We start from the raw sequence: 85819 nt of genomic DNA, 5'->3' as shown, positions 1-85819 counted from the left end.
CTCGGACCGCTCGCTCCTGCTGGGCTGCCTCGCTGCCGCCATGCCACACCCCCTTGGTGATCCGAACGGACCTGCTCTTTCCGCTTCCTCGTGCTATACACCAATCATCCCAGGCCACAGACCGAACGCCATCACCCCAAGCGGGCAAGAACCCTCACGTCCCCCCCCCCGAAATCCTTGCCGCGCAAGGAGAGGGAAGACGACCGGCCCTGCCGCCGAACAGCGACCCCGCCCCCCCACCCACCTCGTCGTCGCCGCCCGNTCGAAGCCCCACCCCAACGCACACCCAGACGAAGACCCCTCCTCGCGCCGCCGCCTGGTCGTCGCCGCCCGCTCGGACAGCGACCACCCACCGAGCCCGAGACCACCCACACCCGCCCGGCCATCACGCCGCCACCTCCGAGGACATCGCCATGCTCATGGGTGCTGCCACACCCGCGCGGCCATGCCGCAGCATGAATGCGCTCGCGCAGAGGGGCGCGAACGCTGGATGTCGTCGTGGTTCGGCCAGTTCAGTGTTCAGCGGTCTCTACGCCACCAGGCGTACACTCCGCAAGCATGAACCAGGGGACCAACCCCGAAGCGCTGCCGGCCGAGGTCCTGGACGACGTGGCCGGCGCGGTCGGGGCCCAGGTCACTGTTCGCGCTCGCCTGCCCGGAGGCGTCAACGGGGGTGCGGTGCGCGTCCGGTTGGCCGGAAGAGCAGACGCGGTGCTCAAGGCAGTGCCCCGGGCGCATCCGGGCCACTTGGACGAGACGTTGCGGGCCCAGAGGGTGGTCGAGCACATGCGCGGGCGCGGCTATCCCACCCCGGCCTGGCTCGGCGTGGGGGCCACCGCCACGCACGTATGGCATCTGATGGACCTCGTCGACGCGGCTCCCGCGCCAGAGTTGACCCCGTCCCTCCTCGAGCAGCTGACGGCGATCATCGAACTCCAGGCCGGCGGGGCCTGCGAGCCCTACGACCACTGGTCGTACGCCTGGCGGGTCGCCACCGGTCAGGCACCGGATGTCGCCGACCAGACGCTCGAGCAGTCGCGTCTGCGCCGCTCCCTGGCCGGGCTTGCGGGGTATTCCTCGGAGGTGTCGGCCTTGGTCGAGCGCCTGCGGCTGGTGTGCGCCGACGTCCCACCACCGCTACAGGCACCTGACATGGTCCATGCCGATCTCGCCACCCCCGGCAATGTCCTGGTCCGCAACGGAGCGGTGGTGGCGGTCGTGGACATCGGGAACGCCGGGAGCGGCACGCGGGCGATCGATCTCACCACCCTGGTGTGGTGCGCCTTCTCCGATCCGCTGCTGGACGATGTCCGAAGGCGGCTGTGGGCGAGGAACCTCGACCTGGTCGGCTGGGAGCAGGCGGCGGTGCTCGCGGCGGCGCAGATCCTCCACATGCTCGAGATCCCCGTCCGCCACCGGCGCCACGATGCCGTTCCAGCGGTGGTCGAGCGCGGCCATCGCGCTCTCGACGAGCTGCACGCGCTTCGCTGACCGTCGCCGGCGGCGATGGCGTGCGACATCCCCCTGAGGCCGAGCATGGCGCATTCGGTGGGGTCGGCGAGCTGTCGCTTGACTATGCGCGCGTGCGGCTAACGACCGCCCACCGGTCGTTGGGTCGGTCCCGGTCGCATGCCGGGCGCACCCCACCGCGCACGCAGACGAAGAACACTCCTTGAAGCGCCGCCGTGAGCAGCGCTCAGCTGCGGGTCCGCATCTGCCCGCGCGGGACCATCCCCCGTTCGGCCCCGTCTATCAGCGGGCCGCGCCGCTGCCCACGAGTTCCCTGGGCTTCTCCGATGCCGCCTTCGGCGCTTCGGCCTTCTCCTCGGCTCTGAACCAGGCCCGCGACGACGGTGAGGCCAGGCACAGCAGGATCGCCGTCGGCATCGAGGCGCACACCGCCAGCATCACCCCCGCGCTCACGAAGAACTCCGGGCCGTCCGGGAAGGTCGCCATGTAGGCGCGGGCGACCACCCACACGTACATGCAGAACGGCACGAACGCCAGCGCGTACCAGGCCGCCGCGATCGCCGAGCCGTTCCGGCGTCCCAGCTGGGTGGCGATCACCGGCAGCGAGAGCGTCACCGCGGTCGAGATGAGCACCAGGATCCACCGCTCGGCGCCGCCCGCGAGCAGCACCTCGGTCGTGGTCTCGTCGCTGGCGGTGGCCGTCGTGGCGGCCAGGACGAAGTTCAGGCCGAGCGCGTACAGGCCGACGATGGCCGCGAATTCGAGCCAGATCAGGGCCTGTGCCACGCGCACGGTGTTCGGTTTGGTCAGGGAAGGCCCGTTTCGGCTGGCTTTCACTGCGCTCCTAAGGAACCGGGGCGGCGGAGGTCCCGCCGCCGAGCTGGGGCCGGGGCGGCGATATGAACCCTATCGAACCGTCGCCACCTGTGCATCGGCCGGACGGCCGAAGGTGGCTCGACAGGCGGGGTCTAGCGCTCCGCGCAGGCCGAGCGCATCTCGCTCAGGAACCGCCCGGTGAACCGCGTCTGGATCGCCCGCGCGACCGGCCCGCCGAGCCTCGACGCCCAGTGGCCCGGCCGTGAGAAGGACCTGACCGTGAAGCGCGTCCGGCCCTCCGAGGCGTCCAGGACGAACGCGGCCTCGCCGCGTTCGAAGTGGCCGTCCATCGAGCCGTACGCGAAGCCGCACCGCTCCGCCGACTCGACCGCCCACACCACCTGGCACGGCATCCGCGTCCACGCGAACGCCAAGGTCACCTCGACTCCCGCCGCCGCCCGCGGTGCGCTCGCGACCGGCCGGTAGCCGCAGCGTTCGTGCAGCCGCCACGTCATCAGGACCTCGGCGGCCGCCTCCAGCGGGGCGTCCAGCCCGGTCGACACCTCCAGATGCCGGTACCCCGCGGGCAGCTCGGCCCCGCGCGTCGCCCCGGCCTCGGGGTAGTTGACCTTCAGGTCCACTCAGGCTTCCCGCTGGATCATGAAGTCGCAGATGTCGATCAGGGCCTGGCGGGCCTGCCCGTCCGGCAGCGACGCGGCCAGGCCCCTGGCCCGCTCCTGGTACTGGTGCAGCGTCGCCTTCGCCTCCTCCAGCGCGCGCGAGGCGCGCAGCAGCGCCAGCGCCTCCGGCAGCTCCGCCTCGGGCACCGGCCCCGACACCAGTTCGCGCAGCCGCGCCTCGGCCGGGTCCGTCCCCGCCAGCGCGTAGAGCACCGGAAGCGTCGGGACGCCTTCGAGCAGGTCGGTGCCCGGCGTCTTGCCGGACTGGTCGGAGGCGACGTCGATGATGTCGTCGGCGATCTGGAACGCCACGCCGATCACCTCGCCGAACTTCTCGGCGGTCGCGATGGTCTCCTCGCTCGCGCCGGCGAACCAGGCGCCGAACTTCGCGCACGTGGCGATGAGCGAGCCGGTCTTCTCCGAGAGGATGTCCAGGTGCCACTCGATCGCGTCCATCCCCTCGGGCCGGGGCATGGTCTCGTTGATCTGGCCGCGCACGAGCCGCGCGAACGTCGACGCCTGGATGCGCACCGCGTCGGGGCCGAGCTCGGCCATGATCTGCGCGGCCTGGCTGAACAGGTAGTCGCCGGTGAGGATCGCCACCGAGTTGTCCCAGCGGGCGTTGGCGCTGGGCGCGCCGCGGCGCACGGAGGCCTCGTCCATGACGTCGTCGTGGTAGAGCGTCGCCAGGTGGGTGAGCTCGAGCGCGACCGCCGCGTCCAGGACGCCGGGCCCGGCCGGGTCGCCGAAATGCGAGCAGGCGATGGTGAGCATGGGGCGGAAGCGCTTCCCGCCGGCGTTGATGAGGTGGGAGCCGGACTGGCGCAGCAGCGGCTGGTTCGTGTCGACGGCCTTGAGAAGCCGCTCCTCCACGGCGTCGAGGGCCTCTCGCATCTGCTCGGCGAAGGCCGCGTCGGTAAAGCTCAGCGCGGTCTGGGCACTTCCGGTGGTCACCACAGGCTCACTTTATCGTGCGCGTGTCTGAGCGAGGACGGGGCGGGAATCCCGTCCGAGGCGTGGGTCGCGTCAGCGTCCGGGTTCGGCGGCGCGTCCGGCGCCGGCGAGGACGATGAGCGCGGCCGCCGCGGCCATGGCGGCGCACGCGGCGATCCAGGCGGCGTTCCAGCCGCCGTGGTCGGCGATGAGGCCGAACGCGATCGGCCCCACCGCGCCCCCGGCGTAGACGCCGGTCTGGGTGATCGAGGACGCCGCGGCGGGCGCGTGGGGGTACCGCTTGGTGACGGCGAAGTTCATCAGCCCCGGCCACGCCCAGCCGAGCGCGAAGCCCGCGGCGGTGCCCAGCGGCAGCAGCCACGGCTGCCCGGCCGTGAACGTGGCGATGCCCGCGGCGCCGCCGAGGAGCATGACGGTGATGAGGCCGAGCTCGCCGCCGCGCCGGTCGGCGATCGCGCCGACGGCGACGCGGGCGATGACGCCGGCGAGGCCGCCGACGGTGAGGTTGAGCCCGGCGAAGGCCTCCGAGGCGCCGATGTCGACCGCGTACGTCGTCAGGAACGACCCGAGCGGGTTGGCGGCGCCCGAGCCCAGGCACACGGCGACGGCCAGGACGAGCAGCCGCCGGTCGGCGCCCCTGCCGTCGCCGCCGCGGCGCCCGTGCGGCGCCAGAGGGCCGAGCCCGGCGACGGGCACGAGGGCGAGCAGCGCGAAGGCGGCTGCGGCGACGAACGCCCACCGCCACCCGAAGGTGAGTGCGACGGCCGGGACGCTGAGCCCGCCGAGCATGGTGCACAGCGGCACCGCCGCCTGCTTGGCGCCGAACAGCATCCCCTTGCGGCGCTTGGGGGCCCAGTCGGCGAGGACGGTGTTGGCGGCGATCTGCCCCAGGCCGTTGGCGGGCGCGCTGAGCAGCAGCAGGGCGGTGAGGACGACCGGGTCGTGCGCGGCGGCGGCGATGGCGAGCATCGAGCCGGCGGTGAGGCCGACGGCGAGGCGGGCGGCGAACGGGACGCCGAAGCGTTCGACGCATCGCCCGGCGGGGACGGCGGTCAGCCCGCAGACGGCGAAGTAGAGCCCGGCGATCAGGCCGATCGCGCCGACGCCCATGTGCAGCTCGTCGGTGATCTGCACGGCGAGGCCGCCGAAGAGGAACACCGGCATGACGACGGCGACGGTGACGCACAACGCGGTGGCGACGGTCGAGGACGGCTTCGGGGCGTTCACGGTCGGCACGGTGGCAACCGTACTCCGCAGTATCGCCCGGCCCAGGGGTGAACGGGTGTCACATAATCGGGTGAAGCGTCCGGTCGTACCTTGACGTGGCGTACGCCGTGTGCAACCGTTGGACTCGGCGTACTGGCGAGTAGACCGCCGGTGCGGCCCTGAAGACCGTTGAACACGACGAAGTGCGGCGGCCCTGGTGGGAGGAGCCGCCGCACTTCGCATATGTGGTGTGTATGACCGCGGCAACGGCGGGGAAGTTGGTGGGGACTCGCCGCCGTCGCCGCGGATATTGTTCGGCACCCGGCTGAAGCCGAGTCTCGAACGGTGCTGACACGTTGATACTGCCCGGTGCGGGAGGCCGACGCAAGCAGCGGTTGTTTATATAGTTAGATTCACTGTCCATGCGGCGTGAAAAGGGCTTTCCGCCCGCCGCGAGGCAGGTGGACGCGTCAGGTGGCAAATGGAGCGGCAGCATGGTGGAGCAGCGGCGACCCGATGACAGGCTGCGGAAACACGGCGGCATCCGCCCCCGTGGCAGCGACGAGCCGACCAAGATGATCCAGAGCGTCCAGCGCGCGCTGCGCATCATGGAAATCGTCGGCCGCCACTCCGGCGGCGTGTCGGCCCAGCGCATCGCCTTCGAGTGCAAGCTCAACCGGGCCACGGCGTACAACCTGCTGCGCACGCTCGTCTACGAGCGCTACCTGCGCCGCGACGCCGCCGGCCGCTACTCTCTGGGCCTGGAGGTCTCCGACCGCTACTCCGAGCTGGCGCAGGCCATGGCGGGTCCGCGCACCTGCGGCGACTTCATGCGACGCATGTCGAGCGAGACGGGCTATTCGACCTTCGTCGCGAAGTTCGTCGAGGGCCGCCCCGCCGTCACCTCCGTGACCGAGGGCAACCGCAGCCCGCACGTCGAGGACCTCATCGTCGGCTTCGACGACGGCGCCCACGCCACCGCGCTCGGCAAGGCCCTGTTGGCGACGCTCCAGTTCACCGAGCGCGCCATGTTCCTCAAGGCCGCCGGGATGCGCCGCTTCACCGGGAAGACCCTGACCGAGCCCGAGGCGCTCGAGCACGACCTGATGGTCTACTCCGAGTCCGGCGTGTACGCCGAGATGGGCCAGTTCCAGGACGGCGTCGGCTGCGCCGCGGTCGTCGTGCGCGACGCCGACGACCCGGCCGACCGGGTCGTGCTGGCCGCGGCCATGCCGCTGTCGGACATCGGCCGGTTCTGGCCGGTCCTCACCAAGCGGCTGCGCCGCGCGGCCGTCGAACTCCAGCCGCTGCTGTGAGGCGGCGGCCCCGCCAGGGGCCGGCCGCTCGCCTGTGGGCTTTACAGGACCGCCCAGGTGTCACCGGAGTGCAGCAGGCGGTCCAGGGCCTCGCGGCGGTCGACGCCCTCCGAGGCCTGGTCGACCTGGCCGCGGACCAGGTCGTCGTAAGTCGGGCGCCGCACGCTGCGGAACACGCCGATCGGCGTGTGGTCCAGCTCCGTGCCCGACAGGCGCGAGAGCGCGAAGGCGTACGCCGGGTCGTCCACGTCGGACTTGTGGACGACGACGTCGGCCTCGTCGACCTCGGCGGCGTCCCTGACCTCCAGGCCGTAGCCGGACTGGACGACGGCCTTGTCGCCGAACCTGATCGGCTGCCCGTCCTCCAGGCGGATCAGGGCCTCGTCGCGCGTGTCGGGGTTCTTCAGCGTCTCGAACGCGTCGTCGTTGAAGATCGGGCAGTTCTGGTAGATCTCCACGAACGCCGAGCCCTCGTGCTCGGCGGCGGCCCGCAGCACCTGCTGGAGGTGGGCCCGGTCCGAGTCGAGCGTGCGGGCCACGAACGTGGCCTCCGAGCCCAGAGCGAGCGAGAGCGGGTTGAACGGCGAGTCCACCGAGCCCATCGGGCTGGACTTGGTGAGCTTGCCCGGCTCCGAGGTGGGGGAGTACTGGCCCTTGGTGAGCCCGTAGATCCGGTTGTTGAACAGCAGGATCTTCAGGTTCACGTTGCGCCGCAGGGCGTGGATGAGGTGGTTGCCGCCGATCGAGAGCGCGTCGCCGTCGCCGGTCACCACCCACACCGACAGGTCCTGCCGGGAGGTGGCCAGGCCCGTCGCGATCGCCGGGGCGCGGCCGTGGATCGAGTGGATCCCGTACGTGTTCAGGTAGTACGGGAACCGCGAGGAGCAGCCGATGCCGGAGACGAACGCGATCTTCTCGCGTTCGAGGCCCAGCTCGGGCAGGAACGACTGGACCGCGGCCAGGATCGCGTAGTCGCCGCAGCCGGGGCACCAGCGCACCTCCTGGCTCGACTTGAAGTCCTTGGCCTTCAGCTTCGGCGCGTCCAGTTTCACGGCGCCGCCGAGCTTCGCAGTGTCAGCCATTCTTGATGACCTCCTCCAGGGCGTCCTGCAGTTCGTTGGAGGTGAACGGCAGGCCGCGCACCTTGTTGTAGCCGACGACGTCCACGCCGGGGAAGGAGCCGCGCAGCAGCAGCGAGAGCTGGCCGAGGTTCATCTCGGGCACGACGACCTTGTCGTAGCGGGCCAGGACCTCCCCGAGGTTCGCCGGCATCGGGTTGAGGTAGCGCAGGTGCGCTCGGGCGATCGCGACGCCCTTGTCGCGCAGGCCGCGGACGGCCGCGCCGATCGGGCCCCACGTCGAGCCCCAGCCGAGGACGAGGACGCGGGCGTCGCCCGGGTCGTCGACGTCGAGGTCGGGGACGGGGATCCCGGCGATCTTGGCCGCGCGGGTGCGGACCATGTGGTCGTGGTTGGCCGGGTCGTAGGAGATGTCGCCGGTGCCGTCGGCCTTCTCGATGCCGCCGATGCGGTGCTGGAGGCCCGGCGTGCCGGGGAGGGCCAAGGGGCGGGCCAGCGTCTCGGGGTCGCGCTTGAACGGCCAGAACGCCGGCTCGCCGGCGGCGTCGACCGCGTTCGCCTCGGTCGCGAAATCGACCGACAGGTCCGGCAGATCGGCCAGGTCCGGCAGGCGCCACGGCTCGGCGCCGTTGGCGATGTAGCCGTCGCTCAGGAGCATGACCGGGGTGCGGTAGCGCAGGGCCATGCGGGTGGCCTCGAGCATCGCGTCGAAGCAGTCCGAGGGGGACTGCGGGGCGACGATCGCGATCGGGGCCTCGCCGTGGCGGCCGAACATGGCCATCATCAGGTCGGCCTGCTCGGTCTTGGTGGGCATGCCCGTGCTGGGCCCGGCGCGCTGCACGTCGATGACGACCAGCGGCAGCTCGAGCGAGACGGCCAGGGAGATCGTCTCGGACTTGAGCGCGACGCCCGGGCCCGAGGAGGTGGTGACGCCCAGCGCGCCGCCCCACGAGGCGCCCAGGGCCGCGCCGGCCGCGGCGATCTCGTCCTCGGCCTGCACGGTGGTGACGCCGAAGCGCTTGTGCTTGGACAGCTCGTGGAGGATGTCGCTGGCCGGGGTGATCGGGTAGGCCCCGAGGAACACCGGCAGCTCGGAGGCGACGCCGGCGGCGATGACGCCCCAGGCCAGGGCCTGGTTGCCGGTGATGTTGCGGTAGGTGCCGGCCGGGAGCGTCGCCGGGGGGATCTCGAAGCGGACGGCGAAGGACTCGGCGGTCTCGCCGTAGTTCCAGCCGGCCTTGAGCGCGGCGATGTTGGCCTCGGCGATCGCGGGCTTGGCCGCGAACTTCTTGAGCAGGAAGTCCTCGGTGACCTCGGTGGTGCGCGAGTACATCCACGACAGCAGGCCGAGCGCGAACATGTTCTTCGAGCGCGCCGCGTCCTTCTTGCCGATGTCGTAGTCCTCGAGCGCGCCGATGGTGAGGCTGGTCAGCGGCACCTCGATGAGCTGGTAGTCGTCGAGCGAGCCGTCCTCGAGCGGGTTGGCCCCGTAGCCGACCTTGGTGAGGTTGCGCTTGGAGAACTCGTCGGTGTTGACGATGACGACGCCGCCGGACTTGAGGTCGCGCAGGTTCGCCTTGAGGGCGGCCGGGTTCATCGCCACGAGGACCTCGGGCTCGTCGCCGGGGGTGAGGATGTCGGAGTCCGCGAAGTGGATCTGGAAGCTCGAGACGCCCGGGAGGGTCCCGGCGGGCGCGCGGATCTCGGCGGGGTAGTTCGGGAGGGTGGAGAGGTCGTTGCCGAGCTTGGCGGTCTCGGCCGTGAATCGGTCTCCGGTGAGTTGCATGCCGTCGCCGGAGTCCCCTGCGAAGCGGATGACGACCCGGTCGAGCTGCCGGACGGTGTTCACCAAGTTCTCCTCATGCGGGTTGACGGGCACGCGCGGTCGTGCGGTGTGCATTCGGGCTGCCGGAGCCGGGCTCCGCAGGTCCGCTTACTGCGATGCTACGCGGGGGACGGCTTCCCGTGCCAGCCATGCGTCCACTGCGCGACCTAGGCGACACAGCCGGACGCACCATCTCTCACCTTGTGGGATATGGGGTTCCGGCCGGCCCTTCAGGACACCTGTCCGCCGTCCGTCGGCGACGCCTGTGTGGTCTGGGTCTCGCCCGGATCGGGAGTCGCCGTGGTCGCGGACGAGCTCGGTTCGGTGGTGGGCGCGTCGTCGATCGCGACGAAGGCCTCCCCGTCCCACTCATAGCGCGCCGTCCAGGTCTCGGAGGCGGCGCCGAGCCCTTGGAGTGTAATCGTCCCGTCCTCGACGCCCGCGATCTCTGAGAACCGCTGTGACTCGTCTGGCTGCCGCCAGACCCACGCGAGGTGCTCGAGGCCGTCCGCGGCCGGGGTGAACGCCGCCACCGCGGTCCGCTCGCCGCACTGGAGGGCCAGGATCGTCTCGGGGCTCTGGTCGCCGTCGATGTCGCCGCCGGCGTTCGCCACGATCGACCAGTCGGTCTCCTCGGTGAACTCCCAGGTCCCGAAGTCGACGTCGAGGACCCCGCCGGCGCACTCGCCCCATTCGGCGACGCGCACGGACTGGCCGATGACGACGGAGGCCTCGGTGTCCTCGGCGCTCGGCGACTCGTCCTCGACCTGGGGGGTCGCCGGGTCGTCCAGCTGCGCGCCGGGCGTGTGATCCGAAGAGGACGGCCCCTGCGCGACGGTCTCCGCGGAGTCCTCGTCGGGCTGGGAGGGGAGCGAGCCGAGGGTCTGGGCGACGGCGAAGCCGCCGGCGGTGACGGCCGTGCAGGCGCCGACGACCGCGGCGAGGGAGACGAGGCGGCGGCGCCGCAGCGCGGCCGGGCCGGACATGATCAGCTCGTCGACCGGCGGGGGCGGGAAGGCCGCCGGGGCGTCCGCCTTGTAGGCCGCGAAGGCCGCCGCGACCGCGTCGTCGCGCGGCCCTGCGACGTCGTCGCCGTGCTGTTCGGCGTTCATCGGCGGTCCTCCTTCACGGATGCTCGGTGGCTCTGCGGGCGGGGCACCTTGGCGGTGCCGGTGGTCCGGAGCGGGCGGATGCGGATCGGCATCGTGTCGGGGTCGGCTTTCTCGGGGGCCTCGTCGGAGAGCAGCGCGGCCAGTTCGCGGCGGCCCCGGTGGAGCCAGGACTTGACGGTGCCCTCCTTCGCGCCGGTGCTCTCGGCGATCGAGGCGATCGACATGTCGGCCATGTAGTGCAGGACGAGCGCTTTGCGGCGTTTGGCGGGCACCTGCTGGAGGGCCGCGACCAGGGCCACGTGGTCGGGGCTCGCCGCGGGCGCGGGCTCGGGCGGGGACGACTTCTGGAGGAACTTGCGCACCACCTGGTTGCGGCGGTGGCGGCTGGTGGCGAGGTTCCAGGCCACGCGGCGGACCCACGCGACCGGTTCCTCGTACGAGCCGACCTTGTCCCAGCGCTGCCACGCCCGCAGGAACGCCTCCTGGACGAGGTCCTGCGATTCGGTCGAGTCGCCGAGATAGGCGCACACCTGAGCAGCGAGTTCCGAGAAGTGGTTCTCGTAGAGGTCGGTGAACTCCGCCTCCGTTCGCACATCCGCTCCAGCACAGGTAGGGGGGACAAGGGCAGCATTCGTCTCCGGGCGGGCGAACCCGGCGGCCTCCATTGTCGCGTCCGAAGTCGCGGCGAATCGAGGCGGGGTGCCCCCGAGGGGCGTCGGCCCCACTCCCCGACGGTACGCGTCGGGGGAGGGGAGCGGGGGCCCGGCCGTCTCCGGGGCGGCACCGCGCGGGGAGCGGTGCGCGCACGGTCGGCGGGCCGGTCGCCGCCGGGCGCGGCGCCGCGTCGGTGCGCTGGCGGCGGTCATGCGTCATTCCTCCACGGCCGCGCGAGGCGGCCGTCCGTTCGTCGTGCGGTGTCCAATATCGTCGGACTCGCCGCAATTCCTCTTCGCACACTTACACGCCCCGCCGAGGCTCGCGGTTGCGGTATGCGGAGGAATATTTGCCGCCGCCCCGTCCGCGATCCGCCGCCCCGGACGGCTTCCCTCAAGCGGCGCAGCGCACTATGGTGAGTGCATGGACTCCTCCCACCTGGGCGACTACGCCGTATTCGGGGTGCTGCTGCTGGCCGGCTTCGCGTTCGTGGCCGCCGCGATGACGGCGAACCGCCTGCTGCGGCCCTCTGCGCCGTCGAAGGTGAAGGGCATGACCTACGAATGCGGCGTGGACCCGGTGGGCGGGGACTGGGCGCAGGTGCAGATCCGCTATTACGTGTACGCGTTCCTGTTCGTGCTGTTCGCCGTGGAGGCGGTGTTCCTGTTCCCGTGGGCCGCGGTGTTCACCGCGTTCGGCGCGGTCGCGGCGGCCGAGATGGGCCTGTTCGTCGGCGTGCTGGCCCTCGGCCTGGCCTACGCGTGGAGGAAGGGGGTGCTCCGGTGGGCGTGAAGCTGCCGTTCCCCGCCCGCGCCGACGGCTCGAGCGCATTCGCGGCTCGCAAGCTCGCCGACGGCAATGGGGCGGGCGTGCTCGGCGAGCCGATCCGCTTCGTCCTCAACTGGGGGCGCCGCTATTCGCTGTGGGTGTTCAACTTCGGGCTGGCGTGCTGCGCGATCGAGTTCATCGCCGCCTCGATGAGCAGGCACGACTTCATGCGCCTCGGCGTCATCCCCTTCGCGCACTCGCCGCGCCAGGCCGACCTCATGGTCGTCTCCGGCACGGTCACCGACAAGATGGCCCCGGCGATCAAGCGCCTCTACGACCAGATGCCCGAACCGAAGTACGTCATCTCCTTCGGGGCCTGCTCCAACTCCGGCGGCCCGTACTGGGACTCCTACTGTGTCACCAAGGGCGTCGACCAGATCATCCCGGTGGACGTGTACATCCCCGGCTGCCCGCCGCGGCCCGAGGCGCTGCTGTACGGCATCGGCGAGCTCCAGAAGCAGATCGGCGAGGAGCCGCTGCGGGTGCCCCGGCCGCCGAAGGGCCGCGCCGCCGCGCTCCTGAGGGCCCCGCTGCGGAAGCGCGACGCCGCATGAGCGCCGCATCGCACCGGAAGGCGGGCCGCGATGCCTGAGCCGTGGGAGGACCGCGTCGCCGCGGCTCTCGGCGTCGAGACCGCCGCCGACGGGCCGCGCGCGGTCGCCGAGGTCCCGCCCGCCGGCTGGCACGAGGCCGTCCGCGTCTGCCGCGACGAGCTCGGCTGCGACTTCTTCGACTGGCTCTCGGCCGTCGATGAGAGCGGGATCGGGCGGGAGAACGAGGACTCCGGCGCCGTGATCAGGGTCGTCGCGCACCTGTGGTCGATCGCGGCCAGGCGCGGCGTGCTGCTCAGGACCGCCGCCGACGGCCCGCTCGAGACCGTCACCGGCCTCTACCCCGGCGCGGCCTGGCACGAGCGCGAGACCCACGAGATGTTCGGGGTCGACTTCGCCGGGCACCCGGGCCTGGCGCCGCTGCTGCTGCCGCCCGAGTTCGAAGGCCACCCGCTGCGCAAGGACTTCGTGCTCGCCTCCCGCGTCGTCAAACCCTGGCCGGGCGAGAAGGAGCCCGGCGGCGGCCGTGCAGGCCCGCGCAAGCGCGCCCCCAAGCGCCCGCCGGGCGTGCCGGAAGGGTGGATGGACGATGCTTGAGATCGCGCTCAAACTCCTCGGCGTCATGGCCGCGTTCCTGGTCCTGCCGCTCCTGGTCGGCCAGACCGAGCACAAGCTCATGGCCCACATGCAGGGCCGCCTCGGACCGATGCACGCCGGACGCTTCCACGGCTGGGCCCAGCTCATCGCCGACGGCGTCAAGTTCGCGCAGAAGGAGGACCTCGTCCCCGACGCGGCCGACAAGCCGGTCTTCAAGCTCGCGCCGGCCGTCGCGCTCGTCCCCTACCTGCTGGTGATGCTGTTCATCCCGCTCGGGCCCGGCGACCTCGTCGGCTCGAGCCTGGAGATGGGCCTGTTCGTCGTGCTCGCGCTCGTGGGCGTCGGGGTGCTGGCCGTGCTCATGGCCGGGTGGGCCTCGGCCAACAAGTACACGCTCGTCGGGGCGCTGCGCGGCGCCGCGCAGCTCATGGCCTACGAGCTGCCGCTGGTGCTGGCCGCCGCGTCCGTCGCCGTCGCGGCCGGGACGCTGAGCCTGCCGGCGATCGTCGAGGCGTGGGAGCCGTGGTGGCTGCTGTGGCAGGCGCCGGCGGCGTTCGTGTTCTTCACCGCCGGGCTCGCCGAGATCCGCAGGCCGCCGTTCGACGCGCCGGTGGCCGACTCGGAGCTGGTGTTCGGCTACCTCACCGAGTACGCCGGGCTGCGGTTCGCGCTGCTGCTCCTAGCCGAGTACGCCGGGATCGTCGTGATCTCGGCGCTGACGGCGGTGCTGTTCCTCGGCGGCTGGAAGGGGCCGGGGCCCGAGTCGCTCGGCTGGCTGTGGACGCTGCTGAAGACCGGCGCGCTGTCGATGGTCGTCATCTGGCTGCGCGTGGCGTGGCCGCGCCTGCGGGTCGACCAGATCCAGTCGCTGTGCTGGAAGGGCCTGGTGCCGCTCGCGCTCGCGCAGCTCGTGCTCACGACGGCCGTCGCGCTCGCGCTGAACTGAGGCTCAGGCGGCCTTCGACTCGCTCTTCGCCGCGGGCTTCGCCTCGCTCCCAGCGGTGCTCTCGGACTTCTCGGTCTTCTTCGCGCCGTTCTGGGAGCCGTTGGCGCTCAAGGAGCTCGAACCGGTCGAACGGGAGTCGGTGCGGTAGAAGCCGCTGCCTTTGAAGGTGACACCGACGTTGCCGAAGACCTTGCGCAGGGCGCCTTTCGCCTCGCAGGAGGGGCAGTCGGTCAGGCGCGCTTCGGTGAACGACTGGTGGCGGTCGAACTCGTAACCGCACTCCTTGCAGCGGTATTCGTAGACAGGCACGTCTCTCCTCCAGCGGTGGCGGGCTCCATCGGCGGTCTGGGGGCGCCGCCGAAACCGGGTCGCGCTCAGACCCGGATCGACATTAGCACTCAACACACTGGAGTGCTAATCCCATCCCGCCTGGCAGTGACCGGTTCCTCGACGGCGCCCGACTACCCCGCCGCCGTGTAGCCCGAGCCCGGGGTCACCACGCCGGTGACCGGGCGGTCGTGCCGCTCGGCGGGCACGTCGAGGCCGAACTCGCCGTCGCGCAGCAGCGCCACCACCGGCACCCCCGGCGCCAGGCGCGCCAGCGCCCGGTCGTAGCAGCCGCCGCCCCGCCCCAGCCTGATTCCGCCATGTGAGACGGCCAGGCCGGGCACGATGACGGCCTCGGCCCGCCCGATCGCCTCGGCCCCGCAGGCGGGCGCGACGGCCTCGACGCCGCGGGGCCCGGTCAGCGCCACGCCGCTCCACGGCCGATTCGACGAACCCGTATGGGGCACTTCGGAACCGAGTTCGGTCCAGTCGAGGTCGTTGTCGGGCAAGGTGACCGGAAGCAGCACCGTGTAGCGCTCGGTGAGCAGCTCGGGCAGTTCGGGCCGCAGCGTCGCGCACGGCTCGGCGCCGAACGGCCGGTACGCGGCCACTGTCGCGCCCTCGCTCAGCGCCTCGCTCAGAAAGTCCCGCAAGGCGTTCCATGTCGCCGCGTCGGCCGCCTCGCGCGCCGCCGCCGGCATCGCCCTGCGGGCGTCCAGCAGCCGCGTCCGGGCGGTGTCCTTCGTTGTGATCACGATGCTCCTCATTGCGATAGCGGTTCACCTCGGTGGTTTCCACCGAATGGAGAATATATCTCGTCCTTTCGGTCATACCTGATCGAATAGACGTGCCGTGTCGTGTCGGGTCGGTAGCTCTAGGTAGTCTTCTAGAGAGTGAACTTGAGGGGGCTTCGGTGTCGCTGCGCTCACGGCTCACCACGGCGTTCCTCGTCGTCGTGCTGGGGCCGGTCCTGGTGGGGGCCGTCTTCGTCGCTGCCATCATGTCCCACCTGGCGGAATCCAGGGAGGCGCGGCTGGCGGACTCGGCGGCCGCCACGGTCGACTCGACCCTCGGCACGATCTGCGAGCGGATCCAGGCCTCCGCGGCCGCGGTGGCCCTCAACCACCGTAGCGGCGACGAGGAGAACGCCGCCGAGATGGCCCGGCTCGTCGTCGACCGCCACGTCGTCGACGGCATCGTCTTCTCCGGCCTCGAAGCGGCCGGCTCGGTCGAGGCCGAAGGCGTCGGCGCCGAGGCCCCCCGAGGCGCCTGGATCGACTGCGGCGCCGAGATCGCCGTGGCCCCCGAGGAGCCCATCGTCGCGCTCGCCTCCCAGGCCCTCGTCGCCAACCCCGACGGCAGCGTCTCGGTCTTCACGGCCTTCCGCGTCGTCGACCGGAACTTCCTCGCCTCGGTCGCCGTCGCCGCCGACGCCGACCTGATCCTCCAGGACGGCCGCGCCCGGCCGCTGTCGGTCGGCGGCGGCGACGCCGGCAGCTGGGACGCCACCGACGTCTTCCTGCCGCTGCGCATCGGCACCGCCTCCACCGACCTCACCCCCATGTACTGGACGCTCACGGCCATGGTGACCGTCTCGGCGATATGCGCCGTCGCGCTCGCCTCGTGGCTGTCGCGCTCGACCACCCGCCCGCTCGCCGAGCTCTCCGCCGCCGCCGAGCGCGTCGCCGACGGCGACCTCGACGCCCGCGTCCCCGTCCACGGCCGCGACGAGGTCGCCCAGCTCGCGCTCAGCTTCAACCGCATGACCGCCCAGACCCAGACGTACGTGCAGGCGCTCACCGCCTCCCGCGACCAGATGCGAGGCCAGCTCGGCTGGCTCGGCCAGACGCTCACCGCCACCCTCGACCTCGACCGGATCCTCGAGGTCATCCTCGACACCGCGATGATCACCACCAACGCCGAGGCCGGCCTGATCATGCTCGTCGACGTCGCCGACGCCGAGCAGCTGCTCCAGCGGGCCGGCGAAGGCGCGCTCGGCACCGGCGGGCCGGTGACGATCCGCCTCGGCGAGGGCATCATCGGCTCGATCGCCGCCTCCGGAGCGCCAGCGCACGGCCGCATCGTCGACGGCCGCTTCGGCGAGTGGAGCCGCTCGCCCGCCGAACCGGACGCGCGGACCATCGTCGCCGTGCCCTTCAGCGGCCGCCACGTGCCCGTCGAGCCCGAGCACCCCGGCATGCGGCGGGCCATGTCCGAAGACGAGAGCGGCGCCGTCGACGCCGAGGACCGCGGCGTGCTCGGCGTGCTCGTGCTCTACGACCGGGTGGCCTCGCTCGACTTCGACCAGGGGGACGTCGAGACGCTCAAGACCTTCGCCGGACAGGCCGCCGTCGCAGTCGAGAACGTCCTGCTGCACCGCCAGGCCCAGCGGCTCAGCCTCACCGACCCGCTCACCGGGCTGTGGAACTACCGCTTCATGCAGACCTCGCTGCGCCGCGAGGCCGAGCGCGCCCGCCGCTACCAGCGCCCCAGCGCCGTGCTCGCCATCGACCTCGACCGGTTCAAGACCGTCAACGACACCTACGGGCATCCCGTCGGCGACCAGGTCCTCGTGGAGCTGGCGCGGCGCATCACCAGCCAGATCAGGGAGGTCGACCTGGCGTTCCGCCACGGCGGCGAGGAGTTCACGGTGCTCCTGCCGGAGACCGACGCCGTGGGCGGCGCCGCCGTCGCCGAACGCCTCGGCCGGGCCTGCGCCGACCGGCCGTTCAAAGTGAACGACGCCGAAGGGGGGCGGGAACTGCGCGTCACCGTCTCGGTGGGCATCGCCGTCCTCGGCGAGCACGCCGACACCGCCGCCGGAGTGCTCGCGGCCGCCGACGAGGCCCTCTACGAGGCGAAGGCCGCCGGAAGGGACACCTGGCGCATCGCCGCCGACTGAGCCCCGGCCCGCCCGCTTCGACCCGGTATCGACCGGTCCGATTCTTCGGGTGGCGGGCATGTGACCCGCTGTGGTCACGATACGCTCGCCCTATGTCAGATACCTCGCGCCGGGCCACCAAGGCCGTCATTCCAGCCGCAGGCAACGCGACCCGCTTCCTCCCGGTCACCAAGGCCGTCCCGAAGGAGCTGCTGCCGCTCATCGACAAGCCCGTCCTCGAGTACATCGTCGAAGAGGCCGCCGCCGCCGGAGCCGACGACGTCCTCCTCGTCACCGCCCGCGGCAAGGACTCGATGATCGACTACTTCGACGTCAGGGCCGACCTCGAGACCTTCCTCGCCGAGAAGGGCAAGGACGCCGCGATCGAGGCGATCCGGGCCCCCCAGCGCCTCGCCGAGGTCCACGCCGTCCGCCAGGGCACCGCCCTCGGCCTCGGCCACGCCGTCGGCCGCGCCGCCGCCCACGTCGGCGACGAGCCCTTCGCGGTCCTCCTCGGCGACGAGTTCTGCGACCTCGACGACGCGCTCCTGCCGCGCATGATGGACCTCCAGGCCGAGACCGGCGGCATCGTCCTGGCGCTGATGGAGGTTCCCAAGGAGGACGTCTCCCGCTGGGGCATCGCCTCGGTCGCGCCGACCGGCGACGCCGACATCGTCGAGGTCACCGGCCTGGTCGAGAAGCCGTCCGTCGAGGACGCGCCCTCGAACCTGAGCCTCATCGGGCGCTACGTCCTGCCCGGCTCGATCTTCCCGGTCATCGACGCCACCGAGCCCGGCCGCGGCGGCGAGATCCAACTCACCGACGCCATGGACACCATGCGCGCCAACGGAACCCCAGTACACGGCGTGATCTTCCGCGGCCGCCGGTATGACACCGGCGAGCCGACCGCATACCTTCAGACGCTGGTGGAGCTGGCCACCGAGCGTGACGACTTGCCCGGCTTCAACGCCTGGCTGCGTGAATTCAGTGCGACACTGGACTAGCGACAAGACCGCCTGAACGCTGGAACGACACCCGGCGTTCAGGCGGCACCGGTGGGGACTCGACGAACGGGGGGCTGAGGGATGACCGGGAGCGGCGACGCGACGCCACTGGCGGATTTCCTGTCGAAGGCGCTGGCCTTGGTCCGCCCCCTGCCGCCCACCGACGTCGACATGACCCGCTCGACCGGCTCGGTCCTCGCCGAGGACGTCACCGCGCCGGGGCCGCTGCCCGCCTTCGACTACGCCGCGATCGACGGCTACGCCTGCGCCGCCGACGACGTCGCCGGGGCCAGCCCCGAACGGGGCATCGGCCTCAAGGTCCTCGGCGACCTCGCCGCCTCCTCGTGGCGGCCCGTCCGCCTCGTCCCCGGCACCTGCTTCGCCGTCGCCGCCGGATCGCCGCTGCCGGTCGGCGCCGACATCGTCGTGCCGCTGGCCTGGACCGACGAGGGCATGGCCACCGTCGAGGTCCGCCAGGTGCCGCGGCGCGGCCACGGCGTGCGCCGCCTGGGCACCGAACGCGCCTCCGGGGAGATCCTCGCCCACGAGGGCCGCCGCATCACCCCGCAGCTGATCGGGCTGCTCGCCGCCTCCGGCGTCGCCGACGTCGTCGTCCGCCCGACCCCGCGCGTCGTCGTCATCGCCACCGGCGACGAACTGGTCGACACCGGCAGGCCCTCCCAGCCCGGCCAGCTCATCGACGTCAACTCGCACCTGGTGACCGCCGCCGCCTCCGAGGCCGGCGCGCACGCCTACCGCGTCGGCATCTGCGACGACGAACCGGACGCGCTGCGCACCGTCCTCGACGACCAGATCCTCCGCGCCGACCTCGTCATCACCACCGGCGGCACCGGCACCGGCCCCGGCGACATGGTGCGTCGCACGCTCTCGCGCGACGGCGCCGTCGCCTTCGACCCCGTCGCCGTCTACCTGTGCGAGACCATGGGCTTCGGCACCATCGGGCCCGAAGAGGTCCCCATCGTGTGCCTGCCGGGCGATCCGGTCTCCGCGCAGATCGCCTTCGAGACGATCGCCCGCCCCCTCATCCAGCGCCTCGCGGGCGCCGAGCCGGTATTCCGGCCCAGCGTGCGCGCCAACCTGACCGAGCCCGTATCCTCACCGAACGGGCTGCGCGAATTCCGTCCGGTCCGCGTCGCCGAACGCCGCGGGGGCGGCTACACCGTGGCCCCGCTGGGGTCGACCTCTTACACGCTCACAGGACTCGCCGAGGCCACCGGCCTGATGACCATCGGCGAGAACGCCACCCGGGTGCCCGCCGGGTCCACGGTGGACGTGCTCCTGCTGGATCGAAACCGATGACGCCATCCCTAGACGCACAGTTTTTGGACCGAAACAGATGACCCTTTCCAACCCCGGCTGGCCCGTGAACCTCCGCCACGGCGACGTGAGCGTACGGCCGTTCCACCGCGGCGACGCCCGGCGCTGGTCGGAGCTGCGCCGCTCGAACGAGGCCTGGCTCGCCCCCTGGGAGCCCGGCACGGGCACCACCTGGCACGAGGCGCATTCCCCGGCCGCGTTCCGCGCCATGCTCCGCGGCCTCAAACGCTCGGTCAAGGACGGCACCAGCTGGCCGCTCGCCGTGTGCTGGCAGGGCGAGCTCGTCGGCGGCCTCACCGTCGGCAACATCGTGCGCCGCGCCTTCGGCTCGGCCTACGCCGGGTACTGGATCGACCGCGGCCACGCGGGAAAGGGCATCACGGCCACCGCGCTCGCGATCGTCGTCGACCACGCGCTGACCGTGGGACGGCTGCACCGCATCGAGGTCAACATCCGGCCCGAGAACGGCCCGTCGAACCGGGTCGCCGAGAAGCTCGGGCTGCGCCGCGAAGGGCTGCACAAGCGCTACCTCTACATCGACGGCGACTGGCGGGACCACTACGGCTACGCCGTCACCGCCGAGGAGATCGCCACCGAGCGCATGATCGACCGCCTGGAGCGGCTCAAGCGGGCCGAATCGAGTCGCTGACGCTCAGGCGACGGTGAACGAGCGGTCGGTCAGGACGATCGGCTCGCCGTCGGTGACCGCGATCGTGTGCTCCATGTGGGCGCCTCTCGAACCGTCGGCGCTGCGCAGCGTCCAGCCGTCGGGGTCGTAGCGGATCTCGTCGGTGGTGTGCAGGAACCACGGCTCGATCGCGATGACCAGGCCCGGCTTGAGCTTCAGGCCCCGGCCGGGGCGGCCGTCGTTGGGCACCTGCGGGTCGCCGTGCATCTCGCGGCCGACGCCGTGCCCGCCGAAGTCGGTGTTGATCGTCAGGCCCGCGGCCCTGGCGACCTCGGCGATCGCCGCGGAGACGTCGCCGAGCTTGTTCTCCGGACGGGCCGCGGCGATCCCGGCCTCCAGTGCGCGCGTGGCGGTGTCGATGAGCCGGAGGTCCTCGTCCCTGGGCGTGCCGACGACGACGCTGAGAGCCGAGTCGGCCACCCAGCCGTTCACCTTCGCGGCGAAGTCGAGGCTGAGCAGGTCGCCGTCGCGCAGCCGGTAGTCGTGCGGCAGGCCGTGGAGGACCGCGTCGTTGACCGAGGTGCACAGGACCTTCCCGAACGGGCTGCCGCCGAACGACGGATGGTAGTCCACATAGCATGAGACCGCGCCCGCCTCTTCGATGCGGCGCGCGGCCAGCGCGTCCAGTTCGAGCAGGTTGACGCCGACGTCGGCGGCGCGGGCGAGCTCGGCCAGCGTCTGGGCGACGAAGCGGCCGGCGGGCCGCATCTGCTCGATCTCGGCGGTGGAGTACAGCTCGATCATGGTGGGCCTTTCAAAAGATGACGGTATTTTTATACCGGTACTATAATACCGACATGATCCGACCGCCACTGACACCCGAGGACTACGCGCGCGGGCGCGCGCTCGGTCGGGCGTTGCGGGCGGCGCGCGGCCCCCGCAGCCTCCTCGACGTCGCCGCCGAGGCCGGCGTCTCCCCCGAGACGCTCCGCAAGATCGAGACCGGGCGCATCGCCACGCCGGCGTTCTTCACCATCGTCGCGCTCTGCCGGGCCCTGGGGATCTCGGCCGACGAGCTCGCCGCCCACGAGAGCGCCGCCACGACCCAGATCACGCGCGGCGACGATCGCCTCGAGCGCAGGTGAGGGCCGCGTTAGGCTCGGGCCGTGGATGCCTCGACCCAACTTCCGACCGTAGGCGTGATCGGCGCCGGACAGCTCGCCCGCATGACCCACCAGGCGGCGATCGCCTTGGGGCAGAGCCTGCGCGTGCTGGCCGCCGACCCCGCCGAGAGCGCCGCCGCGGTCGCCGCCGACGTCAGGATCGGCGACTACCGCGAGCTCGACGACCTGCGCGACTTCGCCTCGGGCGCCACCGTCGTCACCTTCGACCACGAGCACGTCCCGCAGAAGGCGCTGCGGGCCCTCGTCGAGGACGGCGTCGACGTCCAGCCCCGGCCCGAGGCGCTCGTGTACGCCCAGGACAAGCAGGCCATGCGCGAGCGCATCGGCGCGCTCGGCCTCCCGCAGCCGCGGTGGCGGCCGGTCGACTCCATCGCCGACGTCGAATCGTTCGGCCTGCCGTGCGTGCTCAAGGCCGCCACCGGCGGCTACGACGGCAAGGGCGTGTGGGTCGTCGAGCGGCCCGGCGACGCCCAGGCCGTCCTCGCCTCCGGGATCCGCCTCATCGCCGAGGAGCTCATGCCGCTCCAGCGGGAGCTGGCCGTCCAGGTGGCGCGCTCGCCGCGCGGTGAGACCGCCGTCTACCCCGTCGTCGAGACCGTCCAGCGCGAGGGGATCTGCACCGAGGTCATCGCCCCGGCCGCGAACCTCGACGAGGAGACCGCCGAGGCGGCCGCGGGGATCGCGCGAACCGTCGCCGAGGAACTCGGCGTGTGCGGGATGCTCGCCGTGGAGCTGTTCCAGACCGCCGAGGGCCTGTTCGTCAACGAGCTGGCGATGCGCGCGCACAACTCCGGGCATTGGACGATCGAAGGGGCCGTGACCAGCCAGTTCGAGCAGCACCTGCGGGCGGTGCTCGACTACCCGCTCGGCTCGGCCGAGCTCGCCGCGCCGGTCACGGTGATGGCCAACGTCCTCGGCGGCGAGCCCGGCGGCCCGCGCCTGGACGAGCGGCTCCAGCACCTCCTCGCCGACGACCCGGGCGCGCATGTCCACCTGTACGGCAAGGCCGTCCGGCCGGGCCGCAAGATCGGGCACGTGACGGTGTGCGGCGAGGACGTGGACGAGCTGCGGGCCCGGGCGGCACGAGCCGCCAGGTGGCTGCAAGACGGTGAGTAGGCTGTGGACATGGCTGAGCAAGCACGCGCCCGCGTCGGCGTCATCATGGGGTCCGATTCGGACTGGCCGACGATGGAGGGCGCCGCGGAGGCGCTCGCGGAGTTCGACATCCCCTTCGAGGTCCGCGTCGTCTCCGCGCACCGGACTCCCCACGCCATGCTGTCCTATGCGGACTCGGCCGCTTCGCGGGGCCTCCAGGTGGTCATCGCCGGGGCCGGCGGGGCCGCGCACCTGCCGGGCATGGTCGCCTCGGCGACGCCGCTGCCGGTGATCGGGGTGCCGGTGCCGCTGAAGCACCTCGACGGGATGGACTCGCTGCTGTCGGTCGTCCAGATGCCCGCCGGAGTGCCCGTCGCCACCGTCTCGATCGGCGGCGCGAGGAACGCGGGGCTCTTGGCGGTGCGCATCCTCGCCGCCTCGGACGAGGCGCTGCGGGAGCGGATGTCGAACTACCAGGTGGACCTGGAGCGGATGGTGTCCGAGAAGGACGCGAACCTGCGGTACAAGCTCGCCCACCCGGCGCTCTAGGGCCTGTCTTGTGAATCAGACCGGGCGTTATCCGGCCCGTTTGCCCGCTCGCTGCGTTGTCGGGGCGCCCAGATCCAACACCGGGATCTGGGCGCCCCTCCGCCTTGCGAGCGAACAAACGGACTCGGATACCGCCTCGCCCTGATTCACAAGACAGGCCCTAGAGCGCCGCGACCAGAGCGGCTGCGATGTAGAGGGCCTGCTCGGCGGCGCGCAGCGGCACCGGCGTCGGCGGCCTGCCCTGTATGAGGACGCCTCGGCGGGCGGCGGAGACGTTCGCGGGGAACATCGCGACCAGCAGCAGCGCGAGGCCGATCCCGGCGGCGGTGCGCGTGGCCGGTATCAAGACGCCGACGGCGCCCGCGAGTTCGAGGACGCCGCTGACGGTGACGAGCAGCGCGGGGGCGGGCAGCTTCGGCGGGATCATCTCGATCATCCACGCCCGGAACGAGGGCACGAAGTGGACGATGCCGGTGAGCGTGAACATGCAGAAGACGCCGACCGCGACCGAGACGGGCCAGGCGTCGAAGTGCTCCAGCCCGAAGAACCCGGCGAGCCGCGCGGCGGCGGTCCCGACGAGCAGTGCGATGAGCGGTGCCATGAGGGATCTCCTTTAATCTTGACAGTGTCAAGTCAAAGGCTAGCGCCGAAACTTGACACTGTCAGGAATGAAGTGGGCGACCCCGAATTCCTGTTGCCGCAGCGGCCGCCGAGCCGTTAGCCTCGCGCCATGTCAGCCAATGAACTGCATCCCACCGGCGGATACGAGCACGTGACGATCGCCGAGCCGGGCCGCATCGCCTACCTGGCCGGGCAGTGCCCGGTCGACGCGGAGGAGAAGGTCGTCGGCGCGGGCGACCTGGACCGCCAGATCGACCAGGTGGCGAGGAACGCCCTGGCGGCGCTGGCTTCGGTCGGCGCGAAACCGGAGGACGTGGTCCGCTCGGTGGTCTACGTGGTGAGCGCCGACAGTGGGACGGTCGGAGGCGCCTGGCACCGCTTCGCCGAGCACGCGGAACTGGGCCCGGCCTTCAAGGCGGCGAGCACGGTCGTCGGCGTGACGGCCCTCGGGTACCCGGGGCAGTTGGTAGAACTCGACCTCACCGCCCGCCTCCCAGATGCAAATTTAGAGACGCACGGACGGGGAAACTATGGCGAAACTAACACTGACGGTCGATGATGAGCTGTTGGAGCGTGTGCGCATGCGGGCGGTGAGGCTTGAGACGACTGTCGAAGCCCTGGTTCGTGACCACCTTGCCGGGCTTGCGGGTGAAAACGCCACGAGACAGGCACTCTCGGAGTTCCTCGAGTTCACTGACCAGATCTCGGCATCGAGCGCACCGAACGGTCATGACTGGAGCCGCGAGGGCCTACGGGAGCTGCTCGACGGGCACATCGAGCGCCATGGTGAGTTCAACGGTGGGAAGATGACGAAGGCGCGTGAAGTGCTGTATCGATCGGAATCCGGCCAGGAAAACTCGTGAGCTTCCCGGCGACCCCAACTTGTGTCGTAAACACGACAAGGCCGTTTCCAGACCCGGATCTTCTTCGTTCTAGCGGATGGTGCGCACTCCGAGGACGAGGAAGCAGGATCCGTGAAGCAGAAGCAACTGCTCGATGAACTCCGAGCGATAGCCAGGGAAAAGAGCGCTACGCTGGAGTTTGTCAGGCATGGCGGCAATCATGACCACTACGAGATACGGTGCACAAGACTTATCGTGCCACGGCATCGTGAAATACCAGAGCACACCGCTCGTGGCATCATCCGGACGGCGAAGGGAGCCTAGCGTGAAGGCTTATACCGCGATCGTGGGACCGCGTGATGGTGAGTGGTTCCCCGTGGAGGTGCCAGAGGTCCCAGGCGTTTTCACTCAAGGGCGTGATCTGGTCGAAGTCGAGGAGATGGCTCGTGAAGCGATCTCGATGATGCTCGATGTGCCGATCGGTGAGATCGCCATTCGCATCGATGATCAGCGTTTGCAGATTGCCTAAATCTCCGAGCAGAGGACGGCCGCATGGAGATCCCGGAAGTGCCGGGCGCGTCTTCACGCAGGGGCGCGACCTGGTCGAAGTCGAGGAGATGGCTCGTGAAGCGGTCTCGATGATGCTCGATGTGCCGAGCAGTGAGATCGCCGTCCGTATCGAGGACCGGCGTCACCAGCTCGCGCAGGGGGAGAACCGGGGCACGGCATCCCTGCGGGAACTGCTCGATGCTCATGTGGCGAAGCACGGCGAGTTCAGCGCGGAGGAGCTGGCGGAGGCGCGCAAGGCGCTGTACTGCTGAGCGCCTGTCAGGTCTCTTGACAGAGGACCGCCACGTGGCGCTCGCCCAACCTGGTCGCCACCAGGGTCGCCTCGTTCGGGCCCTTCAGCTTCAACTGCTTCCTCAAGTCCGCCGGGACGATTCCCGTCCCCCTCTGCTTGATCGTCAGCCTGCCGATCCTCCGCTCCGCCAGCAGTCCCCGCAGCTTCTTCGGATTGAGCGGCCAGACCTCCTCGACCTTCCACGCCCTCGCGAACGGCGTCGCCCGCAATTCGTCGGCGTACAGGTAGGCGATGTCCTCGTGGCCCGTGTGCGCCTCCAGCCCCTCCGCCAGCTCGGCCACCAGGCCCGCCCTGATCACCGCTCCGTCCGGCTCGTACAGGTACGCCGCGACCTCGCCGGTCTCGGCCCGCGCCCGACCCGTGCCGGTCATCTCGTGCCACGCGCCGTCCCTGCGCACGCTCGCCCTTCGCCTGACCTCCGCAGCCTCGCCCAGCCACAGGCACGCCTCGACCACGTCCCGGTCCACCGAGACCCACTCCGCCTCGGCGCCCTCCCGGTCCACCCACTCGTGCCCGATCCCCGGGCCCAGCTTCACCGCCGCGAACCGCGCGCCTTCCAGCCGCTCCAGCAGCCCGTCCAGCGGCGGCGAGTATGCCGCCGGATCGAACGACCGCCCTGCCGTGCTCCGCCTCGCCGGGTCCGCGAACACCGCCTCACCGAGACCGACCTCCAGGGCGTCCCCGACCCGCACCCGCACGTCCAGGCCCAGCGCCTCGGCGTTCGCCCTCGCCACCTCGGCCGTCGCCTCGTCGGCGTCGACCGCCTCGACCTCCAGGCCCGCCTCGGCGAACGCCAGCGCGTCCGTCCCGATCCCGCAGCACAGGTCGGTCACCTCGCCCGCGCCTTCCGCGAACCTCGCGGCCCTGCGCGCCGCCACCGGCCACCGCGTCGCCTGCTCCAGGCCCGCCCGCGTGAAGTACATCCGAGCGGCCCGCTCGCCGAACTTCGCCCGCGCGCCCCGCCGCAGGTCCGCCAGCGTCAGCGCCGCCGCCGCGAGCTCCGGGCCGGTCCCGTCCTTCCGCAGCGCCAGCGCCGCCCGGTCACCCTCGGCCTCCAAGGCCTCGGCCGCCCTCCGCTGCAATTCGGGGTCGGTGCGCAATGCGGCGAGCAGTCCGGTGTCCACGCCACCCATGATCCCCCATGATTTCGCCCAGCCGCATTGACGCCCCCACCTGCGCGAATCATCATCCGCCTTAGCACTCGCAGACCGCGATTGCTAAGTGTTAGCATCGGCTTGGCACTCTCGCATCGAGAGTGCCAGTAGCCACGGGCCGGTGCCTCGGCACCCGCGACGACGAGACCCGCGCTGTCGTGGCAGTTCATCGCAACTGTGACACCTGAGGAGAAGACCAAGTGAGCAAGGCTGCTATCCGGCCGCTGGGCGACCGCATCGTCGTCCAGGCCAACGAGGCCGAGACCACCACTGCTTCCGGCATCGTCATCCCCGACACCGCCAAGGAGAAGCCCCAGGAGGGCACCGTCCTGGCCGTCGGTCCGGGCACCTTCGACGACAAGGGCAACCGCATCCCCGTCGACGTCAACGTCGGCGACGTGGTCATCTACTCCAAGTACGGCGGCACCGAGGTCAAGTACGCCGGCGAGGAGTACCTCGTCCTGTCGTCCCGCGACGTTCTCGCCGTCGTCGAGCAGTAACGACGCCCGGGGCCCCTCGCAGTCATGTAGGGGCCCCTTCGTGCTCTCCGCTCGACTGAGGAAGGGAAACCCATGCCGAAGATTCTGAACTTCGCCGAGGACGCGCGCGGCGAGCTGCTGCGCGGCATCGACGAGCTCGCCGACACCGTCAAGGTCACGCTCGGCCCGAAAGGCCGCAACGTGGTCCTCGAGCGCTCCTTCGGGGCGCCGATCATCACCAACGACGGCGTCACCATCGCCAAGGAGATCGAGCTCTCCGACCCGTACGCCAACCTCGGCGCGCAGTTGGTCAAGGAGGTCGCCACCAAGACCAACGACGTCGCCGGCGACGGCACCACCACCGCCACGGTCCTGGCCCAGAAGATGAGCCGGGCCGGCATCAAGGCGGTCACCGCCGGGGCCAACCCGGTGGCCATCCGCAAGGGCATCGAGGCGGCCGCGCAGGCCGTCTCCGACGAGCTGCTGAACCAGGCCGTCCAGATCTCCGACCACGAGAACATCGCGCATGTCGCGGCGATCTCGGCGCAGGACCCGGAGATCGGCGAGCTCATCGCGAAGGCCATGGACACCGTCGGCGTCGACGGCGTCATCTCGATCGAGGACGGCTCCGGCCTGGAGACCGTGCTCGAGGTCACCGAGGGCATGCAGTTCGACAAGGGCTTCATCTCGCCGAACTTCATCAACGACCAGGACTCGCGCCAGACGGTCTTCGAAGACCCGTACATCCTCATCGCCAACAGCAAGGTCTCCTCGATCGAGGACCTGCTGCCGGTGCTGGAGAAGGTCATCGAGTCCTCCAAGCCGCTCCTGATCATCGCCGAGGACGTCGAGGGCCAGGCCCTCGCCACCCTGACGGTCAACGCCCTGCGCGGCACCCTGAAGGTCTGCGCGGTCAAGGCCCCGGCGTTCGGCGACCGCCGCAAGGCGATCCTGGGCGACATCGCGGCGCTGACCGGCGCCGAGGTCATCTCCTCGGAGATCGGCCTCGACCTGAAGATGGCCGACCTGACGCACCTGGGCTCGGCCCGCCGCGTCACGGTCACCAAGGACGCCACGACGATCGTCGACGGCGCCGGCGCGAAGGACGAGGTCCAGGCCAGGATCGCGCAGATCCGCAAGCAGGCCGAGCAGACCGACTCCTCGTGGGACCGCGAGAAGCTCGAAGAGCGCCTGGCGAAGCTGTCCGGCGGCGTCGCCGTCGTCCAGGTCGGCGCCGCCACCGAGGTGGAGCTCAAGGAGCGCAAGCACCGCATCGAGGACGCCGTGAACGCGACGAAGGCCGCGGTCGAGGAGGGCATCGTCGCCGGCGGCGGCGCGGCCCTGCTGCACGCGGCCGCCGTGCTTGAGAAGGTCGAGCTCGAGGACCCCGAGGCCCGCGTGGGCATCAGGATCGTCGACGAGGCCCTCTCGGAGCCGCTGCGCCGCATCGCGATCAACGCGGGCGCCCGCGGCGACGTCATCGTCGAGGCCGTGGCGGCCAAGGGCCCGCGCGAGGGCTGGAACGCCGCCACCGGCGAGTACGAGGACCTCGTCTCGGCGGGCATCATCGACCCGGTGAAGGTCGCGCGCAACGCGCTGCTCAACGCCGGCTCGATCGTGGGCATGCTGCTGACGACCGAGGTGACGATCGTCGACAAGCCCGAAGAGGAAGAGGACGACCACGGCCACTCGCACTCGCATTCGCACGGCCACGGGCACTCCCACTCGCACTAGCGAACGCCTCCGGCCCTGCTGAACCGGGTCCACGAAGGTTGAGGGCCGCCGATTCGTCGGCGGCCCTCAACCGTTCGCGAGACCCGCTAGTGTCAATATCCCGACAGTTCCTCGCGCGACTGTCGGGAACCCGATAGAGTTCAAGTGCCTTCGCGGCCTTTGGGGATCGGAGCCGCGAAGGCACTTTTCATTCCCCTTCCAGAACGCGCATTCGAAGCCGGAAATCCTTGCGGCCCAAGGCATTCGGGGCACTTCCACTCCCATCAGCCGCTCTGGCGGACCTTCAGTTCGCGCATCCGGTTCAGCGCCGCCGCCACCTCGTGGCGCCTCGGGACCGCCAGGTCCACATTCCGCACCTCCAGCAGCTCGGCCGTGCCGCCCTCGTCGAGCGCCGCCTCCAACCGGTCCAGCGCCTCGGCGACCGTGGCCCGCCCGTCGATCCACCCGCGGCGCAGCGCCGCCTCGACGGCCAGGCCGATCCCGACGGTCATCGACTGGTCGGTGATCTGCTCGACCGCGCGCACGTCCACATCGGCCGCGCCGAAGCGGAGCGAGTCCGTGCCGCCGGCGCGGATCTTCTGCTTGCCCCTGAACTCGGAGGACACCGAGCCCGGCTCGATCACGCGCGGCCTGGGCATCGTGAAGGCGTCGGCCTCGGCGACGCGGCCGGTCGGCTCGGCGGCCAGCGCCTTCGCCCGCTCGGTGACGTCCTCGGGCCGGTAGGCGTCCATCATCACCACCCGGTCGGCGACGTCCATGTAGTCGCCCGAGCCGCCCATGACGAGCACCGTCGAGACGCCGTGGTCGTCGGCCATCGAGCGGATGAGGTCCACCAGCGGTGTGAGCGGCTCGCGGTCCTTGGCGACCAGCTCCTGCATCCGCGCGTCGCGGATCATCAGGTTCGTGGCGGCGGTGTCCTCGTCGATGAGCAGCAGACGCGAGCCCGCCTCGAGCGACTCGACGATCGACGCGGCCTGCGAGGTCGAACCGGAGGCGTTCTCGGTGGTGAAGTGCCGCGTGTCGTCGCCCGAAGGCAGGTGGTCGACGAAGGCGTGCACGTCGACGCCGGTGGCGGCGCGCCCGTCCTCGGCGCGGATCTTGACCGCCGACGGGTCGGCGACGACCAGCTCGCGCCCGTCGCCGGGAATGTGGTCCCACACCCCGGCCTCCAAGGCCCGCAGCAGGGTCGACTTGCCGTGGAAGCCGCCGCCGACGACGAGCGTGACGCCGGGGCCGATGCCCATGCCGCGCACCGTCCCGGCGTGCGGCAGCTCGATCCGGACGGCCATCGACTCGGGGCTGGTGAACGGCACGCCGCCCTCCATGGGGCGCTGGTCGACGCCGGAGCGGCGCGGCAGCTCCGATCCGTCGGCGACGAACGCGACCAGTCCCCGCTCGGCGACGGCCCGGCGCAGCGCCTCGGCGTCGTCGGCGCATCGCGTCCACCGCGCGGCCTCGTCCTCGCCGACGCTCAAGGCCGCGTCGGCGGCGTCGGGGAGCGCCTCGCACAGCAGCCGGGCCGCTCCGCGGCCGTCGATGCGCCTGCCGCGGCCGGGGAACTGCGCGCCGAGCCGGAACACCACCGATCCGTCCGCGCCGACCTCGCACGAGGACCGGCGCAGGATCTCCTGCCCGCCCGCGTCGATCCGGAGGTCCTTGGTGCGGCAGGCCGCCCGGAACCGCTTCGCCAGCAGCACGGCGAGCGCGCGGCGCCTCGCCTCGGTCGCGAACCAGTCCTCGATGAGGTCGGCCTGCTCGGAATCGAATGCGAGTGCGACTCTGCTGGGAGGAGCAAAGGGGTCGGATTGGACTTTTATGACGTGGAGTATCGCGTCAGTTGTCCACCATTTGCCACGCAACGATTTGTACCGGCCGTAACTCGCACCCTCCAGGGCCGTTAGTTCGTTAGACAGGTCATGGCGAGGTGGATATGAATGATGGTCATCAATCGAGCGAGACTCGGCCCTGCGGTGCCGTCGCCCGCCTCTTCGTTCAGCCATGCGCACAGTCTCCCATCGGGGCGCGGGGTCTTCGCGGACCTGAGCCCGAACCGTACGCGCCCGTGCCCTGCCCCGGAAACCCACAGAAATCACTCGAAAAAATCTGCGCGATCAGCGTCATGGCGGCAGAGCCGCTGCGTACCTCATCTGAGAGACACATTCGGCCTACCGCATCGAAAGGTAGAAAAACGTGAGAACCGTACTGGTCTGTGTTAAGACTCCTCAAGCGGGGCAGAAGATCTCCGCGTGTGCGACCCGAATGGGCCTGGCACAGGCGGTCAAGACCGTCGAGGGCTCCACCGAGCTCTTCGTCGAACTCGGCAGGCGCCAGGTCGACGTCGTGCTGGTCGACGTCGGGCTCGCCGCGCCCGATCCCGTCAAGTTCACCAAGCTCGTCCGCGCCAGGTCCCCCCGGACCGGCGTCCTCCTGTCCGGCGCCGCCGACCCCCGCACCGCCGCGATGGTCGTCGCCGCCGGAGCCAGGGGCGTCATCCGCACGCCGTCGAACAACTCCGACGACCTGCTCGTCGCACTCGCGCAGGCGATCATGTTCGCCTCGCCGACGCTCGTCCGCGCCACCGAGGCCGTCCCCCGGCAGCGCTCGACGCTCCAGGGCATGAAGCTGACCGAGCGCGAGCTCCAGGTGCTGCGGGGGATGAGCGAAGGGAAGTCGAACGCCGAGATCGGCCGGGACCTGTTCGTCTCGGAGGACACCGTCAAGACCCACGCGCGGCGCATGTTCCGCAAGCTCGGCGCCCGCGACCGCGCGCACGCCGTCGCGGAGGCGTTCCGCTCGGGCCTGGTGTGCTAGAACGCGGTCCGGCAGGGACGGCGCGGCAGCACTGAACGAAGGCGCGGACGGCACCGGCAGGGTCACCGCCGTGCCCGAACGTGGACGGCGAACGCCACCGCCGCCTCCAGCAGAGCCTCATCACTCCCCGGAGAGACGACGAGCTGGAGCCCGAGCGGCAGACCGGTGACCTCGCCCGCCGGCAGGGCGACGGCGGGAGCGCCGGACAGGCCCGCCGGGCACGTCAGACGCACGATCGCCTCGCGGTCGAGCGCGTCGAAGCCTCCATGCGTCTCCTGGTCCAGCATCGGAGCCGGTCCGGGCGCGGCGGGCAGCGCGAGTGCGGCGCCGCCTGCGAGCCGTTCCCCCAGCAGATCGGCGACCCGTTCGCGGTGGCGGGTCGCTCGATCGCGGTCGTCCTCGGTCAGGCGGGCGGCGTTCGCGAACCGCGCGGCGACGCCGGGCCCGAACTCGGGGGAGGACGCCTCGATCCACGCGCCGTGGGTCTGCCACGCCTCGTACGCCTGGATGGTCGTGTACGTGACGCGCGCCCGCTCGAGCTCGTCCGCGTCCTCGAACAGCGGGGCGCGGTCGATCGCGACGCCGAGCGCCGAGGCGAGCCGTTCGACGGCCGGTGCGAGCACCGCCCGCGTCTCGGTCCGCGCCGCCTCCCAGACGTCCCGCGGCGCCAGGATCCGCGCGATCGGAGCCGGTCGCCGCGGCTCGCCGAGGAGCGCCGCCGAAGCCGTGCGAAGCGTCTCGGCGTCCCTGGTGATGACGCCCGCGGTGTCGAACGACGCCGAGAGCGGCACGACGCCGTCGAGCGGGACGCGGCCGTGGCTGGGGCGCAGCCCGAACAGGCCGCAGTAGGAGGCGGGGACGCGGATGGAGCCGCCGGTGTCGGTGCCCAGGCCGATGTCGGCCAGCCCGAGCGCCACCGCCGAGGCCGAACCGGACGAGGAGCCGCCGGGCAGGCGGCCCGGCGCCGCCGGGTTCTCGGGGGTGCCGTAGTGGGCGTTGGAGCCGTTGAGGCTCCACGCCAGCTCGTCGGTGATCGTCTTGCCGACCAGGCTCGCCCCGGCCGCGCGCAGCCGCGCGACCGCCTCGGCGTCGGCCTCCGGGACGCCGTGGGTCTCGATCCAGCGCGGGTTGCCCGCGCCGGTCGGCGTCCCGGCGACGTCGAACAGGTCCTTGACGGCCAGCCGCAGCCCCGTGAGCGGCCCGGCGGGCGCCCTGTGCAGCTGGACGGCGTCGGGTTCCCGCAAGGGGATCCACGGGACGAACGGGTCGGTCACGGTTCGGCTCCTTGGGCGAGGGACGCGGTGGACGCCCTCGACGATGTCAACGCCGCCGCGTTCGCGCAAGCGCGCCGCGCGGGGAACCGCGTCGCGGGGCCGTCACGTTCGGGGGATAAACCCACGGCGCTCGATCCTATAGGATCTGGCGGCGCCGCTCACCGGCGCGCCGTCACTCCGCTTGGCCGCCGTGCTGCCTGATCCAGCAGTCCGAGAACCCGCGCGCGTAGTCCCACGTCACATAGTGGCTCGGGTCGGGCTCGAAGGCCGGTTCGTGGACCTGCACGCTGTTCTCCTTGAGCAGGCTGCGCAGGTTCGACATCAGCAGGCCCCACGTGAAGTAGTGGGGTTCGTCGCAGTCGGCGCAGTCGACGACCACGCCTCGGAATCCGAGCGGTTGCAGCACCTGCTCGAACAGCTCGAGCTCGTGGAGGTCTTCCAGCAGATCAGCGCGGTCCGCGTCGTCCAACTCCGGCTCGAACAGCATGGACGCGTCCGTGTGTTCGGGATCGTCGGCGAACGGGTCGCGAGGCTCCTCATGCACGCCTCCAGCCTATCGCCCGAACGCCCGTAGGCCATCCCGCAGCGTGCGCGGCGCTTGCCGCCTCGCCCTACTATGAGCGCCAGGCATCTCAAGGCGAGCCAGGCGGTCATCGGAACACATGAGCGCCGAACGGAACACAGCGAACACTCAGAGGAGACAGCGATGGACGACTTCATCGAGAACGCCGAGGACACCTTCCACGACGCCGTCGACGGCGTCGCCGACGCCATCCCCGACGACGCCGGCGAGGTCTGGGACAGCGTGGCCGACGGCGCCTCCGAGGCCTGGGACACCGTGTCCGAGGAAGCCGGAGAGCTGTTCGAGTAGACCTCGCCGCGGGGCGGGCCCGGCCCGCCCCGCGACGCCGCCGAGATGGCAGGCGAATCACACCCCACCGCGCCGTGTGCGACTTCGGGCCCCACCGGCAACCCCACTACCATTGCTCCATGGCGTTCTCAGGGGATTTCGGAATTCAGGGGCATGAGGGGTCGACCGGGGCCCGCGTCGGAGGCACCACGGTGCCGATGGGCGCGACCGGTGGGATCCCGCTCGGCCTGACCTACGACGACGTGCTGCTGCTGCCCGGTGAATCGGAAGTGACTCCCGCCGAGGTCGACACGTCCTCCAACATCACGCGCAACATCCGCCTGTCGGTGCCGCTGCTGAGCGGCGCGATGGACACCGTCACCGAGGCCCGCATGGCCATCGCCATGGCCCGCCTCGGCGGCCTCGGCATCCTCCACCGCAACATGCCCGCCGAAGACCAGGCCCAGCAGGTGGACCTCGTCAAACGCTCCGAATCCGGCATGGTCGCCGACCCGGTGACCTGCTCGCCCTCGGACACCCTCGAACAGGTCGACAAGCTGTGCGGGCGCTACCGCATCTCCGGCCTGCCGGTGACCGACGACGACGGCCTGCTCGTGGGCATCGTCACCAACCGCGACATGCGCTTCGAGACCGACATGTCCGTCCAGGTCTCCTCCGTCATGACCTCCCGCGACCTCGTGACCGCCCGCGAGGGCGTCTCCAGCGAGGAGGCGCTCGAGCTGCTCAAGCGCAACAAGATCGAGAAGCTCCCCATCGTCGACGACACCGGCCACCTGCGGGGGCTCATCACCGTCAAGGACTTCGCCAAGCGCGAGGAGTTCCCCAACGCCACCAAGGACGACTCCGGCCGCCTGCGCGTCGGCGCCGCCATCGGCGTCGGCGAGGAGCAGTACGCGCGCGCCGGGCAGCTCGTCGAGGCCGGCGTCGACCTCCTCGTCATCGACTCCTCCCACGGCCACTCCCGCGGCGTGATCGACATGATCGCCTCGATCAGCAAGGACTTCGGCGACCGCGTCGACATCGTCGGCGGCAACATCGTCACCGCCGAGGCCGCCCAGGCGCTCATCGACGCCGGCTGCGACGGCGTCAAGGTCGGCGTCGGGCCCGGCGCCATCTGCACCACCCGCGTGGTCGCCGGCGTCGGCGCCCCGCAGGTCTCGGCGATCATGGACACCGTCCGCGTCGCCGCCGAGCGCGGCGTCCCCGTCATCGCCGACGGCGGCATCCAGTACTCCGGCGACATCGCCAAGGCCATCGTCGCCGGCGCCTCCACGGTCATGATGGGACAGCTGTTCGCCGGCTGCGCCGAGAGCCCCGGCGAGCTGATCTACATGAACGGCAAGCAGTTCAAGTCCTACCGCGGCATGGGCTCGCTCGGCGCGATGCAGACCCGCGGGCAGGCCAAGTCGTACTCGAAGGACCGGTACTTCCAGGACGCGGTCGACGCCGACGACAAGCTCGTCCCCGAAGGGGTCGAAGGCCAGGTCCCCTATCGAGGGACTCTCGCACAGGTGGTCTATCAGCTGGTCGGGGGCCTGCGGATCGCGATGGGCTACACCGGTGCCGGTACCATCGAAGCGATGCATGAGCGCGGGCGTCTGGTCCGGATCACCGCTGCGGGCCTCAAGGAGAGCCACCCGCACGACATCCAGATGACCGTGGAAGCGCCCAACTACCACACTCGGTAGTGGGGATCTCGGTAGGAGGAGGAGCTGTGCGGGAACTGGTCGAGATCGGCCCCGGCAAGATCGTGGCGCGAGGCTGGCGGCTGTCCGAAGTGGCGCTCGTGCCGAGCCGCCGCACGCGAGACATCGACGACGTCTCGACCGAGTGGCAGCTGGACGCCTACCGGTTCGAGATCCCGGCGGTCGGGCACCCGTCGGACGCGACGATGAGCCCGGCCTCGGTCATCGAGATGGGGCGCCTGGGCGGCCTCGGCGTGCTCAACGCCGAAGGGCTGTGGTGCCGCTACGTCGACCCGACGTCGCTGCTCAAGGAGCTCGAGGAGACGCCCGCCGAGACGGCGATCGAGCGGCTCCAGGAGATGTACGCCGAGCCGGTCAAGCCCGAGCTCATCGCCGAGCGGATCGCGGAGATCCGCGCCGGCGGCGTGACCACGGCGGTGCGGGTCAGCCCGCAGCACACCCAGGAGCTCGCGCCGCTCGCGGTCGAGGCCGGGGTGGACCTGCTGGTCATCCAGGGCACGATCGTCTCCGCCGAGCACGTCTCCTCGAACGGGGACGTCCTCAACCTGAAGCAGTTCATCGCCGACCTGGACGTGCCCGTGGTCGTCGGCGGGGCCACGAACTACAAGACCGCGATGCACCTGATGCGCACCGGCGCGGCGGGCGTCATCGTCGGCGTCGGCTCCGACGACTGGTCGACCACGGACACGGTGCTCGGCATCGACGTGCCGATGGCCTCGGCGATCGTCGAGGCCGCCGCGGCGAGGCGCGACTACCTCGACGAGACCGGCGGGCGCTATGTGCACCTGATCGCCGACGGCGAGATCACCGACTCCGGCTCGATCGCGAAGGCCATCGCGTGCGGCGCGGACGCCGTGATGCTCGGCTCGGTCCTGGCCGACGCCGCCGAGTCCCCGGCCGCGGGCGCCTGGTGGCACTCGGCGGCCAGCCACCCGAAGCTGCCGCGCGGACGCTTCCGCCCCGGCGACGCGGGCGACGTGGAGGTCCCGGACCTGGAGGCGGTGCTGTACGGCCCGTCGAACTCCTCGGACGGCAGCCAGAACCTCTTCGGAGGCCTCAGGCGCGCGATGGCCAAGACCGGCTACACCACAGTGAAGGAATTCCAGAAGGCCAGCCTCGTCACGGCCTGAGCAGCAGAACCTGAGGCCTGGTCCCACCAATCGCGGACCGGGCCTCTTCGCCTGGGCGAGGCGTTGCGACCGAGGCCGTGCGCTTGAAGTCGACCGCGCACGGGAGGTGCCGATATGACGAGCAAGGAACTGCTGCATCGTCTGGTAGACGACCTCGGTGAGCCGCAGGCCGCCGAGGCGCTCATCTGGATCCGCGCCCGTTACGCGATGCCCGACTCCGCCCGTGACGATGCCGCCCTGCCCGACTGGATCGGGTCCTTCGCCTCGGGCCGAGGCGACCTCGCCGAGCTCGCTTCAACCGGTCCGCAGCATGGCGACGGATTCGATCAGGCCTGATCGTTCGAGCTGTGCGAGGACCTCTTCAGCGGTCTCCGGTGGTTTGCGCCGTGAATCCGCGATGCGCTGCACGCATCCCCAGACGCGTTTCGCATCGCGATCGACGAGGTCGATGAGGAAGTCATCAGGGCTCCACGCTTCGATACCCCACTGATCGAGGAGTTCTGCGGGAAAGTCGGACAGGTTGAACGTCACGATCACGTCCGCGCGGCAGGCGATCGCGGCCGCGAGCACATGCCGGTCATCCGGATCCGGCAGCTTCAGGCCCTCGATGAGCGGTTCGTAGTCGTAGACACCGCAGTCGCGAACAGCGGCGTTCATGCGGTCCCGCAATGTGTCGAGCTTCGAGCTCGGAACATCGGGACGCGTGCGGGCAATGGCGCGGGCCATTTCCTCGAGGATCCGGTCGGTCCACCGTCCTTGGGCCAGGCCTGCCTGCGCGAGTCTGATCATGAGCTCGCGCAAGGTGTTCGGATAAAGCACATTCGCGTCGTACAAGGCGCGGATCGGTACGCTCACGTTCCCAGTTCTTGTCCGATGTCCCCGACTTCGTCGGCGGCGCGCCGTCGCCGCTCGTCGTCGGCACGCTTGTAGGCGAGTACGGCGCTCAGCGGGACTCGGCGATGACGGCCGACTTTCCTGCACAGGATCTCGCCCCTGTCCAGCAGGCCGATGAGATATGGCCGCGAGACGCCGAGCAGCTCGGCCGCCTGTTGCGTGGTGAGCTCCGCCTCCGACGGAACGATCGACACGCCGCGGCCCTCGGCGAGCTGGCCGAGGATCTGGGCGAGCAGTGTCACGGCCGGGCGGGGGAGCACCAGCGACGGGCCATCGCACTCGACCAAGACCTCGATGGGGTCCGGTTCCTCCGGGTGCCGTCCGAGATAGTCCTTGATCCTTCGGAGCGCGCGCTCCGCCTCCTGCGTGTCCACATCGCCCGGGGCCACCGAACTGACAGCGGCGAGTACGGTCATGGTTGCCACCTCCATTCGCATTATATGAAATATTCGAAATAATCGCAAATGTATGGGCGACAGCGCCGTCTCCGCTCGAGTTGCTCGGCGTGTGAATCGGCGCCGACGTTTCAGCGGAAAGGAGACCGAACTGCGCGCTCTTCAGGGATCTGTGCTCTCGCCCACAGGTATCTGTCAGCTAGGACACGTATCCTTGCGAGCGTGAACGCCAAGATCTTTCCCATTCCCAGAAGGAGTGGGGAACAACACACCCCTACCTCGGTGTTGGTGCTATCGTGACCTGCCCGTTCTGCTCCGCGCCCACCGTCCCCGGGGCCCGGTACTGCCACAACTGCGGAGCGCCACTGTCCCCGGAGGCCAGCGCGCCCCAGACCGAGCGCCGCTACGTGACGGTGCTCTTCGGCGACCTCTCCGACTTCACCACCTGGTCGGAGAGCCTCGACCCCGAGCGGGTCTCCTCGGTGACCGACCGGCTCCTCGCCGAATGCGTCGGCGCGGTCAACGAGTTCGGCGGGCACGTCGACAAGCTCACCGGTGACGGCCTCATGGCCGTCTTCGGCGCGCCCCTCTCCCACGAAGACGACGCCGAGCGCGCCGTGCGCGCCGGCCAGGCCATGCAGAAGCGCGTCCGCCGCCTGCTCAAGGCCGAATCCGGCGGCGGCCTCCCCATCGGCCTGCGCCTCGGCCTCCACTCGGGCCTCGTCGTCGCCGGCATGCAGGCCAACCTCGAGTACACCGTCATCGGCGACACCGTCAACACCGCCGCGCGCCTGTGCGACGCCGCCTCGGTTGGCACCATCTGGGCCGGCGAGGAGACCCAGCGCGCCACCAAGCACGTCGCCGCGTGGCGCCGCCTCACCCCCGTCCGCCTCAAAGGCAAGCGCGAGCCGGTCGAGGTGTTCCAGCTCCTCGGCCTCGAAGACGAGCCCGGCACCCGCGCCAGCCTCGGCGACACCGCGCCGTTCATCGGCCGCGACACCGAGATCGGCCGCGTCACCGGCCGCCTCGACGCCGTCATCGACCGCGGCGAGCCGCTCATCCTCATCCACACCGCCGAGGCCGGCATGGGCAAGACCCGCTTCGCCCGCGAGGTCCGCACCATCGCCACCGACCGCGGCGCCCGCGTCCTCACCGTCCGCGCCGCCCCCTACGGCGAGGGCCGCCGCTTCGGGCCCCTCGCCGACATGGTCCGCAAGGCCGCCGGCCTGCGCTTCGACGACGACCGAGCCACCGCCGAGGCCAAACTGCGCCGCATCGCCGACGGCCACGCCGACCACGGCGAATGCCGCCTCAACGTCGAGGTCCTGCTCGGCCTCCTCGGCCACGGCCGCCCCCTCGCCCAAGACGGCCCGGCCGGGTTCACCGGCCGCCAAGCCGAGGCCTACACCATCCCCGAGGCCGTCGCCGAGCTCATCACCCACCTCGCCGGCCAGCGCCCCCTCGTCCTCAACATCGACGACCTGCACACCGCCTCGGCCGACGGCATCGACGCGCTCGGCGTCGCCCTCGCCAAGGTCTCCGGCCCGGTCCTGGTGCTGCTGTACGGCCGCCCCGAGCTGACCCGCTCCTCCGGCGTGCTCACCCGCATCTCCGAGGCCGAGGTCCACCCGCTGCCGCCGCTGGCCGGCGCCGACGCCGCCCGGCTCCTCTCGGAGTTCCTCGGCGGCGGGCGGCTCCCGAAGGCCGACGAGGAGCGCCTCCTCGGCTTCGCTCAGGGCAACCCGTACTACCTGGCCGAACTCGTGACGCTGCTGCTCGAGCAGGACCTGCTGACCCACTCGGGCGACCACTGGCGCCTCGCCGCCGGCTCCCTGACCGGCAAGGTCCTCTCCCGCGACCTCGCCCAGGTCCTCGGCGCCCGCATCGACGCGCTCTCCCCGGCCGCCCGGGCGCTGCTGCGCGCCGCCTCGATCTTCGGCGACGCCGTCCCGCCCGAGGCCTCGCAACTGCTCGAGAAGGAGGTGCCCGGCGAGTTCGACCGGGCGCTCCAGGAGCTGCTCGACCGGCGCATGCTGCGACGCCGCTCCTACGGCGGCTACCGCTTCGTCACGCCGCTGCTGCGCCAGGCCGCGTACGCGCCGATCGGCAAGGCCGACGCCGCGCACGCCCACGCCGAGATCGCCCGCTGGGCCGCCGACACCGAGCTCGAGGGCCAGAGCGCCGACGACCTCGTCGTCTACCACGCCGAGCAGGCCGTCACGCTCGCCCGCGAAGTCGAGATCGAAGCGATCGACGAGGTCTGGAACGTCCTGCCGCTCGCCCTCGAAGCCGTCCGCAAGCAGGCCGCGCGCGCCATGGACGCCTCCGAGCCCGACCGCGCCGTCGCCCTGCTCAACGGCGTCGAGCGGATCGCGCCGCTCTCGGGCCACGACCGGCTCCTGCGCGGCCGGGCCCTCGCCAGGCTCGGGCGCACCGCCGAGGCCGAGGCCGAGATCGAGGGCCTCGCGGTCGACATCGGCCTCGCCGTCCCCGGCGACGACCACGACGAGCACCCTTCGGGGCGCCTGTTCGGCGACGACTTCCCCGAGTCCGAGGCCGAGCTCGTCGCCCAGCTGCTCCTGCTGCGGGGCCGCCTGCACCGCTTCAAAGGCGAACTGGAGGGCGCCCGCGCGGCCTGGTCGGCCGCGCTCGCGCTGTCCAGGCGCGAAGGGCTCGCCGGGCCCCGCTGCGACGCCCAGTGCCGCATCGGCATGCTCGACTACCTCTCGGGGCGCCTGACCGAGGCCGAGCAGCGCTTCCTCGACGCCTACGACACCGCCGAAGGCGTCGGCGACGACCGGCGCGTCGCCTGGGCCCTCCAGCACCGCGCGTGGGTCCTGGTCGCCCGCGGCGACTTCGACGGCGCCGACGAGGTGCTGCGCGAGGCCGCCAAGTCCTTCGCCCGCCAGATGGACCTCGTCGGCCGCGCCTGGGTGCGGGGCGCCTCGGCGTTCACGCTCCTCATGGCAGGGCGGTTCTCCGAGGCCAGGCGCCTGTCCGATGTGTTCCTGCCGATCGGGGAGCGCTCGGGCGACGTGTTCGCCGTCGGGCTCCTGCGGGCCACCGGCGCCGCCGCGTCCGTCGAGCTCGGGCACCCCGAGGGCGCCGACGCCGCCGCCCGAAAGTCCTTCCGCGACTTCGAACGCATCGACGACGACTGGGGCCGCGGCTTCGCCAAGTACGTGCGGGCCTTGGCCGCGTTGAAGATCGGCGCGCTCGACCACGCCGCCGACCTGGCCGAGGCGGCCGAGTCCTACGGCATCGCCACCGGGCACCCGCTGCTCATCAGCCTCGCCCGCAACCTCAGGGGCCGCTGCGCCCTGGCCGCCGGGGACCTCGACGAAGCCGAGGCCGCCGCGCGGGCGTCGCTCGAGCTCGGCACCGACGACGTGCTCGAGCCGGCGCGCGCGGCCGGTGAAGCGCTGCTCGCCGATGTCGAAGCGGCCCAAGGGAACCGCGCCGACGCGCTCGAACGCCTGGCCGCGCTGGCCGAGCACTACGACGAGCCGGCCCTGGGGCACCCCAGGCGCGCCATCGTCGCGCGCTACGCGCGGCTGCTCGAAGAGGACGGCCGGACCGAGGAGGCCAAGCGCTGGGCCAGGACGGTGCAGAAGTCCTTCGGCGAGGCCCCGGCGCCGACGGCCTGGGCCGAGGCGTACGCGTCCTGAGAGCACCGACGGCCGGAGCATTGAGGCCGGTGAACAGTGTGCCTGAAGTGCAAGGGGAGACGCAGCGGGTGGACGGACGGCCGAACCGGACCGCCCGCCCTCCCGCGCGCCACACGGGGGATGCATTCACTATGGGCTACGGCTACACCGCGCAGCGGAAGCGACATATCAACCGTTCGGTCAGTTGTGAATGGCTTTTCGTCCAGGCGTATACAGATTCGGAGACGCGTTGCCGTAACGTTATCGGCCGAAGGGTCCGATGACTCGAGACATGCAGCGAAGACCGGGTGGAGCGCACCCACACTGACCCGCGTTCCGCCATGACCCAGGCCCGACACTGCGCCAAGCCGCGGCTCGCAGGCGTCGCCGTGAATGGAGGCTGTATCCCGTGGACACCATCTCGTCCTACGGTGCTCCCACCGGTCCCCACCTCTCCTCGAACGCCCCATTCTCCCCGCCGACCGGCTACGACGTCCCGCTCGTCCACCCCCACGGCGCGACCGCCGGCGGCCTCAGCCACGGCGACCACTCCGATCTCGACCCCGAGGCGCTCCTGTCCGGCATCGAGCGGCTCACCGGCTTCAGCGAGATCGACCGGGGCGCCTACGCCACCGTCTACAGCGCCACCAGGTTCGACGACGGCACCGAGGTGGCCGTCAAGATCGAGTCGCGCCCGCTCATCGACGAGGCCGGCCGCCAGCGGTTCCGCCACGACGTCCAGACCGCCGGGCGCGTCTCCAACCACCCGTGCGTGGTCAAGATGATCTCGGCCGGGCTCACCCACCAGGCCCACCCGTACGTCGTCATGGAGCGGTGCCGCGGCTCCATCGCCGACCTGCTCGACCGCTACATGACGATCCCCCCGCAGCGCACCCTCGAGATCGGCATCCGCATCGCCGACGCGCTCGCCGCCGCCCACGAGGCCGGCATCGTCCACCGCGACATCAAACCCGCGAACATCCTCATCAACGAGGCCGGTGAAGCGGTCCTGGCCGACTTCGGCCTCTCCGGGCTCCTCCCGACGCCGCAGCCGGGCGAGCCGGTCTCGACGATGGCGACGCCCGCGTACGCGCCGCTCGAGGTCTTCCAGATGCGCGAGATCGGCACCGCGGCCGACGTCTACTCCCTCGCCGCGACGCTGTACACGATGCTCAACGGCTGCCCGCCGCGCTTCCCCTCCGACGGGGTGCTCGACATCAACGACGTCGCCGCCCTGTTCGACCAGCCCATCCCGGCGATCCCCGGTATATCGCCGCTGCTGTTGGAGATGCTGCGCACCGCGCTCATCAACAACCCGGCGGGCAGGCCCACCGCCGTCGAGTTCAGGGAGTTCCTCGCGAGCATCCCCGAGGCGTCGACGGGCATCATCCCGAGCGTGGCCGAGACGCCGCAGCAGCGCACGCCGGTCTCGCCCGCGCCGGAAGGCGTCGGCACCTACGCCGCCTACTCCTCGCCGCCGGTCCTCGAAACCGAACCGCAGGCCGAGGTGCCCGACTCGCCGTCGACGCTGCGCCTCGCGCCGAGCAGGCGCGGCCGCCGACAGCGTCCGCCGGTCGGCGAACCCGAGCCGCCCGCGGCCGCCGCGTACACGCCTCCCGCGCCCGAACCGCCGCTCGAGCAGCGCCCCTCCGAGCCGGGCATGGACGAGCAGCGCGAAGACGAGCGCTGGAACTCCCTGGGCGCCTGGGGCGGAGCCCAGAGCGGCGGCGACGACCGCGGCTCCGACTCGCGTCTGCCGGTCCCGGTGTCCAAACCCGAGACGGGCTTGACGAGGCGCGAGCGGCGCCTCCAGGAAGGCGACTCCGGCTCGAACATGGGCCGCCTCATCGGCATGGGCATCGCCGGCCTGGTCGTGCTCGGCCTGCTGGTGTTCGGCGCGATCTGGCTGTTCGGCGGCGACGAGCCGACCGACCTCGAAAGCCAGTCGATGGTCGAGGACTACGTCAAGGAGTGCTCGCTCAAGCAGCAGGGCGTCGGCTGCGTCTCGGAGCCGACCTGCTTCACCACCGACGGCGAGTCGATGACCCAGGCCCAGTGCTCGGGCGCCCACCTGTGGGAGGCCTACGCGGTCGGCCAGCTGCCCGAAGGCATCGGCGCCGATGACTACGCGGCGGCTTCGGCCGACGAGGTCGTCGCCTCGGCGTGTCTCAACGGCGAACGCGAAGAGGGCCCGCTGTCGCAGCTCATCGGCGGCGACTCGGTCGACTGGCTCACCGACGTGCACCTGCCGGGCGACGGCTCGTTCATGTGCGTCGCGAAACTGGCCGACGGCTCCGAGGCCGAAGGCGTGACCTTCGCGCGGGGCGAATAGAACCCCACGGCGAGGCTCGCGAGCCGTACATCAGCACCCACGGTGCGCTCGCGAGCCGTGAATTCTGCACCCACGGCGAGGCTTGCGAGCCGTAAATCGGCACCCACGGCGAAGCTTGCGAGCCGTAAATCGGCACCCACGGCGAAGCTTGCGAGCCGTAAATTGGCCCGGCACCTCCAGCGAGGCACCGGGCCGATCGGGCATACCGGGGAGAAAGGGTATGTCCTCCTTAGAACTCCTCGTCGAGGTCGACCTTGCCCTCCACGGCCACTTGGTAGGCGGTCGGCCTGCGCTCGAAGAAGTTCGTCAGCTCCTGGACGTCCTGCAGCGCCATGAACGGGAACGGGTTCTCCGAACCCCACCGCTTCGGCATCCCGAGGCGCTGGAGCCGCTGATCGGCGGCGTACTCCAGGTACGACCGCATGTCGGCGACGGTCATGCCGGGCATCCCCTCGCCGATGAGGTCCTCGGCGAACTGGAGCTCGGCGTCCACGGCCTCCTCCATCATCGCCGTCACCTGCTCGCGCATCTTGTCGTCGAACAGCTCCGGCTCCTCGGTGCGGACCACGTCGACGACGCTGAACGCGAAGTTCATGTGGCACGACTCGTCGCGGAACACCCAGTTCGTGCCGGTGGCGAGCCCGTCGAGCAGGCCGCGGCTGCGCAGCCAGTACACGTACGCGAAGGCGCCGTAGAAGAACAGGCCCTCGATGCACGCGGCGAAGCAGATGAGGTTGAGCAGGAACGCCCGCCGGTCGTCGCCGGTCTTGAGCTCCTGCATGTCGAAGACCGAGTCGATCCACTTGAAGCAGAAGTCGGCCTTGCGCTTGATCGACGGGATGTTGTTGACCGCGTCGAACGCCTTCGCGCGCTCGTCGGGGTCGGGCAGGTAGGTGTCGAGCAGCGTCAGATAGAACTGGACGTGCACGGCCTCCTCGAACAGCTGCCGCGACAGGTACAGGCGGCCCTCGGGGGAGTTGACGTGCTGGTAGAGGTTGAGCACGAGGTTGTTCGCGACGATCGTGTCGCCGGTGGCGAAGAACGCGACGAGCCGGTGGATCAGGTGCTGTTCCTGCGGCGTGAACGTCGCCAGGTCGGCCAGGTCGGAGGCGAGGTCGACCTCCTCGACGGTCCAGGTGTTGCGGATGGCGGCCCGGTACTGCTCGTAGAAGTCCGGGTATCTCATCGGTCGCAGGGTCAGGTTCATGCCCGGGTCGAGCAGCATCAGCGGTCCTTTCGCCATGGGTTCTATCGGTGTGGGAGAGGGGCGCCCGCTCGCCGGGCGCCCCGAACGGCTTACTGGCAGGCCTCGCAGCTCTCCGGGTTCTCCAGCGAGCAGGCGACGTCCTCGGAAACGGTCTCGGGCGCCGCCTCCGGCCTCGTCTGGCCCACCGTGGTCTGGTTGATCCGGGTGGCCGGGCGGCTCCGCAGGTAGTACGTGGTCTTCAGGCCCTGCTTCCAGGCGTAGCGGTACATCGAGGAGAGCTTCCCGATGGTCGGCTGCGCCTGGAACAGGTTGAGCGACTGGGCCTGGTCGATGAACGGGGTCCGCGCGGCGGCCAGGTCGATGAGCGCGCGCTGCGGCAGCTCCCAGGCGGTCCGGTAGCGCAGGCGGATGTCCGCGGGGATCGCCTCGATGCCCTGGATCGAGCCGTCGGCGACGACGACGGCCTGGCGCAGCTCCTCGCTCCACAGGCCGCGTTCCTTGAGCTCGGCGATCAGGTGCCGGTTGACCTGGAGGAACTCGCCGGAGAGCGTCTCGCGTTTGAAGACGTTGGAGACGACCGGCTCGATGCACTCGGCGCAGCCCGCGATCGAGGCGATCGTCGCGGTCGGGGCGATCGCGATCATGAGCGAGTTCCGCAGGCCGCTCTCGGCGATCGCCTCGCGCGCCGCCGCCCAGCGCTCGGGCAGCGTGATCTTCGCGTCCTCCCAGTGGTCGAGGTGCAGGACGCCGTCGGCGGCGCGGGTCTCGGCGAAGTTCGGGTGGGCGCCGAGCTCGCCGGCCAGGCGCGCCGAGGTCTCGTAGGCGACGAGCGCGATGCGCTCGGCGATCGCGGTCGACAGCTCCAGGGCCTCGGGCGAGTCGAAGGCGAGCTCGAGCTTGAAGAACACGTCCGCCAGGCCCATGCAGCCCAGGCCGATCGGCCGCCACTTGCGGTTGGCCTTCTCGGCCTCGGCCGTCGGGTAGAAGCCGAGGTCGATGGTGCGGTCGAGGAACTTCACCGCCGTCCGCACCGTGTCCTCGAGCCGCTCGAAGTCGAAGCCCTCGGCCGAGCAGTGCTCGGCGAGGTTGACGCTGCCGAGGTTGCACACGGCGGTCTCGGCGTCGCTGGTGACCTCGAGGATCTCGGTGCACAGGTTCGACAGGTGGATGACGTTCTCGCTCCTGGCGGTCTGGTTCGAGGTGCGGTTCGCGGTGTCGGAGAAGGTCATCCAGCCGTTGCCGGTCTGCGCGAGGGTCCGCATCATGCGCCCGTACAGCTCCCGGGCGGCGATGGTCTTGCGGGCCTTGCCGGCGGCCTCGGCGGCGCGGTAGGCGGCGTCGAAGTCCTCGCCCCACAGGTCGACGAGTTCGGGGACCTCCTTCGGGTCGAACAGGGACCACGGGGCGTCGGCCTCGACGCGGCGCATGAACTCGTCGGGGACCCAGTTGGCCAGGTTCAGGTTGTGGGTGCGGCGGTCCTCGGAGCCGGTGTTGTCGCGCAGCTCCAGGAACTCCTCGACGTCGGCGTGCCACGTCGCCAAGTACACGCACGCGGCGCCTTTGCGGCGACCGCCCTGGTTGACCGCCGCGACCGAGGAGTCGAGCGTGCGCAGCCACGGCACGATGCCGTTCGAGTGGCCGTTGGTGCCGCGGATGAGCGAGCCGCGGGAGCGGACCCTCGACCAGGCGATGCCGATGCCTCCGGCGTACTTCGAGAGGCGCGCGACCTGGCTGTAGCGCTCGTAGATCGAGTCGAGCTCGTCCTTCGGCGAGTCCAGCAGGAAGCACGAGGACAGCTGCGGGCGGCGGGTGCCGGAGTTGAACAGCGTCGGCGAGGACGGCAGGTAGGCCAGCTCCGAGAGCAGCCGGTACAGCTCGGCGGCCTCGGCGACGGTCTGGCTCAGGCCGCAGGCGACGCGGAGCATGAAGTACTGGGGCCGTTCGAGAACGGTGCGGTGCTCGGGGTGGCGCAGCAGGTAGCGGTCGTAGACGGTGCGCAGCCCGAAGTACTCGAAGCGGTCGTCGGCGGCCTCGTCGACGACGGCGTCGAGCTCGGGTCCGTGGGCGTCGACGAAGGCGATGAGCTCTTCGGACAGCAGCCCGTTGTCGCGGCAGGCGGCGATCGAGGTGGTGAAGGACACGACGCCTTCGGCCTCGGTCTCCTCGGCGATGTGCTCGGCCAGCAGCCGGGCGGCGAGCTTGGAGTAGCTCGGCTCGGAGGCGACGGTGGCCGAGGTGATCTCGATGGCGCGTTCCCGCAGGTCGGCGAGGGTGGCGCCGGGCCATATGCCGCCTTGGACCTGGGCGGCGACGCGGTCGGCGTCGACGTCGGGGAGGCCGACGGCGTGGGCGCGGACCTTCTCGGCGATGGCGACGGCGAGATCGCCGTCGGATTGACTGCCCCGTTGCGCTGGAGCGGTGGTGGTGGCGGATGTCGTGGTGGCGAGCCCGGTCATCTCTGCATCCCCTCGTGACGTGCGATTCGCGTGAAGCGGCGGGCACGATGCGGCCGCGGATTCGCGGTGGGAGGCGAAGGCGGCGATGTCGGCCCGACAGAGGGGAATCATACATGTAGTGGTTGCCCCGTGGCGTCGCCCCAACATATTGCGTTTCTCCGGTGTTTCGGCCGATGAAAACGCAGCGTGTCCGCTAGGCTTGGAGGTTTCTGCCGAGCAGCCTAAGCCCGCTCGCCGACACTTCGGCCGTGACGGCGCCGAGTCGAACGGAGGTGTGATCCTCGACGGCCAAACCGGATGCGGCGCTGCCGCGAGCGGCTGGTAGCATCGGTGCGGTTCCGCGTTCCGCGGATCCGCCTCCGTAGCTCAGTGGATAGAGCACTGGTTTCCGGGACCAGGTGTCGCAGGTTCGAATCCTGCCGGGGGCGCGAGGCGTATGGCCTGGTAGAGGCCCATATCGCCGAGGAATTCAGGGCCTCCTCACCACGGAATCGTGGCGAGGGGGCCGGAAAGGGGGCCACCGCTTTTGCGGTGGCCCCCTTGGTATGCGCGTGATTTCGATCGACTGGCGGTGCCCGCCCGCCGAACCCTGACCGCGAAGCCGGTCAGCGCCCGTACCGCTCCTCGAGCCAGGCCACGGCGAACGCCGTCGTCTCGGCCGCGTCGACGAGCACGCTGTCCGCCGCGCCGACCTTCCCGCGCCGGCCCGCGCCCGTGGCGAGGTGGTCGGCCACGATCCGTCCGAAGTAGTCCTCCGGCGGCCCGTCCACGACCGGCCTCGACGTGTCGTACTCCTCGACCACGCGCCATTCGGTGCCCTGCGGCGTCGCGAGCGGGTACTCGACGCGGACGCGCCGCTTCCCCGGCAGATCGGCCAGGTGCTCGGCGTGGTGCAGGAGCGTCATCGTGTCCAGCGGCGCCCCGACCATCAGCACCCGCCCGCCCGCGGCGACCAGCCGGGCGAACGGCGAGTCCTCGCCGTAGCCGAAGTCGAGCGGGTGGTCCGCGGTGAACGCTTCGGCGCCCGCGCCGAGGGCCGCCACCGACGCTCCCGGATTGCCGCTGCGGCGCACACCCGGCCTCGTGCCGACGGCGGCCGCGATGACGCCGTGGTCGCGCGCCGGACGGGCCGTCGCCGCGTCGAACGGCGGCACCTCCCCGCGGAAGGCCTCCAGCACCTGCCCGTCCTCGCCCCAGACGTCCACGCCCAGTTCCCAATCCTGGTAGCTCAGCAGCGTCCCGTCCGCGCCGACGACGTCGAGCACGGCGTCCACGAGCGCGTCCGGCCCGCCGAGCACCGTCCCCACCCGTCCGAAGGCCGCGTGGATCATCACCGCGTCCCCGCCCGCGAGCCCGAGCCCGCGCAGACCGCCGGCCAGCTCCGACCGCGTCCACACCTTCGACTCCATCGGCCCATTCTCGCCGACCGTCCCCCGCTTCGGCGGTCCGGCCCCCACCGCGATCGGCGTATGCTGACCGGCGAGCGATGAATCCTGACGTGAACGACTCGGCCGTCCCGGTGGTCGTCGTCGGCGCCGGACCGGTCGGCCTGACGGCGGCGGCCCTGCTGGCGCGCTACGGCGTCGCCTGCCTCGTGCTGGAACGCCGGGACTCGCCCTACCCGCACCCGCGGGCCGTGCACCTCGACGACGAGGCCCACCGCATCCTCGCCCGCCTCGGCGCGGGCGCCGCCTTCGCCGCCGTCTCCCGCCCCGCCAGGGGCCTGCGCCTCCTCGACCCCGACATGCGGGTGCTCGCCGAGTTCCGGCGCGGCACGGCCCCGGGCCGCCACGGCTTCCCCGAGGCGAACCTGTTCGACCAGCCCGAGCTCGAACGCCTCCTGCTGAACGCCCTGGCCCGTCGAGGCGAGGCGAGGCTCCGAGGCGACGCCGAGGTCACCGCCATCGCCCCCGACGGGCCGGACGCCGTCCGCGTCGAATACACCGACCGCCGCACCGGCGAGACCGCCTCAGTGCGCGCCGACTACGTGCTCGGCTGCGACGGCGCCGGGAGCCTCACCAGGGCCTCGATCGGCGCGTCGATGCGGGACCTGCGCTTCGCGCAGCGCTGGCTCGTCGTCGACGTCGACACCTCCGCGCCGATCGACGCCTGGGAAGGGGTCCACCAGGTGTGCGACCCGGACCGGCCCGCCACCTACATGCGCGTCGGCGCGCGCCGCCACCGCTGGGAGTTCCGCCTCGCCCCCGGCGAGACCGCCGAGGACTTCCGCGACCCCGACCGGCTCCACCCGCTGATCCGGCCGTGGACCGGCGAGCTCCCCGCCGACCGGCTGCGGCTCGTGCGCGCCGCCGAGTACACCTTCCGCGCCCAGACGGCCGACCGGTGGCGGGCGGGCCGCGTGTTCCTGCTCGGCGACGCCGCCCACCTGACGCCGCCGTTCATCGGCCAGGGCCTCGGCGCCGGCCTGCGGGACGCGGCCAACCTCGCCTGGAAGCTCGCCGGCGTCCTCGAAGGCGACTTCGACGAGGACGTCCTCGACAGCTACCAGGCCGAGCGCCTGCCGCACGCCCGCACCATGATCCGCCGGGCCAAACTCGTCGGCCTCGCCATGACCGAAGGCGGCCGCCTCGGCAACATGGTGCGCGGCGCCGTGGCCCCGGCGCTGCAACGCCTGCCCGGCGCGGCGGGCGCGATCATCGACAGCGAGACCCCCGCGCTGCGCCGCTCGGCCCTGGTGCGGCCGAGCGGTCCGCGGCGCGGCCTGGCCGGGCGCTTGAGCCCGAACGCGGTCACCGGCGACGGCCGCCGCCTCGACGAGGTCGCCGCCGGGCGCTTCGCCGTGGTCGTCGCGGCGCCCTGCACCGGGCCGCAGCGCGCCGCCGTCGAGGGGCGCGCCGAACGGTGCGGCGCCGTGCTCGTGACCGCCGAACCCCGCAGCGAGCTGCACGCCTGGCTGCGGCGCGGCCGAGCCAGGGCCGCGATCGTCCGCCCCGACGGGACCGTCCTGCGCGCCGGGCGCGATCCGGCGCGGCTGTGCGCGGCCCTGCCCGCCTTCACCGCCGCCGACCGGGGCTCCGGATCCTCGAATCCGCCGACATGAGCTCCATTCGCGGCATAGCGTGAAGTCGCACGGCGGTGACCAGGCCGCTCGAAAGGGAGGGCCGCCATGACGCTCGTATCGGAAATGCTCGAGACCTACCCGGCCGACCTCGGCGACATCGACCGGCGGAAACTCGCCGACTGCATCCGCGAGTGCTACGCCTGCGCGCAGACGTGCACGGCCTGCGCCGACGCCTGCCTCAGCGAGGACGACGTGGCCTCGCTGACCAAATGCGTCCGCTCGAACCTCGACTGCGCCGACATCTGCTTCGCCACCGGGCAGATGCTCTCGCGCCACACCGGGTACGACGCCAACCTCACCCGCGCGATGCTCGAAGCGTGCGCGATGGCGTGCAAGTCCTGCGGCGACATCTGCGCCGAGCACGACCACATGGCGCACTGCGCCAAGTGCGCCCAGGAATGCCGCAGCTGCGAGCAGGCCTGCCGGGAGCTGCTGAACTCCCTCGGCTGAGCCCCCTCGACCGAGGGCCGCGGCGGCCGGGACCGCGAGCGGCGGCGGCCTGCCAATAAGATCGGGGCATGAAGCTCATTCCCCTCGCGGCCGCCGCCCTGGCCGCGCTGGCGCTCGCGGCGTGCTCCGGCTCGGACGAGGTGCCGCCCGCCGACGAGACCCTGCCCGACGCCGCCGCGGCCATGGCCGAGGTCGAGAACGTCCGCTTCACGCTCCAGGTCGACGGCGAGGTGGAGGGCCTCGAGATCAAGTCCGCCGACGGCGTGGTCACCTCCGGCGGCGAGGCCGAGGGGACCGGCGTCCTCACCGCGATGGGCATGGACGTCGAAGTGTCCTACGTGATCGTCGGCGAGGACGCCTACGTCAAGGGCTTCACCGGCGACTACCAGCAGATCCCCGTCGGCGACGAGATGCTGCCGTACAACCCGACGCTCATCCTCGACCCGGGCGGCGGCGTGGCCGCGCTGCTGGAGGCCTACGAGAGCGCCGAACCGCAGGAGACCGAGGAGGTCGACGGCGTCGACACCGACCGGTACCTGGTGACCTTCGACCCGGCCGCGTTCTCCCGGTTCATTCCCGCCGAAGGGGAGTGGAACACCGCCACGGTCTGGTTCGACCAGGAGACCTCGCGCGTGGTCAAGGCCGAGTTCGAGCAGGGCGGCTCGACCGTGACGCTCACCTTCTCCGACTACGACGAGTCGGTGAGCATTGAAGCCCCGTAAAGCGGCCCGGCCGACATCGAAGCCCCGTACGGCGACCGGGCCGGCATGAAGTCCCTCAAAGCGCTGCGGCCCCAAGGCCCCGTCGGGCGCGGGCGCCGGCGCATCGCCATCGGCGCGGCCGGCACCACCGTCCTCATAGGATCGATCGACGCCTACGTCCTCGTGACGGTCCTGGTCGACATGATCGGCGACCTCGGCATCCCCGTCAACCACCTCGAACGGGCGACGCCGCTGGTCACCGGCTATCTCCTCGGCTACGTCGCGGGCATGCCGCTGCTCGGGCGGCTGTCGGACCGGTTCGGGCGGCGCGCCCTCATCCACGCGTGCCTCGCCGGTTTCGCCCTCGGCTCGCTCATCAGCGCCACCGCGACGGACCTGGTGCCGCTCATCGCCGGGCGCGCCCTGCAAGGGCTCGCCGGAGGCGCGCTGCTGCCGGTCACCATGGCGCTCGCCGCCGACCTGTTCTCGGCCCGGCGGCGCCCCGTCGTCCTCGGCTGGGTCGGCGCCGCCCAAGAGCTCGGCGCGGTGATCGGCCCGCTGTTCGGCGCCGGTGTCGCGTTCCTCGTCGGCTGGCAGGGGATCTTCTGGATCAACATCCCGCTCGCGGCCCTGGCCGCGCTCGCCGTCCACCTCACGGTCCCCGCCTCGCAGCGGGGCGGCGAGCGCGAGAAGGTCGACGTCGTCGGCGGGATCCTGCTGGCGCTCGCGCTCGGGCTGCTCGTCGTCGGCCTCTACAACCCCGAACCGGAGACGGCGATGCTGCCCGAGTGGGGCCCGCCGGTCATCGCCGCCGGAGCGGCCGTCCTGGCGGCGTTCCTGCTGTGGCAGTGGCGGTCCCCGGTGAAGCTGCTCGACCCGGCCGGGGTCCGCTGGCGCCCCTTCGGGCTCGGCCTGGCCGCGAGCCTCGCCACCGGCGCGGCGCTCATGGTCACCCTCGTCGACGTCCAGCTCATGGCCCAGACGCTCCTCGGCGAGGACTCGACCGGCGGCGCGCTGCTCCTGCTGTGGTTCCTCATCGGACTCCCGGTCGGCGCCGTCGCGGGCGGATGGCTGGTCGCCCGGGTCGGCGAACGCGTCCCCGCCGTCGCCGGGCTGGCGGCCGCGGCCTGCGCCTACGCATGGATCGCGAACACGCTGCCGGAGGTCGAACCCGGCCTGGCGCTCGCCGGATTCGCCCTCGGCGTCGTCATCGCGCCCCTGTCGGCCGTCGCCCTGAGCGCCACCCCCGAAGGCCAGCACGGCATGGCCTCGGCGGCCGTCGTCGTCGCCCGCATGATGGGGATGCTCCTCGGCGTGGCGGCCCTGACCTCCTGGAGCCTGCACCGCTTCCGGGAATCGACCGCCGACCTCGACACGCCCCTGCCGTTCGGCGTCCCCGAAGCCGAGTACCTCCGGCAGCAGGAGACCTACCTCGAGGCCCTCGACGCGGCCCTGGCCGCCCAGTACGGTGACGTCTTCACCGCCACCGCCGTCATCTGCCTCGCCGGGGCCGCCTGCGCCCTCGGCCTGACCGGCCGCGGCGGAGCCGAGACCGAGCGGGAACGGCCGAGCACGGGCTAGTCTTGCGCCCATGGCCGACCTTGCGATCACCGAGAACACCGACGAGCACCGCTACGAGATCAGGGACGCCGAAGGCGGCGTGCTCGGGTATCTCGAATACCTCAGCCGCGACGACTTCACCGTCCTGCCGCACACCGAGGTCGACCGCTCGCTGCGCGGCCAGGGCTGGGGCGACCGGCTCGCGCGCTTCGCCCTCGACGACCTGCGCGCCAAAGGGGTCAAGGTCTATCCGACCTGCCCGTTCGTTGAACGCTGGATGGAACGCCACCCCGAGTACGAGGACATTCGTCACCAGCCGTAGCCCACACCGCCCCGCACTGTTCACCTGGCCGCCTGCTTTCGGTTCACTTTCCGTTCACCTGAAGACGCAGCATCTTCAATATGAACGCCCTCTTCGCAGGCGAGGCGGTCTGATGCTGTCCGCGCTCATCCTCCTGCGCCACGCCGCGGCCTCATCGCTCGCGGTCCCCGGCCGCCTCGACGCGGCCGAAGCCAGGCGCGCCTCGGCCACGGCCGACTTCCTCCAGCTCTACAACCCGACCGTCCTCCTCAGCGCCCCCGATCGCGTCTGCACCGACACGCTCGCCCCGCTCGCGAACCGCCTCGACCTGCGGATCGACGCCAGCGCCGACCTCGCCGCCGAGGTCCCCAAGTTCCCCGGCGAAGCCGGTCCCGCCCACGCCGCCGCCTGGCTCGCCGCCAGGAGCGTCCGGGCCCTGCCGGACGCGCGCCGCACCGCCGTCGTCTGCGCCGAAGGGATCGTCCTGGCGGCCCTGCTCGTCGCCGTCGCCGCCCGCGACGACCACGACCTGTCGGCCTACGAGTTCACCCTCCCGCTGGAAGGACCGCAGGTGCTGCCGCCCGGCGGCGGCTGGGTGCTCCACCGCGACGACGGGCGCCTCGTCGACGTCAAGGCCATCGCCCCGCGGTGAGCGCCGGCTGAAATTGCGTTGCGAGCCCTGATCGGCCGCGGTTAGCATCGAGGATTCGCCTGCTCCAACACCGTGCCGATCCGGGAGACCGCTGTGTCCGAAGCCGAACTGCGCGCAGAAATCGACCACCACGAACGAGCCCGGGCCCACATGGCCGAGATGCACCGCGCCACCGCCGACACCTACGACCGCCACGAAGCCGAGTTCAACGAAGGCGGCAGCGGCGGCAAGGGCTTCGGCGACGTCGGCCCCGACAAAGAACTCGCCTACCTCATGGCGAAGTACACGACCGACCGCATGAAGGACCTCACCGACCGCGAGCTCGCCCTGTTCTTCGGCCGCATCTGGTTCGACGACTCCGGCGAGGACTACCACATCGGCCGCCGCCACATCCGCGACGACCGCTCCACGCCGCTGGTCCTCGACTGGCGCGCCCCGGTCGCCGAGCACTTCTACCGCGCCAGCGTCCACGACCGGCGCGGCGTCGCCAAAAGGCGCCGCTTCGGCTTCCAGGGCCCGCGCCTGACCGGCTTCGAAGACGAGGACCTGCGCCTCGGCGAAGCGGTCGCCTCCGACATCCTCACCGCCGAGATCGAACGCCCCCGCACCGGCCCCATGCGGGACATCGTCGCCACCATCCAGCCCGAGCAGGACGAGCTCATCCGCCGCGCCGCGGCCACCACCATGTGCGTCCAAGGGGCGCCGGGCACCGGCAAGACCGCCGTCGGCCTCCACCGCGCCGCCTGGCTGCTCTACAACTACGCCGAGCACCTCCGCAAGGCCGGCGTCCTCGTCATCGGCCCGAACGAGGGCTTCCTCGCCTACATCGCGAACGTCCTGCCAACCCTCGGCGAGTCCGCGGTCTGGCAGGTCACCGTCCAGCAGATGACGAAGGCCGACACCGCCACCGGCACCGACAGCCCCGAGGCCGCGATGGTCAAGCACGACGCGCGCATGGCGCTCGTGTGCGAGCGGGCCGTCTGGGGCCACGTCGGCCGCGCCGAAGACGCCGGCCTCACCGCCGACGAAGGGCTCCTCATCACCGACGGCGGCTGGCGCTGGCGCCTCGGCGTGAACTACCTCAACGGCGCGATCGACACCGCCCGCGAGCACAACCGCACCTACGAAGCGGGCCGCAAGGCCGTCGAGGACGCCATCGTCCAAGGCGCGCGGCGCCAAGCCGAGATCCGCGCCGGGCACTCCCCGGACCACCGCTGGGCCGCCAAGCTCAAGCGCACCGACGCCGTCAAGGGCTTCCTCGACGCGGTCTGGCCCAAGCTGAGCGGCAAGGCCGTCCTGCGCAAGCTCTACCTCGACGCCGCCTTCCGGGCCGAGGCGACCCGCGGCCTGCTCTCCGACGAGGAGGCCGCCCTGCTGGCCCCGAAAGGCCGGGGGCTCAAGACGACGGCCGCCGACCTCCTCATCGCCGACGAGATCACCGCCCACCTGCGCCTGCCCGACCCCTCGGACTCCTACGGCCACATCGTCATCGACGAAGCCCAGGACCTCTCTCCCATGCAGTGCCGCGCCATCGCCCGCCGCAGCGGCCAAGGCTCGCTCACCGTCCTCGGCGACCTCGCCCAGGGCACCACCCCGTGGGCCGCCGCCCGCTGGGAGGACCAGATGACCCACCTCGGCAAGTCCGACGTCGAGTTCACCGAGCTGACCACCGGCTTCCGCGTCCCGGGCGTCATCATCGAGCTCGCCAACCGGGTCCTGCCGCACCTGGGCGTCGACGTCGCCCCCGCCCGCTCCCTCCGCGGCGACGGCTCGCTGGAGACCACGGCGGTCGACGACCTCGCCGCCGGCGTCGCCGAAGCGGTCGAGAAGGCCCTGTCCGACGAAGGCCTGGTGGGCGTGATCGCCGCCGACGCCCGCGTCGAGTCGCTGCGGGCGGCGCTGCCCGAGAGCCACCGCGTCGAACTGGTCCCCGCCTCCCTGGCCAAGGGCCTCGAATACGACCACGTCGTCGTCGCCGAACCCGCCGAGATCGTCGCGGCCCCCGCCGACCGCTTCGGGGACGGCGCCACTGTGGAGGGCGTGGGGCTCCGCCACCTCTACGTCGCCCTGACCCGCGCGGTCTCGCGGCTCAGCATCGTCCACGCCGAGCCGCTGCCGCCGCAGTTGAAAGCCTGAGTATCGCGCTCCCGATGCGGTAACCTCGGCACCACCAGAACCGAGGTGGGACCGATGCCCACAGAACGGAGCGGCGGCGCAGGTCGGCCCGTAGCATCACGGATTTATCACGAATGGACTCCAGTTGGTCACCGGCCCGTTCCAAAGTCGTGGTCGGCTGTCTACTGTTGCAGTCACATCACCGAGGACGACCCTGTCCGCCGCGTCCGGTCCGGAACCAGACGGTTCCGGCCGCAAGCGAGCGGGGCGGTGCCGAGTATGAGGCGCCGCCCGCGTCACTGCGGGTGACGCTCCCGTTCCCGACCCGGCCCCGGCCTCGGTAAGACAGATGGAGGAATCAATGACTCTCAAGAGGAGAGCAATCGCGGGCCTCGCGGCGACTGCCGCGGGCGCACTCGCTCTGACGGCGTGCGGCGGCGGCAGTGGCGATGACGAAGGGTCCGGTTCGGTCACCTGGGCGGTCGACTCCGGTTGGGAGTCGTGGAACACCTACACCAGCGAGGGCAACAACAGCTACCTCAACCAGGCCTTGAGCCCTTCGCAGGCCACCATCGACTTCGACCCGGAAGGCCAGGCCTTCTACCCCGAGCAGCTCTACGCGGCCCCGCCCGAGCTGGTCAGCGAAGCGCCGCTCACCGTCAAGTACACGCTCAACCCGGACGCCCAGTGGAACGACGGCGAGCCCGTCCGCGTCGAGGACATGATCTTCACCTGGCACTCGACCTCCGGCCTGCCCGAGCACTGCGACGTCGACATCTGCGCTCCGGCGTCGACCGACTGGGGCGCGAACGTCGAATCCATCGAGGAGACGGCCGAGAACGAGATCACCCTCACCTACAAGGAGGGTTACGTCAACCCCGAGTGGGCGTTCCGCGGGCTCGACGGCGAGTCGGGCTTCCTCGTGGCCAGCCACATGGTGGAAGAGGCCGGCTTCGCCGACTGGATGACCGACCCGGCCGTCATGGCCGAGGCCTCCCAGTGGCTGACCGAGAACCTGCCGACCTGGTCGGTCGGCCCGTACGTCCCCGTCGACGGCGAGCCGGGCGACTTCATCCGCTACGAGCCGAACGAGAACTACCAGGGCGACACCGAGCCCGCGCTCGACGAGCTGACCATCCAGGTCGTCGAGGGCGGCATCGAGAACGTCGTGACCGAGCTGCGCCAGGGCAACATCGACGGCGTGTGGGTCACCACCTACACCACCGACGACCTCGCTCCGCTCGAAGAGGACGAGGCCCTCGGCTACGAGGAGTACGTCGGCTCGGTGTGGACCCACATCGACTTCAACACGACCGTGATCACCGACGTGCCGCTGCGCCAGGCGATCTTCACCGCGATCAACCGCCAGGACCTGATCGAACGCGTCTATCCCGACCAGGACGTCTCGGTGAAGAACAACCACATCTTCCGCGAGGACAGCGAGTTCTACGAGGACATCGTCGGCCAGACCACGCAGGGCACCGGCGACCCGGACGCGGCCCGCACGATCCTCGAGGAGGCCGGCTACACCTGGAACGGCGACGACAAGCTCGTCGACCCGGACGGCGAGGTCGTGACCATCAGCTTCAGCTACTCGCAGAACAACGCCCTCCGCAAGCAGATCGCCGAGCTGAGCCAGGCCTACCTGGCCGAGATCGGCATCGACGTCGAGGTCACGCCGTTCCCGGACGAGGAGCTGGGCTCCGTCCTGGCCGCCGCGGACTTCGAGATGATCTCCTACGGCTGGTCGGGCAACCCGGCCTTCACTACCGCGCCGCAGCAGTACTGGAAGTCGGACTCCTCGTCCAACTACGGCAAGTTCACCGTCGAGGGCCTGGACGAGCAGCTCGCCCAGGTGACCGCCACCAACGATCTGGCCGCCGCCGCGGACGCCGCCAACGCCGCCACCCAGACCGTGGTCGACAACGCCTACGTGCTGCCGCTGTGGGACTCGCCGGTCGCGACCCTCTTCAACACCCGTGTCGAAGGGCTCGAGGCCAACGGCAACACCCAGTCGGGTGCGCTGTGGAACGTCAGCGAATGGAGCGTCGCCGAGTAATCGGGGCGTGTGAACCGTCATGAAACGGAGCGGGGCCGGCCGGTGGCCGGCCCCGCCGCGTGTCCCGCGTCGGTCGCGGAGAAACCGGTCGTACCCCGTCACCGAGGCGCAATGGTCACCGCGCCCGGAATCTGTGAATAACGAAATCACTACGAACAAAGCTCATATTGAGGTTCGGGGGAGACGATCGCGGCTCGGTCGTGGAAGGCTGAATGGCGCGTCGGCGGCCCTTCCGCGCTGCCGCTTTCACCACATCACCGCCCGCCCGATCCCCGGCGGACTTCCATGAGAGGGACCATGCACTCGAAGCGTCACGCGGCCGTGGCCGCGACCGGGCCGACTCCGGCGCCGCCCGGTGCCCCCGGCGCCGCTTCGGCCGGCTCCCTCGAATCCCGCGTCGACGAGCCCGCGAGCCGCCACTCCGGCGGAGGCGCCCCTGTGCTCTCGGTCACCGACGGCCCGGCGGCCACTATGATCTCGGACAACCCGGTGAACGTCCGCGGCGAGCGGGCTTCGCGGCAGCGGGCGCTCGACAACGTCGCCGAATGGGGGTCCATGAAAACCGAACACCGCCCACCGCGACGGCCCGCGCCGTCCGACCCAGTGAACGTCAGTAGCGAGGCAACATGGTCGTTTTCATAATCAGGCGGATCCTGCTGATGGTCCCCGTGCTCGTGGGGTCGTCGATCCTCGCCTTCGTGCTCATCGACTCCTCCAGCGACCCGGTCGCGCAGCAGGTGTTCGAGCTGCAGCAGGGCGGCGAGGAGGTTCCCCAGTCCACCATCGACGCCATCGAGGCGCGGCTCTACTACGACCGCTCCATGCCCGAGCGCTACTGGCTCTGGCTCACCGGCAGCGACGACCTCGTCGTCTGGGACAACGAGGGCGAGACCAACGGCGACATCGGCGTGCTCCAAGGCGAGTGGGGGCCCTCGACCGAGGGCTCCTCGGTCGACGTCGGCGAGGAGATCTCCGAGCGCTTCTGGATCACCCTCCGCCTGGTGCTCGCCGCGACCATCGCCTCGATCGGCATCGCGATCCTCACCGGCGTGCTCAGCGCGGTCAGGCAGTACTCGAAGCTCGACTACTCGCTGACGTTCATCGGCTTCCTGGCCCTGGCCATGCCCACGTTCTGGTTCGCGCAGCTGCTCAAGGAGGCCGCGATCCAGCTGAACAAGGGCCTGAACACCGGCATCTTCAAGACCTACGGCGAGGGCTCCACCGGCTTCAGGGGCACCCCGTGGGAGGTCTTCGTGGACTCCCTGCCCTTCCTGATCCTGCCCACCGTCGCGCTCGCGCTCACCGGCTACGCGGCCATGTCCCGGTACCAGCGGGCCTCGATGCTGGAGGTCCTCAACTCCGACTACGTGCGGCTGGCCCGCGCCAAGGGCGTGCGCAACCGCACCGTCATGCGTCGGCACGCCCTGCGGACCGCGCTCATCCCGATCGCCACCTTCGCGCCGATCTCGCTGGCCGGCGCCATGGGCGGCGTCATCGTGATCGAGCGGATCTTCGGCTGGGACGGCCTCGGCGGGTACTCCTACGATGCGATCATCCACGGCGACACCTTCGCCATGATGGCCTACCTGCTCATCTCAGGGATCGTCGTCCTCATCGGCGTTCTCGTCTCCGACCTGCTGTACGGCGTGCTTGACCCGAGGATCCGCTATGAGTGACACCACCGTGAACCGCTTCGAGAACGAGGCCATCACCACGACCGAGCGCAGCCAGTGGGCGCTCATCACCCGCCGCTTCTTCCGGCACAGGATGGCGGTGGTCAGCCTGGTGCTGTTCGTGCTCATCGTCCTGTTTGCCTTCGTGGGGCCGTGGGTGTGGACCTGGGACCACCGGCTGCACCCCGACCAGCTGCCGTCGACCTCGACCGGCCCCTCGCTGGCCCACCCCTTCGGCACCGACGCCTCCGGCCGGGACATGCTCGGCGCGATGATGAAGGCCACGCAGCAGTCGCTGCTCGTCGCCCTCGTCGTGGCGGTGGGCTCGACCTTCCTCGGCGCCGTGGTCGGCGCCGTGGCCGGCTACTTCCGCGGCGCCGTCGACTCGATCCTCATGCGCGTTGTCGACGTGCTGTTCGTGATCCCGTTCCTGGTCATCGCGGCGGCCATCGCCGGTTCGATCGACGGCGGCTCGAAGTGGTACCACATGGCGTTCATCCTGGCCGCCTTCGGCTGGCTCTCGACCGCCCGCGCGGTGCGCGCCGAAGTGCTCAGCCTCCGCGAGAAGGAGTTCATCGAGGCGGCGCGAGCGGTCGGCGGCTCGTCGGGGCACATCGTCTTCAAGCACCTGATCCCGAACACGATGAGCGTCATCATCGTCTCGGCCACGCTCCAGATCGCCTTCGCCATCCTGTCCGAGACCACCCTGTCGTTCCTCGGGCTCGGCATCCAGCCGCCCGACACCTCCCTGGGGCTCCTGATCCAGGACGCCGGCTCGGCGGCCGCGTTCAACGACGAGTGGTACCTGTTCTACATCCCCGGGGTCATGGTCATCCTGATCGCGCTGACGATCAACTTCGTCGGCGACGGTCTGCGGGACGCCATGGACCCCCGGCAGACGATGGTGAGGCGATAAGCAATGGCGAACGAAAGCAGAGGCATCGCCGGGGACACCGTCCTCGAGGTGCGCGACCTGAACGTCACCTTCCCCACCGACGACGGACCGGTCCACGCCGTCCGGGGCGTCTCCTACGACCTCAGGCGCGGTCAGAGCCTCGGCATCGTCGGCGAGTCCGGCTCGGGCAAGTCCGTGACCTCCATGGCGATCATGGGCCTGCTGCCCAAGACCGCCGAGATCACCGGCTCGGCCAAGTTCGAGGGCGAGGAGCTGCTCGGGCTCGGCGACGCCGAGCTCTCGGAGGTGCGCGGCAAGCGGATCTCCATGATCTTCCAGGACCCGCTCACCAGCCTCAACCCGGTCTACACCGTCGGCTTCCAGCTGGCCGAGGCCATCCGGGTGCACTACCCGGACGTCAAGAAGGCCGAGGCGAGGCGGCGGTCGATCGAGCTGCTCGACATCGTCGGCATCCCGAACCCGGCGCAGCGCGTCGACGCCTACCCGCACGAGCTGTCCGGCGGCATGCGGCAGCGCGTGGTCATCGCGATCGCGATGGCGAACAACCCGGACGTGATCATCGCCGACGAGCCCACCACGGCCCTGGACGTCACCGTCCAGGCCCAGGTCCTCGAGGCGCTCGAGAAGGCCCGCGACGAGGTCAACGCCGCGCTCATCCTGATCACCCACGACCTGGGCGTCATCGCCGGGCACACCGACGAGGTCCTCGTCATGTACGCGGGGCGCCCGGTCGAGCAGGGCACGGTCGACGAGATCTTCTACGAGCCGCGCATGCCCTACACGCTGGGCCTGATCGGCTCGCTGCCGCGCATGGACGAGGAGCGGGGCCACCGCCTCACCCCCGTCCACGGCACGCCGCCGTCGATGCTGCACCTGCCCTCGGGCTGCCCGTTCCGTCCCAGGTGCCCCATGCACCAGGACGTCTGCGCCGAAGTCGAGCCGGAGCTGCTGCCGGCCGGCGACAGCGGCCACGTGGCCGCCTGCCATTTCGCCTCGGATCTGGAGGGCAAGCGGCCCGACGACGTGTTCGCGCCCGTGGCCACCGACCTCGAGGTCGAGGAGGCCGTCGAGGCGGTCGAGGCCGAAGAGGCGCAGGAGACCAATCCTCAGGAGGACGAGTGAACGCCATGCTCGACACGCCGCAGTCCGCCGCCTCGCCGGTCATCGCCGGCAAGAACCTGGTCAAGGAGTTCCCCGTGCGCTCCAAGGGGATCGTGCGGCGCAAGATCGGCGCGATCCACGCCGTCTCCGGGGTGAGCCTGGAGATCGGCGCGAACGAGACGCTCGCGCTGGTCGGCGAGTCCGGCTGCGGGAAGTCCACCACCGCGCGGCTGCTGATGAACCTCATCGAGCCGACCTCCGGCGAGGTCCTCTACGAGGGCAGGGACCTCACGAAGCTCTCGCGCTCCCAGATGCGGCCGATCCGGCGCGACATCCAGCTGGTCTTCCAGGACCCGATGGCGTCGCTGGACCCGCGCATGACCGTGTTCGAGATCATCGCCGAGCCGCTGCGCGTGCACGGCCTGTTCAAGAACGGCGGCAGGCAGAAGGTGCGGTCCCTCATCGAGATCGTCGGGCTCAACCCCGAGCACCGCAACCGCTACCCGCACGAGTTCTCCGGAGGCCAGCGCCAGCGGATCGGCATCGCCCGGGCCCTGGCGCTCGAGCCGAAGGTGCTCATGCTCGACGAGCCCGTCAGCGCCCTGGACGTGTCGATCCAGGCCGGCGTCATCAACCTCCTGGAGGACCTCCAGGACGAGCTGGGCCTGTCGTACCTGTTCGTGTCGCACGACCTGTCGGTGGTGCGGCACATCGCCGACAAGGTCGCGGTGATGTACCTCGGCAAGATCGTCGAGGAGGGCACGACCGACGAGCTGTTCTCCGGCCCGGCGCACCCGTACACGCAGGCGCTGATGTCGGCGATCCCGCTGCCGGACCCGCGCAAGGAGCGGGCCAGGGAGCGGATCGTGCTCTACGGTGACGTGCCGAGCCCGTCGAACCCGCCTTCGGGCTGCCGCTTCCGCACCAGGTGCCAGTTGTTCCAGACCCTGTCGGAGGAGGAGCAGGCCAAGTGCATCGAGATCGAGCCGCTGCTGCGGTCCGATCACGCCGGCCGCACCCGCGCGGCCTGCCACTACGCCGAGCCCAAGCAGCTCGTCTGAGACACCGGAACCGGGGCCGTCCCGCCGTCGGGCGGGGCGGCCCCGGCCGCTGCTCACGGCGCTTCGGCGGGCCTTCGGGTCACACTGGGCGGCGCGACGGCTGGTACGCGGCCTTCCCCGTGCGCCGCGCCTCCAAGGCCAATCCGAGGCGCTCCCGATGAGCCGCCGGGAACAGGGACGCCGCCTCGTCCGGCGGGAAGAATCCGAACCGCTCGAGTTCCTCGGCTTGCAGCCGAATCAGGTCGGGGTCGTCGATGACGCCGCCGTCGAACAGGTAGATCGTCATGGGCGCGGCGACGAACGCCTCATGCTGGACCCAGTCGAGCACCAGCAGCTCACCGGTCGGCGAGTCCAGTCCGATCTCCTCCTTGGTCTCGCGAGCACATGCCTCATGGGGCGATTCGCCTTTGTCGACCATGCCGCCGACGAACTGCCAGTGGTCGCGGTGGTGCGCCTTGACCAGCAGTACTCGGCCTTCGACGTCGGTGAAGAGGGCGCACGCCACGGCGTACGAGGTCGAGAAGCCGTCGAGCACTTCCCGCGGGGGCGGTCCGGTGTGAGCCATGGGCGAAACCCTAACGGCCGAGGGCGCGGCCGCCCTGGGGCCGCGACCGAGTCGTGCCGTCGAGCAGCGCCGTGACGGTGTGCCGGAGCCTGTCGGGGAGCTCGTCCGCCGCTCCTTCGGTCAGCACCAGATGGTGGAGCACGCCCACGAGCGCCAAGGCCAGGGCCTCCGGCTCGGCCGACTCGGCGAGCCTGCCGAGGCGCCGTTCGGCCCGCAGGTAGTCGGCGGCGGCCCGCTCGATCGCCTCGAGTCCCGCCGTGCGGTCCCCGAGCACCGTGTGGACGCGCCCGACGAGGTCGGGCCGCAGCACCAGCAGCCGCGCCAGGGCCGTGAGCGTCGGCCGGGGGATCGCGAGCAGGGCCTCGCACAGGTTCGCCGCCACCTCGCCGTTCCCGGCCCGCTCGGGCAGCGCGGCCGCGGCCGCGGCGACGACGAAGGCCCGGTCGACCGCGTAGGCGGTCAGGAAGTCGTCGAGGTCGGCGAAGTGGGCGTGGAGCAGCCCGGCCGCCACACCGGCCTCGACGGTGACGGCGCGGCCGCTGAGCCTGGCCGGGCCCTCGCGCAGGACCACCCGCTCGGCGGAGGCGAAGAGTTGCTGCCTGAGCTGGGGGATCGCGATACCTCGTGGCACGCGCCCCAGTCTATCGGCCGAAGCCCGCGGGTGGGCGCGCCGAGTTTGAGCAATCGTTCATACTAGGAATGAACACATGCTCATACTGAGAAGGGAACCGAGCGACGATGACACGGAACGACAGCGGAGAACGCCGAGCGATCGTGGTCGGCGCCGGCATCGCCGGCCTGGCCGCCGCGATGCGGCTGCACCGGGCCGGATGGCAGGTGCTCATCGCCGAGCGCGCCCCCGCCCGCCGCAGCAGCGGCTACATGCTGAACCTGGTCGGCGGCGGCTACGACGCCGCCGAACGCCTCGGCATCCTCCCCGCCCTCGCCGAGCGGGACCTGGGCCTGTTCACCTCGATCCTCGTCAAGGCCGACGGCACGCCGAAGCTGACCGTCCCCGCCGCGGTGGTCGCGGCCGCCGTCGGCCCCCGCGCGATCTCGGTGTTCCGAGGCGACCTGGAATCGGTGCTGTACGAGGCGGTCCGGGACACCGCCGAGTTCCGCTTCGGCACCACCGTGGAAGCGGTCGAGCAGGACGGCGACGGCGTCACGGTCGCGCTCAGCGACGGCACGACCGAGCGGGCCGAGCTGCTGCTCGGCGCGGACGGACTCCACTCCGGCGTCCGCCGGCTGCTGTTCGGGCCCGAGCCCGAGCACCGGGTCGACCTGCACCACATGGTCGGCGCCTTCCCGCTGCGCCGCACGCCGCGCGAGCCGGCCGAAGGCAGCGGCACCACCTTCATCGGGCCGCGCAGGACCGCGGCGGTCGTCAACCTGGGGCCGGACCGGTCCTCCGCGTTCTTCGCCTACCGCGCCGCCGACCCCGAATCCGAGCTGGAGCGCGGACCGGCGCGAGCGCTCGCCGAGGCCTTCGGCGACCTGGGCGGCGGCGTGCCCGAAGCGCTCGCCGGGCTCCGCGACGACCCCGGCGGCGCCTACTTCGACTCGGTGAGCCAGATCGTCATGGACGGCTGGAGCCGGGGCCGGGTCGCGCTGCTCGGCGACGCGGCCTGGTGCGTCACGCTGTTCGCCGGATACGGCGCGGCCCTGGCGCTCGCCGGGGCCGACCGGCTCGGCGCCGCCCTGGAACGGCACGGCGACGTCGCTGCGGCGCTGGCCGACTGGGAAGCGGAGCTGCGGCCCGAGGTCCGCAAGCGCCAGGCCCTGGCCCGCAGGGGCATCGCCCAGTTCGCGCCGCCCACCCGGGCCCACATCTGGATGAACGAACTGACGATGCGGGCCATACGGCTGCCCGGCCTCCGGCAGCTGGTGCAGCGCTCGGTCCGATCGGCGCGCTAGCGTCCGCATCACCCGCACTGCCGACACCATGAGCCCCAAGAGCATCAGGCGCCCCGTCGGATCGATGCCCCACCGTCCCACGGCGTCCACGTCCGACGGCGGCGCCGTTCACGTCGGCGTCCGGAATAGATACCTACTTGAAGTGTCGTACTCCCGACAAAACAGGTTCTCGCCCTTGATCGGTCCCATCGGACGGGTTCGAGGGAACCATCGCACCCGATTTCCCGCTAGCGTGTCAGGCATATGGGCCCGAGTGGTGGAATCTGGTAGACACAGTCAGCTTAAAACTGGCCGTCGCGCGGCTTGCGGGTTCGAGTCCCGTCTCGGGCACTACGGGGAGTGTGCAAGGCTGTCAAGAGGATCGGGGCGAACCCCACCGCGGTCCACGGCTCCGAAAAGGGCAAAAGCATTTATCGATGTCGATTGCTCTGCGCCGGGCGGCTCCCCGAACGGGTGAAGCCCACATTGCACGTACCCGCTCCACCTCCGATTACGCATCGCGACTGGGCGCCTGCTCAGCGGGATCTCCGGCGTCCGCCCCGCCCGATAGCGGACTCCGAGTCTGGTTCATCTCGATGTTGACTGAGATGGGTACGCGTGCTATCCAGGGAATGAGCGCTGATACCATCGTGTCGAACCAAACGGCGGGGAGCCGCTTCCCTTCTGCTGCAATGACTTTGCCACTTTAAGGTATCGCGAAGTCGATTGGCCTGTGTCGTGAGGATGGCGATGCCCGAAACACCTCGGTCCACAACCCATACGTATCAACAGGAAGGGCCGGCGCGGGACCAACCCGGCGATTCCCCGGGCTTCAAGTCCCGGCTGCTGCGCCTGGCCCTGCTCCCATTGGGCGCCACCGTCGTCCTCGGCGCCGGCGTCGCGGTCTTCCTCTCCCGCGCCGAGACCGCCTCCGACCCGGCCTGGATGCCCGCCGTCGTGGTCGGCACCGCCGCGGTCTTCCTGGCCATGGTCGCGTACCTGGCCGTCCACACCGCGGTCAAGATCGACGCCGACCTCGGCCGCCAGGTCGCCGCCGTCCGCCGATCGACCGTGGAGACCCATTACAAGATCTGGCAGGCCCTCGAAGACCTCCAGCGCACCGTGCCCCCCGACCAGCGCTGGTCGATCCCGATGCCCACCGAGGCGCACCAGGGCGCCACCACCGCCGAGTCGCTCCGCCTGCTCGCGGCCGAGGCCCAGCAGCTCCGCCAGGTCGCCGCCGCCATCGCCGCCCGCGGCGTCCCGCGGCCGAGCGGCGCGCCCGCCGCCGCGCACACCGGCGCGATCGACACCGCCGCCGTCCACCCCCGCGTCGGCATCTTCGTCAACCTCGCCCGCCGCCTCCAGTCGCTGGTGCACCGCGAGATCGAGCAGCTCGACGAGCTGGAGAACCAGGTCGAGGACCCGGACCTCCTCAAGGGCCTGTTCTCGGTCGACCACCTCGCCACGCGCATCCGCCGCCACGCCGAGAACCTCGCCGTCCTCGGCGGCGCCACCTCCCACCGGCAGTGGAGCCGACCGGTCAACGTCTACGAGGCGCTCCGCTCGGCCGTCGCCGAAGTGGAGCAGTACGCCCGCGTCAAGCTGGTGCGGCCCATCGAGGGCACCCTCAAGGGCCACGCCGTCGCCGACGTCATCCACCTCGTCGCCGAGCTGGTCGAGAACGCCACCACCTTCTCCGCGCCCCAGACGCAGGTCCTCATCCGCGTCCAGCGCGTCCGCGCCGGCCTCGCCGTCGAGGTCGAGGACCGCGGCCTGGGCATGGAGCAGCACGAGCGCGACCGCTACAACACGATGCTCACCTCGCCCGACGACGTCGACCTCGACGAGCTCCTCGCCGACGGCCGCATCGGCCTCTACGTCGTCTCCTCGCTGGCGCGGCGCCACAACCTGACCGTGCAGCTCCAGTCGAACATCTTCGGCGGCACGCAGGCGGTCACCGTCCTCGGCGAGGACCTCCTCGGCGAGACCGCCGAGCGACCCGCCGCCAAGGAGATCCCGGCCGCGCCCGTCCCGCAGCAGATGCCGGTGCGCGTGCCCTCCCCGCCGCCGGACACGCTCCCGGCGCTGCCGTCGGTGCAGCTGGCCGCGGTCTCGGCCGACACCGGCCGCCACTCCCGCCCGCAGCCGGTCGCCGGCACCGGCCACTTCCCGCAGCAGCCGCGCGTCACCAACGGCTACGCATCCCCCTCGGCCGGCTACGAGCCCGCTTCGGGCGGCTACGACACCGCCGAGATGCCGGCCCTCAACGGCTCCGGCCGCCCCCGAAGCGCCGAGAGCGACACCCGCCCGGCGCTGCCCAAGCGCAACAAGCAGACCCACCTCGCCCCGCAGCTGCGCGAAGCGCCGCAGCCGGTCGCTCGCGGGTCCGAGGCCGGCCACGACCCGGGCCTCATGAAGGCGTTCCAGCAAGGCCAGTACCGGGCCGACGCGGCGGACGAACCCCCGATCCCCAGTCCGGACAGTTCCCTTACTCCCTACCGAAACGAGGAGGCCTAATGGCAGGCGATGAGGCAGCGGCGCAAGCGACGGATCTCGGCTGGCTGCTGGCCGGTCTGATCAAGCGGGTGCCCCATACCCGCAGTGCCCTCCTGCTGTCCTCGGACGGCATCAAGAAGGCGTTCCACGGCCTCGGCACCGACCAGGCCGACCAGCTCTCCGCCATCGCCTCGGGCATGTTCTCCCTGGCGAGAAGCGCGGGCGCCCAGTTCGGCTCGAACGGCGGCGTCAGGCAGGTGGTGGCCGAGCTCGACGACACGCTGCTGTTCGTCTCCACCGCCGGCTCCGGCGCGGTCCTGGCGGTGACGGCCGGGCGCGAGGCCGACGCCGGCGTCCTGGGATACGAGATGTCGATCCTGGTCAAGAGCGTGCGTCCCTACCTGGAGACGCCCGTTCGCCGCCCCGCGGCCACCAGCGGTGAAATGGTGGGCTGATGTCCGACTACGAGGACCATCCGCTGCTCGACGACGACGCCGGTCCGCTGGTCCGCCCGTACACGGTCAGCAATGGACGCACCGCCCCGACCGCGAAGCTGGACCTGCTCTCGCTGGTCCGGTCGACCGGGCAGCTGAGGCCCTCGCAGTTGGAGGCGGAGCACGCCGAAGCGCTGTTGCTGTGCAGGGAGCCGATCTCGGTGGCCGAAGTGTCGGCCCACCTGCGGCTCCCCGCCATGGTCATCAAGGTGTTGCTGTCCGACCTCGTCGATTGCGGCGCCGTGACCGCCCACTCGCCCGACCCCGCCATCGATCCCACCGACCGAACCGTATTGGAGGCACTCCTCAATGGCCTACAACGGCGACTCTGACCGCTCGCCTGCACAACAACCGCAAGCCTTGCCCACCGCCATCAAACTCCTCGTCGCAGGGGGCTTCGGGGTCGGCAAGACCACGTTCGTCGGTGCCGTGAGCGAGATCGAGCCGCTCAGCACCGAGGAGACCATCACCACGGCCAGCATCGGCACCGACGACCTGACCGGCCTGGGGGAGAAGGTGACCACCACCGTCGCCCTCGACTTCGGACGCATCACGCTCGATGTGCGGCATATCCTGTACCTGTTCGGCACGCCCGGCCAGGACCGGTTCTGGTTCATGTGGAACGAGCTGTCCGACGGCGCGTTCGGCGCGGTGGTGCTGGCCGACACCCGTCGGCTGGAGGACTGCTTCCCGGCGCTCGATTTCTTCGAGCGGCGCGGCACGCCGTTCATCGTGGCGGTCAACGAGTTCGACGGGTCGTACCACTACGACTCGGAGGAAGTGCGGGCCGCGCTGGACCTCAAACCGAATATCCCGATCGTCTGCTGCGACGCGCGCGATCCTCGCTCCGCTACGTTGGTGCTGGTCACGTTGACCAAGCATCTGATGTCGGCCGCTGCCGCGACCGCCCCGTTAGGAGAGGTGCATGACCACTTCGGAACAAGACTTCAGACTCACCATCACGCCCGACGACCCCACCGCGCCCGAGCGGGTGCGGCGGCTGCGCGAGCTGGGGATCGGCGATCAGCCCGATCCCGAGTTCGACGACCTCGCCAAGGAGCTCACCGAGATCACCGGTGCGCCTTATGCGATGGTGAACTTCATCGACGAGGACCGCCAGTACTTCGCGGGACTGGCCGCGCCCGCGCCCGACGCCGCCTCACAGGCCCTCGCCGGTGCCGAGCCGCCGCCCGAGGTCGGCCGGGAGATGGACCGCGACCACGGCTACTGCCCGCACGTGGTGGTGCGCGGCAAGGCCCTCGTGCTCGGGGACGTGTGCGACTACCCGCGCTTCGCGGGCAACCCGGTGGTCGACAAGATCGGGATCCGCTCCTATCTGGGCGCGCCCCTGATCGACGACGACGGCAACACCCTGGGGACGGTGTGCGTGGTCGACACCGAGACCCACGAGTGGGGTCGCCCCGGTCTGGACGTCATCAAGTCCATGGCCGCCAAGGTCATGGACCGGATCCGTGAGCGGAACGCCAGCGGCGGGACGGGCGCGTAGACAGAGGAGGCAGCGTATGCCGCCTCCTCTGCGTTCATCGCCGTCGATTCGGGCATGGTCTGGCCGATCCCTCCAGACCTGCCCTAGCCGACGGCGACCGGATCTCCGCCCACGATCCGCTCGGACCACTGGCCCCGGGAGCGCCCCAGCGCCTCCTCGGCCAGCCGCAGCCGCTGGATGTCCGAGGTGCCCGCGGGCGCGAAGATGTGGAAGGCGTCCCTGAGGTACCGCTCGACGGGGCGCTCGGTCGAGAGCCCGGCGGCGGCGTGGATCTCCATGGCCTCCCTCGCCGAGTCGAGTGCGGACTCGACGTTGACGAGCTTGGCGTTCATCAGTTCCACGTCGCACGGCAGGCCCTGGTCGAGCAGGTGCACCGCGTGGTAGGCGGTGATCCTGGCCGTCATCAGCCGCGACTGGATCTGCCCGATCTTCTGCTTGATGTTGTCCAATTCGTGGAGGGGCTTGCCGTAGAGGGTCCGCTCCGAGGCGTAGGCGACGGTGGCGTCGAGGATCGCCTGGTGGATCCCGAGCGACACGGCCGTCAAGTTCGCACGTCCATAGAGGATTGAAGAGGAGTAGGCGACCGAGAGCCCGTCGCCCTCGGTGCCGAGCATGTTGGTGGCCGGCACGCGGCAGTTGTCGAACACCAGCTCGCCGAAGCTGAATCCGTGCAGGCCCATCGTCGGCTGCTGGGGGGCCAGCGCGAAGCCGGCCCGGTCGGATTCGACCAGGAACGCCGACAGGCCCTTCGAGCCCGGTCCGGTGCGGACCACGACGCCGTGGACGTCGCCGACGTGGCTGTTGCCGACGAAGACCTTGTGGCCGTTCAAGATGTAGTCGCCGCCGTCTCTGACGGCGGTGGCCTGCATGCCCAGGACGTGGCCGCCCGAGGCGCTCTCGGTGACCGCGATGGTCGGCAGGCACCGCCCGGAGGCGATGACGGGGAGCCAGGTCCGCTTCTGCATCTCGTTGCCGAAGTGGAGGATCTTGGCGACCCCGAGCTGCGAGGCCTGCACCATCGCTCCCATGGCGCCGGAGACGCGCGAGAGCTCCTCGATGATGATGGTCTTGGCCAAGTGCCCCATGCCCATCCCGCCGTACTCGCGGCCGATGGTGACCCCGAGCCAGCCTTGGCGTGCGATCATCCTCGACAATCGGTGGTGGACGGACTTCGTGGCTTCCATTTCGGGGATGCGGGGCCTGACTTCGCGTTCGGCGAAGTCCCGGACCTCTTTTCGCAGGACGTCGTGTTGGTCGTCGGTGAAGTAACCGGTCATAGGGTACCCCCTGCGGGCAGTCGGGGCTCGCCCGTCCACCGCTCGGTCAGCGGTCCCCACCAAGACACGACGAGCTGTTATCTGAAACTTTCTCGGAGTGACTGTAGCAACCGTTATCGGATGGGGCAAGGGTAAGCTTTGTGGACATATGGAAGTTACGGGGCGGTAACATTCTGTTGTGCCCCAAGGGAATTGAACACAATCGACTACTCCCACAATGCGGGAGTGGGGGGTGCGCGAATCAGCCGACCGTGGTAACGGAAAGCCTTCTCGCGGGTCGCGCGGAGCCGTTATGCGGGCTTCGCCCGTCCGTTATGTTGTATTGACGAAGACGCAAGCGTCCCATGATTGGATCATGACCGGAGCGAGGAGCCCCGCGCCGTCCCCACACTGAATTCGGGAGAGCCATGTTCACCATGAAACCCAGACGCCGCCTGACCGCGGCGCTCGCCGCGGCCGGACTGGCGGCCGCCACCCTCGCCGCCGGCGGCTGGTCGAGCGGCGGGGGCCACGGGCACGGCCGCGAGGTCGACCTCCAACTGCTCGCCATCAACGACTTCCACGGCAACATCGAAGCCGGCGAAGGGCTCACCCACCCCGACGAGAACGGCGTCGAAGTGCCCGCGGGCGGCGCCGAATACCTCGCCACCCACCTCGCCGAGGCCCGCGAGGGCGAGCGCTACAGCACCACCGTCGCCGCCGGCGACCTCATCGGCGCCAGCCCGTTCCTGTCGGCCGCCTTCGGCGACGAGCCGACGATCGAGTCGCTGGGCGCCATGGGCGTCGAGGTCTCCTCGGTCGGCAACCACGAGTTCGACAAGGGCATCGACGACCTCTACCGCCACATCGAAGGCGAGGACGACTACGCGGGCGCCGAATTCCCCTACCTGGGCGCCAACGTCGTCGACGAGGACACCGGCGAGCCGGTCCTCGAGCCGTACTGGATCAAGCAGTTCCGCGGCGGCGTCAAGGTCGGCTTCATCGGCATGACCCTCGAGGGCACCGGCGACATCGTCGCCGAGTCCGGCATCGAGGGGATCGAGTTCCTCGACGAGGTCGAGACCGCCGACAAGTACGCCGAGGAGCTGCGCGACAAGGGCGTCAACTCGATCGTGGTGCTCCTCCACGAAGGCGGCTACCCCGTCGAAGAGGACACCGGACACGAATGCGAGTCCCTCGACGGCTCCGGCGTCGGCATGTCCGGCCCCATCGTCGACATCGCCGAGCAGATGAGCTCCGAGATCGACATCGTCGTCACCGGCCACACCCACCAGGAGTACGTCTGCTCGGTGCCCGACCCGGCCGGGCAGCCCCGCATGGTCACCTCCGCGTCCTCCTACGGCCGCGTGTTCACCGAGATCGAGGCCACCTACGACAGGCGCACCAAGGACATCGTCCGCTCCTCGGTGACCGGCTCCAACACCGTCGTCGAACGCGACGTCGAGCCCGACGCCGCCCAGTCCGAGCTCATCGCCGGCTACCAGGACGACGTCGAGGAGGTCGCCAACCGCGTCGTCGGCCACATCAGCGAGGACATCACCCGCGGCGACACCCGCGCCGAGGAGTTCGCCCTCGGCAGCCTCATCGCCGACGCCCAGCTCGACCGCACCGCCGACCCCGGCCTCGGCGGCGCCGAGATCGCGTTCATGAACCCCGGCGGCGTCAGAGCCGACCTGCTCCACGGCGAGGACGGCGTCGTGACCTACGCGGAGCTGTTCAGCGTCCAGCCGTTCAACAACTACCTGGTCACCATGGACCTCACCGGGGCGCAGATCCTGACGATGCTCCAGCAGCAGCTCCCGGGCGAGGACCGGGAGACGACCCTGTTCCTCCAGGTCTCCGAGGGCTTCACCTATACCTGGGACACCTCCCTGGAGGGCACCGACCAGATCGTGGCCGACTCGCTCATGCTGAACGGCGAGCCGATCGCCGCCGAGCAGACCTACCGCGTGACGGTCAACTCCTTCCTGGCCGACGGCGGCGACTCCTTCCACGTCCTGGCCGAAGGCCAGAACCGCCTGTTCGGCGAGGTCGACCTCGTCGCCCTCGAAGCGTGGTTCGCCGAGCACTCCTCGGCGGAAGGGCCGGTCGCGGCCCCCGAACCCGGCAGAGTGAACGTCATCTAGCGACACCGCGGAGCGGCGGAGGGAACGGCATCCCCCGCCGCTCCTACGCGTTCGGGCAGCGACCGGATAGTGTTGGTAAGGCCCTGACATATACGGAGGACCGCAGACATGCCTCAGAGCAGAAACTCATCCCTCAGAAACATGATGAAGACCCAGTACAACGAGCAGCAGCACATGGGCGCGGCGTACGGGCATTACGGGCAGATGACCCAGGCGCCGCAGGTGCAGACCATGCGGATCGACGATGTCATCGTCCGCACCGTCGCCCTGATCGGCGCGACCTTCGTCGCCGCCATCGTCACCTGGAGCATGGTCGCCGGCGGCATCGAGAGCGGCGACGAGAGCGCCGTCTCGATGGCGTTCACCCTCGGCGGCATCGGCGCCGTCGTCGGCATCGGCGTCATCCTGTTCTCGATGTTCAGGCCCGTGATGAACCCCATCGTGTGCTTCGTCTACGCGATCGGACAGGGCCTCCTCCTCGGCGGCGTCAGCGCCGTCTTCGAGAACATGTACCCGGGCATCGTCGTCAACGCGCTGCTCGCGACGGTCCTGGTGTTCGGCGGCATGCTGGCGCTGTACAAGTTCCGCATCCTCAAGAACTCCCCGATGTTCACCAAGGTCATCGTCGGCGCCGGCTTCGGCATCCTCGCGCTGACCCTCGTGAACTTCGTCGGCAGCATGTTCGGCGCCGACCTCGGCCTGTTCGCCGCCCCCGGCGAGTCGGTCTCGGCGCTCCAGTGGATCATCGCCATCGCCATCACCCTGTGGGCGGCGTTCTCGTTCATCCTCGACTTCGACATGATCGAGCAGTCGGCCGCCGCCGGCGCCCCCAAGAAGTACGCCTGGGCCGGGGCCTTCGGCCTCACCGCCGGGCTGATCTTCCTGTACTGGAACCTGCTGCGGCTGCTGAGCTACTTCCAGGAGTAGTCCTGAGCACCGAACCGAGCCTGGAGCGGGCGATCGGGCGCGTCGTCGAAGGCACGCGCCACTGGTCGCCCGCTCGCTGGTCCTCAGGCGGCCGGGCCGAGTCGATGCACGCGCTCGTCCAGGCGCTGGCCGACGTGTGCGCCGAGGCCGAAGGCGAGCCCAGGCGCCCCGTCCCGCGCCTGGCCAGCGACCTCCACCTGCCCGAGCAGCTCCAGGTCGTCGGCCTCGACCTCCTCGACGTGGCCGAGCGCCTCACCGCCGAGCAGCGCGAAGCGGCCGACGCGGCCATCGCGCGAGCCCGCGAACGGCTCTTCTGAACTCGATCCGCCGCCGCACAGGCGGCTTTGCGAAACTGGTGAGATGTCCACACCCCCGACGCCGATGGCCTTCCGCCAGCGGGCCGCCGCATACGTGCTTCGATCATCGCCGGGACGACCGGTCGAGGTCCTGGTGCTGGTGCACCGGGACCATCCGGAGGCCGGAGTCCAGGTCCCCGGCGGCGGGGCGCACCCGAACGAGACCCCGGCCGAGGCGGCGGTCCGGGAGACCGTCGAGGAGACGGGAGTGCGAGGCGCGGTCTTCGCGGAGGTGCTCGGCAACACGCTCCTGCGGACCCCCGGCAGCTTCGAGGGCGTGCAGGTGACGACCTACAGCTGGTTGTCGACGGAAGACCCGCGGGACGCCTGGGACCATACGATCGTCAGCGACGACGGGGACCACGGCATTCGGATGCGCTGCGAGTTCCGGCCCGCGGCGTCGGCCGCGATCGACTGGGGCCACGACCGCTTCCTTCCGCAGGCGGTGGCACGCCATGCCGCGGCGAGGGGACGGCAAGGACTCGACCTGCTCGGATGAGCGGGAGCACCTGCGGACGGCTCCGGCTCTGCGCGGACCCGTCTCCGTGGACGACCGCCGTTCCCGGCAGGGCACCGCGCCGCCCGCGAGCCGCCTTCGCTGCGCTGTCCTCATCGCGACCGCTCTCAGTGAACCGACGAGCCCTCGCTCCAGTCGGCCATCAGCAGGCCCGCGTCGTCGAGGGCCTCGACGAGGTTGTCGACCTCCCAGCGCAGCACGCTCCTGCGGGTCCTGGTCTCCGTGATCCCCTCGGCCAGTTCGGCGTCCAGGCGCTGCGCCGCCGCGGCGAGATCGACCGGGCCCGGCGAGGACGCCCCCCTCGCCAGCGCCGCGAGCCGCCGATAGGCCGCGTCCACCGCGGCCGCGAAATCCTCCACGCCCGGCAGCGGCTTCGCCTCGTCCCTGCCGACGCTCGCGTTCACCGCCACCAGCGCCCGCGCCGCCTTCGACAAGGCCTCCTCGGCGCCGAGCACGTCCGCCGACAGCGGCCCGCGCGCGGTCACCGGCTCGGCCTTGGCCTGGTCGGCGGCCGTGGTCAAAGCCGCCCGCTTCAGACGCACCTCGTCGATCACCGCGTGCATGAGCTTCGAGTCGTAGTCGCCCGGATGGGCCTGCCGGTCCAGCGCCAGCCGCGCATAGTCGCTGTAGGCGTCCACCAGCTCGGCGAGCAGATCGCCCAGGCGGCGGGTCTGCCAGGTCGGCGCGAGCATGTAGAAGCCGATCGCCAGCGACGCCCCGATCGCCGTCGAGACGCCCCGGTCGAGCGCCGCCCGCAGCGGATCGTCCCCCGACAGGTCGATCTGGAACACCGTGAACGCCGCCACCGCCGCGGCGAACACCAGCATCGACACCGGCCGCGTCCAATAGGCCAGCAGCGCGCACGCGAGCACCACGAGGCTCAGCCCCAGCGGCTCCTCAGGGATCGCCAATCCCAGCAGCGAAGCGGCGACGACACCGCCGAACGTGCCAAGCGCTCGCGTCACCCCGCGCGTCAGCGTCCCCGCGAAGTCCGCCTGGAGGACGATCCACGCCGTCAGCGGGATCCAGTAACCGTGCTCGCTCGGCCAGGCGAAGCCGAGCGCCGTCGCCAAAGCGATGACGCCCGCGCGGCGCAAGGAGTGCTGCACCGTCGGATCGGTCCAGTGCAGCCGGCCGCGCAGCTGCTCGGCCTCCTCCCGCGCCTGCCCGGTCGCGTACGCCAGCGCCGGGTCGGCGATGACGTCGTCCGAGCCGGTCGCGATGCGGCTGGCGTAGCCCTCGGTGTCGTGCAGGGTCCGCAACAGGCCGCTGATCTCGGTCGGGATCGTCCCGGTCGAGGTCGCCACCGGATTGCGGGCGAGCCCGTCGAGGAGCTCGTCCCAGTCCAGCGCGGCGGGGCGGCGGGCGGTGATCTCGTCCGCGAAATGGCGCAGCAGCCGCGCCCCCAGCAGCAGCGCCTCGGAGTGGAAGGCGACCGTGTCCGCCTCGCGGGCGTCGGCGCGGGCCCGCGCCGAGGCGACGCGCCCGATCGCCGCCGACAGGGCGTAGATCTGCATCCGCGCGTCCCTGACCGCGGCGGGCAGGGCCCGCCGCCGGTCCAGTTCGCGGGCGGCCTCGGCGAGCGCCTCGGTCCGGAACGGCGCGTTCGGCTCGGCGGCGAGCGTGTCGGCGTCTTCGGCGAGGGCCCGCCACGCCTCGGCGAGGATTCCCCGGTCGTGCGCCCACCGGTAGCGCGGCGGCAGCAGCGAGCCGAGCGCCTGCACCGCCGCGCCCGCGCCCACCGCGGCCGCCGCCGCCCCCGGCGCGGTGTGCTCGGTCAAGTGCCCGGCGAGGAAGAACGCGATGCCCGAGACGGTCAAGGTCACGCCCGCGGCCTGGGAGATCGAGCTGAGGAACGTCAGCACCAGGGCGTAGACCGCCGCCGCGGCGACCAGGAGCACCGGGTGCCCGAGCGCACCGAGAAGGAGGCCTCCGGCGCTGGACAGGCCGATCAGGAGCGGGACGCCCGGCTCGGTCCGCGTGCCCGGCGTGAGCAGCCCCACGCCGCCGAGCCAGGCGCCGATGACGGCGGCCTCGCTCCAGCCGGGCAGGCCGAGGAGCTGCACCGCGACCATGGCGACGGCGAGCCCGGCGGCGGCGCGCGTCGCGAGCACCGGCGCCGCCTCGCCCGCGGTCCACGACCGCAGGTCCCCGCCCACGCGCCGCAGCGACTCGGCGACCCCCGGATTAACCACACCGCCAGGCTATCCGCCCCGCCGCGCCTCGTGGTGTGACGGCTGCGACCGGTTACGCTTGACCGCATGCAACAACCGGTGCTGGTGGTCGACTTCGGGGCCCAATACGCGCAGCTCATCGCCCGCAGGGTCCGTGAGGCCCAGGTCTACTCGGAGATCGTGCCCTCCGACATGCCCGCGAGCGAGATGCTCGCGAAGAACCCGGCCGCCGTCATCCTCTCCGGCGGCCCGTCCAGCGTCTACGCCGACGGCGCCCCGCACCTCGACGAGGCCCTCTACACCTCCGGGGTGCCGATCCTCGGGATCTGCTACGGCTTCCAGGCGATGGCGCGCGCCCTCGGCGGCACCGTCGCCAAGACCGGCCTGTCCGAGTACGGCGGCACCGAGCTCGACGTCCGCGCCGAGTCCAAGCTCCTCGCGGGCCTGCCCGAGCGGCAGTCGGTGTGGATGAGCCACGGCGACTCGGTCACCGAGGCGCCCGAGGGCTTCACCGTCGTCGCCGCCACCGCCGGGGCCCCGGTCGCCGCCTTCGAGCACCTCGAAGCGCGCCTGGCGGGCGTCCAGTACCACCCCGAGGTGGCCCACACCCCCCACGGCCAGGCCGTCATCCGCCACTTCCTGCACGACATCGCCGGCATCGCGCCGTCGTGGACGAACGCGGCGATCATCGACGAGCAGGTCGCCTCGATCCGCGCCCAGGTCGGCGACAAGCGGGTGCTGTGCGCCCTGTCGGGCGGCGTCGACTCATCGGTGGCCGCCGCGCTCGTGCACCGCGCCGTCGGCGACCAGCTCACCTGCGTGTTCGTCGACCACGGGCTGCTGCGGGCCGGCGAGGCCGAGCAGGTCGAGAAGGACTACGCGCAGCTCACCGGCATCGACGTGCGGGCCGTGGACGCCTCCGAGCAGTTCCTGACCGCGCTCAAGGGCGTCTCGGACCCGGAGGAGAAGCGCAAGATCATCGGCCGGGAGTTCATCCGGACCTTCGAGGCCGCCGCGAGGGACATCGCCGCCGAGAAGGACATCGAGTTCCTCGTCCAGGGCACGCTCTACCCGGACGTCGTCGAGTCCGGCGGCGGCACCGGCACGGCCAACATCAAGAGCCACCACAACGTCGGCGGGCTCCCCGAGGACCTCCAGTTCGACCTGGTCGAGCCGCTGCGGACCCTGTTCAAGGACGAGGTCCGCGCCATCGGCATCGAGCTGGGCCTGCCCGAGGCGATGGTGTGGCGCCACCCGTTCCCCGGCCCGGGGCTCGGCATCCGCATCGTCGGCGAGGTCACCCGCGAGCGCCTCGAGCTGCTCCGCTCGGCCGACGCGATCGCCCGCGCCGAGCTCACCGCCGCCGGGCTCGACCGCTCGGTGTGGCAGTTCCCGGTGGTGCTGCTCGCCGACGTCCGCTCCGTCGGCGTCCAAGGCGACGGCCGCACCTACGGCCACCCGGTCGTGCTGCGCCCGGTGACCTCGGAGGACGCCATGACCGCCGACTGGTCGCGGCTGCCCTACGAGCTGCTCGCGAAGATCTCCACGCGCATCACCAACGAGGTGCCCGAGATCAACCGGGTCGTCCTCGACGTCACGAGCAAGCCGCCAGGCACGATCGAGTGGGAGTAGCGCCCGGCCCCGCCGCGCTCCGACGAATAGATAGACATCCCATGATCAGGTCGTACAGTTGAGGGATGCAATTCCGGATAGCTGCGTACGGGGAGGTACGTGACGAGAACGGTCGGCTCCTTCTGACCCGGCGAAGCCGCGCTGGACGCGAGGCGGCCCCCTGGCATCTGCCGGGCGGCGTCATCGACCACGGCGAGCCCCCCGCGAGCGCCGCCCAGCGCCTGGTGGCCGAGCACACCGGCCTCGAGGTCGCCGTCGCCCAGCCGCTCGAAGCGGTCGCCGTCGCCAGGCGCGGCACCCACACCAACGCGATCATCTACCGGGCCGTCGCCCGGGGCGGCCTCGGCGCCGCCGACGGCGAGGCCGTCGAATGGGTCGACCCCGCCAAGGCCGCCCAGGAGGCCCATTCGCCGTTCGTCTCGGCGTGCCTCGGGCTGGCCGACGACCGGCTCGCGGGCCGCGTCGACAAGACCCCCACCGAGCTGCGGCCCACGCCGCCCGCGAAGGCCAAGAAGGGCCGCCGCAGGAGGGGCCAGCGCTTCGGCGCCTACGGCGTCGTCGCCGACGCGGCCGGGCGGATCCTCTTGGCGCGCATCGCCGACGGCTACCCGGGGGCGGGCACATGGCACCTGCCCGGCGGCGGCGTCGACTTCGGCGAGTCGCCCCGGGCGGCGGTCTTCCGCGAGATCTACGAGGAGACCGGGCAGGACGCCGGCGTCGGGGCCCTGCTGAACGTCACCTCGTTCCGGCACCGCCGCGCCATCGGCCCCGAAGGCTATCCGCTCGACTGGCACGGGGTGCGGGCCATCTACTCGGCGACGGTCGCCGACCCCTCGGCCGCGCAGGTCGTCGAGGCCGCCGGCGGCTCGACCTCGGACTCGCGCTGGTTCGAGGCGGGCGCGCTCGCCGACCTGCCGCTGTCCGCGGCCGTCGAGGACGCCCTCCAGGTCGTGGACCTGGCCAAGCTCGCGGCCGCGCCGCGTCGCGCCGCTTAACGCCACCGGGCGATGACGGTCTCGCCGGCGCGGATCGGCTCGCCGGGAGCGCAGACCGCGTCGGCGGCGCCGGCCGGCAGGTAGACGTCGGTGCGCGAGCCGAAGCGGATGAGCCCGTACCGCTCGCCCTTCGCCAGGGTCGCGCCGACCTTCGTGCGGTTGACGATCCGCCGCAGCACCGCGCCGGTGCGCTGCGCGACCACGACGCGGCCCCTCGGGGTCGCCAGGACCGTGTAGCAGGCGGCGTTGTGCTCGGCCTCGGGCGCCGAGACCTTCGCGTAGCCGCCCTTCTCGAGGAACACGTCGACGACCTCCCCGGCGACGGGGGAGCGGTTGATGTGGACGTCGAGGACCGACAGGTACGCCGAGATCCGCAGCCAGTCGGCGCCGGCGGTGCCGGTGGCGGCGCCGAACCGCTCGTCGACGACCGTCTCGACGCCCATGATCCTGCCGTCGGAGGCGGCCAGGACCGCCTCGGGCTCGTCGTCCTCGCCGCGCAGGTCCGCCTCGCGCTGCGGGTCGCGGAAGAACGCCGCGGCCGGGACGGCCGCCGCGGCCGGAAGCAGCCACGCCTTCGAGGAGGGGCGGATCCGCTTGGCCGCCCACGCGGCGCCGAGCAGCAGCCCGCCGACGATCATGCCGTTGGAGTCGACGTGCATGCCGGGGGTCAGCGGCACCGAGGAGGCCCGCCACGACGGGGCGAGGTCCTCGGCGGGCGCGATGCCCCGCGGCTCGGCCTCCGAGGCGGCGGAGCCGATGCGCAGCTTGTGGATCCGCAGCGGCGGGAGGGATCTGAGGATCAGGTCGGTGCCGATGCCGTACTCGGCGACCAGTTCGGCGATCTCCTCGCGGGCCGGTGCGGTGAGCGTCGCGGCGAAGGAGAGGACCCCGCCGGGGGCGACCTTGGCGCGCAGCGTCTCGATGTCGGCGATGAACGCCTCGGCCTCGACGGTGACGGGTGCGGCGAGCATCACCTGCTCGGCCGCTTCGGCTTCGGACAGGTCGGCGACGACGGTGACGTTCCCGGCGGTCCAGGAGCCTTCGGCGTCGAGCGCCGCGCGCAGGTCCGAGGTGGAGGACCGGTCGGCGACGACGGTGAGCCGGTCGGACGGCATGAGCGCCTCGAGTGCCGCCGTCAGCACCGGGTTCCCCCAGGCGGCGTCGACGACGAGGCCGCTCTTGGGGCCGCGCCGGCGGCTGAATTCGTCGGTGATGCCGCGAGCCGCGGCTTTCGAGATCGGCATATCCCAGACTATAGAGCGCTCCGGCCGCCGTCCTGGCGCTGCCGGGACCGCCGGGCGCCCTCCGCGAAGGCCGTGGCTCCAGTGGTGGAACGAATCCAATGCCCTGATTCGGCATCGTACTTTCGGCGGTTCCTAAGAATCATTCGTATGAGCGGCCGCGCCCGTCGCCGGACCGCCTCGTTTTCCCTTTCGTATCAAGTGGATCCCCGCCACTCCAGGAGGACGGAAGAACGATGAGACGACACCCGAGCCCCGCCCCACTCGTCGCGACGCTCGCCGCCGCGGCCCTCGCCGCGCTCGCCCCGGCGGGCCCGGCCGGCGCCCAAGAGGACGCCGAAGCCGAGCCGGTCAGCGGCGACATCGTCATCGACGAAGGCCTCGAGCTGCGCGGCACCCTCGACGGCGAGGAGTGGAACACCTGGGCGAACGTCCTGGGCCTCACGCCGCACGGCGGCGAGGAGACGCTCCAGGTCTACTGCGTCGACATCCGCACCGAGCTCGACCAGGACAGCCCCTACACCGAAGGGGACTGGGAGGAGTCGGGCGTGGCCAACCTCGAGAAGGTCCGCTGGGTCCTGTTCAACGGCCACCCGAACGTCACCGCCGAGGCGCTGCTGGAGGCCGCGGGCGCCGCGCCCGCCGCCGACTGGGACCCGGCCGAGACCGAGCGCGTCGCCTACGCGGGCACGCAGGCCGCCGTGTGGCACTTCACCGACGGCTTCAAGCTCGACGCCGACGACGCCGTCATCGGCGGCGAAGCGGCACAGAGCGAGGGCGTCGCCGCGATCTACGAGCACCTGACCGCGAACGCCGGGCGCGTCCCCGACCCCTCGGAGTTCTACATCGAGCTCGAAGGAACCGAACAGGCCTCCTATGAGGACGGCAGGTTCGGGCCCTACACGATCCGCTCGAACGCCGGTCCGGTCGAGCTGGGCGCCGACGGCGGAAGCCTGGTCGACGCCGACGGCGGCGAGGTGACCTCGCTCGACGACGGCGACGAGTTCTACATCGTGCTCGACGAGGGCTCCGAGGAGATCACCATCACCGGGCACGCCTCCCACGACCTGCCGGTGGGTCGGATCTTCATGGCCACCACCGACGAGTCGCTCTCGGGCGACGCGGTCAACCCGGTCAAGTCCGGCGACTCGCAGATGCTCATCCTCGCCGAGCCGAGAGCGGCCGACATCCCCGCCGAATGGGCCTTCGCCCTGCAACTGCCCGCCGACGAGCGCCCCGGCGAGAGCGCCACCGAAGCGGCCCGGCCGCAACTGCCGGAGACGGGAGCGAACCTCACCGTCGTCTTCGCCACCGGGCTCGCGATGCTCATCGGCGGACTCACCGTGATGGCCTTGGTGCGGCGGAAGGCCGCAGCCGAACAGACCAGGTGAACGCGGGGAGGCAAAAGCCCCGCCGCCGCCGGAACGCCCGAACCTGTCTTTCCAGATGCCTTCCAGCGCATGTCGTTCAGGTTCGAGGCCGGGTGCGTTCCGGCGGCTCGCCGCCATGACTCGGGCGAACGGTGCGCCGGGGGCCGGAGCGCGAATGCGTTCCGGCCCCCGGTTTCGCTTTGCGCCACACGCGTGATCGTCCACCACCGCGATCGGCGCCGATGCTAAATCGTTATAGTGTCGCCGCTCATGCGCCCCGCGCCGAAAACCCTGTGCCGCAGGCGAAATCCCTGCTAGAAGCCCGCTCGTCCACCGAACCGGGCCGGGTGCAACCTGCGCGAGGCTACTAGCGTGTCGTAAGCAGAATCAACGCGTCAATCCCTCGGAAAACAAAAGGGACTTCAACAGATGATCAAAAAAGCCCTGAAAGGGTCACTGGCCGTTGCCGCCGGCGTCGCGGTCGGCCTGGGAGCCGGCGGAGTCGCGCTGGCTCAGGACGGCGACGACGCCCCCACGGCCGTCACCGGATCCTTCGTCGACCTCGGCGACGGCATCATCCTCAACGGATCGCTCCCCGGCGAAGGCTCGTCGGTCAACAAAGACGTCGAGGCCAGCCTCCTGGGCCTCCAACTGGGCGAGGGCGACGTCCGCCTCGTCTACTGCATCCAGATCGAAGTGGGCCTGCGCGGCAGCGACGTCCACGAGGAGCGCACCTGGGACGAGGTGCCCGTCGAGGACCTGCCGAAGGTGCTCGGCGTGCTGCTCGCCGGCTACAACGGCTCCAACGCCGCCGAGCTCATCGAGGCCGCCGGCGTCTCCGACAAGGACATCAGCCCTTACACTCCCGAGCAGGTCGCCTACGCCGGCACCCAGGCCGCGGTCTGGGCCCTGACCGACAAGTGGGTCATCGACGAGGACCCGACCGGCGGTGAGCAGGGTGTCGACGAGGCCGTCGCCGCCATCCAGACGCACCTGCTGGAGACCGAGCCGGCCGACGAGCCCGACATGGACCCGTACTTCGAGGCCGACGACTCCGAAGCGGTCGTCGACGGCACCACCTACGGTCCCTTCACCGTCTCCACCAACCTCGGCTCGGTGAGCTTCACCCAGCCCGAGGGCGCGACCATCGTCGACGAGAACGGCGAGGAGGTCACCGAGTTCACCGACGGCCAGACCTTCTACGTCGAATTCGACGAGGAGAAGTCCGGCACCGTCTCACTGGTGACCGACTCGGTCATCTGGACCACGCCGGTCGGCCGCGTCTTCGTCCCGGTCAACGAGGAGAACATCCCCGGCCAGAACCTCATCCTGGCCGAGGCCCACGAAGAGGAGATCGCCGCCGAGCTCGAGTTCGAGATCGTCGTCGAGGACGTCCCCTCGGAGAGCCCTTCGGCCCAGCCGCAGCTGCCCGAGACCGGCACCAGCCTGACCATGGTCGCCGGCATCGGCGCCGCCGTCGTGGCCGCCGGTGTCGTCGCGCTGGTGCTCATGCGCCGCCGCGCCGCCACCGCGGGCGCCGACTGGGGCGGGGACGGCGAGGAGAAGTAGCCGATCCCGTCCGCCGCGGACCCTCGCCTGAGCGCGACCCGCGACACGGAATCTGAGACAAGGCCCACACGCCCGCTGGTGTCACCGGCGGGCGTGTGGCATACTTGCCGACGTGAATCAGAACGCGCGATTTTACTTTTACTACGGCACGGATCGTCCGAGCCGTAGGTCGTCGCGCTGACCACAGACCTACAGCCCCGGGCGATGAGCCCGGGGCTTTTTCCGCGCCCAGGGCCCGAACCCGGACAATCGATCCGAAACATTGAAGGAGAAGCCCTGATGACCGCCACCACTGCCGACCAGACCGGGACCGACGAGCTCGGCGAGCTGCGCACCCGGATCGACACGCTCGACAACGAGATCATCCGCCTGTGGAAGGAACGCGCGGACGTGTCCAAACGCGTCGGCGAGATCCGCATGGCGGGCGGCGGCACCCGCCTCGTCCTCGACCGCGAACGCGCCATCCTCGACAAGTACCGCCAAGCCCTCGGCGAGGACGGCACGCAGATCGCGATGCTCATTCTCCGAGCCGGCCGCGGGCCGCTCTAGAGGGAGCGCGGAGGCCCGCCGTGTCCGGCGGGCCGCCCCCCCGGCGGCCGTCCGGCGAAGCGCGCGAGACGGCGCGGACCCGACCCGCGGCCGCTGTGGTGCGAGCCGTGTCAGGGCGCCGGGGCATAATGGCTTACCTATGAGTCACGACGCCATCGAAGCCCTGCTGACCGGCCTCAACGAACCGCAGCGACAAGCCGTGGAGCACGCCGGTTCGCCCCTGCTCATCGTCGCCGGAGCGGGATCGGGCAAGACCCGCGTCCTCACCCACCGCATCGCCCACCTCCTCGCCGAGCGCGGCGTCCACCCCGGCCAGATCCTCGCGATCACCTTCACCAACAAGGCCGCCGCCGAGATGCGCGAACGCGTCGACGCCCTCGTCGGGCCCCGCTCGCGGGCCATGTGGGTCTCCACGTTCCACTCGGCGTGCCTGCGCATCCTGCGCCGCGAGGCCCACCGGCTCGGCTGGAAGTCGAGCTTCACGATCTACGACACCGACGACGCCCGGCGGCTGCTCACCCAGATCGTCAAGGAACTCGGCCTCGACTCCAAGAAGCACTCGCCGCGCTGGTTCGCCGCCGAGATCTCCCGGTTCAAGAACGAGCTCATCGGGCCCGAGCGGGCCGCCGCCGAGGCCGACGACGCCCGCAGCCGGCTCATCGCCGACGTCTACGCCCAGTACGACGAGCGCCTGCGACTGGCCGGCGCGGTCGACTTCGACGACATCATCGGCACCACCGTCCACCTGCTCCAGGCCTTCCCGGAGGTCGCCCAGTCCTACCGGATGCGGTTCCGCCACGTCATGGTCGACGAGTACCAGGACACCAACCACGCCCAGTACGTCCTCGTGCGGGAGCTCGTCGGCACCGGCGAGGACGCCGCTGAGCTGTGCGTCGTCGGCGACGCCGACCAGTCCATCTACGCCTTCCGCGGCGCCACGATCCGCAACATCATCGAGTTCGAGCGCGACTACCCCGACGCGAAGACGATCCTCTTGGA

The 85819-nt window shown here is 71.0% G+C and carries 77 protein-coding genes, 2 tRNA genes and 2 pseudogenes (1 of these 81 only partly in view); 55 read left to right on the top strand and 26 right to left on the bottom strand.

The window, feature by feature from the left end:
• Positions 1 to 558 precede the first annotated feature (558 nt).
• Positions 559 to 1491, top strand: coding sequence for a phosphotransferase family protein (locus tag YWW_RS0116930; protein ID WP_026931031.1), 933 nt, complete (start codon positions 559 to 561; stop codon positions 1489 to 1491).
• A gap of 261 nt (positions 1492 to 1752) precedes the next feature.
• Here YWW_RS0116930 and YWW_RS0116925 read toward each other — a convergent pair whose 3' ends face one another.
• The 4 genes from YWW_RS0116925 to YWW_RS31135 all read right to left on the bottom strand — a co-directional run bounded on the left by YWW_RS0116925 (position 1753) and on the right by YWW_RS31135 (position 5156).
• Positions 1753 to 2307 carry a hypothetical protein gene (locus YWW_RS0116925; RefSeq protein ID WP_155830218.1) on the bottom strand — a complete coding sequence of 185 codons (555 nt, stop codon included), beginning with the start codon at positions 2305 to 2307 and terminating at the stop codon, positions 1753 to 1755.
• 131 nt (positions 2308 to 2438) lie between these two features.
• Positions 2439 to 2927: a DUF1990 domain-containing protein gene (locus YWW_RS0116920; protein WP_026931029.1), complete on the bottom strand. Its 489-nt coding sequence runs from the start codon at positions 2925 to 2927 to the stop codon at positions 2439 to 2441.
• Positions 2928 to 3920, bottom strand: a complete 993-nt coding sequence (locus YWW_RS0116915; protein WP_245595446.1) for a polyprenyl synthetase family protein — start codon at positions 3918 to 3920, stop codon at positions 2928 to 2930.
• Positions 3921 to 3992: 72 nt separating this feature from the next.
• Positions 3993 to 5156, bottom strand: coding sequence for an MFS transporter (locus tag YWW_RS31135; protein ID WP_162145963.1), 1164 nt, complete (start codon positions 5154 to 5156; stop codon positions 3993 to 3995).
• A gap of 464 nt (positions 5157 to 5620) precedes the next feature.
• Between YWW_RS31135 and YWW_RS0116905 the strand changes: the two genes are divergently transcribed.
• The gene (locus YWW_RS0116905) at positions 5621 to 6442 is read left to right on the top strand and encodes an IclR family transcriptional regulator (protein WP_051325940.1); all 822 of its coding nucleotides are present in this window, start codon (positions 5621 to 5623) and stop codon (positions 6440 to 6442) included.
• Between the two features lie 41 nt (positions 6443 to 6483).
• On the opposite strand, the gene YWW_RS0116900 is transcribed toward YWW_RS0116905, so the two are convergent.
• The 4 genes from YWW_RS0116900 to YWW_RS31130 all read right to left on the bottom strand — a co-directional run bounded on the left by YWW_RS0116900 (position 6484) and on the right by YWW_RS31130 (position 11051).
• On the bottom strand, positions 6484 to 7524 hold the full coding sequence (locus tag YWW_RS0116900; RefSeq protein ID WP_051325939.1) for a 2-oxoacid:ferredoxin oxidoreductase subunit beta: 1041 nt from the start codon (positions 7522 to 7524) through the stop codon (positions 6484 to 6486).
• The gene (locus YWW_RS0116895; RefSeq protein WP_051325938.1) at positions 7517 to 9421 is read right to left on the bottom strand and encodes a 2-oxoacid:acceptor oxidoreductase subunit alpha; all 1905 of its coding nucleotides are present in this window, start codon (positions 9419 to 9421) and stop codon (positions 7517 to 7519) included. Before YWW_RS0116895 ends, YWW_RS0116900 begins: the two co-directional genes overlap by 8 nt.
• A gap of 155 nt (positions 9422 to 9576) precedes the next feature.
• On the bottom strand, positions 9577 to 10458 hold the full coding sequence (locus tag YWW_RS0116890) for a hypothetical protein (RefSeq protein WP_026931024.1): 882 nt from the start codon (positions 10456 to 10458) through the stop codon (positions 9577 to 9579).
• Positions 10455 to 11051: an RNA polymerase sigma factor gene (locus tag YWW_RS31130; protein WP_211228599.1), complete on the bottom strand. Its 597-nt coding sequence runs from the start codon at positions 11049 to 11051 to the stop codon at positions 10455 to 10457. Before YWW_RS31130 ends, YWW_RS0116890 begins: the two co-directional genes overlap by 4 nt.
• Positions 11052 to 11535: 484 nt before the next feature.
• Between YWW_RS31130 and YWW_RS0116880 the strand changes: the two genes are divergently transcribed.
• From YWW_RS0116880 to YWW_RS0116865, 4 genes are all read left to right on the top strand, one after another.
• Entirely contained in the window at positions 11536 to 11904 is a 369-nt protein-coding gene (locus YWW_RS0116880; RefSeq protein ID WP_026931023.1) for an NADH-quinone oxidoreductase subunit A, read from the top strand.
• 77 nt (positions 11905 to 11981) lie between these two features.
• Entirely contained in the window at positions 11982 to 12494 is a 513-nt protein-coding gene (locus YWW_RS31125) for an NADH-quinone oxidoreductase subunit B (protein WP_035701510.1), read from the top strand.
• Between the two features lie 30 nt (positions 12495 to 12524).
• A complete protein-coding gene (locus YWW_RS0116870; protein ID WP_026931022.1) occupies positions 12525 to 13088 on the top strand; it encodes an NADH-quinone oxidoreductase subunit C in 564 nt (187 codons plus the stop codon).
• Positions 13081 to 14034 carry a complex I subunit 1/NuoH family protein gene (locus YWW_RS0116865; protein WP_026931021.1) on the top strand — a complete coding sequence of 318 codons (954 nt, stop codon included), beginning with the start codon at positions 13081 to 13083 and terminating at the stop codon, positions 14032 to 14034. The genes YWW_RS0116870 and YWW_RS0116865 overlap by 8 nt, the downstream gene beginning before the upstream one ends.
• Before the next feature lie 3 nt (positions 14035 to 14037).
• Here YWW_RS0116865 and YWW_RS0116860 read toward each other — a convergent pair whose 3' ends face one another.
• Both YWW_RS0116860 and YWW_RS0116855 read right to left on the bottom strand, forming a co-directional pair.
• Complete coding sequence (locus YWW_RS0116860; protein WP_026931020.1) at positions 14038 to 14343, bottom strand: FmdB family zinc ribbon protein; 306 nt, start codon at positions 14341 to 14343, stop codon at positions 14038 to 14040.
• 152 nt (positions 14344 to 14495) lie between these two features.
• Positions 14496 to 15116, bottom strand: a complete 621-nt coding sequence (locus YWW_RS0116855) for a 5-formyltetrahydrofolate cyclo-ligase (protein WP_211228598.1) — start codon at positions 15114 to 15116, stop codon at positions 14496 to 14498.
• A 158-nt stretch (positions 15117 to 15274) separates the two neighbouring features.
• Between YWW_RS0116855 and YWW_RS31120 the strand changes: the two genes are divergently transcribed.
• The 4 genes from YWW_RS31120 (at position 15275) to YWW_RS0116835 (ending at position 20233) form a co-directional block, all read left to right on the top strand.
• Positions 15275 to 17263 carry a diguanylate cyclase gene (locus YWW_RS31120; protein ID WP_051325937.1) on the top strand — a complete coding sequence of 663 codons (1989 nt, stop codon included), beginning with the start codon at positions 15275 to 15277 and terminating at the stop codon, positions 17261 to 17263.
• Positions 17264 to 17355: 92 nt separating this feature from the next.
• On the top strand, positions 17356 to 18246 hold the full coding sequence (locus YWW_RS0116845; protein ID WP_026931018.1) for a UTP--glucose-1-phosphate uridylyltransferase: 891 nt from the start codon (positions 17356 to 17358) through the stop codon (positions 18244 to 18246).
• An 81-nt stretch (positions 18247 to 18327) separates the two neighbouring features.
• Positions 18328 to 19566, top strand: coding sequence for a molybdopterin molybdotransferase MoeA (locus tag YWW_RS0116840; protein WP_026931017.1), 1239 nt, complete (start codon positions 18328 to 18330; stop codon positions 19564 to 19566).
• A 37-nt stretch (positions 19567 to 19603) separates the two neighbouring features.
• Positions 19604 to 20233 (top strand): GNAT family N-acetyltransferase, encoded by a 630-nt coding sequence (locus YWW_RS0116835; protein ID WP_026931016.1) that lies wholly within the window; start codon positions 19604 to 19606, stop codon positions 20231 to 20233.
• 3 nt (positions 20234 to 20236) lie between these two features.
• On the opposite strand, the gene map is transcribed toward YWW_RS0116835, so the two are convergent.
• Positions 20237 to 21016 carry a type I methionyl aminopeptidase gene (gene map, locus YWW_RS0116830; RefSeq protein ID WP_026931015.1) on the bottom strand — a complete coding sequence of 260 codons (780 nt, stop codon included), beginning with the start codon at positions 21014 to 21016 and terminating at the stop codon, positions 20237 to 20239.
• Between the two features lie 53 nt (positions 21017 to 21069).
• On the opposite strand from map, the gene YWW_RS31115 reads away from it, so the two are divergent.
• From YWW_RS31115 to purE, 3 genes are read left to right on the top strand one after another with little or no spacing between them, the layout of a single operon-like run.
• On the top strand, positions 21070 to 21357 hold the full coding sequence (locus YWW_RS31115; protein WP_051325936.1) for a helix-turn-helix domain-containing protein: 288 nt from the start codon (positions 21070 to 21072) through the stop codon (positions 21355 to 21357).
• Between the two features lie 21 nt (positions 21358 to 21378).
• Complete coding sequence (locus YWW_RS0116820) at positions 21379 to 22512, top strand: 5-(carboxyamino)imidazole ribonucleotide synthase (RefSeq protein ID WP_026931014.1); 1134 nt, start codon at positions 21379 to 21381, stop codon at positions 22510 to 22512.
• Positions 22513 to 22521: 9 nt separating this feature from the next.
• A complete protein-coding gene (gene purE / locus YWW_RS0116815; protein ID WP_026931013.1) occupies positions 22522 to 23040 on the top strand; it encodes a 5-(carboxyamino)imidazole ribonucleotide mutase in 519 nt (172 codons plus the stop codon).
• 160 nt (positions 23041 to 23200) lie between these two features.
• Here purE and YWW_RS0116810 read toward each other — a convergent pair whose 3' ends face one another.
• On the bottom strand, positions 23201 to 23641 hold the full coding sequence (locus YWW_RS0116810) for a DoxX family protein (protein ID WP_026931012.1): 441 nt from the start codon (positions 23639 to 23641) through the stop codon (positions 23201 to 23203).
• Positions 23642 to 23770: 129 nt separating this feature from the next.
• Between YWW_RS0116810 and YWW_RS31110 the strand changes: the two genes are divergently transcribed.
• The 4 genes from YWW_RS31110 (at position 23771) to YWW_RS0116785 (ending at position 25324) form a co-directional block, all read left to right on the top strand.
• Complete coding sequence (locus YWW_RS31110; RefSeq protein ID WP_051325935.1) at positions 23771 to 24220, top strand: RidA family protein; 450 nt, start codon at positions 23771 to 23773, stop codon at positions 24218 to 24220.
• Positions 24192 to 24524 (top strand): hypothetical protein, encoded by a 333-nt coding sequence (locus YWW_RS0116800; RefSeq protein ID WP_155830217.1) that lies wholly within the window; start codon positions 24192 to 24194, stop codon positions 24522 to 24524. Before YWW_RS31110 ends, YWW_RS0116800 begins: the two co-directional genes overlap by 29 nt.
• A 304-nt stretch (positions 24525 to 24828) precedes the next feature.
• Entirely contained in the window at positions 24829 to 25032 is a 204-nt protein-coding gene (locus YWW_RS0116790; protein WP_026931010.1) for a type II toxin-antitoxin system HicB family antitoxin, read from the top strand.
• Positions 25033 to 25120: 88 nt separating this feature from the next.
• A complete protein-coding gene (locus tag YWW_RS0116785; protein ID WP_026931009.1) occupies positions 25121 to 25324 on the top strand; it encodes a hypothetical protein in 204 nt (67 codons plus the stop codon).
• A 7-nt stretch (positions 25325 to 25331) separates the two neighbouring features.
• Here YWW_RS0116785 and YWW_RS37820 read toward each other — a convergent pair whose 3' ends face one another.
• Entirely contained in the window at positions 25332 to 26489 is a 1158-nt protein-coding gene (locus tag YWW_RS37820) for a class I SAM-dependent methyltransferase (RefSeq protein WP_026931008.1), read from the bottom strand.
• Positions 26490 to 26719: 230 nt separating this feature from the next.
• Here YWW_RS37820 and groES point away from each other — a divergent pair, with 230 nt between their 5' ends.
• Both groES and groL read left to right on the top strand, forming a co-directional pair.
• Positions 26720 to 27019 carry a co-chaperone GroES gene (groES, locus tag YWW_RS0116775; RefSeq protein ID WP_026924764.1) on the top strand — a complete coding sequence of 100 codons (300 nt, stop codon included), beginning with the start codon at positions 26720 to 26722 and terminating at the stop codon, positions 27017 to 27019.
• Positions 27020 to 27091: 72 nt separating this feature from the next.
• Positions 27092 to 28732, top strand: a complete 1641-nt coding sequence (gene groL / locus YWW_RS0116770; protein ID WP_026931007.1) for a chaperonin GroEL — start codon at positions 27092 to 27094, stop codon at positions 28730 to 28732.
• Positions 28733 to 28995: 263 nt separating this feature from the next.
• Here the strand turns inward: groL and YWW_RS31105 are convergent, their stop codons facing one another.
• Entirely contained in the window at positions 28996 to 30732 is a 1737-nt protein-coding gene (locus tag YWW_RS31105; protein WP_081687534.1) for a P-loop domain-containing protein, read from the bottom strand.
• A 190-nt stretch (positions 30733 to 30922) separates the two neighbouring features.
• Here YWW_RS31105 and YWW_RS37440 point away from each other — a divergent pair, with 190 nt between their 5' ends.
• Entirely contained in the window at positions 30923 to 31543 is a 621-nt protein-coding gene (locus tag YWW_RS37440) for a response regulator transcription factor (protein WP_081687533.1), read from the top strand.
• 62 nt (positions 31544 to 31605) lie between these two features.
• On the opposite strand, the gene YWW_RS0116755 is transcribed toward YWW_RS37440, so the two are convergent.
• Together YWW_RS0116755 and YWW_RS31100 are read right to left on the bottom strand one after the other, a co-directional pair.
• Entirely contained in the window at positions 31606 to 32817 is a 1212-nt protein-coding gene (locus YWW_RS0116755; protein WP_211228597.1) for an amidase, read from the bottom strand.
• 172 nt (positions 32818 to 32989) lie between these two features.
• Positions 32990 to 33361, bottom strand: coding sequence for a DUF5319 family protein (locus YWW_RS31100; protein ID WP_051325933.1), 372 nt, complete (start codon positions 33359 to 33361; stop codon positions 32990 to 32992).
• A gap of 162 nt (positions 33362 to 33523) precedes the next feature.
• Between YWW_RS31100 and YWW_RS36040 the strand changes: the two genes are divergently transcribed.
• The 4 genes from YWW_RS36040 (at position 33524) to YWW_RS0116730 (ending at position 36860) form a co-directional block, all read left to right on the top strand.
• Positions 33524 to 33688: a hypothetical protein gene (locus YWW_RS36040; protein ID WP_155830216.1), complete on the top strand. Its 165-nt coding sequence runs from the start codon at positions 33524 to 33526 to the stop codon at positions 33686 to 33688.
• Between the two features lie 197 nt (positions 33689 to 33885).
• Positions 33886 to 35376 (top strand): IMP dehydrogenase, encoded by a 1491-nt coding sequence (guaB, locus tag YWW_RS0116740; protein ID WP_081687532.1) that lies wholly within the window; start codon positions 33886 to 33888, stop codon positions 35374 to 35376.
• Positions 35377 to 35402: 26 nt separating this feature from the next.
• A complete protein-coding gene (locus tag YWW_RS0116735) occupies positions 35403 to 36524 on the top strand; it encodes a GuaB3 family IMP dehydrogenase-related protein (RefSeq protein ID WP_026931003.1) in 1122 nt (373 codons plus the stop codon).
• A gap of 114 nt (positions 36525 to 36638) precedes the next feature.
• Positions 36639 to 36860, top strand: coding sequence for a hypothetical protein (locus YWW_RS0116730; RefSeq protein WP_026931002.1), 222 nt, complete (start codon positions 36639 to 36641; stop codon positions 36858 to 36860).
• Here YWW_RS0116730 and YWW_RS0116725 read toward each other — a convergent pair.
• The gene (locus YWW_RS0116725) at positions 36819 to 37313 is read right to left on the bottom strand and encodes a PIN domain-containing protein (protein WP_051325947.1); all 495 of its coding nucleotides are present in this window, start codon (positions 37311 to 37313) and stop codon (positions 36819 to 36821) included. The two genes, YWW_RS0116730 and YWW_RS0116725, sit on opposite strands and share 42 nt — an antisense overlap.
• 62 nt (positions 37314 to 37375) lie before the next feature.
• Entirely contained in the window at positions 37376 to 37834 is a 459-nt protein-coding gene (locus YWW_RS0116720) for a helix-turn-helix domain-containing protein (RefSeq protein WP_155830215.1), read from the bottom strand.
• A 275-nt stretch (positions 37835 to 38109) separates the two neighbouring features.
• Between YWW_RS0116720 and YWW_RS31095 the strand changes: the two genes are divergently transcribed.
• Complete coding sequence (locus YWW_RS31095; protein WP_081687531.1) at positions 38110 to 41481, top strand: adenylate/guanylate cyclase domain-containing protein; 3372 nt, start codon at positions 38110 to 38112, stop codon at positions 41479 to 41481.
• Between the two features lie 388 nt (positions 41482 to 41869).
• Positions 41870 to 43792 (top strand): serine/threonine-protein kinase, encoded by a 1923-nt coding sequence (locus tag YWW_RS34205; RefSeq protein WP_051325930.1) that lies wholly within the window; start codon positions 41870 to 41872, stop codon positions 43790 to 43792.
• Between the two features lie 229 nt (positions 43793 to 44021).
• Here YWW_RS34205 and YWW_RS0116705 read toward each other — a convergent pair whose 3' ends face one another.
• A complete protein-coding gene (locus YWW_RS0116705) occupies positions 44022 to 45017 on the bottom strand; it encodes a ribonucleotide-diphosphate reductase subunit beta (RefSeq protein WP_081687543.1) in 996 nt (331 codons plus the stop codon).
• A 71-nt stretch (positions 45018 to 45088) separates the two neighbouring features.
• Positions 45089 to 47455, bottom strand: coding sequence for a ribonucleoside-diphosphate reductase subunit alpha (locus YWW_RS0116700; protein ID WP_081687529.1), 2367 nt, complete (start codon positions 47453 to 47455; stop codon positions 45089 to 45091).
• A gap of 355 nt (positions 47456 to 47810) precedes the next feature.
• Here YWW_RS0116700 and YWW_RS0116695 point away from each other — a divergent pair.
• Positions 47811 to 47883, top strand: a tRNA-Arg gene (locus YWW_RS0116695).
• 177 nt (positions 47884 to 48060) lie between these two features.
• Here YWW_RS0116695 and aac(3) read toward each other — a convergent pair.
• Entirely contained in the window at positions 48061 to 48864 is an 804-nt protein-coding gene (aac(3), locus tag YWW_RS0116690; RefSeq protein WP_026930997.1) for an aminoglycoside 3-N-acetyltransferase, read from the bottom strand.
• Between the two features lie 77 nt (positions 48865 to 48941).
• Here aac(3) and mhpA point away from each other — a divergent pair, with 77 nt between their 5' ends.
• The 11 genes and pseudogenes from mhpA to YWW_RS38030 all read left to right on the top strand — a co-directional run bounded on the left by mhpA (position 48942) and on the right by YWW_RS38030 (position 63126).
• A complete protein-coding gene (gene mhpA / locus YWW_RS0116685) occupies positions 48942 to 50516 on the top strand; it encodes a bifunctional 3-(3-hydroxy-phenyl)propionate/3-hydroxycinnamic acid hydroxylase MhpA (protein WP_155830214.1) in 1575 nt (524 codons plus the stop codon).
• Between the two features lie 66 nt (positions 50517 to 50582).
• Positions 50583 to 50987 (top strand): four-helix bundle copper-binding protein, encoded by a 405-nt coding sequence (locus YWW_RS0116680; protein WP_026930995.1) that lies wholly within the window; start codon positions 50583 to 50585, stop codon positions 50985 to 50987.
• 68 nt (positions 50988 to 51055) lie between these two features.
• Positions 51056 to 51709, top strand: coding sequence for an LppX_LprAFG lipoprotein (locus tag YWW_RS31085; protein WP_051325929.1), 654 nt, complete (start codon positions 51056 to 51058; stop codon positions 51707 to 51709).
• A gap of 45 nt (positions 51710 to 51754) precedes the next feature.
• The gene (locus tag YWW_RS0116670; RefSeq protein WP_051325928.1) at positions 51755 to 53269 is read left to right on the top strand and encodes an MFS transporter; all 1515 of its coding nucleotides are present in this window, start codon (positions 51755 to 51757) and stop codon (positions 53267 to 53269) included.
• A gap of 10 nt (positions 53270 to 53279) precedes the next feature.
• A complete protein-coding gene (locus YWW_RS0116665) occupies positions 53280 to 53570 on the top strand; it encodes a GNAT family N-acetyltransferase (RefSeq protein WP_026930993.1) in 291 nt (96 codons plus the stop codon).
• A 112-nt stretch (positions 53571 to 53682) separates the two neighbouring features.
• The gene (locus YWW_RS0116660) at positions 53683 to 54201 is read left to right on the top strand and encodes a hypothetical protein (RefSeq protein WP_026930992.1); all 519 of its coding nucleotides are present in this window, start codon (positions 53683 to 53685) and stop codon (positions 54199 to 54201) included.
• 93 nt (positions 54202 to 54294) lie between these two features.
• Positions 54295 to 56337, top strand: coding sequence for a HelD family protein (locus YWW_RS0116655; protein WP_051325946.1), 2043 nt, complete (start codon positions 54295 to 54297; stop codon positions 56335 to 56337).
• Between the two features lie 340 nt (positions 56338 to 56677).
• Positions 56678 to 58375 (top strand): ABC transporter substrate-binding protein, encoded by a 1698-nt coding sequence (locus YWW_RS0116650; protein WP_026930990.1) that lies wholly within the window; start codon positions 56678 to 56680, stop codon positions 58373 to 58375.
• Between the two features lie 626 nt (positions 58376 to 59001).
• Entirely contained in the window at positions 59002 to 60051 is a 1050-nt protein-coding gene (locus YWW_RS0116645) for an ABC transporter permease (RefSeq protein ID WP_026930989.1), read from the top strand.
• Positions 60044 to 60964 carry an ABC transporter permease gene (locus tag YWW_RS0116640; RefSeq protein WP_026930988.1) on the top strand — a complete coding sequence of 307 codons (921 nt, stop codon included), beginning with the start codon at positions 60044 to 60046 and terminating at the stop codon, positions 60962 to 60964. Before YWW_RS0116645 ends, YWW_RS0116640 begins: the two co-directional genes overlap by 8 nt.
• A 3-nt stretch (positions 60965 to 60967) precedes the next feature.
• Positions 60968 to 63126, top strand: a pseudogene (locus YWW_RS38030) (ABC transporter ATP-binding protein).
• Between the two features lie 79 nt (positions 63127 to 63205).
• On the opposite strand, the gene YWW_RS0116625 reads toward YWW_RS38030, so the two are convergent.
• Both YWW_RS0116625 and YWW_RS31080 read right to left on the bottom strand, forming a co-directional pair.
• Positions 63206 to 63691 (bottom strand): NUDIX domain-containing protein, encoded by a 486-nt coding sequence (locus YWW_RS0116625; RefSeq protein ID WP_081687527.1) that lies wholly within the window; start codon positions 63689 to 63691, stop codon positions 63206 to 63208.
• Positions 63692 to 63701: 10 nt separating this feature from the next.
• Positions 63702 to 64322 carry a TetR/AcrR family transcriptional regulator gene (locus tag YWW_RS31080; protein WP_051325927.1) on the bottom strand — a complete coding sequence of 207 codons (621 nt, stop codon included), beginning with the start codon at positions 64320 to 64322 and terminating at the stop codon, positions 63702 to 63704.
• Positions 64323 to 64429: 107 nt separating this feature from the next.
• On the opposite strand from YWW_RS31080, the gene YWW_RS0116615 reads away from it, so the two are divergent.
• The 7 genes and pseudogenes from YWW_RS0116615 (at position 64430) to YWW_RS0116585 (ending at position 70087) form a co-directional block, all read left to right on the top strand.
• Positions 64430 to 65608: an FAD-dependent oxidoreductase gene (locus YWW_RS0116615; protein WP_026930984.1), complete on the top strand. Its 1179-nt coding sequence runs from the start codon at positions 64430 to 64432 to the stop codon at positions 65606 to 65608.
• Between the two features lie 247 nt (positions 65609 to 65855).
• Positions 65856 to 65938: transfer RNA gene (locus YWW_RS0116610), tRNA-Leu, on the top strand.
• Between the two features lie 399 nt (positions 65939 to 66337).
• The gene (locus tag YWW_RS0116605) at positions 66338 to 68107 is read left to right on the top strand and encodes an ATP-binding protein (protein WP_081687541.1); all 1770 of its coding nucleotides are present in this window, start codon (positions 66338 to 66340) and stop codon (positions 68105 to 68107) included.
• Positions 68107 to 68541 carry a roadblock/LC7 domain-containing protein gene (locus YWW_RS0116600; RefSeq protein ID WP_026930982.1) on the top strand — a complete coding sequence of 145 codons (435 nt, stop codon included), beginning with the start codon at positions 68107 to 68109 and terminating at the stop codon, positions 68539 to 68541. Before YWW_RS0116605 ends, YWW_RS0116600 begins: the two co-directional genes overlap by 1 nt.
• The gene (locus YWW_RS0116595) at positions 68541 to 68912 is read left to right on the top strand and encodes a DUF742 domain-containing protein (RefSeq protein WP_026930981.1); all 372 of its coding nucleotides are present in this window, start codon (positions 68541 to 68543) and stop codon (positions 68910 to 68912) included. The genes YWW_RS0116600 and YWW_RS0116595 overlap by 1 nt, the downstream gene beginning before the upstream one ends.
• A pseudogene (locus tag YWW_RS35180) lies at positions 68890 to 69492 on the top strand (GTP-binding protein); the annotation flags it as partial. The gene YWW_RS0116595 and the pseudogene YWW_RS35180, both read left to right, overlap by 23 nt.
• Positions 69493 to 69505: 13 nt before the next feature.
• The gene (locus YWW_RS0116585; protein ID WP_026930979.1) at positions 69506 to 70087 is read left to right on the top strand and encodes a GAF domain-containing protein; all 582 of its coding nucleotides are present in this window, start codon (positions 69506 to 69508) and stop codon (positions 70085 to 70087) included.
• An 83-nt stretch (positions 70088 to 70170) separates the two neighbouring features.
• Here the strand turns inward: YWW_RS0116585 and YWW_RS0116580 are convergent, their stop codons facing one another.
• Positions 70171 to 71364 (bottom strand): acyl-CoA dehydrogenase family protein, encoded by a 1194-nt coding sequence (locus YWW_RS0116580; protein ID WP_026930978.1) that lies wholly within the window; start codon positions 71362 to 71364, stop codon positions 70171 to 70173.
• Between the two features lie 407 nt (positions 71365 to 71771).
• Here YWW_RS0116580 and YWW_RS0116575 point away from each other — a divergent pair, with 407 nt between their 5' ends.
• The 4 genes from YWW_RS0116575 (at position 71772) to YWW_RS31075 (ending at position 75272) form a co-directional block, all read left to right on the top strand.
• A complete protein-coding gene (locus YWW_RS0116575) occupies positions 71772 to 73490 on the top strand; it encodes a bifunctional metallophosphatase/5'-nucleotidase (protein ID WP_026930977.1) in 1719 nt (572 codons plus the stop codon).
• 141 nt (positions 73491 to 73631) lie between these two features.
• Positions 73632 to 74417, top strand: coding sequence for a Bax inhibitor-1/YccA family protein (locus YWW_RS0116570; protein ID WP_051815667.1), 786 nt, complete (start codon positions 73632 to 73634; stop codon positions 74415 to 74417).
• Positions 74418 to 74521: 104 nt separating this feature from the next.
• Positions 74522 to 74734 (top strand): hypothetical protein, encoded by a 213-nt coding sequence (locus YWW_RS0116565; RefSeq protein ID WP_081687525.1) that lies wholly within the window; start codon positions 74522 to 74524, stop codon positions 74732 to 74734.
• A 43-nt stretch (positions 74735 to 74777) separates the two neighbouring features.
• On the top strand, positions 74778 to 75272 hold the full coding sequence (locus YWW_RS31075; RefSeq protein WP_081687524.1) for an NUDIX domain-containing protein: 495 nt from the start codon (positions 74778 to 74780) through the stop codon (positions 75270 to 75272).
• A gap of 125 nt (positions 75273 to 75397) precedes the next feature.
• On the opposite strand, the gene YWW_RS0116555 is transcribed toward YWW_RS31075, so the two are convergent.
• Positions 75398 to 77485, bottom strand: coding sequence for an FUSC family protein (locus YWW_RS0116555; protein WP_155830213.1), 2088 nt, complete (start codon positions 77483 to 77485; stop codon positions 75398 to 75400).
• A 66-nt stretch (positions 77486 to 77551) separates the two neighbouring features.
• On the opposite strand from YWW_RS0116555, the gene guaA reads away from it, so the two are divergent.
• Together guaA and YWW_RS31070 are read left to right on the top strand one after the other, a co-directional pair.
• The gene (guaA, locus tag YWW_RS0116550) at positions 77552 to 79096 is read left to right on the top strand and encodes a glutamine-hydrolyzing GMP synthase (RefSeq protein ID WP_035699007.1); all 1545 of its coding nucleotides are present in this window, start codon (positions 77552 to 77554) and stop codon (positions 79094 to 79096) included.
• 65 nt (positions 79097 to 79161) lie between these two features.
• Positions 79162 to 80091, top strand: coding sequence for an NUDIX hydrolase (locus tag YWW_RS31070; protein ID WP_051815671.1), 930 nt, complete (start codon positions 79162 to 79164; stop codon positions 80089 to 80091).
• Here the strand turns inward: YWW_RS31070 and YWW_RS0116540 are convergent.
• Positions 80088 to 81335, bottom strand: a complete 1248-nt coding sequence (locus tag YWW_RS0116540; protein ID WP_051325922.1) for a phosphatidylserine decarboxylase — start codon at positions 81333 to 81335, stop codon at positions 80088 to 80090. The genes YWW_RS31070 and YWW_RS0116540 overlap by 4 nt on opposite strands.
• A gap of 233 nt (positions 81336 to 81568) precedes the next feature.
• Here YWW_RS0116540 and YWW_RS0116535 point away from each other — a divergent pair, with 233 nt between their 5' ends.
• From YWW_RS0116535 to pcrA, 4 genes are all read left to right on the top strand, one after another.
• Positions 81569 to 82723: a Cys-Gln thioester bond-forming surface protein gene (locus YWW_RS0116535; RefSeq protein ID WP_026930971.1), complete on the top strand. Its 1155-nt coding sequence runs from the start codon at positions 81569 to 81571 to the stop codon at positions 82721 to 82723.
• Positions 82724 to 83131: 408 nt separating this feature from the next.
• Complete coding sequence (locus YWW_RS0116530; protein WP_026930970.1) at positions 83132 to 84271, top strand: thioester domain-containing protein; 1140 nt, start codon at positions 83132 to 83134, stop codon at positions 84269 to 84271.
• Positions 84272 to 84550: 279 nt separating this feature from the next.
• Positions 84551 to 84820: a chorismate mutase gene (locus tag YWW_RS0116525; protein ID WP_026930969.1), complete on the top strand. Its 270-nt coding sequence runs from the start codon at positions 84551 to 84553 to the stop codon at positions 84818 to 84820.
• Between the two features lie 139 nt (positions 84821 to 84959).
• Positions 84960 to 85819: the beginning of a DNA helicase PcrA gene (gene pcrA / locus YWW_RS0116520; RefSeq protein WP_026930968.1), read on the top strand. The gene runs 1387 nt beyond the window's last position; the window shows 860 of its 2247 coding nt (coding positions 1–860); it begins with the start codon at positions 84960 to 84962; its stop codon lies off the right edge, out of view.

This window comes from Glycomyces tenuis DSM 44171 (assembly GCF_000427885.1).
GTDB lineage: Bacteria > Actinomycetota > Actinomycetes > Mycobacteriales > Micromonosporaceae > Glycomyces > Glycomyces tenuis.
The sequence above is the reverse complement of the archived record's forward strand: the minus strand, read 5'-3'. Positions and strand labels throughout refer to the sequence as shown.

Excerpts from the sequence above, each read along its gene's own strand:
- YWW_RS0116930 (WP_026931031.1), top strand. The coding sequence starts at position 559 with ATGAACCAGGGGACCAACCCCGAAGCGCTGCCGGCCGAGGTCCTGGAC.
- YWW_RS0116905 (WP_051325940.1), top strand. The coding sequence starts at position 5,621 with ATGGTGGAGCAGCGGCGACCCGATGACAGGCTGCGGAAACACGGCGGC.
- YWW_RS0116900 (WP_051325939.1), bottom strand. The coding sequence starts at position 7,524 with ATGGCTGACACTGCGAAGCTCGGCGGCGCCGTGAAACTGGACGCGCCG.
- YWW_RS0116895 (WP_051325938.1), bottom strand. The coding sequence starts at position 9,421 with ATGCACACCGCACGACCGCGCGTGCCCGTCAACCCGCATGAGGAGAAC.
- YWW_RS0116890 (WP_026931024.1), bottom strand. The coding sequence starts at position 10,458 with ATGAACGCCGAACAGCACGGCGACGACGTCGCAGGGCCGCGCGACGAC.
- YWW_RS0116880 (WP_026931023.1), top strand. The coding sequence starts at position 11,536 with ATGGACTCCTCCCACCTGGGCGACTACGCCGTATTCGGGGTGCTGCTG.
- YWW_RS0116870 (WP_026931022.1), top strand. The coding sequence starts at position 12,525 with ATGCCTGAGCCGTGGGAGGACCGCGTCGCCGCGGCTCTCGGCGTCGAG.
- YWW_RS0116865 (WP_026931021.1), top strand. The coding sequence starts at position 13,081 with ATGCTTGAGATCGCGCTCAAACTCCTCGGCGTCATGGCCGCGTTCCTG.
- YWW_RS0116845 (WP_026931018.1), top strand. The coding sequence starts at position 17,356 with ATGTCAGATACCTCGCGCCGGGCCACCAAGGCCGTCATTCCAGCCGCA.
- YWW_RS0116840 (WP_026931017.1), top strand. The coding sequence starts at position 18,328 with ATGACCGGGAGCGGCGACGCGACGCCACTGGCGGATTTCCTGTCGAAG.
- YWW_RS0116835 (WP_026931016.1), top strand. The coding sequence starts at position 19,604 with ATGACCCTTTCCAACCCCGGCTGGCCCGTGAACCTCCGCCACGGCGAC.
- map (WP_026931015.1), bottom strand. The coding sequence starts at position 21,016 with ATGATCGAGCTGTACTCCACCGCCGAGATCGAGCAGATGCGGCCCGCC.
- YWW_RS31115 (WP_051325936.1), top strand. The coding sequence starts at position 21,070 with ATGATCCGACCGCCACTGACACCCGAGGACTACGCGCGCGGGCGCGCG.
- purE (WP_026931013.1), top strand. The coding sequence starts at position 22,522 with ATGGCTGAGCAAGCACGCGCCCGCGTCGGCGTCATCATGGGGTCCGAT.
- YWW_RS0116810 (WP_026931012.1), bottom strand. The coding sequence starts at position 23,641 with ATGGCACCGCTCATCGCACTGCTCGTCGGGACCGCCGCCGCGCGGCTC.
- YWW_RS31110 (WP_051325935.1), top strand. The coding sequence starts at position 23,771 with ATGTCAGCCAATGAACTGCATCCCACCGGCGGATACGAGCACGTGACG.
- YWW_RS0116800 (WP_155830217.1), top strand. The coding sequence starts at position 24,192 with ATGGCGAAACTAACACTGACGGTCGATGATGAGCTGTTGGAGCGTGTG.
- YWW_RS0116785 (WP_026931009.1), top strand. The coding sequence starts at position 25,121 with ATGGCTCGTGAAGCGGTCTCGATGATGCTCGATGTGCCGAGCAGTGAG.
- groL (WP_026931007.1), top strand. The coding sequence starts at position 27,092 with ATGCCGAAGATTCTGAACTTCGCCGAGGACGCGCGCGGCGAGCTGCTG.
- YWW_RS31105 (WP_081687534.1), bottom strand. The coding sequence starts at position 30,732 with ATGGCTGAACGAAGAGGCGGGCGACGGCACCGCAGGGCCGAGTCTCGC.
- YWW_RS36040 (WP_155830216.1), top strand. The coding sequence starts at position 33,524 with ATGGACGACTTCATCGAGAACGCCGAGGACACCTTCCACGACGCCGTC.
- guaB (WP_081687532.1), top strand. The coding sequence starts at position 33,886 with ATGGGCGCGACCGGTGGGATCCCGCTCGGCCTGACCTACGACGACGTG.
- YWW_RS0116730 (WP_026931002.1), top strand. The coding sequence starts at position 36,639 with ATGACGAGCAAGGAACTGCTGCATCGTCTGGTAGACGACCTCGGTGAG.
- YWW_RS0116725 (WP_051325947.1), bottom strand. The coding sequence starts at position 37,313 with ATGATCAGACTCGCGCAGGCAGGCCTGGCCCAAGGACGGTGGACCGAC.
- YWW_RS0116720 (WP_155830215.1), bottom strand. The coding sequence starts at position 37,834 with ATGACCGTACTCGCCGCTGTCAGTTCGGTGGCCCCGGGCGATGTGGAC.
- YWW_RS0116705 (WP_081687543.1), bottom strand. The coding sequence starts at position 45,017 with ATGCTGCTCGACCCGGGCATGAACCTGACCCTGCGACCGATGAGATAC.
- YWW_RS0116700 (WP_081687529.1), bottom strand. The coding sequence starts at position 47,455 with ATGACCGGGCTCGCCACCACGACATCCGCCACCACCACCGCTCCAGCG.
- mhpA (WP_155830214.1), top strand. The coding sequence starts at position 48,942 with ATGAATCCTGACGTGAACGACTCGGCCGTCCCGGTGGTCGTCGTCGGC.
- YWW_RS0116680 (WP_026930995.1), top strand. The coding sequence starts at position 50,583 with ATGACGCTCGTATCGGAAATGCTCGAGACCTACCCGGCCGACCTCGGC.
- YWW_RS31085 (WP_051325929.1), top strand. The coding sequence starts at position 51,056 with ATGAAGCTCATTCCCCTCGCGGCCGCCGCCCTGGCCGCGCTGGCGCTC.
- YWW_RS0116670 (WP_051325928.1), top strand. The coding sequence starts at position 51,755 with ATGAAGTCCCTCAAAGCGCTGCGGCCCCAAGGCCCCGTCGGGCGCGGG.
- YWW_RS0116665 (WP_026930993.1), top strand. The coding sequence starts at position 53,280 with ATGGCCGACCTTGCGATCACCGAGAACACCGACGAGCACCGCTACGAG.
- YWW_RS0116660 (WP_026930992.1), top strand. The coding sequence starts at position 53,683 with ATGCTGTCCGCGCTCATCCTCCTGCGCCACGCCGCGGCCTCATCGCTC.
- YWW_RS0116650 (WP_026930990.1), top strand. The coding sequence starts at position 56,678 with ATGACTCTCAAGAGGAGAGCAATCGCGGGCCTCGCGGCGACTGCCGCG.
- YWW_RS0116645 (WP_026930989.1), top strand. The coding sequence starts at position 59,002 with ATGGTCGTTTTCATAATCAGGCGGATCCTGCTGATGGTCCCCGTGCTC.
- YWW_RS0116640 (WP_026930988.1), top strand. The coding sequence starts at position 60,044 with ATGAGTGACACCACCGTGAACCGCTTCGAGAACGAGGCCATCACCACG.
- YWW_RS0116625 (WP_081687527.1), bottom strand. The coding sequence starts at position 63,691 with ATGGCTCACACCGGACCGCCCCCGCGGGAAGTGCTCGACGGCTTCTCG.
- YWW_RS0116615 (WP_026930984.1), top strand. The coding sequence starts at position 64,430 with ATGACACGGAACGACAGCGGAGAACGCCGAGCGATCGTGGTCGGCGCC.
- YWW_RS0116605 (WP_081687541.1), top strand. The coding sequence starts at position 66,338 with ATGCCCGAAACACCTCGGTCCACAACCCATACGTATCAACAGGAAGGG.
- YWW_RS0116600 (WP_026930982.1), top strand. The coding sequence starts at position 68,107 with ATGGCAGGCGATGAGGCAGCGGCGCAAGCGACGGATCTCGGCTGGCTG.
- YWW_RS0116595 (WP_026930981.1), top strand. The coding sequence starts at position 68,541 with ATGTCCGACTACGAGGACCATCCGCTGCTCGACGACGACGCCGGTCCG.
- YWW_RS0116585 (WP_026930979.1), top strand. The coding sequence starts at position 69,506 with ATGACCACTTCGGAACAAGACTTCAGACTCACCATCACGCCCGACGAC.
- YWW_RS0116580 (WP_026930978.1), bottom strand. The coding sequence starts at position 71,364 with ATGACCGGTTACTTCACCGACGACCAACACGACGTCCTGCGAAAAGAG.
- YWW_RS0116575 (WP_026930977.1), top strand. The coding sequence starts at position 71,772 with ATGTTCACCATGAAACCCAGACGCCGCCTGACCGCGGCGCTCGCCGCG.
- YWW_RS0116570 (WP_051815667.1), top strand. The coding sequence starts at position 73,632 with ATGATGAAGACCCAGTACAACGAGCAGCAGCACATGGGCGCGGCGTAC.
- YWW_RS0116565 (WP_081687525.1), top strand. The coding sequence starts at position 74,522 with ATGCACGCGCTCGTCCAGGCGCTGGCCGACGTGTGCGCCGAGGCCGAA.
- YWW_RS31075 (WP_081687524.1), top strand. The coding sequence starts at position 74,778 with ATGTCCACACCCCCGACGCCGATGGCCTTCCGCCAGCGGGCCGCCGCA.
- guaA (WP_035699007.1), top strand. The coding sequence starts at position 77,552 with ATGCAACAACCGGTGCTGGTGGTCGACTTCGGGGCCCAATACGCGCAG.
- YWW_RS31070 (WP_051815671.1), top strand. The coding sequence starts at position 79,162 with ATGCAATTCCGGATAGCTGCGTACGGGGAGGTACGTGACGAGAACGGT.
- YWW_RS0116540 (WP_051325922.1), bottom strand. The coding sequence starts at position 81,335 with ATGCCGATCTCGAAAGCCGCGGCTCGCGGCATCACCGACGAATTCAGC.
- YWW_RS0116535 (WP_026930971.1), top strand. The coding sequence starts at position 81,569 with ATGAGACGACACCCGAGCCCCGCCCCACTCGTCGCGACGCTCGCCGCC.
- YWW_RS0116530 (WP_026930970.1), top strand. The coding sequence starts at position 83,132 with ATGATCAAAAAAGCCCTGAAAGGGTCACTGGCCGTTGCCGCCGGCGTC.
- YWW_RS0116525 (WP_026930969.1), top strand. The coding sequence starts at position 84,551 with ATGACCGCCACCACTGCCGACCAGACCGGGACCGACGAGCTCGGCGAG.